At 65.8% G+C, this 84,172-nt stretch carries 66 protein-coding genes and 1 pseudogene (1 of these 67 only partly in view); 31 read left to right on the forward strand and 36 right to left on the reverse strand.

Annotated features, from left to right (window positions below; all coding sequences use genetic code 11):
• The 12 genes from ABXH26_RS11140 to ABXH26_RS11195 form a co-directional block, all read right to left on the reverse strand.
• Nucleotides 1–1,073 carry the 5' portion of a cbb3-type cytochrome c oxidase subunit I gene (locus ABXH26_RS11140; RefSeq protein ID WP_353567145.1) on the reverse strand. It extends 406 nt beyond the left edge of the window, so 1,073 of the gene's 1,479 nt are visible here — the first part of the coding sequence; the start codon lies at nucleotides 1,071–1,073; its stop codon lies beyond the left edge, outside the window.
• A 10-nt stretch (nucleotides 1,074–1,083) separates the two neighbouring features.
• Nucleotides 1,084–1,890, reverse strand: coding sequence for a c-type cytochrome (locus ABXH26_RS11145; RefSeq protein ID WP_353567146.1), 807 nt, complete (start codon nucleotides 1,888–1,890; stop codon nucleotides 1,084–1,086).
• Between the two features lie 34 nt (nucleotides 1,891–1,924).
• Entirely contained in the window at nucleotides 1,925–3,292 is a 1,368-nt protein-coding gene (locus ABXH26_RS11150) for a hypothetical protein (protein ID WP_353567147.1), read from the reverse strand.
• Between the two features lie 20 nt (nucleotides 3,293–3,312).
• Nucleotides 3,313–4,014: a c-type cytochrome gene (locus tag ABXH26_RS11155; RefSeq protein ID WP_353567148.1), complete on the reverse strand. Its 702-nt coding sequence runs from the start codon at nucleotides 4,012–4,014 to the stop codon at nucleotides 3,313–3,315.
• 40 nt (nucleotides 4,015–4,054) lie between these two features.
• Complete coding sequence (locus ABXH26_RS11160) at nucleotides 4,055–4,609, reverse strand: DUF3341 domain-containing protein (RefSeq protein WP_353567149.1); 555 nt, start codon at nucleotides 4,607–4,609, stop codon at nucleotides 4,055–4,057.
• A gap of 37 nt (nucleotides 4,610–4,646) precedes the next feature.
• On the reverse strand, nucleotides 4,647–6,125 hold the full coding sequence (gene nrfD, locus ABXH26_RS11165) for an NrfD/PsrC family molybdoenzyme membrane anchor subunit (protein ID WP_353567150.1): 1,479 nt from the start codon (nucleotides 6,123–6,125) through the stop codon (nucleotides 4,647–4,649).
• Between the two features lie 39 nt (nucleotides 6,126–6,164).
• The gene (locus tag ABXH26_RS11170; protein ID WP_353567151.1) at nucleotides 6,165–9,509 is read right to left on the reverse strand and encodes a TAT-variant-translocated molybdopterin oxidoreductase; all 3,345 of its coding nucleotides are present in this window, start codon (nucleotides 9,507–9,509) and stop codon (nucleotides 6,165–6,167) included.
• A 33-nt stretch (nucleotides 9,510–9,542) separates the two neighbouring features.
• Nucleotides 9,543–10,244: a cytochrome c3 family protein gene (locus ABXH26_RS11175; protein WP_353567152.1), complete on the reverse strand. Its 702-nt coding sequence runs from the start codon at nucleotides 10,242–10,244 to the stop codon at nucleotides 9,543–9,545.
• A 199-nt stretch (nucleotides 10,245–10,443) separates the two neighbouring features.
• Entirely contained in the window at nucleotides 10,444–10,773 is a 330-nt protein-coding gene (locus tag ABXH26_RS11180) for a hypothetical protein (protein WP_353567153.1), read from the reverse strand.
• Nucleotides 10,774–11,099: 326 nt separating this feature from the next.
• Nucleotides 11,100–12,017: an MBL fold metallo-hydrolase gene (locus tag ABXH26_RS11185; protein ID WP_353567154.1), complete on the reverse strand. Its 918-nt coding sequence runs from the start codon at nucleotides 12,015–12,017 to the stop codon at nucleotides 11,100–11,102.
• A gap of 12 nt (nucleotides 12,018–12,029) precedes the next feature.
• A complete protein-coding gene (gene pyrF, locus ABXH26_RS11190; protein ID WP_353567155.1) occupies nucleotides 12,030–12,803 on the reverse strand; it encodes an orotidine-5'-phosphate decarboxylase in 774 nt (257 codons plus the stop codon).
• A gap of 885 nt (nucleotides 12,804–13,688) precedes the next feature.
• Nucleotides 13,689–14,159, reverse strand: coding sequence for a MauE/DoxX family redox-associated membrane protein (locus ABXH26_RS11195; RefSeq protein ID WP_353567156.1), 471 nt, complete (start codon nucleotides 14,157–14,159; stop codon nucleotides 13,689–13,691).
• Between the two features lie 89 nt (nucleotides 14,160–14,248).
• On the opposite strand from ABXH26_RS11195, the gene ABXH26_RS11200 reads away from it, so the two are divergent.
• The gene (locus ABXH26_RS11200; RefSeq protein ID WP_353567157.1) at nucleotides 14,249–14,887 is read left to right on the forward strand and encodes a YiiX/YebB-like N1pC/P60 family cysteine hydrolase; all 639 of its coding nucleotides are present in this window, start codon (nucleotides 14,249–14,251) and stop codon (nucleotides 14,885–14,887) included.
• Here the strand turns inward: ABXH26_RS11200 and ABXH26_RS11205 are convergent.
• Complete coding sequence (locus tag ABXH26_RS11205; RefSeq protein ID WP_353567158.1) at nucleotides 14,857–15,579, reverse strand: phosphodiester glycosidase family protein; 723 nt, start codon at nucleotides 15,577–15,579, stop codon at nucleotides 14,857–14,859. The genes ABXH26_RS11200 and ABXH26_RS11205 overlap by 31 nt on opposite strands.
• 150 nt (nucleotides 15,580–15,729) lie before the next feature.
• Here ABXH26_RS11205 and ABXH26_RS11210 point away from each other — a divergent pair, with 150 nt between their 5' ends.
• From ABXH26_RS11210 to ABXH26_RS11220, 3 genes are all read left to right on the forward strand, one after another.
• The gene (locus tag ABXH26_RS11210) at nucleotides 15,730–16,872 is read left to right on the forward strand and encodes a M20 family metallopeptidase (protein ID WP_353567159.1); all 1,143 of its coding nucleotides are present in this window, start codon (nucleotides 15,730–15,732) and stop codon (nucleotides 16,870–16,872) included.
• The gene (prmC, locus tag ABXH26_RS11215; RefSeq protein WP_353567160.1) at nucleotides 16,869–17,714 is read left to right on the forward strand and encodes a peptide chain release factor N(5)-glutamine methyltransferase; all 846 of its coding nucleotides are present in this window, start codon (nucleotides 16,869–16,871) and stop codon (nucleotides 17,712–17,714) included. Before ABXH26_RS11210 ends, prmC begins: the two co-directional genes overlap by 4 nt.
• A 236-nt stretch (nucleotides 17,715–17,950) precedes the next feature.
• Nucleotides 17,951–20,287, forward strand: a complete 2,337-nt coding sequence (locus ABXH26_RS11220; RefSeq protein WP_353567161.1) for a choice-of-anchor Q domain-containing protein — start codon at nucleotides 17,951–17,953, stop codon at nucleotides 20,285–20,287.
• A 90-nt stretch (nucleotides 20,288–20,377) separates the two neighbouring features.
• Here the strand turns inward: ABXH26_RS11220 and ABXH26_RS11225 are convergent, their stop codons facing one another.
• Nucleotides 20,378–20,560, reverse strand: a complete 183-nt coding sequence (locus ABXH26_RS11225) for a type II toxin-antitoxin system HicB family antitoxin (RefSeq protein ID WP_353567162.1) — start codon at nucleotides 20,558–20,560, stop codon at nucleotides 20,378–20,380.
• 196 nt (nucleotides 20,561–20,756) lie between these two features.
• Here ABXH26_RS11225 and murA point away from each other — a divergent pair, with 196 nt between their 5' ends.
• On the forward strand, nucleotides 20,757–22,028 hold the full coding sequence (murA, locus tag ABXH26_RS11230) for a UDP-N-acetylglucosamine 1-carboxyvinyltransferase (protein ID WP_353567163.1): 1,272 nt from the start codon (nucleotides 20,757–20,759) through the stop codon (nucleotides 22,026–22,028).
• Nucleotides 22,029–22,286: 258 nt separating this feature from the next.
• On the opposite strand, the gene ABXH26_RS11235 is transcribed toward murA, so the two are convergent.
• Together ABXH26_RS11235 and ABXH26_RS11240 are read right to left on the reverse strand one after the other, a co-directional pair.
• Nucleotides 22,287–23,354 (reverse strand): glycosyltransferase family 4 protein, encoded by a 1,068-nt coding sequence (locus ABXH26_RS11235; RefSeq protein WP_353567164.1) that lies wholly within the window; start codon nucleotides 23,352–23,354, stop codon nucleotides 22,287–22,289.
• Nucleotides 23,355–23,413: 59 nt separating this feature from the next.
• Nucleotides 23,414–23,761: an aspartate 1-decarboxylase gene (locus tag ABXH26_RS11240; protein ID WP_353567165.1), complete on the reverse strand. Its 348-nt coding sequence runs from the start codon at nucleotides 23,759–23,761 to the stop codon at nucleotides 23,414–23,416.
• A 127-nt stretch (nucleotides 23,762–23,888) separates the two neighbouring features.
• Here ABXH26_RS11240 and ABXH26_RS11245 point away from each other — a divergent pair, with 127 nt between their 5' ends.
• The 5 genes from ABXH26_RS11245 (at nucleotide 23,889) to ABXH26_RS11265 (ending at nucleotide 32,217) form a co-directional block, all read left to right on the forward strand.
• The gene (locus tag ABXH26_RS11245) at nucleotides 23,889–24,938 is read left to right on the forward strand and encodes a CAP domain-containing protein (RefSeq protein ID WP_353567166.1); all 1,050 of its coding nucleotides are present in this window, start codon (nucleotides 23,889–23,891) and stop codon (nucleotides 24,936–24,938) included.
• A 50-nt stretch (nucleotides 24,939–24,988) separates the two neighbouring features.
• Nucleotides 24,989–27,241, forward strand: coding sequence for a glycoside hydrolase family 2 protein (locus tag ABXH26_RS11250; protein WP_353567167.1), 2,253 nt, complete (start codon nucleotides 24,989–24,991; stop codon nucleotides 27,239–27,241).
• Between the two features lie 67 nt (nucleotides 27,242–27,308).
• Nucleotides 27,309–30,041 carry a phosphoenolpyruvate carboxylase gene (locus ABXH26_RS11255; RefSeq protein WP_353567168.1) on the forward strand — a complete coding sequence of 911 codons (2,733 nt, stop codon included), beginning with the start codon at nucleotides 27,309–27,311 and terminating at the stop codon, nucleotides 30,039–30,041.
• 64 nt (nucleotides 30,042–30,105) lie between these two features.
• Nucleotides 30,106–31,584 (forward strand): tetratricopeptide repeat protein, encoded by a 1,479-nt coding sequence (locus ABXH26_RS11260; protein WP_353567169.1) that lies wholly within the window; start codon nucleotides 30,106–30,108, stop codon nucleotides 31,582–31,584.
• 3 nt (nucleotides 31,585–31,587) lie between these two features.
• Nucleotides 31,588–32,217, forward strand: a complete 630-nt coding sequence (locus ABXH26_RS11265; RefSeq protein WP_353567170.1) for a phosphopantothenoylcysteine decarboxylase domain-containing protein — start codon at nucleotides 31,588–31,590, stop codon at nucleotides 32,215–32,217.
• Here the strand turns inward: ABXH26_RS11265 and ABXH26_RS11270 are convergent.
• Together ABXH26_RS11270 and ABXH26_RS20590 are read right to left on the reverse strand one after the other, a co-directional pair.
• Nucleotides 32,212–32,634, reverse strand: coding sequence for a PIN domain-containing protein (locus tag ABXH26_RS11270; RefSeq protein WP_353567171.1), 423 nt, complete (start codon nucleotides 32,632–32,634; stop codon nucleotides 32,212–32,214). The two genes, ABXH26_RS11265 and ABXH26_RS11270, sit on opposite strands and share 6 nt — an antisense overlap.
• Nucleotides 32,631–32,984: a plasmid mobilization protein gene (locus ABXH26_RS20590; protein WP_434783424.1), complete on the reverse strand. Its 354-nt coding sequence runs from the start codon at nucleotides 32,982–32,984 to the stop codon at nucleotides 32,631–32,633. Before ABXH26_RS20590 ends, ABXH26_RS11270 begins: the two co-directional genes overlap by 4 nt.
• Here ABXH26_RS20590 and ABXH26_RS11280 point away from each other — a divergent pair.
• The 3 genes from ABXH26_RS11280 to ABXH26_RS11290 all read left to right on the forward strand — a co-directional run bounded on the left by ABXH26_RS11280 (nucleotide 32,958) and on the right by ABXH26_RS11290 (nucleotide 34,576).
• Nucleotides 32,958–33,707 (forward strand): inositol monophosphatase family protein, encoded by a 750-nt coding sequence (locus ABXH26_RS11280; RefSeq protein ID WP_353567173.1) that lies wholly within the window; start codon nucleotides 32,958–32,960, stop codon nucleotides 33,705–33,707. The genes ABXH26_RS20590 and ABXH26_RS11280 overlap by 27 nt on opposite strands.
• Nucleotides 33,708–33,798: 91 nt before the next feature.
• Nucleotides 33,799–34,263: a 2-C-methyl-D-erythritol 2,4-cyclodiphosphate synthase gene (ispF, locus tag ABXH26_RS11285; RefSeq protein WP_353567174.1), complete on the forward strand. Its 465-nt coding sequence runs from the start codon at nucleotides 33,799–33,801 to the stop codon at nucleotides 34,261–34,263.
• A gap of 46 nt (nucleotides 34,264–34,309) precedes the next feature.
• Complete coding sequence (locus tag ABXH26_RS11290; protein WP_353567175.1) at nucleotides 34,310–34,576, forward strand: hypothetical protein; 267 nt, start codon at nucleotides 34,310–34,312, stop codon at nucleotides 34,574–34,576.
• Nucleotides 34,577–35,287: 711 nt separating this feature from the next.
• Here the strand turns inward: ABXH26_RS11290 and ABXH26_RS11295 are convergent.
• The 3 genes from ABXH26_RS11295 to ABXH26_RS11305 all read right to left on the reverse strand — a co-directional run bounded on the left by ABXH26_RS11295 (nucleotide 35,288) and on the right by ABXH26_RS11305 (nucleotide 39,146).
• Entirely contained in the window at nucleotides 35,288–36,583 is a 1,296-nt protein-coding gene (locus ABXH26_RS11295; RefSeq protein WP_353567176.1) for a DUF1501 domain-containing protein, read from the reverse strand.
• A 6-nt stretch (nucleotides 36,584–36,589) separates the two neighbouring features.
• Nucleotides 36,590–38,155: a DUF1800 domain-containing protein gene (locus ABXH26_RS11300; RefSeq protein ID WP_353567177.1), complete on the reverse strand. Its 1,566-nt coding sequence runs from the start codon at nucleotides 38,153–38,155 to the stop codon at nucleotides 36,590–36,592.
• A 154-nt stretch (nucleotides 38,156–38,309) separates the two neighbouring features.
• Nucleotides 38,310–39,146: a LamG-like jellyroll fold domain-containing protein gene (locus ABXH26_RS11305; protein WP_353567178.1), complete on the reverse strand. Its 837-nt coding sequence runs from the start codon at nucleotides 39,144–39,146 to the stop codon at nucleotides 38,310–38,312.
• Between the two features lie 203 nt (nucleotides 39,147–39,349).
• On the opposite strand from ABXH26_RS11305, the gene ABXH26_RS11310 reads away from it, so the two are divergent.
• Nucleotides 39,350–41,857 carry a U32 family peptidase gene (locus tag ABXH26_RS11310; RefSeq protein WP_353567179.1) on the forward strand — a complete coding sequence of 836 codons (2,508 nt, stop codon included), beginning with the start codon at nucleotides 39,350–39,352 and terminating at the stop codon, nucleotides 41,855–41,857.
• Nucleotides 41,858–42,026: 169 nt separating this feature from the next.
• Nucleotides 42,027–42,614, forward strand: coding sequence for a hypothetical protein (locus tag ABXH26_RS11315; RefSeq protein ID WP_353567180.1), 588 nt, complete (start codon nucleotides 42,027–42,029; stop codon nucleotides 42,612–42,614).
• Between the two features lie 468 nt (nucleotides 42,615–43,082).
• Here ABXH26_RS11315 and ABXH26_RS11320 read toward each other — a convergent pair whose 3' ends face one another.
• Nucleotides 43,083–43,964 carry a LysR family transcriptional regulator gene (locus ABXH26_RS11320; protein ID WP_353567181.1) on the reverse strand — a complete coding sequence of 294 codons (882 nt, stop codon included), beginning with the start codon at nucleotides 43,962–43,964 and terminating at the stop codon, nucleotides 43,083–43,085.
• A gap of 116 nt (nucleotides 43,965–44,080) precedes the next feature.
• Between ABXH26_RS11320 and ABXH26_RS11325 the strand changes: the two genes are divergently transcribed.
• The 7 genes from ABXH26_RS11325 (at nucleotide 44,081) to ABXH26_RS11355 (ending at nucleotide 50,835) form a co-directional block, all read left to right on the forward strand.
• Nucleotides 44,081–44,800: a pirin family protein gene (locus ABXH26_RS11325; RefSeq protein WP_353567182.1), complete on the forward strand. Its 720-nt coding sequence runs from the start codon at nucleotides 44,081–44,083 to the stop codon at nucleotides 44,798–44,800.
• Between the two features lie 38 nt (nucleotides 44,801–44,838).
• On the forward strand, nucleotides 44,839–45,456 hold the full coding sequence (locus ABXH26_RS11330) for a YceI family protein (RefSeq protein WP_353567183.1): 618 nt from the start codon (nucleotides 44,839–44,841) through the stop codon (nucleotides 45,454–45,456).
• 6 nt (nucleotides 45,457–45,462) lie between these two features.
• On the forward strand, nucleotides 45,463–46,536 hold the full coding sequence (locus ABXH26_RS11335) for an alkene reductase (RefSeq protein ID WP_353567184.1): 1,074 nt from the start codon (nucleotides 45,463–45,465) through the stop codon (nucleotides 46,534–46,536).
• A gap of 87 nt (nucleotides 46,537–46,623) precedes the next feature.
• Nucleotides 46,624–47,190: a L,D-transpeptidase family protein gene (locus ABXH26_RS11340; RefSeq protein ID WP_353567185.1), complete on the forward strand. Its 567-nt coding sequence runs from the start codon at nucleotides 46,624–46,626 to the stop codon at nucleotides 47,188–47,190.
• 49 nt (nucleotides 47,191–47,239) lie between these two features.
• The gene (locus ABXH26_RS11345) at nucleotides 47,240–49,456 is read left to right on the forward strand and encodes an ammonia-forming cytochrome c nitrite reductase subunit c552 (protein ID WP_353567186.1); all 2,217 of its coding nucleotides are present in this window, start codon (nucleotides 47,240–47,242) and stop codon (nucleotides 49,454–49,456) included.
• Between the two features lie 71 nt (nucleotides 49,457–49,527).
• A complete protein-coding gene (locus ABXH26_RS11350) occupies nucleotides 49,528–49,776 on the forward strand; it encodes a Sec-independent protein translocase subunit TatA/TatB (protein ID WP_353567187.1) in 249 nt (82 codons plus the stop codon).
• A 12-nt stretch (nucleotides 49,777–49,788) separates the two neighbouring features.
• The gene (locus tag ABXH26_RS11355) at nucleotides 49,789–50,835 is read left to right on the forward strand and encodes an endonuclease/exonuclease/phosphatase family protein (protein ID WP_353567188.1); all 1,047 of its coding nucleotides are present in this window, start codon (nucleotides 49,789–49,791) and stop codon (nucleotides 50,833–50,835) included.
• A gap of 9 nt (nucleotides 50,836–50,844) precedes the next feature.
• Here the strand turns inward: ABXH26_RS11355 and ABXH26_RS11360 are convergent, their stop codons facing one another.
• Nucleotides 50,845–52,467: a hypothetical protein gene (locus ABXH26_RS11360; protein WP_353567189.1), complete on the reverse strand. Its 1,623-nt coding sequence runs from the start codon at nucleotides 52,465–52,467 to the stop codon at nucleotides 50,845–50,847.
• 51 nt (nucleotides 52,468–52,518) lie between these two features.
• Entirely contained in the window at nucleotides 52,519–54,327 is a 1,809-nt protein-coding gene (locus ABXH26_RS11365) for an alpha-amylase family glycosyl hydrolase (protein WP_353567190.1), read from the reverse strand.
• Between the two features lie 127 nt (nucleotides 54,328–54,454).
• Here ABXH26_RS11365 and ABXH26_RS11370 point away from each other — a divergent pair, with 127 nt between their 5' ends.
• Nucleotides 54,455–55,522 carry a Gfo/Idh/MocA family protein gene (locus tag ABXH26_RS11370; protein WP_353567191.1) on the forward strand — a complete coding sequence of 356 codons (1,068 nt, stop codon included), beginning with the start codon at nucleotides 54,455–54,457 and terminating at the stop codon, nucleotides 55,520–55,522.
• 45 nt (nucleotides 55,523–55,567) lie between these two features.
• Here the strand turns inward: ABXH26_RS11370 and ABXH26_RS11375 are convergent, their stop codons facing one another.
• The 7 genes and pseudogenes from ABXH26_RS11375 to ABXH26_RS11405 all read right to left on the reverse strand — a co-directional run bounded on the left by ABXH26_RS11375 (nucleotide 55,568) and on the right by ABXH26_RS11405 (nucleotide 68,262).
• Nucleotides 55,568–58,258 (reverse strand): 4-alpha-glucanotransferase, encoded by a 2,691-nt coding sequence (locus ABXH26_RS11375; protein WP_353567192.1) that lies wholly within the window; start codon nucleotides 58,256–58,258, stop codon nucleotides 55,568–55,570.
• A gap of 31 nt (nucleotides 58,259–58,289) precedes the next feature.
• Nucleotides 58,290–60,134 carry an alpha-amylase family glycosyl hydrolase gene (locus ABXH26_RS11380; protein ID WP_353567193.1) on the reverse strand — a complete coding sequence of 615 codons (1,845 nt, stop codon included), beginning with the start codon at nucleotides 60,132–60,134 and terminating at the stop codon, nucleotides 58,290–58,292.
• Nucleotides 60,135–61,015: 881 nt separating this feature from the next.
• A pseudogene (locus tag ABXH26_RS20595) lies at nucleotides 61,016–61,843 on the reverse strand (MFS transporter); the annotation flags it as partial.
• 146 nt (nucleotides 61,844–61,989) lie between these two features.
• A complete protein-coding gene (locus ABXH26_RS11390) occupies nucleotides 61,990–62,730 on the reverse strand; it encodes a pullulanase X25 domain-containing protein (RefSeq protein WP_353567195.1) in 741 nt (246 codons plus the stop codon).
• A 36-nt stretch (nucleotides 62,731–62,766) separates the two neighbouring features.
• The gene (locus ABXH26_RS11395; protein WP_353567196.1) at nucleotides 62,767–66,150 is read right to left on the reverse strand and encodes a hypothetical protein; all 3,384 of its coding nucleotides are present in this window, start codon (nucleotides 66,148–66,150) and stop codon (nucleotides 62,767–62,769) included.
• A 157-nt stretch (nucleotides 66,151–66,307) separates the two neighbouring features.
• Nucleotides 66,308–67,738, reverse strand: a complete 1,431-nt coding sequence (locus tag ABXH26_RS11400) for an anti-sigma factor family protein (RefSeq protein WP_353567197.1) — start codon at nucleotides 67,736–67,738, stop codon at nucleotides 66,308–66,310.
• Nucleotides 67,735–68,262, reverse strand: a complete 528-nt coding sequence (locus ABXH26_RS11405) for a sigma-70 family RNA polymerase sigma factor (RefSeq protein WP_353567198.1) — start codon at nucleotides 68,260–68,262, stop codon at nucleotides 67,735–67,737. Before ABXH26_RS11405 ends, ABXH26_RS11400 begins: the two co-directional genes overlap by 4 nt.
• 175 nt (nucleotides 68,263–68,437) lie before the next feature.
• On the opposite strand from ABXH26_RS11405, the gene ABXH26_RS11410 reads away from it, so the two are divergent.
• Nucleotides 68,438–68,713, forward strand: a complete 276-nt coding sequence (locus ABXH26_RS11410) for an HPr family phosphocarrier protein (RefSeq protein WP_353567199.1) — start codon at nucleotides 68,438–68,440, stop codon at nucleotides 68,711–68,713.
• A gap of 105 nt (nucleotides 68,714–68,818) precedes the next feature.
• Here the strand turns inward: ABXH26_RS11410 and ABXH26_RS11415 are convergent, their stop codons facing one another.
• Entirely contained in the window at nucleotides 68,819–73,000 is a 4,182-nt protein-coding gene (locus ABXH26_RS11415) for an alpha-amylase family protein (protein ID WP_353567200.1), read from the reverse strand.
• A gap of 741 nt (nucleotides 73,001–73,741) precedes the next feature.
• Between ABXH26_RS11415 and ABXH26_RS11420 the strand changes: the two genes are divergently transcribed.
• From ABXH26_RS11420 to ABXH26_RS11450, 7 genes are all read left to right on the forward strand, one after another.
• Entirely contained in the window at nucleotides 73,742–74,371 is a 630-nt protein-coding gene (locus tag ABXH26_RS11420) for a PEP-CTERM sorting domain-containing protein (RefSeq protein ID WP_353567201.1), read from the forward strand.
• 75 nt (nucleotides 74,372–74,446) lie between these two features.
• The gene (locus ABXH26_RS11425; protein WP_353567202.1) at nucleotides 74,447–75,367 is read left to right on the forward strand and encodes a DUF6607 family protein; all 921 of its coding nucleotides are present in this window, start codon (nucleotides 74,447–74,449) and stop codon (nucleotides 75,365–75,367) included.
• Nucleotides 75,364–75,504, forward strand: coding sequence for a hypothetical protein (locus tag ABXH26_RS11430; RefSeq protein ID WP_353567203.1), 141 nt, complete (start codon nucleotides 75,364–75,366; stop codon nucleotides 75,502–75,504). Before ABXH26_RS11425 ends, ABXH26_RS11430 begins: the two co-directional genes overlap by 4 nt.
• Nucleotides 75,505–75,586: 82 nt before the next feature.
• Nucleotides 75,587–77,911, forward strand: coding sequence for a TonB-dependent hemoglobin/transferrin/lactoferrin family receptor (locus ABXH26_RS11435; protein ID WP_353567204.1), 2,325 nt, complete (start codon nucleotides 75,587–75,589; stop codon nucleotides 77,909–77,911).
• Between the two features lie 4 nt (nucleotides 77,912–77,915).
• A complete protein-coding gene (locus ABXH26_RS11440) occupies nucleotides 77,916–78,692 on the forward strand; it encodes a DNRLRE domain-containing protein (RefSeq protein WP_353567205.1) in 777 nt (258 codons plus the stop codon).
• A gap of 116 nt (nucleotides 78,693–78,808) precedes the next feature.
• Nucleotides 78,809–79,738 (forward strand): sirohydrochlorin chelatase, encoded by a 930-nt coding sequence (locus ABXH26_RS11445; RefSeq protein WP_353567206.1) that lies wholly within the window; start codon nucleotides 78,809–78,811, stop codon nucleotides 79,736–79,738.
• A complete protein-coding gene (locus ABXH26_RS11450; protein ID WP_353567207.1) occupies nucleotides 79,735–80,289 on the forward strand; it encodes a PepSY-associated TM helix domain-containing protein in 555 nt (184 codons plus the stop codon). The genes ABXH26_RS11445 and ABXH26_RS11450 overlap by 4 nt, the downstream gene beginning before the upstream one ends.
• Before the next feature lies 1 nt (nucleotide 80,290).
• Here the strand turns inward: ABXH26_RS11450 and ABXH26_RS11455 are convergent, their stop codons facing one another.
• From ABXH26_RS11455 to ABXH26_RS11470, 4 genes are all read right to left on the reverse strand, one after another.
• Entirely contained in the window at nucleotides 80,291–81,319 is a 1,029-nt protein-coding gene (locus ABXH26_RS11455) for a helix-turn-helix domain-containing protein (protein WP_353567208.1), read from the reverse strand.
• Between the two features lie 149 nt (nucleotides 81,320–81,468).
• Nucleotides 81,469–82,197, reverse strand: a complete 729-nt coding sequence (locus tag ABXH26_RS11460; RefSeq protein ID WP_353567209.1) for a YoaK family protein — start codon at nucleotides 82,195–82,197, stop codon at nucleotides 81,469–81,471.
• A 100-nt stretch (nucleotides 82,198–82,297) separates the two neighbouring features.
• The gene (locus ABXH26_RS11465) at nucleotides 82,298–82,786 is read right to left on the reverse strand and encodes a bacterioferritin (protein ID WP_353567211.1); all 489 of its coding nucleotides are present in this window, start codon (nucleotides 82,784–82,786) and stop codon (nucleotides 82,298–82,300) included.
• Nucleotides 82,787–82,940: 154 nt separating this feature from the next.
• The coding region (locus tag ABXH26_RS11470) for a C-type lectin-like domain-containing protein (RefSeq protein ID WP_353567210.1) at nucleotides 82,941–84,172 on the reverse strand (1,232 nt) is incomplete at its 5' end.

Below are 84,172 nucleotides of genomic sequence, written 5' to 3' on the forward strand. Positions count from 1 at the left end.
AAGAAGCCGTAGACGCCCAGCACCTCGTAGCCGTAGCCGGAAATGGTGAACTGGGTCAGCTTGAGGACGCCCGGCAGGTTCAGAAACACGCTGGCCAGGGCGAACACCAGCAGGAAGATCAGCCCCCAGATGGAGAAACGCAGCGTCGGGCTCTGGTTGACGGTCTCCAGGTCGGACGTGGCCGTCTTGAGCAGATTGACGCCCGCCACCACCGCCGGAATGGCGAACAGGATGCCGGCGAACGCGCCGAGGTAGGGCAGGAAGTTCGGCACGGGCACCCCGGCCAGCTGCTGCATGCCGGCCCACGGAGCGACGATGGCCAGCGACCAGAAGCCGATCATCGACAGCGAGTAGTTGTAGACCGGACGCCCCAGGACCTTGGGCACCAGATAGTAGGCCATTCCGATTCCGACCGGGGCGAAGAGCATCAGGAGCATCGCCGAGCGGAACCAGGCCGCGACGCCGGTGGCACCCAGCGGGCTGCCGCTGAAGCCGTGCACCAGGATGTTCGACGAGGAAAAGAACCACGGGAACCAGATCAGCGCCGCCATCAGGAACCACTGCGAGATGTAGGTGTGGCCCTGCGGGCGGATCTTGAACTGCACCATCGAACCAATCACGATGGCGATGTAGGCCAGCAGCATCGGGAACCAGGTGAAGGACGGCATTTCCATCCAAGGCACCCCGGTTCCGTAACCGGCGAGCACGCCGATGACGCCCAGCGACAAGACGAAGTTCCAGACGTGACCGGCGGTCAGGATGACGCCGGGATTCCGGCACTCCTGGCGGGAAAGCCGGGCCATCAGCCAGATGACCATGCCGAAGGCCGCCTGGCAGCCCCAACCGTAGATGAAAGCGCTCTGGTGGGCGGCGAACACGCGCCCGTAGGTCAGCCAGGGACAGTGGTCGAGGAATCCGGGATTGTGAACCTTCGCGGAGGATACGATGCCGAGCAGGATCGCCACCGCCAGCCACGCCGCCCCGCTGGTGAAGAAAAACATCACCGGGTGGCGGAGCGATCGGTCGATCGACGCGCGCAGGATCGTGTCTTGGTCGTTTTCGGAAGTGGGCATGGCGGGAAAATCAGGGAGCGACAGGGATCAGGTCGGCGACCTTGAGGGCCGGCTTTCCGACTTCGGAACGGAGCATCTTGACCTGCTCGGGCGTGACCGGCGGGGCGGAGTTGCCGAAGGAGTTGCGAACGTAGGTGAGCACCGCGGCGACATCCTCGTCGCTGCTGGCGGCACCCATCGGGGCCATGGGAGCAGGCAGGGTGTATTCCTTGCCTGCCACCGTGATCGGGCCCTCAAGGCCGCGCATCTGGATCCGGATCAGGTTGGAAACCGGGCCCGCCACCCATTCGGAGCCGGCGAGCGGCGGCGCGATGACCGGGTTGCCCTCGCCATTCTGGCCGTGGCAGGCGGAACAGACGAGAAACGCCTGCTTGCCCTTCTCCATCACGGCGGGATCCGGAGCGGTGCCGGCCGGCGGGGTCAGATCGTCCACCGCGGCGGTGTCGGTGGCCGGCGCGGCGGCCAGCTTTTCCGCGGTCGGCGAGCCGGGGACCACCTGGGCGGGATCGGTCGAGGGCGTCGGCTTGGAAGCCACGAGCTGCTTGCCCACCAGGGAAAACACGGCCTCCGGGTTGGCCTTCACCGTCGACTTGTCCTCGGACAAGGTCCACGAGGTGAGGTTGGACTTCTGGTCTTCATCGACCTTCGCGCGGACCTCCAGCCGCTTCAGCCGGGCGGCTTCCTCGAGCGGGTTCGGTGCTTCGTTTTCCGTCACCAGACGGGTGATGAAAAGCACCACGAAGAACAGCAGGATGACGCCAAGCCCCCACCAGAAGGCGGAGAAGCGGGCCATGGGGTTGTCGCGGGAAGGTTCCATGTTTCGGAAGAGCTGGGAAGACAGGGAAATTGGATCAGTTCGAGACGTTGGCGGACTCGAGGATGCGGGGATCCTGGTTCGGGTAGAGGTTGTTCTGGCCGAGGGCGCGCAGGTAGAAGAACAGGAATCCGGAGCCGACGGTCACGAAGGCAAGGATGTCCCCCCAGAAGGCGCCGGGCACGGTGGTCGTGACGTGTCCGAACTGCTCGGGCAGCAGGTTCATCAGCGAAACCGAGCGCTCGGGAATCGTGATCAGGTAGTGGTCGAGCACGTGCATCGCGAGCGTGTAAACGGCCACCGCGGCAAGCGCGACCGGCTTCTTTTTCAACCACGCCTGAAGCAGCACCACGAAGGGCACCACGAAGTGCAGGAACACCAGCGCGATCATGCCCGTGTTCCAGCCCTCGGTGTTGCGGATGAGGAAATACTCCGTTTCCTCGGTAATGTTCGCATACCAGATGAGGAAGAACTGCGAGAATGAGATATACGCCCAGAAGATGGTGAAGGCGAGGAGCAGCTTGCCCTTGATGTGGTAATGCTCGGGCGTGACCACCCGCTTCATGTAGCCGGCCCGCTGGAGCAGCGCGCAGGTGATGATGATCACCGCCATCGAGTTCAGTGCCGCGCCGGCAAAGAGATAGACGCCCCACATGGTCGAGAACCAGGTGTAGGAGAGGCCCATCAGCCAGTCGAAGCCGGCGAAGGTGATGGTGATGGCGAAAATGATCAGCGTGTAGGTCGAGTGGAAGCGGGCGCGGAAAAGGCGGCTGGTGCCGGGATTCGGGTCGCTGTCCTGGGCGACGGAGAGCCTGCGCAGGCCGCGGATCACGAGGCTCAGGCCGATGAAGTAGAACGCGAAGCGCACATACCAGGCGAACAGGTTCATGTACCACAGCTTGTTGGCGAGCAGGCCGTGATGGTTTTCATTGAGCCAGGTCTTGAGCGAATCCGAACCGTAGAAACCGGCGAGGAAGCCGTCGAACGCACCGACGCCCTCGTGGGCCAGGCCCTCGCGGTGGATGTTCATCCACTCGTAAAGCCACTTCTGCACCTCCGGGCAGCCAAGCGGCAGGACAAAGATGAACAACCAGGGATAAACCGAACCGAGGTTTTCCATCACCCGGCGGACCGAGGTCCCCCACCCCGAGTTGGAGACGTTGTGAAGCAGCGTCCAGAACACCCCGCCGACGGCCAGCGTGAAGAAGAAGAACACCGCGAACAGCCAGGAGTAGGAATAGCAGGCGGACCAACCGTCGTTGGGTCCGAACAGCAGAAACAAGCTGACCAGAGTGAGCACCACCGAGGTCGCGCCGGAGATCATCTTGATCTTCGAGACGGTCGGGCTGCTCAGCCGCTCGCCCTGAACCGGGACGTCGGCGGAAGTGACATAGTGGGAAGCCATGGTCGGAGGTGGAAAAGATCTTACTGGGCCGGATTGGCGGAGGCTTGCGCCGCGTCGTAGGCGGCCTTGACGGCGGGATCGGACATCGGCGCCTTCTGGGCGGCCTGCAGCGCGCGGACATAGGCGATGATCGCCCACCGGTCGCGCAGCGAAACGTTGTGTTTGTAGGAGCCCATGTTGCCCTTGCCGTGGGTGATGGTCTCGAACATGCGACCGTCCGGGTAAGCGGCGGGACCGAAGTTCTCCAGCTGGAGGTTGGCCACCCCGGGAACTCCGAACTGGGCCGCCATGCCCTGACCGTTGCCGGAGGCCCCGTGGCAGGGCATGCAGTTGACGAGGAACATCTCGTGGCCGCGGCGCAGGAAGGCATCGACGTTCTCCTCCGTCAGGCCGAGTTCCTCCGGCATCCCGCTGGAATAGTGGTCATTGATGGCGCCCGTCTCGTAGTAGCTGGTGCCGCCGCCGAACTGGTATTCAGGAATGCCGCCGAGTTCCGCCTCGCCTTCCGGCAGGAAACCGCGGGGCTGCGTGCCATCAACCGGCATCCGCTCGCCGACGCCGTCGGCGAAAAAGTCGTCCGGCTTCTGGGCCTTGAGCTTGTCCTGGTTGTCCATGTCCGGGAACAGCCAGATCGGCGTCGAGGCGCGCTTTTCACCACGCACCGGCATCAGTCCGATGACGAGCGCGGCGACGATCGCGTAGGCGAGGAAGAAGTATTTCACGGTCGGAGGTAGCGGGTAGCGGATAGCAGGGAGCGAGGGATCAATCCTCCTCCTCGACGAGTTCGATGTTGGTGCCGCCGATGTCCTGCAGGAGGTTCTTGGTGCCCTCGGGGCTGAACTTCGGATCGCGGGCCTCGATGGCGATGAAGAAGGCGTCGTCCGTGGCGCGGTGGAACTGCTTGCTGGCGAACAGCGGGTGGTTCAGGCGCGGCAGCTTCATCAATGCGAGCAGGCCGAAAAGCACGGTGAAACCGGAGAACAGGATCGTCAGCTCGAACATCACCGGGAAGAAGGCCGGCACGGTGAAGATGTTCACCGGCTTGGCCTGCACCACGGTCGGATAGAGCAGCACCTGGGTTCCGTAGGCCAGGGAGAAGGCGGTCAGGGTACCGGTGGAACCACCGAAGAACACCAGCCAGGGCAGGATTGAGCGCTTCAATCCCATCGCTCCGTCGAGTCCGTGGATCGGATAGGGCGAGTGGCAGTCCCACTTGCGGAAACCGGCGTCGCGCACCTTTTCCGCGGCCTTGTAGAGGGCGGAGGCGCTCTTGAACTCGGCCAGGTAGCCGTAGACGCGTTTACGAGTCGTGCTCACAGGTAATGATGGGCGTTGGTGGTTCCAGCGAAGGGGTTCAGATCGACGGCGACTTGTCGCGCAGCTCGTATTGGTAGGCGGCCTGGTCGGTCACGCCGGCGTCCGGGTGGTCTGCAAGATCATCGAAGTGCGGATCGGACTGCGGCAGGGTCCACTTCACTTCCGCGATGTTGATGCAGGGCAGGAAACGAAGGAACAGGAGGAACAGGGTCAGGAACATCCCGATCGTGCCGACGAACAGCAGCTGGTCCTGGCCGCTCGGTGAGAAATATTTCCAGTCACCCGGCAGCCACATGCGGGCGAGGGTGGTCACGATGATGACGAAGCGCTCGAACCACATGCCGATGTTCACGCACATGGAAACGGCCATCACGACCCACAGGTTCTCGCGCATGCTCTTGAACCAGAAGATCTGCGGCGAGATGACGTTGCAGAACATCATGCAGAAGTAAGCCCAGGCGTAGGGACCGGTGATCCGGTATTTGAAGGCCTCCATTTCAAACTTCGCGCCCGAGTAGAAGGCGACGAACAGCTCCATCAGGTAGGCGTAGCCGACGATCGTGCCGGTCAGCAGGATGATCTTCGACATGTTGTCGATGTGCTTCATGGTGATCAGGTCCTGCAGCCCGTAGATGAAACGGGCGGGAACCATGATGGTGAGCACCATCGCGAAGCCACCGAAGATCGCGCCCGCGACGAAGTAAGGAGGAAAGATCGTGGTGTGCCAGCCGGGCACCGTCGAGGTCGCGAAGTCGAAGGACACGACCGAGTGCACGGAGAGGACCAGCGGGGTCGAGAGCGCGGCCAGGAGGAGATAGGCCATTTCATAGTGGCTCCACTGGCGGTTGCCACCGCGCCAGCCCAGCGAGAACAGGCCGTAGAGCAACTTGCGCAGGCCGGGCTTGCAGCGGTCGCGGATGGTCGCGAGGTCCGGCACCATGCCGAGATACCAGAAGATCAGCGAGATGGTGAAGTAGGTCGAGACGGCGAACACGTCCCACAGCAGCGGCGACTTGAAGTTCTGCCAGATGCCGTTGGCGTTGGGAATCGGGGCCAGGAACCACACCATCCACACGCGGCCGACGTGGAAGGCCGGGAAAATCCCCGCACAGCACACGGCGAAAATCGTCATCGCCTCCGCGGCGCGGTTGATCGAGGTCCGCCAGTTCTGGCGGGTGAGGAAAAGGATGGCCGAAATCAGCGTCCCGGCGTGGCCGATGCCGATCCAGAACACGAAGTTCACGATCGGCCAGCCCCACATCACGCGATTGGTGTTTCCCCACACCCCGACGCCGGTCGAGACCAGGTGGAACAGGCCGCCGCCGACTCCGATGGCGGCGATGATCGCGCTCGGAATGAAGAGCAGCCACCACAGCAGGGGCTGGCGGTTTTCGAGCACGCCACAGATCCGCTCGGTGATCCAGTGGTAGGAGCGGTCGTTGAGGATCAGCTTCTCGCGGCGCAGCACGGGAAGCTTTGGACCTTGGCGTGGGGAGGTGTCAGTGGCGGTGGCCATGTTTCTCGCGGGTGACAGGGATCGGATCGCCGGCAGCGATCAGTGCATGTGAATGGTGGCTTTGCCGATGTGCTCGGCTCCGGGCATCGACGGATTCGGGTTTTTCACCCGGGCGAGGTAGCTGGTGCGCGGGCGGGTGCCGATGTACTGGAGCAGGTCGTAGTTCCGGCCGACTCCCTTGGCGCGCATCATGCGGGATTTGTCCTCGTCGAGCTTGTTGCCGAACGAAATCGCATCGGCCGGGCAGGCCTCCTGGCAGGCGACCTTCACGGAATCCACCGGGATGCGCAGCTTCTCGCTATTCATGGTGACGTCGAGCGACTTGCCGGTGGCGAGGTAATCCTGCTTCTGGCCGCGCTTCTGGCGGATGGTGGCATCCTTGAGGCGCTGCACGCAGTAGGTGCACTTCTCCATCACCCCGCGCATCCGGACGGACACGTTCGGGTTGCGCTGGAGGTGGGCGGCGGTGCCGACCTGCTTCTCGCCGAGGGGACCCCAGTAGAGGTTGTGGGCGATCAGCGGGTTGCGCTTGTTGTAGTCGAAGAAGTTGAAGCGGCGTGCCTTGTAGGGGCAGTTGTTGGCGCAGTAGCGGGTGCCGATGCAGCGGTTGTAGGCCATCGCGTTGAGGCCGTCCTCGGTGTGGACGGTGGCGTTCACCGGGCAGACGGTTTCGCAGGGGGCGGACTCGCACTGCATGCAGGCCACCGGCTGGGGCAGCATCTCCATCTGGTCGCCGGTCTCATCCCCCTCCTGCTGGGCGAAGTAGCGGTCCATGCGGATCCAGTGCATCTCGCGGCCTTTGGCGAGCTGCTCCTTGCCGACGATCGGAATGTTGTTCTCCGCCTGGCAGGCCACGAGGCAGGCGTTGCAACCCGAGCAGGTGCTGAGGTCGATCGCCATCGCCCACTGGTGGATGGTGTTGCTGATCAAATCCTCGCCCTTGCGGTTTTCCGGCTTGTAGAGCGAGACGTTCGGCGGGGCGTGGGAGTCCACGCCCTGCTTCTTCACGCCGTCGAGCTGGGCCATGAAGTCGCCCTTGTGCTCGTCGGTGGCGGTGGACACCTCGCGGGCCAGCGCACGGCCATACATCGCGTGGTGCTCCTGGGTGGCGGCCAGGCTGTAAAGCTTGCCGGTCTTGCTCGGCGGGCCGTCAAGAACCGCGAAATACGGGTTGGCCGAAGTGCGGAGCGGAAAGACGTCGAAGCCGGTGTTGGCCCCGACGAGTCCGACATTCGCCACCTTCGAGGTGTCGCGCTTCAGCTCGTCATCCTCATCGAAACCCTGGCCGTAGCCGACCGGGATGTAGAGCACACCGTCCGCCTGGCCGAAACCGATCTGGACGGGGATTTCCATTTCCACCCCGCCGACCGCGATCTTGACCAGCTTGCCGGTGCGTTTCTCGCCTTCGTTGTCCGGTCCCTTGGCCGCATGGATGCCTTCCACGCCGTAGGCCTTGGTCTTCGGCTCCAAGGCGACCAATTCGTCATAGATCCCGTAGTCCTTGGCGGTCTTCGGGGAAATGAGGGCCGCGTTGTCCCACGACAGCTTCGAAAGCGGGTCGGGCATTTCCTGCAGCCAGCCGTTGTCGATCCAGCGGCCGTCATAGACCGAGTAGTCGGTGGCGAAGATCACCTCCAGCTCCCCGCCCTCCGGCGCGGCCTCGATGGCGGCCGTCAGCGCGCCAGCGTCCGCAGCCACGTTGGCGGTGGCGTATTTCGAGTCGGCGAGGTAGCCATCACGCAGCAGCTTTTTCCAAGCCGCCTCGGTATTGCCGGCGAGACCCTCGAAGGTTTTGCGCACGGCGCTCATGGCCGGGCTCGGTCCGCCTTCCTCGCCTTCGCCGGTGATCAGGCGGCCTTCGCCATCCAGCAGCGCGGAAAGGACTTCCAGTTCGCTCGCGCAGTCATCGTAGAGCGGAAGGATCATCGGCTGGACGATCGTGTAAACGCCGTTGCAGGTGCGGGCGTCACCCCAGCTTTCGAGGAAATGGCTGGCCGGCACGTGCCAGGTCGCCGCGTGGGCGGTGGCGTCGGTGCGGAGGCCGAAATGAATGCTCGTCGTGGCTTTCACCAGCGCGTCCCCGAAGCCGAGGTCGGCCGGGGCGTCGTGGGAAGGATTGGACGGCGTGAAGAACAGCACATGCTCGACCGCGCCGGAATTCAGATCGGACACGAGCTGGGCAAGGTCGCCGAGACCGGTGGCCTCCGTCGAAACGGCGCGCAGCGCGCCGTCGTCGCCGATCGCTCCCAGGCGGGCATTGATGGCGGCGGCGATGCGGTGGACGGCTTCCGGGGCGCGGCTGCCGACGACCACGATCGAGCGACCGCGGTTTTGCTGGAGGTCGGCGACCATTTCCGCCACCCAGGCGGCCATATCCGGCGAAGCGGCGCGGGCGCCGCCGACCGAGCCGCCATCACCCAGCGCGCGCAGGATTTCCGCCGCGGCGGTGACCAGCTCGCTGGGCTTCACGCGCAGGCGGTGGTCGGCCATGCCGCCGGTGATGGTGAACGCGCTCTCCACCGAGTAGAGGCGGTTCATCTTCGAGGCGTCCGGCGTTTGGTCATACGCCTTGCCCTCGGGCTTGCGGCGGTCGTGGAAAGGGGTCAGCGGGCCGACCGGATCCAGGCCGGCGAAATCGCAATCGAGCGAGACGATGCGGTCGGCCTTGGTGAAGTCGGCCACGAAGCGGACCCCGTCGCCGAAGAGGTTGGTTTCGCCCTCGAGCGCCTCGTAGGCATAGGCCTTGACGTCGGCGAACTTGGCTTGGAGGTCCTTGAGCAGGCGGGCGCGGGTCGGCGAGTCGTCGCGACCGAAAACGAGCCCGATCTTCGAGGCCGGGTCCTTGGCGAGGCCGGCGAGCACGGCTTCAAACTCCGATCGCTTGGCCGGCTTGGCGTGGTGCAGCACCTCGCGCGAGCGGGTCGGCGAGTAGAGGTCGAGCACGGCGGCCTGGGCGAAGGTGTCGGTGCCGGCGTGGTCCGGGTGGAGCGAGTTCGGACCGAGCTTGGTCGGGCGGCCTTCGAAGGTGGTCACCACCAGCGGCGTGGCGCCGTGGGCACGCGGGAAACTGGAGGCGTAGTAGGTGGCCTTGCCCGGGATGACCCATTCCGGCGCGTTGGCGTAGGGCAGGATGTAGCTTTCCGGACGGCGGCAGGCGGCCATGCCGAAACCGGCGAGGGCGGTCGAGGCCCCCATTAGCTTCAGAAAGGAGCGGCGGGTGGTTTCCATTTCCCCCTCACGGGTCAGCTCGGCGGTTCCCGCGGGAAACTCGCGCTCAAGCCACTCGCGGTACTCGGTCGTGTTTTCGAGCTGCCCGACACCGCGCCAGGAGACGGTCGTTTCGTCGGCGGGGACGTCGGGGTGTTGCCAGATGCGCTTGCTCATGGGTCGACGGAAAATTTTTCGGAACGAAAGGGGTCAGTGGTGGCAGGTGGCGCAGGAAGTCGGCGGATTGACCTGCCATTGCTCCTTGAGCTTCTTGCCGAGGTCCTCGGTGGTCTTCACGCCCTCGATGTCGTGTGTGGCGATGTACTTCTCGGGGTCGTAGGAAAGGTTGTAGACCTCCTCGAGCGGACGGAGGTTCTTTTCCGGATGGCGGTGGCAATCAAGGCACCAGCCCATCGAAAGCGGTTGGTCCTGGTAGACGACCTCCATCTGGTCGACCCGGCCGTGGCAGCTCTTGCAGGAAATGCCGCGGTTCACGTGGGCCAGGTGGCTGAAGTAGACGTAGTCGGGCGCCTTGTGGATGCGCACCCACTCGACCGGCTTGCCGAAGTCCGGATGCTTGAGAAGTGGGTCCATCCGGTTGCGCAGCGGCTGGAGCTTCGGGCTCTGCGTCTGCACGTGGCGGTGGCAGTTCCAGCAGGTGTTGGAGGTGGGGACGTTCGAGTGGTTGGAAACGTCGACGAACGAGTGGCAGTAGCGGCAGTCCAGGCCGACCTGCTCGACGTGGATGCGGTGGGAGAACGGGATCGGCTGCGAGGGCTGGTATCCGACGACCTGCGTCTTGGGCGTGGCGTAGTAACTGAAGGCGGCCACGACACCGGCTCCGAGGGACAGCACACAAATCGCGATCTTGAACGGGAGAACGTTGGTCCAGCGCGGAAAGAAATTGGCCATGACGGTGGTGAAATCGTTTCTCGTCGAGAAAATCAGGGAGCTTGTGAAATTTTTCACAAGCGATGCGTGGTTGCGGGGGCAGGAGCCGCCGGCGGGCGGCGAGTTTGCAAACCGACTTACGGCTGGCAACCGGAAAAACGGCTGCTCCGCGGAAAAAACCGGTCAGACCTGTGGACGGTCAAACTACTGAGACAGGGTCTCATTTGGACCAATTCAAACCCTTCTCGCTGCGCCATTTCCGGAAGCCATCGAACTGCTCCTTCTTGGAAAGGAGTTTCCGCTGGGGATCCTCGTCCAAATATTCCTCAAACAGGCCGGCCTGCTCGGTGCCGGCGGCCGCCGGCGTCGCCGCGTCCGTCTTGGATTCGCTGCGCCGGGATCCCAGCTGTCGCTGGAGCCGTTTCAAGCGGGAGCCGAGGGCAAGGCGCTGCAGGATGCCGACGATCTGCAGGAAAACGATCAGGCCGAGAAGGATCCAGAGGGCGCTGGGGAAATCGGAGACTTTGAAGGGCAGCGGAAGGTTGGGCATGGCGGTGCGGCGAGTTTGCGGGGAGAAAAGGAGGGATCCAGCGGATTTTGGAAAAGGACCGCCGATTATGAAATCGGCATCGCCTGTTCTGTAAAACGGCGTGATTGAGGTAGACAGCTCCCCAACTTCCTATCGAAAGGCATTCATCCCCCGCCGACCAGGCGTGCCCTGCTGGAGCGCCGATGATGAAATCAACATCGCCTGTTCTGCCGGGCGGCGTGATCGAGGTAGAAAGCTCCGCAGCTTCCTATCGACAGGCATTCACCCCCGCAACCCAGGCGTACCGTGCTGGACCGCCGATAATAAAATCGGCGCTCCATCGCTCTTCACCACTCGAGTCCCACCCCCTCTTCGGGAATCAAGACCTTGTCGCTGATCCCCAGCCGGTCCGCCTCCTGCAAGAGCCGGTCGACCGCCTCGCCCGGCGCTTCGTTTCCGAGCGGGAAGGTATCGTGGTGCATGGGAATCAAGACCTTGGCCCCCATTTCGGCGAAGGCGCGGACGGCCTCTTCCGGGTTCATGTGGACGTCCCGACCACTGGGAGCCTCGTAGGCGCCGATGGGCATCAGCGCGACGTCGATCGCCGGGTGGCGCTTGCCGATTTCCGAAAACCCATCGAACCAGGCGCTGTCGCCGCAGTGGAAGACGCTCTTGCCGTTCACCTCGATCAGGTAGCCGCCGTAGTCGCGATGGGTATCGTGCAGGTAACGCGCGCCCCAGTGGTGGCTGGGCGTGTGGACCACCGACATCGCGCCGAACTCGAGGCGGTCCCAGATTTTCACCTCGTGAACCGCGGGAAAACCAAGCCGCCGCACGAGATTGCCGCTGCCCCGCGGGACCACGATGCCGTCGCGCGACTGCAGCACCTTGAGGCTGGGTTTGTGGAGGTGATCGAAGTGCGCGTGGGTCACGAGCACCAGATCGAGTTCCGGGATTTCCTGCAGCGGCAGGCCGGGCCGACGGCGGCGGCGGACGATGCCGTGCCAGTTGGCCCAGTTCGGGTCGACCATCAGCGAGTGGCCCTCGAACTGGATGAAGAACGCGGCGTGACCGATCCAGGTCACGCGCACCGTGCCATTGTCGGGCGGGTGGAGGATCGGTGCCTGCGTCGAGCCATCGGGCCGGCGGAACATTCCCGGCACGATGCGGTGGCGGAAGAACTTGTAGTTGCGCTGCTGCCAGCCCTTCTTGGGCATCAGGCCCGAATAGTGGGCCGCGGGTTTGACTGGGTGTTCGTCCGCCATCGTTCCAGAGCCTTACGCGTAGGCCTCCGCGATCTTGTCCGCCCAGTCCTGCGCCCGCTGCGCGAAACTCCGCGCATCCCCGGCGTAGGAAATCCCCCGCGAGACATTGATGACGTCCGGGGCCATTCGTTTCGCCGCGGCCAGCGAGGCCAGGTCGCCGCCCTGCGCACCAAGACCCGGCACCAACAGCGGGGCTTCCGGGATTTTCGCCAAAACATCGGCCGCTTGGGTGAGACCGACCACGTAGCCGACGTCGGTCGCCCTGCCCTCGGACCTCGATCGCTCGCCGAGCGCCGCGACCAGCTCGAACACCGAACGGCCGTCCGCCAGCTCCTGGCGCTGAAAATCGGCCGAGCCCGGATTCGAAGTCACCGCCAGCAGGTAGACGCCCTTGCCCTCCCAGCCGAGGAAGGGCTCGATCGAGTCGTAGCCAAGGAAAGGATTGAGCGTCACCGCGTCCACGCCCCAGTGGTCGAAATACCCTTGGGCATAGTATTGCTGAGTCTCGCCGATGTCGCTGCGCTTGGCGTCGAGAATCACCGGGACCTCTTTCGGCATGGCCGTCATCAGCTCGCCGAGCATCTCGATTCCCCGCAGTCCCATCGCCTCAAAGTAGGCGATGTTCGGCTTGAACGCCGCCGCTTTCTCCCAGGTTTCATCGACCAGGCGCCGCAAAAAATCCGGCACCGCCTCGATTCCTCCGTCGCCCGGTCGTGGGTCGATCCCCACGCACAACCTTGATCCCGTAGCCTCGATCCTGCCCTGCAACCGCTCCGTGTAACGCATCCCGCGCAGCATGGCCCGGCTTCGCCGAAACGTCCAATGCGAAGGCAAGGGGGCGGCGGGCATCGACCGCCGGGCAAGGACCTTGCCGCGCTCTCCCTCAGCATGGCACTTCGAGCTCCCAGGACCTCGAAGCATCTTCCCTCCCGAGCCACGCCCCACCTCCCCGTCCGGCGGTCGATGCCCGCCGCCCCGTTTCCCCGCCCCCGCAAACTCCGCCGCGGCCGCCGCTCGGACACGACCCAAAAAGGCCAGCACCGCCAGCCGCGCTCCTGAGGCTCGGGGCGGCGGGCATTGACCGCCGGGCAGGGACCTTGCCGCGCTCTCCCCCAGCATGGCACTTCGAGCTCCCAAGACCTCGAAGCATCTTCCCTCCCGAGCCACACCCCACCTCCCCGTCCGGCGGTCGATGCCCGCCGCCCCGTTTCCCGGCCCCCGCAAACTCCGCCGCGGCCGCCGCTCGGACACGACCCAAAAAGGCCAGCGCCGCCAGCCGCGCTCCTGAGGCTCGGGGCGGCGGGCACCGACCGCCGGGCAGGGACCTTGCCGCGCTGTTCCTCAGCATGGCACTTCGAGCTCCCAGGACCTCGAAGCATCTTCCCTCCCGAGCCACACCCCACCTCTCCGTCCGGCGGTCAATGCCCGCCGCCCCCGTTTCCCCGCCCCCGCAAACTCCGCCGCGGCCGCCGCTCGGACACGACCCAAAAAGGCCAGCACCGCCAGCCGCCCTCCTGAGGCTCGGGGCGGCGGGCACCGACCGCCGGGCAGGGACCTTGCCGCGCTCTCCCTCAGCATGGCACTTCGAGCTCTCAGGACCTCGAAGCATCTCCCCCCCGAGCCACACCCCACCTCCCCGTCCGGCGGTCAATGCCCGCCGCCCCCGTTTCCTCAGCCCGGCAAACTCAGTCTCGAGCCCCTGAACACCCGCCGGCGCGACAAGCGCTCCGACACGATCAAGAACACCAACACCCCGAGCTGCCCCACCAGCAGTCCCATCTTCGGCCCCAGCGGCATCGTCAGCGCCTTCCCGAAACACCCGCAGTCCGGATCCAGCCCCCGCGCCATCGCCTGCCCGTTCACGAACAGGAACAACAACGTCAGCCCCACCAACCAGCGCACCGCGCCGCGCGCCCAGAAGCCGCTCAACAGGCACAGCCCGCACAGCAACTCCGTCCACGCCACCCCGTAAGCCACCACCAGGTTGTAGGGATCATGCAGAATCTCGAACTCCGCCACCTGCCGCGAAAACGCCACCGGTCCCGTGCCGAAAAGCTTCGTCCCACCGATGTACGCAAACCACAACCCGAACAACACCCTGAGGGTGAGCACGGTGTAATCGATCCGCGACTTCGGCTGCATCTGTTAGGGACTCTAAACCAACGACCTGCCCGCTCCAAGCGCGGAATCCATTCGACCCCCGCGCGCTCCGGGTCCAGTTTCCTACGATCATGAAAGCCGTTCTTTTCCTTCTCCTTTCCAGCCTTCTCGCGCTCGCCGCCGATCCGCCGCTCTACGACCTGCGCGAGGGCGACATCCTCTTCCAGGGAAACAAAGGCCCGCAAAGCGACGCCATCCGCGCTGCCACCGACTCGCCCTACACCCACTGCGGGATCGTCGTGGAAAAAAACGGCCAGCTCGCCGTGTTCGAAGCCGCCCAGCCGGTCAAGGTCACCCCACTCACCGACTTCGTTTCCCGCAGCGTCCCCGGCACCTACAAGGCCATGCGACTCGCCCAGCCGATCCATCCGGCCTGGCTCGCCAAGGCCAAGGACTGGGCCGAGGACCTCATCGGCGAGCCCTACGATTTCAAGTTCGAGTGGAGCGACGACGCCTATTACTGCTCCGAGTTGGTCTGGAAAACCTACCTCGCCGGCGGCATCGAGCTCTGCAAACCGAAGCGTTTTTCCGACTACGACCTCGAGGATCCCGTCGTCGCCGCCCTCATCGAGCAACGCTACGGCGGCATCGAAAACCTGCCCCTCGACGAAGCCGCGGTCGCCCCCGGAGACCTCGCGGCGTCGGCAATGTTGGCGGAGGTGCCGATGCTTCCCGCTTCTCAGTCCACCACCCCCACGAACGAACCATAGGCCTGCCCGCCCGCCTTTTCCCACCCCTCGGTGATCATCCGGCTGATGTCACCGTCGAAAAACAACGCGTCCTCGCAGCCGAGCGATTGGAACAGCATCGCGAACTCGTAAAGGTTTGGAAACTTCGGCGAGTGGAAGTCGGAAATCGCCAGCACCACCGTGCCGTCCGGCTTCACGCCCACGCCGTTGCGATGCAGGCGGCTCGTCGATTCCTTCCGAAAAACCGGGTGCACCTTCCCCGCGCGCAACAGCAGCGGCCCCGACTGCACCGCAAAAGCGACCTTGCCCGCCACCGGCCATTCCTCGGTCTTCACCACCCCGGCACCCGTTTCCGTCACATAGAAGATGCCGTTTGGCTTGAGGAAAAAATTGCCCTTCCCCTCCCGCCGATTCACCGGCCGCAGTTCTTTTCCCTCCTGCACCAGCAATCCGCTCGGCACCCCGCCCGGCTCGAAAATCCCGCCATTCATCAGCGCGACCAGTTTTCCTCCCTTTCCGCCAAGATACCCCGCCGCCGCAGGAAAAGTCCGCAGCGCTTTTCCGTCGCCATCCTGCCACACGATCCTGATCGCCGCCGCCTCCGCGATCACCAGCCGGTATTTCACGCCATCCACCTCCTTCTCGACGACCTCCGGCGCGGCCGCCGCCATCGCCACCAGCGCAATCACTGCACCCAACCATCCCTTTCCCATGCGCCCAATCTAATGACTCCGTCCACCCACACAAGCCGCCGGTCGCATCCCCCTATCCCATCCATCCTGCTCCCTCTCCCCCCGAACCCGCCCCCGGTCTGCGGCATCCAGTCTTGCGTCTTGAGTCTTGAAGTCTTTTGTCTTCCCCCCGTGTCCGCCACCGAGCTTCTCCAGCAACTCGTCCGCATCCCGTCGGTCAATCCCGACAACGCGCCGGGCACCGAACTCACCGGCGAGGCCGCCATCGCCGACTTCCTCGCCGCTTGGCTGCGCGACCTCGGTGCCGACGTCACCCTCGAGGAAATCCGCCCCGGCCGGCCGAACCTGATCGCCCGCTTCGCGCCGCTCGACGGCCGCCCGCGCATCCTCTTCGGCCCGCACCTCGACACCGTCGGCGTCGGCGGCATGACCATCGATCCCTTTTCCGGCGAAATCCGCGACGGCCGCCTGTGGGGTCGCGGCTCCTCCGACACCAAGGGCCCCACGGCCGCCATGCTGTGGGCGCTGCGCGAAAACGCCGGCCACCTCCGCGACGCGAAGGTCGCCATCGATTTCGTCGGTTTCATGGGCGAGGAGTCCTGCCAGTGGGGCTCGCGGGATTTTGGCGAGAAATACGCCGCCGACTACCAGTTCGCCATCGTCGGCGAGCCGACCTCGCTCGACATCGTCCACACCACCAAAGGATCGCTCTGGGCCACCCTGCGCAGCACCGGCAAGGCCGCCCACTCCTCCCAGCCCGAGCGCGGCGACAACGCCGCCATGAAGCTCGCCCGCACCCTTTGCGCCATCCACGAGCCGCTCGTCGACCGGCTCGCCACCTTCACCCACCCCGTCCTCGGCCGATCGACGATCAACGTCGGCGTCCTCCGCGGCGGCTCGCGGCCGAACATCGTCCCCGACCTCGCCGAGGCCGAGATCGACATCCGCCTCACCCCCGCCCTGCGCGACGCCGGCGGCGCCCTCGGTTTGCTCCGGGAAATGCTGGCCGGCCATCCGGTCGAGATCGTCGAGGCCGACGAAAAGCCGCCCATGGAAACCCCGGCCGACCACCCGTGGATCCAACGCCTCCGCGATGTCCGCCCCGCCACGAAATGCGTCGGCGCCCCGTGGTTTTCCGATGCCGCCCACCTCTCCGAAGCCGGCATCCCCTCCATCTGCCTCGGCCCCGGCTCCATCGACCAGGCCCACACCTGCGACGAATTCATCGAAATTGCCGCCCTCGAGGAAGGTGCCGCCTTCTTCTCGTTCTTCATCCAATCGGCAATCCTCAATCCACAATCGTCAATCGGATGACCACCGTCCTCGACATCCTCGACAAAGGCACCGCCTATCTGGAGAAGCGCGGCATCGAGGACGCCCGGCGGAACATGCAGATGCTCGTCGCCCACCAGCTCGGCTGCACCCGCATGGACCTCTACCTGCGCTTCGACGAGCCGCTCGAGGAAGACCACCTCGCCCCGCTCCGCGACGCCCTCAAGCAGCGCGGCGACGGCGTCCCGGTCCAGCACCTCCTCGGCACCGTGTTTTTCCGCCAACACGAGTTCAAAACCGACGCCCGCGCCCTTATCCCGCGCCCCGAGACCGAGGAACTCGCCGAGTGGCTCGCGAAACACGTCACCCTCCCGGAAAACGCCCGCATCCTCGACATGGGCACCGGCTCCGGCTGCCTCGGGCTCTCCCTCGCCCACGATTTCCCCGCCGCCCAAGTCACCCTGGCCGACCTCTCCCCCGAAGCCCTCAACCTCGCCCGCGAGAATGCCCCGCGGATCGGAGCGCTGGCTTCAGCCGGCGCGATTCACTTCATCCAGTCCGACCTCTTCCAAAACCTCGCCGGCCAATCCTTCGATCTCATCGCCGCCAACCTCCCCTACGTCCCCGAAGGCGAGCAGGTCTCCAAGGAAGTCCGCCACGACCCCGCTCTCGCGCTTTTCAGCGGAAAGGACGGCCTCGACCTGATCCGCCGCTTCGTCCCCGAAGCCGCCCGCCACCTGAACCCCGGCGGCTGGCTCGCGATGGAAATCGGCATCGACCAAGCCTCTGAGGTCGAAACCCTTCTCCACTCCGCCGGCCTCCGGGAAATCCGGACGCTCAAGGATCTCTCCGGCATCCCCCGCTTCCCGGTCGCGCAAAAGTAGCTCGAAAACCACCGGGTTCTGCAAACTCGCAGCGTACTGATCGCCGCTCGCAGCGTACCGATTGGCACTCGCAGCGTACTGATCGGACGCGATGGACCGCCTGGCAGCGGATTCTTCCAGCATCTCCCGACGCACCGTGCTTCGCGCCTGATTCGATGCGACCAAACTACTTTTAACCTCCATCGTATTCCTTTTGTATTTACATTAGAAACGCATCCGCCTAACTCCATCTCGCGATGAAGATCTGGATTGCGTTGCTTCTCCTGCTGAACCTGCCGCTCGTTTCCGGTCAGGACACCTCTCCTTCCGCCACCCTTGTCTTCGTCGCCGACGGCCACGAGGCGGCCTATCGCCCCTACTTGTCCGCCGAGGACGATTGGTTCAGCCCGGATGCAGCCGTTAACTGGAGCATCGCCCCCGCAGGGTTCGGCCCCCGCAGCCATTTCACGGAAGTCTCCACCGTCGCGAGCTTCCAAGCGATCCACCTCCGGCAGTGGTTCGACGTGGCTGCCACGCCGGAGACCCTCACGCTTTCGCTGAAACACGACGCCGGCGAACTCGCCGTCTATCTCAACGGCGAACGGGTCGTCTCCCGCACTTCCGTTTCCCTGCCCGCGGCCGATTCGAGAGGCTTTCGGCACTACGACCTCACCGCCCACATCCCCGCTCTCACCGCCGCCAAAAATCTTCTCGCGATCCGGACGACCGGTTCCATCGCCGTTCCGATTCTTCACGGGACCACCCGCGATTTGACGAAATCCGCTGTGGCCTTCGACCCGACCGCCCTTCGTTGCGCTGAGGGAGAAACGTCCGTTTCCATCCGCATCCTCCGTCGCTCGCCCGACCTTCAACGCACCTATCTCGATCTTTCGAACGATTCGAACCCGGGGGATTTCGCGGTCACAAGCCGGGGCCAGGAGATCCCCGTCGATGTCTTTCAATTCGGGCGGCGTTTCCGGGTGGCCTTCTCCGGCGAGGAAACGGAGGTGCCGATCCACATCAGGATCCTGGACGATGTCCACGCTGAGGGACTTGAGGCGATCCGTTTCCAGGGACCATCCGGGCTTTCCCTGCTGATTCCGCCCAATGACACCGTCGTCACGCGAACTTCCGCCGTGGGCGAAGGCTCGCTGCGTCAGGCGATCGAGAATGCCGAAAACCTGCCCGGCCTTGAGACCATCACCTTTTCCGATGAGGAAGGCGTTCCGTTCTCCCTCGCGCCCGTCACGGTCGTCCTGGGAAACGGCAGCCCGAGCCCGTATGGCGCGCGGGAGGGGTTCACGATCGAAGGCCCGCCGTCTCCCGGCCGGGTCACGATTCAAGGCACAGGTGGACCTTTATTCTCCATTGCGGGGGCCAACGGAACCGCCGCCTCCCAGGATCTCACCCTGCGCCGCCTCGTCATCCGCGGCGCTTCGGTTGCCGTGCAATCGATGCGATACGAAGGAAGCATGCTGATTGAAGACTGCGAGTTCATCGGCAACCAGACCGCGCTGGATCTCTACGGCCGGAGCAGCGCCCCCATCGTTCGCCGCTGTCTTTTTGAAGGAAACACAGAGCACTGCATCCGCCAGTATTGGCTCTCTCCGGTTATCGAAAACTGCACCTTCACCGGGAACGAGGGAGTCTGCCTCGATATGCTGACGCCCTCGCCTCTGAAGCATTGCACCTTCGCAGCCAACCACGGCGCGATCTCCTCCCGCCCGGTCCAATTTACGAACTGCCTGCTGACCGGGGAAATCGGCAACCTCGGTGCCTCCACCTTCGATCGAGGGGGCAATCTTTTCGTCGGCCTCCTTCGGGACGGCGAACCCATCTCCCCCGATCACCCCGGCAGCCTCGCCGTCGCCTCCCCGGCCGAGGCAGGTCTCGGCGAGCTTGATTTCCACGGCGGCTTCACCCGCACGATCCCGATCTCGGCGAACAGCCCGGCGCTCGATCTCGGCCTGCCGGCGGAAACCCCGGCATTTGATCAGCGGGGCGAGCCATTTCGGCGACACGTCGGGCTGGCACCGGATGCGGGCGCTTATGAGCTGCAATTCAGCCCCGACGACCTCGCGATCGGCCTGACCATCGAGCCCGGCTACGACGCGGCGAGCGGGCTCTATTTTCAACTCGTGATCGTCCACAACGACTCGCCATGGACCCAGTCCGGCTTCCGGCTCGCCGTGAGCGGCCTGCCTGCCGGTGCCACGCTCTACAATTCCTCCGGCGACGGTTTCATCGATGTGGCCGGGCCGATGGAGTCGGGCGATTACCGGATCGTGATCCTGCAATATTCCGCGAATCTGCCGGACCTCCGATTGACGCCGGTGCTGGCCATTTCGCTGCCACCCGTGCCCGATCCCACGGAAACGATGGCGACAAGGCTCGAGATCGAGACCGGTGGCGGTCGCTGCCTCCATTTCCCCACCGAGCCCGGAGGAGAGTATCAGGTGGAGGTTTCCGCCGACCTCTCCGAATGGCGGCCGGCCGGCCCGGCAATCTTCGCGGAATCGTCGCAGATCATGTGGCGCGACGGCGATCCTGCCATGCCTGAGGGACGTTTCTATCGGCTGTCGGAGCTGGATTGACGCGCCGGTTCGGCTTCAAAACGGAGCCCTGACCGCCTCGATCAGATGACGTTCCTCCTGCGGCTCTCCCTGCGGGAAAGCACCGGCATTTTAGGCAACGCTCACCTCCATGGTCGAAACGAAGGACTCGGTGGAAAGCCGCTCCTCGATCTCCGAGGGCGATGCGCACTCGAAGAACAATTCAACCGCTTCGATCAGATGGGTCTTCGCTTCCTCGACGCTAATCCCTTGCGAGGCCACATTGAGTTCGGGGCAGAGAAGCCACGAACCCATCGCCCTCGCGGATGAACACTGCCGTCAACGTCCGTTTCATGCCCCCATCTGCCACAGCCGCCTCTCGTTCTCAACTTTGATCTCTCACCTGCCCGGTCAAGGACGTCTTGACCCTCAACGACCTCTCTGGCATCCCCCGCTTCCCGGTCGCGAGGCGTCCCGAAGCCTGACCACTGAATTCCTGCTACTTTCCCGGATGGACAAACTCCTCGTTCACGGCGGCACCCCGATCCACGGCGCCATCACCATTTCAGGATCGAAAAACGCCTCGTTGCCCATCCTCGCCGCCGCGCTTTTGACCGAGGACGACGTCGTCATCCGCCGCGTGCCGGACGTTTCGGACACCAACTACATGGTGCAGATCCTCACCGGTCTCGGGGCCGACGTCGAACGCTTCTCCGGCACCGTCCGCATCACCGCAGCCGAGATTTCCGACACGGCACCCTATGACATCGTCCGCCGCATGCGCGCCTCGGTCTGCATGATGGGCCCGCTGCTCGCGCGGAAACATCGCTGCGTCGTCGCCCTGCCCGGCGGCTGCGTCATCGGCGATCGGCCGATCGACCTCCACATCCGCGGCCTCGAGGCGCTCGGCGCGAAGGCCGAGTTTGAGGGCGGGAATGTCATCCTTTCCGCGCCGGAGGGCCTGAAGGGAGCCACCATCGATCTTTGCGGGGAAAACGGACCCACCGTGCTCGGCACCGACAACGTCATGATGGCCGCCACGCTCGCCGAGGGCACCACCACCATCACCTCGGCCGCCTGCGAGCCGGAAGTCGTGGATCTCGCCGATTTCCTCAACTCCATGGGCGCCAAGGTCAGCGGAGCCGGCACGCCGGTGATCAAGATCGAGGGTGTGAAAAAACTCCACGGAACGGTCCACAACGTCATCCCCGACCGCATCGAGGCTGGCACCTTCATGGTCGCTGCCGCGCTCGCCGGCGAGGGTGTGACCCTGCGCCGCGTGCACGAGGGGCACCTCGTCGCCGTCACCGCGGCCCTGCGCAAGGCCGGCCACCAGGTCCATTTCAACAGCAGCGGCGATGCCTGCACCGTGCATCGCGGCGACACGCCGATGCCGGTCGAGATCGTCACCGAGCCCTACCCCGGCTACCCGACCGACATGCAGGCGCAGATGACCGCCTTGTTCGCGCTCACGCCAGGCAGCAGCGTCGTGGTCGACACGATTTTCCCGCAGCGCTTCATGCACTGCGCCGAGCTCAAGCGCATGGGTGCCGACATCCACGTCGCCGACGGAAAAGCGGTCATCAAGGGCGTCACCGGCCTCAGCGGCGCGCCCGTCATGGCCAGCGACCTCCGCGCCTCCGCCGCGCTCGTGCTGGCCGGCCTCGTGGCCAAGGGCACCACCGAGATCAATCGGCTTTATCACATCGACCGCGGCTACGAGCACATTGATGAAAAGCTCGAAGCCCTCGGCGCCAACGTCGAGCGCGTCCGCGAGCGCTGACGGAGGGGGGCGGCGGGCATCGACCGCCGGGCAGGGCCCTGCCGTTTCGCGCGCTCTTGAGCTGCTTCGAGTCCTTTCGAGTGCGAGGCCATGAGCGGCTGCTTCGTGTTCTTTCGAGCGCGAGGCAAGGACCTGCCCCTTCGCGTCCCTCCGAGGCGCGCGGCGAAGACCTCGGAGCGTCTTCGAGAGCCGACGCGCCTGCTCCTCCCTGTCCGGCGGTCGATGCCCGCCGCCCCGATCACATCACCCGCCGCCTGTTCAGATCACTTGGCGCAGCACCTCGATCACCGCCGCGGCGGTGCGGTCCCAGGTCGCCCACTTGGCTTGAAGCTGCGATCTTTCCCCCAGCTCGCGGCGCCATTCCGGATCGACCACCAGCCCCCAGATCCGCCCGGCGAATCCCTCCACGTCCCCCGCCTCCACGTGCCGCGCCGCCGGCAGCAGTTCGCCCACGCCGGCGGTCGTGGAAATCACCGCCGGCACCGCGAAGGCCGCCGCCTCCAGCGCCACCAGCCCGAAGGGTTCCTCGCGCGATGGCATGCAGAGCACATCGGTCCGCGCCAGCAACGCCCTGACGGCTTCGCGGCCGATGAAGCCCGGCATTTCAAAGCGCCGCGTCAGCCCGTGCTTCGCGATCCGCTCGACCAGCTCCGGCCCCATCTCACCGCGGCCGGCCATCGTGAACTGAACCACCTTGTTCATTTCCGCGATCCGCGCGGCGATCTCGACGAAATCATCCGGTGCCTTCTGCCAGGTCAGCCGGCCGATGAAGCTCACCCTCGGCACCCCGGTCTCGTGCCGCCAAGGCTTCACCGGCTCGATGCCGTTGTGGACGACATGCAGCTTCTCCGGGCTCACGCCATACTCGTCCACGCATCGCGCCGCGGTGCGGTGGCTCACCGCGATCACCGCGTCCGCCATGCGCAGGCCGGCGCCCTCGATCTCCCGGATCTCCGGCAGCGCCATGCCGCCCGAGCGATCGATTTCCAGGGAATGCACGTGCGCCACCCACGGCCGGCCGGTCTGCCGCGCCCAGGCCATCGCCGCGGGAAAGGTCATCCAGTCGTGCGCATGCACCACGTCCGCATGGGCCGCGCGCTGCAAAACGAGAGCCCCGTATTCGCCGCCCTCCAGATCCTCCGGGTCGCAATCGTAGGGATCCACCGCCTCGCCAGCGGGCGTGATCACCTCCACGCCCGTCAGGCGGTCCAGCGCCCGGGCGATGCCCTCGCAGGCGATTCCGAGCCCGCCGGTCACTTCAGGCGGATACTCCCAGGTCAGCAGCGCCACGCGCGGGCGGAAAAACGAATCATCGGAGGAAGACAAGATTCCCCACCCCTAGCACAGGCCCGTGCCATGGCCAGCCCGAGCTGCGTCGCGCTGCCTTACTTGCCGCCGCGGATCACCGCGTTCGTCTCGTCGAGGACCAGCTTCACCGGCTTGATCGGCGTTTCGGTCAGCGCGAAGGCCATGATGGTCAGCCGCTCGCCTTTCTTGATCCGGTTCGCCGCACCGCCGTTGATCAGGATTTTCCCGGTCCCCGGCGCGCCGGCCAGCACGTAGGTCTCGAGGCGCGCGGTGGTATCGATCGAGGCTACCAGCACCTTCTCGCCCTCCCAAAGGTCCGCCGCCTCCATCAGATCCCGGGGAATCTCGATGCTGCCTTCGTAATCGACCACCGAATCGGTTGCGACCGCGCGGTAGAGCTTGGATTTCAACACCTGGCGAAGCATGGCGGGCGGACCGAACCACCCGTCCCCGCGGCGGTCAAGGCGGAAGCCATTCCGGCGACGACGGAATTCAATGAATGAGCGGGGCTGCGAGGTCCGTAGGTCGGCCCCATCCGCGACGTCCGCCGCCATGAAGCCGCTCCCGCTTTTCCTCCTCCTGTCGCTCGCCGTCCCGCTCGCCGCCGCTCCCGAGGAATTCACCCGCAAGGCGCAGGACTGGATGCAATCCACCGATTCGTCGAAGCGCCAGGCCGCGTTCCGCAGCTGGATGCAGCTCGGGGCCGAGGAAATGGATCACTACGAGGACGCGCTCGAGGCGGCCGAGGATTGCCACCTCGATCGCCTCAACCAGCTGTGCGAGCCGATGCGCGCCAGCTCGAATCCGTACCTGGAGCACCAGAAGCTGGCCGAGGAACTGGATGAGGAGCGCCAACGCGTGATGGGCCGCATCCGGACCGACTGGAAGAAGGAGCCCCGCGAGATCAAGAAGCTCGAGAAGGACGTCGAGGGCGTGGAGAAGATGGTGAAAAAGATCCGCAAGGCGGCGGAGATCGACACCGGTCGCTTCGACCAGGCGATCGATGCCCACCTCACCGCCGCGGCCGAGATCCGCAAGGAGCGCGAGCAGTTCGAGGAGGAGCCGGAGGATCTGGACCTCGAGGAGATTCGGGACGAGTTCATCGATGACAACCACCGCCTGAGCGACCTCGAGGACATGCGCCGGCGGCTGGAAAAAACGCGCAAGGAGGTCACCAAGCTGGCCGAGGTCGAGAAGGCGAACGACGCCCTTCCCTCCTCATGGGCGAAGCCGGCGATGAAGGACTTCGCCAGCATCCTGAACCACAACCGCTCGGTGCTCGGGCTGGTGCCGCTGCTGCTGGAGGAAAAGCTGAGCGACGCCGCCAAGGGGCACTCCGAGGACATGGAGCGGCTCGGCTTTTTCGCCCACGAATCCCCCGTCCCCGGAAAAAAGACGCCGTGGGACCGCGCGGCCAAGGCCGGCTTCCAATGGGCCGCCAGCGGGGAAAACATCTACATGGGCTCCACCAGCCCGTCGGACGCCTACACGGCCTGGTTCCACTCGGACGGCCACCGTTTCATCATGATGGCCAGCGGCCCCAACCTGCTCGGCGTGGGCCTGGCCGGAAAGCACTGGACCATGATGACCGGCACCCGGTGACACGACCGGCGGGGGACACTTGCGCCGCCGGGGACATTCTCCATCAACCCATGAAAGCAACCCACCTGATATCCACCCTGCTCGCGCTCGGCCTGGCAGCTCCGCTGCACGCCGAGTGGAAACCCGTCGAAGGCAAGATCATGTCCCCATGGGCCAAGGATCTGAAGCCCGACAAGGTCTGGACCGAATACCCGCGCCCGCTGCTCGAACGCGGCGAGTGGACCAACCTCAACGGACTCTGGGACTACCAGGTCACCGGCAAGGAGGACGGCCAGCCCTCCGACTGGGCCGGGGAAATCCTGGTTCCCTTTGCGCCGGAGGCCGCGTTGTCCGGCGTCGGACGCGTCATCGAGGACAGCGAAGCCCTCTGGTATCACCGTCCGCTGCCCGCCGCCGTGTCCGGAAAACGATCGCTGCTGCACTTCGAAGCGGTCGACTACGACACCACGGTGTGGGTCAATGGCCAGGAAATCGGTCAACACCGCGGCGGCAACACGCCGTTCAGCTTCGACATCACCGGCGCGCTGAAGGCCGACGGCAACGAGCTGGTCGTCCGTTGCTACGACGCCACCGAGGAGTTCCAGCTCAATGGCAAGCAGCGCCGCAAGGCCCAAGGCATCTTCTACACCCGCGTGACCGGCATCTGGCAGACCGTGTGGCTCGAAAACGTGCCCGAACGCTCGCTCGAGGACCTCGATTTCGCCTGCGACATCAAGACCGGCACCGTGACCGTGACCCCGAAGCTGCGCGGCCCGGCCATCGATGGCGAAAAGGTCCGCGTGTCCGTGGTGGACGGCCCGACCGCCGAGGGCAGCGGCCCCGTTTCCCTCGAAATCCCCGACGCCGAGCTGTGGTCGCCGGAGAGCCCGAAGGTTTACGATCTGAAAGTCGAGCTGCTCGACGGCAGCGGCCAGGTCATCGACTCCGCCAAGTCCTACACCGCCCTGCGAAAGGTCGGCAAAGCCAAGGACGCCGACGGCAACTGGCGCTTCACGCTGAACGGCAAGATCATCTTCCACTGGGGTCCGCTCGATCAGGGATGGTGGCCCGCCGGCTTGCTCACGCCGCCATCCGACGCCGCCATGCTCTCGGACATCGAGTTCCTGCGCGACGCCGGCTTCAACATGATCCGCAAGCACATCAAGGTCGAACCCCGCCGCTACTACATGCACTGCGACCGCCTCGGCATGATGTTGTGGCAAGACCAGGTCAGCGGCGGGCCCAGCCCGCGCTGGACGCGTTTCGGAAAAGATCCGGAGGACGCGAAATGGCCGGCCGAGCACGCCGAGCAGTGGGTCACCGAATACAAGCGCATGGTCGATCATCTGCGCGATCACCCGAGCATCGTCGTCTGGACCCCCTTCAACGAAGCCTGGGGCCAGCACGACACTTTGGCCATGGGCAAGATGGCGATCGACTACGACAAAACCCGCCTGATCAACATTGCTTCCGGCGGCAACTTCTGGGAAATCGGCGACATCGCCGACGAGCACCGCTACCCGCATCCGGGCTATCCTTTCGACCAGAAGCGGCTGAACGACTACATCAAGGTGGTCGGCGAGTTCGGCGGGCACGGATTTCCCGTGAAGGGCCACCTCTGGAACCCCGACGCCAACAACTGGGGCTACGGCGGGCTACCGAAGGACATCGACGAGTGGAAGAGCCGCTACACGCAGTCGATCGACATCCTCTGCCAGCTTCGCAAGCAGGGCGTCGCGGCCGGCGTTTACACCCAGACCACCGACGTGGAGGGGGAAATCAACGGCCTGCTGACCTACGACCGGGAGAAAAAGGTGGACACCCGCTGGCTGCGCGAGCTTTCCGACAAGCTGCTGGCCACGCCCGACGTGGTGAAGCGCGAGACCATCATCGCCACCGCCCCGGACAAGGCGGAACGCTGGAAGCACACCGAAACCCAACCCGCCGATGGCTGGGAAAAGCCGGACTTCAAGGACGCCTCGTGGAAGACCGACACCGCCGGCTTCGGCACCGTCGGCACGCTGAACGCGCGCGTCCGCTCGGACTGGAAGAGCAGCGACATCTGGCTGCGCAAGGAGTTCCGTCTCACGCCGCAATCGGACGGCAGCTACGGGCTGTCGATCTATCATGACGAGGACGCGCAGGTGTTCCTGAATGGCACCCGGATCGCCGACCTCAAGGGCCACACCGGCGGCTACATCTCGCTGCCGCTGGAGGCCTCCGCGCTGAAGTCGGGCAAAAACGTGATCGCCGTGCACTGCCACCAGACCACCGGCGGCCAGTTCATCGATGTGGGCCTCTACCACGAGACGCCGGTCGAGTAAGCGGGCGGTTTTTTCGAAAAACCGGACTTGGGACATCGGCGCGATCCCTGCTTAAGTCGGCGCGCCGATGACCGAGTCCTCCCCTACCCGTGAACAGCTCCGCCTCGAAGGTTTCGAACAGATCGACGAAACCCTCGAGACGCTCATCGACTGCCTCGCCGAGGCGCTGAAATCGCTCGGCGAGGACGACCTGCTGCCCTACCTGCCGTGGTCCGGCACCGTGCCCGAGGACCACCCGCCGGAGGGCACCCAGCAGCTCTATTCGATCGGCTTCCAGCTCCTCAACATGACCGAGGAACGCGTCGCCGCCGCGATCCGCCGCGAGCGCGAGAAAACCCTCGGTGCCGACTCGATCCGCGGCCTCTGGCCCCGCGCGCTGAAGGACATGCGGGCCATGGGCCTCTCGCCGGAGGAAATCATCGGCGTCCTGCGCGATGTCGACGTCCAGCCGGTCCTCACCGCCCACCCGACCGAGGCCAAGCGCTCCTCAGTCCGCGAACGCCACCGCGCGCTCTACGACGAACTCGTCCGCTCCGAATACCCGAAATACACCGAGCGCGAGCGCCGCCGAATCCGCCAGCGCATGGTCACCGCCCTGGAAACCCTCTGGCGCACCGGCGAGATCCACCTGGTCCGGCCCGATCTCTTCCGCGAGCTGCGCGATGCCATCCACTACCTGCGCGACCTCTTCCCGCACGCGCTCAACCGGCTCGACCTCCATTTCACCGAAGCCTGGCGCGATGCCGGCTTTCCGATGGATACCCTCCGCGCCGCGGAAAACGTGCCCCGCCTGTCTTTCGGCACCTGGATCGGTGGCGACCGCGACGGCCACCCGCTGGTCACGCCGGAGGTCACCCACGAAACCCTCGGCATGCTGCGCAAGGCCGCGCTGCAACTGCTCCACCGCGAGCTGGTCACGCTGGGCACCCAGCTCACCCTTTCCCGCCAGCTCAATGACGTGCCCGACGAGCTCGAAACCCGCATCGACGAGCTGACCTTCACCCTCGGCGACGAGGCCGTTTCCACCGCGCTTCACAACCGCTTCCACGAGGAGCCCTGGCGCCACCTCGCCGCGCTGATGGCCGCCCGCCTCGAGCGCCAGATCGAGGGCCTCCCCGGCTACCCCGGACCCGCCGCCTTTGGCGAGGACCTCAAGCTGCTCGGCGACACCATCAGCACCACCGGCTGCACCCACATCGACGAGCAGTACATCCGCCCGCTGCGCCAGAAGCTCGACATCTTCGGCTTCCACCTCGCCACGCTCGATGTACGGCAGAACTCGGAGTTCCACGACCAGGCGATCGCCCAGCTGCTCACCGCCGCCGGCGTGCCGGATGGCGAAAACTACGGCAGCTGGCCGGAGGAGGAGCGCCTCACCCTGCTCGAAAACGAACTCAAGTCGCCCCGCCCTTTCCTCCACGATACCGCCAGCGCCGGCGAGCAGGCCGATCTGGTCCTCGATGCCCACCGCGTGCTCGCCGCCGAGATCGAGGAGCACGGCAAGCACGGCCTCGGCGCGCTCATCGTCTCGATGACCCGCCAGCTCTCCGACCTGCTCGGCGTCTTCCTCCTCGCCCGCGAGGCCGGCCTCATGGAGATGACGCCCGAGGGCCCCGTCTGCCCGCTCGAAGTCGTCCCGCTCTTCGAGACCATGGACGACCTCGAACGCGCGCCCGGCATCATGGCCGCTTATCTTTCGCATCCCTTCGTGAAACGCCGCGCCGCGCCGGTCCAGCAGGTCATGCTGGGCTACTCGGACTCGAACAAGGACTGCGGCATCCTCGCCGCCGCCTGGTCGCTCCACGAGGCCCAGGAAAACCTCACCCAGGTCGCCACCGAGCACGGCGTGAAGCTGCGCTTCTTCCACGGCCGCGGCGGCACCATCTCCCGCGGCGCCGGCCCGACCCACTGGTTCATGGCCGCCCTGCCGCACGGCTCGCTGTCCGGCGGCTTCCGCATGACCGAGCAGGGCGAGTCGATCGCGCAAAAATACGCCAACCTCGCCAACGCCACCTACAACCTCGAGTTGCTGCTCGCCGGCACCGCGATCACCACCGCGCACCACCGCCAGCCCGCGCCGGCCGAGGACCCCGCCGAGTCGCTCGTCCCCGAGCTTTCCGCCGCCAGCCAGCACGCCTACCAGCAGCTGCTCCACGCCGAGGGCTTCATCGATTTCTACCGCCAGGCCACGCCCATCGACGCGCTGGAAAACTCGCGCATCGGCTCCCGCCCCGCCCGCCGTACCGGCACGAAGGGCCACTCGATCGCCGACCTGCGCGCGATTCCCTGGGTGTTTTCCTGGACCCAGGCCCGCTTCTACCTGCCCGGCTGGTTCGGCGTCGGCAGCGCACTGGAGGAAATGAAGACCAACTCCCCGGACAAGTTCGCCGCCCTCAAGGACGCGCTGCCGCAGTCGACCTTTCTCAGCTACACGCTCACCAACGTCGAAACCAACCTCGCCTCGGCCAACCTCGAGCTGATGCGGAGCTACGCCGGCCTCGTGGCCGATGAAGCACTCCGCCAGCGTTTCATGGACATCATCGTGGCCGAGTTCGAGCGCACCCGCGACCTGCTCGCCGAGCTGTTCGATGGCGACATGCGCAGCCGCCGCCCGCGCATGGCCAAGACCCTGGACATCCGCGAGGCCCCGCTGCGCGTCCTCCACCGCCAGCAGGTCCAGCTCATCGCCCACTGGCGCCAGCTCGTCGCCGACGGCCAGGACTCCGAGGCCGAGGCGCTGTTCCCGAAACTCCTGCTCTCCATCAACGCCATCTCCTCGGGCCTGCGCACCACCGGTTGAGGCCGGCCCTTCGCGCGGCCGGGATTCCACTTGGCAGCCCCTGCCTGCCCCTCATGATCCGGCGATGAAATCCATGCCGGTCCGCCTCGTCTTGCTCGTGACGCCGCTCCTCGCGAGCCTGGTGGTGGGGCAGCTCGAACCCGGAGTCCCGCAGGCCACCCAAGAGGGGCCGATGGCCAAAATCCTGGCCGACTTCCGCAACGGCGACCACGCCGAAGCCGTCGAAGCTGCCGCCAAGCTGGCGGAGCAAGGCGACCCGGACGCGTTCTTCGTGCTCGGATTCGCCGCGGAAACCGGCCAGGGGGCCCCCCTGTCCCGCGAAAAGGCGCTCGAGTTCTACCAACGCGCCGCCGAGGGGGGGCATCTCGAATCGAAATACCGGCGCGCCTTGATCCTCCTCCACTCGGCGGACGCCGATGAAAAAAAGCAGGGCCGCGCGGCGCTCGAAGCCGCGGCGGAAAGTGAACCCGGCATGGCCGGGCGCATCCTCGGAGAGGCCTGGCTGCAGGGCGTCGTCGATGGCGACCGCGACGTCGACCAGGCCATCGACTGGTGGATCCGGTCTTCGGAAAGCGGCGACTCCACCTCCGACCTGTTGCTGGCGCGGCTCTACTCGGGTGAGTTCGGTTTTCCCGAAAAAAACGATCCGGAAAAGGCCCTGCAACACATCCGCAAGGCCGCGGAACGGGGTAACCTCGGAGCCTACGTTCCGCTGGGTTCGCGCCTGATCGAGTCGGACGAGAAAAGCACCCGCGAGGAAGGCCTCAAGTGGCTTCACAAGGGCATCGAAAACGGGCAGACCCTCGGCTTTCTCCTCCTCGGCGCCTATCAGGAAACCCAGGAGAAGGACCTGGAGTCCGCCTATCAGACCTTCCTCACCGGCGCGGAGAACGGCCAGCCCGACTGCATGCTCGCGGTGGCACGGTTTCTCATCAAGGGCCAGGGCATCGGGAAGAACGAGGCTGCCGGCGTCGAGTGGCTGGAAAAATCGGCCGAGGCGGGGAATGCCCATGCCCACCTCGAACTCGCCGGCATGCTCGGTGGCCGGGAAAAGCCCGACCAGTCCGCCATCCACCAGCACCTCCTGTTCGCCGCCAAAGCGGACCTGCCGATGGCCCAGAACGCCCTCGCCCTCCTCTACTTGGCGGACGACCTCGGCGGGTCCGATCCCGTCGCGGCGGCTGCGTGGTTGCTGCGGGCTTCCAAGTCCGGCTTCGCCGCCGCCCAGTTCAATCTCGCCGCCCTTTACGAAAAGGGGCTGGGTATCGAGCAGAACCTGCCGCTGGCGACCGACCTCTACTCCCAGGCCGCCGGCCAGGGCCACGCCCAGGCCACCACCGCTCTGGCCCGCATGCACGCCTTCGGGGTCGGCATGAAGCCCGACCTTTCCCGCGCCTGGACGCTGGCGAAAATCGCCATCGATCGCGGCGATGCGAATGCCTCCAAGCTGCTCGAAACCCTGGACGGTCAACTCACCGGCGATCAGCTCGAAACCGCCAAGGCCGACTACAAGCGCCTCTCCGCTCCCAGCCACGACGACTGAGACGTGAAAATCCTCATCACCGCCGGCCCGACCCGCGAGCCGCTCGATCCCGTCCGCTACCTGACCAACCGGTCATCGGGGAAAATGGGCTATGCCCTCGCCGCGGCGGCCGCGCACGACGGCCACCAGGTCCTGCTCGTCTCCGGCCCCACCAACCTCGACGTGCCCGACGGCGTCGATTTCCTGCCCGTCGAAACCGCCGCCGACATGTATGAGGCGGTGGAAAGCCACATCGGGCGCATGGACGCCGCCATTTTCGCCGCCGCCGTGGCCGACTACCGGCCCGCCACCGCCGCGGAGCAGAAGATCAAGAAATCCGCCGCCACCCTGACCCTCGAACTCGTCAAGAACCCCGACATCCTCGGCTCCTGCCGGGGCGAGTTCGGATTTACGGGATTTCTAGTAGGTTTCGCCGCGGAGACCGAGAACCTCGCCAGCCACGCCCGGGCCAAGCTGGAAAAAAAGGGCTGCGACCTCATCGTCGCCAACGACGTCTCCCAACCCGGCATCGGCTTCGATTCCGACCGCAACCAGGTCCTCCTCGTCTTCCCCGACCGCATCGAGTCCCTCCCGGAAGACGACAAGCACCACCTCGCCCACCGCATCATCCAGCTGATGGACCGCCGATCATGAAATCGGCAGACGGGGCACCAAAAACGCTCCGGGAATCCCCTGATCCAAGGTCGCCAACTCCGCGCCGTGGTGGCTAGCCAGCGCCAGCAGATGAGAATCCGTCGTTCGCGACGCCCCATCACACCACTCGGGCCATCCTCCGGCGGATGAAATGCTGTCGGGAACGAACTCGTGTCTTTCCCCCAGCGCCTCGATCAAGCCGCGCAGCACCTCCGCAGCCATCGCCACCGGCAGGCGACCCGCAGTTCGCTGAACCGACACCCTGACAAATCCCAGCTCCGGAATAGCCGAGGTCAAGAGCCTCACCGACCTGCGTCTCATGCCACTTTTTACCCAAGCGGTGACCCGTCCGTGATCCTCATGGTCCGCCCAGCCCCAGGCGACCAGCACGTTCACATCGAGGAGATAAGCTTTCATGGGAAGTCAGCCAGCATCGCTTTCACCGACTCGCTCGTCAGTTTCCCCGAAGCTCCGGAAAACACTCTGGCGCCCGTGTTCGGACAAGTTTCGAGGGCGAAACTTTCCGCCGGGCCCGCATGTCCGATCGCACGACGCCTCAGATACTCGGAAAGGCTCAGCTGCTCACGTTCCGCCAGCAACCGGATCATCCGATCCTCGTCCTCGCTCACCTTGAACGTCAGTGTCTTCACGGGTGATACGGTAACACCCACTTCCGCTCCCGACAAGCTTGTCGGAAAACTTGCTTTGAACCCGGTGGATCCGCGGCCCACCCTCCCCCCGTGACCGATCTCGAACTCACCGTCCATGCCGCCGTCGAGGCCGGCAAGCTCCTCAAGCAGCACTTCGGCGACGAAGCCGCCGTCGATGAGGCCACCCACCACGACATCAAGCTCGCCCTCGACAAGGAGTCGCAGAACCTCATCGAAGGCATCCTCCTCGGTGCCCGGCCCGATGACGCCTTCTATGGAGAAGAAGGCATCGGCGGGAACGCGGAGTCGAACCGCCAATGGATCGTTGATCCGATCGACGGCACCGTGAATTTCTACTACGGCATCCCCCACTTCTGCGTCTCGATCGCCCTGCGAGTCGATGGCGACGTCGTCCTCGGCGTGATCCACGATCCGATCATCGGCGAGACGTGGACGGTCGAAAAAGGGAGTCAGCCCCAGCTCAACGGCAAGCCGATCGCCTGCTCGAAGCGCGAAAAACTCGAGGAATGCGCCGTCTTCGTCGGCTGCGGAAAAGACGAGGAGGCCCTCAAGGTCGGCCTCGAACGTTTCCGCAAAGCGTCGCTGCGCGCCCGCAAGATGCGCATGATGGGCAGCGCCGCGCTCGGCCTCGCCTACATCGCCAGCGGCAGGCTCGACGCCTACGTCGAGTCCCGTATTTCCCTCTGGGACATCGCTGCCGGCAAACTGCTCGTCGAAGCCGCCGGTGGAAAAGTCACCCTCCAGGAAAACCCCGGCTCCACCGACTCCTGGGCCATCGTCGCCACCAACGGCCTGATCCCCATCGAGGAAATACTCTAAGATCGTGGATCGCAGATGGCAGATCGTCGATACCCCTGCAACGCTTTCATCTGATCTACCATCTACCATCTACCATCTACCATCTCCTCCCATGACCGGTCTCGGCTACGACATCCACCGTTTCAAGGAAGGCCGCCCGCTGATCCTCGGCGGCGTGGAAATCCCGCACACCCACGGCCTCGATGGCCACTCCGATGCGGACGTGCTCTCCCATGCCATCGCCGATGCCGTTCTGGGCGCAATCGGCCTGCCCGACATCGGCCACTGGTTCCCGCCGGGCGACCCCGCCTGCAAGGACATCAACTCCCTCGAGATTCTCGAAAAGGCCGCGTCGCTGATCCGCGAGAAAGGACACAGCCTGGTCAACGTCGATGCCACCCTGATCGCCGAGGCGCCGAAGGTGCTGCCGCACCGCGAAGCCATGCAGGCGAACATCGGCCGGGCACTCGGCCTGCCGCCGGAGCGGGTCGGCATCAAGGCGACCACCAACGAACTGTTGGGCGCGATCGGCCGTCGCGAAGGCATCGCTGCCATGGCCGTGGCACAGGTCGATTGAACACTGCCGCCTTGCCAAACCCTTCGGCGATCCGTAGTTTCCCCGTGTGCATCCCAGCCGGCCCGACCGACCCTTCCTTGCCGCCTGGCTCCGCCGCACGCGCAAGCAACTGGCCCCGAGCGGTCGTCTCAGCGAACTCGCGCTGATCCTCTCACGGAAAGAGGGCGGCACCCCCGGCTTATGGTCCGACTGGCTCCGCCGTGTCCTGGATGAGGAGATCTCGCCCACGCTCGACGAACTCACCGCCATCGACCTGCTCCTCGCCCGGCCCAAGCCCGCCGCAGCTCCCGATGGCGGGCTGTGCCTTTTCTGAGCGCGCAGCGTTTCTCCTCGACGCCCCACCCCCGCGATTCCGACACGAAGTAGAATGGGGCGGCGGGCATCGACCGCCGGGCTGGAGTTGGGAGCGGGCCTGATCGGAGAGTCGCTTCGAGGTCGGGCGGGCCGTCTTTTCTGTGAAGAAAAGCTGCGGCGTCGATTGGCTGGAGGCTGGGCTGACCCTCTGTGGCGAGTTTCCGTGAAATGAAAGCTGCGGGCGTTCCTGGCGGCTGGGATTGCCTCTTTGGCCGGCCGGTCTTTTTGTGAAATGAAAGGTGCAGGCGTCCGTTTTCTGGTGGCTCGGCTTGCCTTTCGCGGCGAGCTGTTTTGGGGAGGCTGGGCTTGCCCTCTTTGGCCGGCAGTTCTTTCCGTGAAGAAAACGCTGCGGGCGTCGATTTCCCGGAGGCTCGGCTTGCGCTTCTTGGCGAGCCGTTCTTTCCGTGAAATCAAAGCTGCGGGGGCCCATTCCCTGGAGGCTGGGCTTGCCGTCTTCGGCTGGCGTTCTTGCCACGAACTGAAAGCGGTACGCGTCGATTTCCTGGCGGCTCAGCTTGCCTGCTTAGCGAGCCGTTCTTTCCGTGAAATGAAAGCTGCAAGGGACCCCAAGGGACTCCACCGGAACGCCGGCTGCCGCTTCCCCGCCCGGCGGTCGATGCCCGCCGCCCCCTACGGCCCCGCCGCCCCTCTGCGATGCCGGCGCCCCCTTTTATCCCATGAAATCCAGCTTGCCGTAGCGCGCTTTCAGCACTGGCTCCGACTTCGCCCGCAGGCAGTCCTCCAGGACGGTCGCATACACCTGGCGGAAATCGACGGCGTGCTTCAGGTCGCCGGCATCGAGATCGGTCAAGCTCGGCTGGCTGCCGTAGAGCCCGCCCTTTACCCCGCCGCCGGCCACGAACAGGCACGAGGCCTTGCCGTGGTCGGTCCCCTTGCTCGCGTTTTCGGACACCCGCCGGCCAAACTCCGAGAAAGTCATCAGCGTCACCCGGTCCGCATTTCCCTGCTCGCGCAGGTCGGCAAAGAACGACTTCAGCGCCCGGTCGAGCTGCCCCAGCAGGCGGTCGTGTGAGTTGATCTGCCCGTTGTGCGTGTCGAACCCGCCGTGGCTCACGTAGTAGACCCGCGTCGGCATTTTCCCCGCGATCATTCGCGCCACCATGTTCAGGCTCCGCGCGACCGGTGTACCCTCGTAACGGACCCGCGTCCGGTGCTTTGCCGCCACCTCCAGGATCTTCTTCGAGGAAACGCGGGCATCCATCGCCACCCGCTCCAGGAAAGCCAGATTCGTCTCCCCTGCGATGCCGCCGGGCCGTCCCACCGGCGGCTCGTCGATCGAGGCGCCATCGACCGCCTCTTCCGGCGAGTTCAGCGACTCGAAAAACCGCTCCGCCTCCGCCTTCTCCCCGCCGCCGTGGATCCAGCGGTAGAGCTCCGGCGAACTCAGGCAGACGCCGGGGTTCCTCAGCGCGCCGAAGGACTCCGGCTGCGTCTTGTTCAGCGAAATGCCCACCGTCGGGTCGCTGCCCGCGCAGGCGTTGTCGAAGTAGCGCCCCAGCCAGCCGGTGTTCGACCGCGCCCGCGGGTCCGCCGTTTCCCACACCGACGTCGAGACGAAGTGCGAACGGTTCGGGTTCGGATAGCCGACCCCCTGCACCACCGCCAGCCCGCCCTCGTCGTAGAGACCGCCGAGAAAGGGCATCGCCGCGTTCAAGCCCACACCATCGGAGAGGCGGATCAGCTCCTTCTCCTGCTTCGCCAGCTGCGGGCGGGCCTTGAAATAGGCATCATCGTGGTATGGCACCACCGTGTTCAGCCCGTCGTTTCCGCCGGCCAGCTGAAGTACGACGAGGATCGTATCATCCTTCCCCGTCACCGGCTGCACCGCCAGGTCCTTCGCACCGACATGCAGGTCGGCGAAGGTGCGCTCGACGAACAACGGCACCGTCCAGCTCGCGGATGCGCCCAGCAGGGTCGATCTCAGGAATTCCCGTCGTGTTTTCATGATACCTCAGCAGAGTTGGTACTGCGGCGTGCTCATCATCAGGTGGCACAGCTCGGCGACTTCGTGGTTGGTGAAAATGACGCCCTTTTTCGACTGGGCGTAGTCGATGAAGGCCGCGCGCTGCTTCTCGCCGGGATCGCCTTGGAAAAAGCGTTCGACCAGCGCATCGACGAGCTTCTCCGGATCCTCGCGCAGCGGCCGCGGCGCGATCGTTTCGAAATCCGGGCCGTCCCAGCGCCGCATCGACCGCTGGACCAACCGCGCCAGCATCCGCCCGCCCTGGCCCTGCTCCGCCCCCGCCATCATCATCTCCTCCGCCTCCTCGCCGCCGCGGGTGCCGCGGGCATCCGCCGAGCCATCCGCCGAGCCGGTCGTGACCACGCCGGCGACGTTGTAGCGGCTGAGCAGCGTGTTGGTATTGATCCAGGCCCGTCCCCAGTCCCAGCCCGCGACGTTGGGCGGCATGAAGAGCACCTGCCCGAGCTGGAGCGACACCGAGGCGAAGTAGGCATCGGGCAGGCCGTCGATTTCCAGCTCCTGGCACATCTGCGCGAGAAACTGGACGGGGCTCTTGATCTGCCCGCGGATCACCGAGGGATCGTAGAACACCTTGGAGAGGAAGATCTCGCGCAGCACCGCATCGACGCGGAAGCCGCTCTCGCGGAAAGTCTTCCCCAGCTCTTTCACCACCGCGGCAGGCGGTTCGTCCTCGACGAAGTAGGCCCACAACTTCGCCGGCAGATGGCGGGCCGCCGCATCCTGCTCGAACAGCAGGTCGATCAGGCCGTCGCCGTCGAAGTTCGCCGTTTTGCCGAAGACCGTCTTTTCCCCGCCATCCCACTGGCGCCGCGCATGGAATACCTCGCCGGTCCGACGGTCCAGCTTGTAGCCGGTGAAAGCACGGGCGGCTTCGTGGATGTCCTGCTCGGTGTAGTTGCCCTCGCCGAGCGTGAAGAGCTCCATCACCTCGCGGGCGAAATTCTCGTTCGGCTTGCCCTTCCGCGAGGACTGCGTGTCGAGGTAGAGCATCATCGCCGGATCCCACAGCACGGCATGGGTCAGCTGGCGGAAGTCACCGAGCGCGTGCTTCCGGAACAGCTCGTTCTGCTGGAAAAGCAGGCCCGCGTCGCGAACCTTCTGCGCGGAGGTGGCGAAGTGGTCGTGCCAGAACAGCACCATCTTTTCGCGCAGCGGTGAGCCGGAGTGGCGCATCCGATCGAACCACCACGCGGCCAGCTCCGCCTGGCGCTGGCGGTTCGTGCGCTGGAATTGCTGATTCGCCTCCCGCCGCGCCTTTTCGCGGTCCGCCTCCGTCATCCCCGGCACGGCCTCCCGCAGTTCGCGCATTTTCTCGAAGCGTTCGCGACCTTCCTCGCGCCATCGCTCCGGCCGCGTCCACGACGGGGCGGCCAGCGACGGATTCTCCGCGGGGTGAAGCAAGGCTTCGACCGCCTCCACCCGGCCGAGCGCGTGGATCCGGGCCACCTCGGCCGGCGAACCCCCGAATCCGGCCCGACGCATCAGGTGGGCGGCTTCCGTCGGGGTCCAGGGTGTCGTCGCTTTCGGCAGCATGGCGGTGGCTTCGGGTTGCGATGAGCTGCAACCCCGGGCTCCTCGATCGGTTGCGTGGCCACCCGGTCCCTCCCGAGCCCATGAGACAAGCAAAAGCCCGCCGCCCCGGAATGGGCGGCGGGCATGAAGGATCCGGGCCGTGGATCGGTTCCGATCAGGCCTTCCGGCGGCGGCGAAGCAGGCCGAGCGCGCCGAGCGATCCGAGGAGGGTTGCCGCCGGCTCCGGCACCACGGCGCTGATCTGGGCGTTGCTGGCATTCGCGCCGAGCGCGTTGAGCTGCGCCACCTGGGCGGCGGTCACCGCATGGTCATAAAGGCGGAAGTCGAGCATGCTGCCGGTCGCGCTGTTGTCCCCCCAGGGGGCTCCTCCCGCGAGACCGATCTGGGTCAGGCTGGAGAGGTCCAGGCCGGGAACCGAAATCGTCGCCGAGAAGCTGTTGGTGGTATTGAAGCCAGCCAGGTCCGTGGACGCGTCCTGGTAGTAGGTGAGGTCGGTGCCATCGTAGGTGATCACCCAGTGGTGGGAGCCATTGTCGAAGTATTGGCCACGAGCCAGCTGCTCGCCTCCGGAGGTGCCCCCGCCAATGACCGCGATCGACGAGGGGTAGGGCGAGCCGCCGCGCGCAGGGGTTCCCAGCACGTAGTTGCTGGTCGTCCCGTCGCTGAAGGAAAACGCCGTCGTGAAGGACGAACCGCCGAAGGAATAGTTGGTCCAGAGCTCGATCGTGAACGCACCGTTCATTCCCGCCACCGTGGAGGCGGGCAGGCCCACGCCGTTCTGCGGCAGTCCACTGCCGTCGAGTTGACCGAGCACGTTGGTCGTGTTGAGCGACCCGCCGGTGATGGTGGCCGAGCCATACAGGGTGCCGTCCGCGGTTCCAACGATGTCGGTGGCCAGTCCGTCGGTTTCGAAATCATAGCGGTGGACCAAGGCAGCAGGCGAAGCGGAGGCCATCGCGACCAAGGCGCTGGGAACGAGGTACTTGTTCATGGGTTTCGGGGTTTTTGCGGGTTTGATCGCCAAGTCATCCCCTGGCGTTCCTCCGATCCTATGAATGAATCGTTTCTTTTCCATACCCCGTTTGAGGTAATCGGCGGGTGAACGCAGCAAGCCTTCCCGGGAAAAATACGCCGAATGCCGTCAATCCCGCCTTGCTCCGGCGGGTTCTCTTTCAGTCCATTCCACCCCGTCCGATGATCACCCCGACCCCTGAACTCCTCAGCCCCGCTGGAAACTGGGACTGCGCCCGTGCCGCGGTCGCCGCCGGCGCGGACGCGATCTTCTTCGGTCTCCCCGCCTTCAACGCCCGGCTGCGCGCCGACAACTTCACCGACGAGGACCTGCCCGCGCTGATGGCCTTCCTTCACCAACATGGCGTGAAGGGCTTCGTGACGATGAATACGCTCATCTTCACCGGCGAGCTGGAGGCCGCCGAGGCGCAGCTGCGGAAAATCGCCGCCGCCGGGGTCGATGCGCTCATCATCCAGGACCTCGGGCTGGCGAAGATGGCCCGCGAGATCGCGCCGGAGGTCGAGCTCCACGCCTCGACCCAGATGACGATCACCGCCCCCGAGGGCCTCGCCTTCGTCGAGAGCCTGTTTCCACTCGAGCGCGCCGTGCTCGCCCGCGAGCTGTCGCTGAAGGAAATCGACCGCTTCGGCCAGCCCGCCAGCACGCCGCTGGAAGTCTTCGTCCACGGCGCCCTGTGCGTCGCCTACTCCGGCCAATGCCTCACCAGCGAGTCGCTCGGCCAGCGCTCCGCCAACCGCGGCGAATGCGCCCAGGCCTGCCGCATGCCGTACGAGCTGGTGGTCGATGGCGAAACGAAGGACATGGGCGAAGTCCGCTACCTGCTCAGCCCGCAGGACCTGGCCGTGGTCGACCTCATCCCCGACCTCATCCGCTCCGGCGTGAAGTCCTTCAAAATCGAGGGCCGCCTCAAGTCGCCGGAATACGTCGCCGCCGTCACCCGGGTCTATCGCAAGGCCATCGATGCCTGTGGCTGCGGCGGCCCGCCGCAGGCCGTGGAAGCGGCGGCCCGCCGCGAGCCCGTCATCACTCCCACGGACCGCTATTCGCTGGAGATGACCTTTTCCCGCGGTCTCACCACCGGCTGGATGGGCGGCACCGACCACCCCTACCTGACCCACGGTCGCTTCGGAAAAAAACGCGGGCCTTTTCTCGGCACCATCACCGAGGCCCAGAACGGCTGGATCCGGCTCGACGTGCCCCCCTCGCAGCAGGTCCCCCCGCTCAAACCCGGCGATGGGGTCGTCTTCGACGCCGGCGAAAACCGCGACCTCGAACAGGGCGCCTCCATCTGGAAGATCGAGAACGACCGGATCATCTTCCACCGCACCTACAGCGGCATCAATTTCGACCGCATCCGCCCCGGCGTCACTCTCTACAAGACCTCCGATCCCGCGCTGGAGTCGGAGATCCGCCGCTTCTGGCAAAACGCCAGGCTCACCCCGAAGCGCACCCCTCTCCACCTCACCGTCTCCGGAAAGCCCGGCGAGGCGATGATCCTCAGTGGCTGCCCCGGCCCGGGGCAGGCCGTGGCGGCCCGCCGCGAGGTCCATTCCGCCACCCCGCTCCAGCCTGCCGCCAAGCATCCGCTCACCGCCGAAACCCTCGAAAAACAGCTTGGCCGTCTCGGCGACACGCCCTTCGAGCTGGCCTCGCTCGACAACCGCCTCGAAGGCGACTGTCACCTCCCCGTCTCCGAGCTCAACCGCCTCCGCCGCCAACTCGTCGAGCTCCTGGCCGGTTCGGAAGAGCCCGCCGCCCCGAGAGCCACCTCCGTTTCCCACCGCGACCTTCTCCCTCCTTCCACTCCGCGTTCCGCGCTCCCCGCTCCGCGCTTGTCCGTCCTCTGCCGCACCCTGCCGCAGGTCGAAGCCGCCCTTTCCGCGGAAATCCCCACCATCTACTGCGACTTCGAAGACCCCCGCCGCTACAAGGACGCGGTGGCCCTCCGCGCCGGATCGTCCACGATCCACCTTGCCACCCCGCGCATCATCAAGCCCGGCGAACTCGGCTACCTGAAGCTCATCGAGCGCGCGGAGCCCGATGGCCTGCTGCTGCGCAACCTCGCCGCGCTGCACCACTACCGCGACCGCAGCGACCTCGTGAAAACCGGCGACTTCTCCCTGAACGTCGCCAACCCGATCACCGCCCGGCTCCTGCGCGAGGCCGCCGGGCTCGACCGGCTCACCGTTTCCTACGACCTCAACATCGGCCAGGTTCTCGACCTCCTCGGCGCCGCTCCGGCCGGGTGGTTCGAGCTCACGCTCCACCAGCACATGCCGCTCTTTCACATGGAGCACTGCGTTTTCTGCACCTTCATGAGCTCCGGCACCTCCTACAAGGACTGCGGCCGGCCCTGCGAAAAGCATGTCGTCCACCTGCGCGACCGCGTCGGCCAGCTCCACCGCCTGCAGGCCGACGTCGGCTGCCGCAACACCCTCTTCAACGGCCGCGCCCAAACCGGCGCCCGCTTTTTTCCCGCCCTGCAGGGGACCGGCCTGCGCCACTTCCGCCTGGAGCTGCTGGATGAAGATCCCGCTGCCGCGGAAAAAACCATCCGCCTCTATCTCGACCTGCTCACGGGCCGGATCCAGCCTGGAGAACTTGCCGCCGAAGTCGCCGCCCAGGAAAAACTCGGGGTCACCGAAGGCACGCTCGCTTCCGCCCGCTGAGGGGTCTCCGAAAAGCAAAATACGCGCAGCGCACGCGAAAATTCTTCGACTTTTTCGGGAACAATTGTAGGCCGAGGTGTTCTCACTCTCTAGAAACCGGCTGGCAGCTGGTTTCGATACCGACCGAATCCGACCACCAAACTTCAACCCACCACTGAATATGACCCTGATGTTCCGTTCCCTGATCGCGGCATGCTTCTGCCTGCCGATGGCCTTCGCCGATTGCGACAAATGCAAGGATGGCGACAAGGATGAAACCCTCGCCGCGGTGAGCGCCAAGTCCTGCGAATGCAAGAAGTGCGCCTGCGATTCCTGCGCTTGCGGCGACGAAAAGAAAAAGGAAGGCGAAGTCCTTGCCGACTGCGACAAGTGCAAAAAGGGCGATAAGGATGAAGAAACCGTCCTCGCCGATTGCGACAAGTGCAAGAAGGGTGACAAGGACGAGGAAACCCTCGCCGGCTGCGACAAGTGCAAGGACGGCGACAAGGATGAAGAAACCGTCCTCGCCTGCGGTGATGACGAAGACGAAACCCTCGCCGGCTGCGACAAGTGCAAGGACGGCGACAAGGATGAGGAAACCGTCCTCGCCTGCGGTGACGACGAAGACGAAACCCTCGCTGGCTGCGACAAGTGCAAGGACGGTGACAAGGATGAGGAAACCGTCCTCGCCTGCGGTGATGACGAAGACGAAACCCTCGCCGGCTGCGACAAGTGCAAGGACGGCGACAAGGACGAGGAAACCCTCCTCGTCGCCTGATCGGCGTTTCCTCTGAACTTTTCCAAAAGCCGTCGGCCTTCGCGCCGCCGGCTTTTTTCATGCCCCCGCCTCCCGACTTTCCGTTTTCGCCTTCTCTTTCGGACGAGGTAAAAGCGCCCCTCCGCCGCCACCTTACGCCTCCCGCTTGCCGGACGCCGTCCGGTGGCCTCCGGGCCGCCCAGCCGCCCTCCGGACGCCGTCCGATCGCCACCTTCCCGGCCCGTCCGGCTCTGGACGCCGTCCGGTGGCCTCCGGGCCGTCCAGCCGCCCTCCGGACGCCGTCCGATCGCCCCCTTCCCGGTCCGTCCGGCTCCGGACGCCGTCCGGTGACCTCCGTGCCACCCAGCCGCCCTCCGGACGCCGTCGGATCGCTTCGCCGTCGCCCAGACCGCCACCGGACGCGGTTTTTCCGAGTCATTCCCGGCCAGGAGGCGGGTTGGCGGGGCGTCAGCTTCCCCGAGGTCGCGATCAGCCGCCGGCGGCGCTGCGTTTCAGCTCCTCGATGAGCACGCGCGCCGGGGCTTGCGGTTCGTTTCGCCATCCGGCGGACACGCAGATCGGCTGGGGGTCGGGATGGAGGGAAAGCAAGGTCAGCCCCGGCAGCGAACGGTCCGGGCCGCGGTCGGCCATCAGGGCCACTCCGATTCCCGCCTGGACGGCCATCGAGAGGCTGCTGAGACCGTCGAACTCCCCCACCACGCGGGGCGAAATCCCCTGCTCGGCGAAAAACGCACCGACCCGCCTCCAGTAGTCGGGATAGCCCTCGCGGGCGAACATGAGGAGGCTTTCCTCCGCCAGTTCGGAAACCGCGACACGGTCGAGCTTCGCCAGGCGATGACCCAGCGAGACGGCGAGCCGGAGTTCGCGCTGGAGCACGGGCTCCCAGTGGATGCCGGCTCCATCCGACGGGTCGGGCACGGTGACGATCAGGTCCAGATCGCCCTCCTTCAGTGCATCCTTCATTTCCGCCGTGGAAAGGTCGGAAAGCTGCACCCGCACCCGCGGATGAAGCTGGCTGAACCGCTCCAAAGCCGGACCGAGAAGGTCGCCCGCCAACGACGGCGAGTAGCCGACCCGCAGCGACTCGCCGAGGCCGGCGGAAACGACGCGCTGCCGGACCTGGGCGCCCATGGCCAGCCACTTGCGGCCATCCCGCTCCAAAACCCGGCCCGCCGGCGAGATCGAGACCGAATGCGCCCCGCGTTCCAGCAAGGGAACCCCCAGCTCTTCCTCCAGCGCTTGGATCCGCCGGCTCAGCGCCGGCTGGGTGAGCCCGAGTTTCCGCGCGGCGGCGGTGATCGAGCCCGCATCGACGACCGCCAGGAACGCCCGCACCAGCTTGGAATCCATGGCTCCAGCCTGCGGCCGGCTTGCCGGTTCGGCAAGCTCCCGGCATGCATTATTCGCATGCTCAGCTTCCACAGCATGCATTGGCGTTGGGCTGAGATCCGCGGCAGCATGGGCTCATGAAAACGACCGCACCGTCCCTGACGATCCGCCGCTCCAGCGAGCGCGGCCATGCCGACCACGGCTGGCTGGACAGTCACCACACCTTCTCCTTCGCCAACTACTACGACCCCGAGCACATGGGCTTCCGCTCGCTGCGGGTAATCAACGAGGACCGTGTGGCGCCGCACGGCGGCTTCCCGGAGCATCCGCACCGCGACATGGAGATCTTTTCCTACGTCGTGGCCGGCCGCCTGGCCCACCGCGACAGCATGGGCCACCGGCGCGAGCTGGAGCCGGGGGAAATCCAGCTGATGTCCGCCGGCCGCGGCGTGACGCACTCGGAGTTCAACCCCTCCGCCAGCGAAGCCGCCCATTTCCTGCAGATCTGGATCCAGCCCCGCCAGCGAGGCCTCGAACCGCGCTACACCGAATGGAAACCCGAGCCCGCCCGCGAGTCCGAGGCGAAGGTCCTCCTGATCTCGCCGGATGGCCGCGACGGCTCCGCGACGATCGCGCAGGACGCGGAGGTCTACCGGCTGCGCCTGACTCCCGGGGCCACCGTTTCGCACCGCCTCGCGGATGGCCGCGGGGCGTGGATCCAGGTCATCGCAGGCGTCCTCGAGGCGGGCGGCGCGACGCTCCACCCCGGCGACGGCGCCTCGACCGAATCCGCGGGCACGCTCGACTTCACCGCCGGTGGCGAAACGGTCGAAGCGCTGCTGTTTGACCTCGGCTGATTTCTCTCCTTTTTCCCTCCAACCACTCCATCGACTTCATGAAACACCTCGTCACCACCCTGACCCCTGCCGCGCTCGCGGCCTTCGCGCTGGTTTCCTGCGAGAACCCGGCGGACAAGACCACCGATGCCACTGTCAAGGACGCCGCCCCGGCCGCCGCGACGAACGGCACCCGCTACGTCATCGCCGATGGCTCCACGATCACCTTCGTCGGCTCGAAGGTCACCGGCAGCCATGACGGCGGCTTCAAGGACTTCGACGGCTTCTTCACCGTCGGCCCGGACGGCGACGTGACCGGCGGCACCATCACGATCGACATGAACTCGACGTGGACGGACACCGACAAGCTCACCGAGCATCTCAAGTCGGGCGATTTCTTCCTCGTCGGGACCCATCCCGAGTCGAAGTTCACCATCACCGGCGTCGAGAAGACCGGCACCGGCTACGAGGTCTCCGGCAACCTGCTGATGCGCGGCGTGGAAAAGAACGTCACTTTCCCCGCCACCGGCAGCAAGGACGGCGATGCGATCAAGGTCCAGGCCGAGTTCGACATCAACCGCAAGGACTGGGGCATCGTTTACGCCGGCAAGGCGGACGACCTGATCCGCGACGAAGTGGTGATCCGCTTCGACCTCACCGCCGAACCCGAAGCCTGAACGACCATGCTCCACTCACCCCTCCAACTGGGCGGCCTCGAGCTGCCGAACCGCATCCTGATGGCGCCGCTGACCCGCTGCCGTTCCGGCGACGACCGCGTGCCCACCGACCTGATGGCCACCTACTACGCTCAGCGTAGCTCGGCCGGCCTGATCTTCACCGAGGCCACCTCCATCTCGCCCCGCGGGGTCGGCTACCCCGGCACGCCGGGCATCTGGTCCGACGAGCAGGCCGAGGCGTGGAAAAAAGTCACCCGCGCCGTGCACGAGGCCGGCGGGCGGATCGCGCTGCAGCTGTGGCACGTCGGCCGCATTTCCCACCCGATCTACCTCGATGGCCAGCCGCCCGTCGCGCCGAGCGCGATCGCGCCGGCGGGGCACGTCAGCCTGGTGCGCCCGGAAACGCCCTTCCCCACCCCGCACGCGCTGACCGTGGAGGAGATCGCCGCCACCGTGGACGACTACCGCCGCGGCGCCGCCCGCGCCAAGGCGGCGGGCTTCGACGGGGTGATGATCCACGGGGCCAACGGCTACCTGATCGATCAGTTCCTGCAGGACTCCAGCAACCACCGGACCGACGAATACGGCGGCCCGATCGGGAACCGCCTGCGTTTCCTGCTGGAGGTCGTGGATGCGGTGGCCGAATCCTGGGATCCCGGCCTGATCGGCGTGCACCTGGCGCCGCGCGGCGACACTCATGACATGGGCGACTCCGACCCGGCGGCCCTTTTCACCGCCGTGGCGAAAGCGCTGGCGGAAAAGAAGATCGGCTACCTGTCGGCGCGCGAGCACCACCACGCTCCCGCTCTCGGCCCGACGATCCGCGCCGCCTTCGGCGGTCCCTTCGTCGCCAACGAGGCCTTCGACGCCGCGTCGGCGGAGCGTGTTCTGCAATCCCGCGAGGCGGATGCCGTGGCATTCGGCAAGCTTTTCATCGCCAACCCCGACCTGCCCGAGCGTTTTGCCACGGGCGCGCCGCTCAACGAACCGGATCCGTCGACCTTTTACTACGGCGGCCAGGGCGATATCGCCGCCGGCTACACGGACTATTCCGCCCTGGACGCCGAAACGGTGGCCTGACACGCGGCTCGAATCCTGCTCAGCGAGGAGTTGGCAAGCGGACGGATTCCCCTCTAAGCTCCGCCGCCAACCTCCTCAGCACCAGCCATGACGAGCCTTCGACTCACCGTTTCCGCCCTTCTGGGATCGCTGCTTTTCGCGGCGGTCTCGTGCGTCCCGGCCCCCGGCGTCACGACCCACCGAGCCGAGCCGGTCCTCTACGAGTGGAACGACGATGGTGGACCCGGCGAGGTGAAGGTCCGCATCAACCTCACCGAACAGCGCGCCTTCTACTCCCGCGGCGGACGGCCGATCGGCTGGAGCTACGTGGCCACCGGCAAGGAAGGCCACGGCACCCCCGCCGGCACCTACCACATCACCGAAAAAATCGTCGACAAGCACTCGAACGCCTACGGCTGGATCGAGGATGAATTCGGCAACACGGTCAACGGCGACGCCAAGCCCTCGACCCCCGTGCCCGACGGCTGCCGCTACGTGGCGGCGCCGATGCCTTACTGGATGCGGCTGACGAACTACGGCATCGGCATGCACGCCGGCATCATCCCGCAGCCCGGCGCCCCGGCCTCCCACGGCTGCATCCGCCTGCCGAAGCCCTTCGCGCCGATCCTGTTCGAATCGGTCGAGGTCGGCACGCCGGTGCAGATCATCTACTGACCGGATTCCGGGGTTTCCACCGGACAGCGGAGCGCTAGGGTGCCCGGACATGCGCGCCCTTTCCGGATCCCTGCTTGTCGCCCTGCTTGTCGCCGGATGCGGGGAAAAGGAGGCATCGCCCGAGGTCGCGGCCGCTCCCGCCCCGCCGCAGCCGCTCGATCCCGCCGGGCTCGCCCGCTCCAGCGAGTGCACAGCTTGCCACCGCGGGGCCCACGACGCGTGGGCCGGCTCCCACCACGCGCTGGCCCACCGCGATACCGGCGAGGCGACCGACGCGGAGGCCTTCGCCGGCCAGAAGGTCGCTCACGGCCAGGCCAGCTGGACCTTTTCCGGCGGAGCCGAAAACCCGCACATCGAGTGGCAGGACCCGCGTGCCGGGGACGATGACGACCCGTCCGGCAAGCCGCCGATGGCGATCGGCCACACGCCCCTTGTTCAATACCTGCTGGCCACTCCGGACGCTCGCTACCAGGTGCCCGACATGGCCTGGGACCCGGCGGAAAAGGAGTGGTTCAGCATTTACGGCGACGAGGACCGCGCACCCGACGAATGGGGCAGCTGGACCCAGCGCGGCATGAACTGGAACTCGCAGTGCGCCTACTGTCACTTCACCGGCCTGCGGAAGCACTACGATGCGGACTCCGACGGCTACCACACCGCCTGGGTCGAGCAGGGCGTCGGCTGCGCCCAGTGCCACGGGGAAAAACCCCACGCCACGGATGCGAACGGCTGCCTGATCGATCGCAGCCGCCATTTCACCAAGCAGCAGTGGACGGAATCCTGCGCCACCTGCCACGCCCGCCGCGAGGAGTTCGACGAGGGCTTCGCCACCGGCCGCTCGTTTTACGACCATTACTCGCTGTCGCTGCCGGACCAGCCCGGGCTGTGGTTCGCCGATGGCCAGCAGCTCGATGAGATCTACAAGTTCACCTCTCTGATGCTCTCGCGCATGGGCCACAAGGGGATCGGCTGCACCGATTGCCACGACCCGCACGCGGCCGGGCCGAAATTCGGCGCGGACCTGGTGAAATCGAACACCCTCTGCATGAGCTGCCACGCCAGCGGGACCGAGGGCGCGGTGGTGATCGACGCCGCGACCCACAGCCATCACGCCGCGGGCACGCCGGGTGCCAGCTGCGTGGACTGCCACATGCCGAAGCGCCGCTACATGGGCCGCGATCCGCGCAGCGACCATCGATTTCCCCGCCCCGACCCGCTGCTGACCAAGGAGCTGGGCACGCCCAACGCCTGCAACGACTGCCACGCCGACCAAGGTCTCGACTGGCAGATCGAGAAAACCCGCGCTTGGTACGGCGAGGACATGAACGCCGTGGGCCGTGCCCGCACCCGCGCCATCCACGCCGCCACGCAGGGCCGACCGGGCGCGTTGGATGGGCTGCTGGAGGTGTTTTCCAGCGAGGAGATCGATGCCTGGCAGGGCACCCTGCTGCGCCTGATGGAGCCGTGGGCCACCGACAGCCGGGTGGTCCGCGCCGCCAATGTCTCGATCCACGAGGGCGGCCCGCTCGCCCGCTGTGCCGCCGCCCTGTTGATCGCCCGCCGCGGGGAAACGGGAGCTCCGCTGGAAAAAGCGCTCAACGACCCGCTCAAGGCCGTCCGCGTGGAAGCCGCGTGGGCGGCAATCGACCGCCTGCCGGCCGACCATCCGGCCGTCAAGGAGGTCGAGGCGATCGCCCGTCACCAATCCGACCAGCCCGCCGGGGCCATGAAGATGGCGCGCCTGGCGATGGTCCACAACCGTCCCGGGGAGGCCGAGGAGTGGATGAAAAAAGCCGCCGGATGGGACAAAACCTCGCCGGTGCCGCGCCGTGATCTGGCGGTTTTCCTCAGCGGCCAAGGGCGCAGCGAGGAGGCCTTGGAGTGGATGACCGAGGCCGCGCGGCGGGCACCGGAGAATGCCGAAATCCAGTATCTGTGCGGTCTCGCCCAGTTCGAGGCGGGCCGCCCGGAGGCGGCGGAGCAGCATTTCCTCCAGGCCACCCGCATCAACCCCCGCTACACCCGTGCCTGGTACAATCTCGGCCTGCTCTACGCCGGCCAGGACCAGCTCGATAAGGCGCTGCAGGCCTTGAGCACGGCGGAATCCAGCGATCCCTCCAGCCCCGATGCTCCCTACGCCCGGGCCACGCTGCTGCTGCGGCGCGGCCAGGCGGCCGAGGCCCGCGCCGCCGCCGGCGAGGCCCTCCGACGGGCGCCCGACCACACCCCGTCGGCCCAACTTTTGCGCCAACTGGACCCGCCATGAGCGGAAAGAGGTGAAAGGACCGCCCCGCAATTCCCGTTGCTATCGGCCCTCAGCATACCTAGCTTTTCGCCATGCAAGCACCGCTCGCCATTGGGCTGCCCCAAGGTCCGGAATGGATCATCATCTTCGTCGTCGTCCTTCTCCTCTTCGGAGCGAAGAAGATCCCGGAACTCGCCCGCGGCCTCGGCAAGAGCATGGGTGAGTTCAAGAAGGCCCGTGAGGAATTCGAGCGCGAAATCAACAGCGCCGAATCCGAAGTGACCCGCGCCGACGAAAAGAAGGTCAAGGAAGCCGCCGGCACCGAGCCGCGCGATGTCTGAGACCCGATCATCATGAACTTCCTGCCCCTGCGCATGGTCGCCCCGATTGGTTTCGGGGCGTTTTTCTTGGCCCTCGCCTCCTGCAAGGATCAGGAAAAAAACGCCTGGCCCGGGCCGACGGTCGAGGAAAAGGCCGCCGAAGCCGCACCCGCCGCCACCCCACCGGCCGAGGCAACCCAGCCCGCCCCGGTGGCGGAAGCTCCGGCAGCCCCTCCGGCCGCGGAGGAGGCCGATCCGGAACTCGTCCGCTTCATCGCCTACAATTTGGAGAACTGGCTTTCCATGGACCGCTATGTCGATGGCCAATCGACCCAGGATGCGCCCAAGCCGGAGAAGGAAAAGGAAGCCGCCGTCACCCTCATCGCCCGCCACCGGCCGGACATCCTCGGCGTGTGTGAGATCGGCCAGAAGTCCGACCTCCAGGACCTCCAGGCCCGCCTCGCCAAGGCCGGCCTCGATCTGCCGAACCTCTACCACACCGGCGGTGCCGACGACACCCGTCACCTCGGCCTGCTGACCCGCTTTCCCATCGCCAGCACCACGCCCCACACCGACCTCGAATACTCGCTGGAGGGCCGCAAGTTCATCATGGGCCGCGGGGTTCTGGATGCCGTGGTGGAAACCCCGAACGGCCCGGTTCACTTCTTCGGCGCCCACCTGAAGTCAAAGCGGGAAATCCCGGAAGCCGACCAGGAGGAAATGCGCCGCGCCGAGGCTCGGCTGCTGCGCGAGCAGGTCGATCACGTCCTCGAGGCGGATCCGGAAACACCGCTGATCGTTTACGGCGATATGAACGAGACCCGCGGCAACTCCGCCGTGCGCATCCTGCAGGGGCCGCGCAACGGTCCGATGTCCCTCGGCATGGCCTATCTCCGCGACTCGGTCGGCACCACCTGGACGCACTTCTGGTCGTATCAGGACGTCTACTCGCGCTTCGACTACGTGCTTTTCAGCCACCCGATGACATCGCGCTTCGAATGGGACCACTGCAAGGTCCTCGACGATCCGGAAGTCGGCGATGCCAGCGACCACCGGCCGCTCTACGTCGAGTTCCGCTGAGCCACGGGCTCAGTCCAGCTTGATGCGGTAAAACGCCTTGTCGTCGCCCGAATCGAAGTCGATCTGAAGGTTGCCGTCCTCGTCGAGGGTGACCATTGAGGCCTCCAGCGGGAAGTCCGCGAAGGTGGCGAGGTCCGACGACTGCTGGAAGTCGAGCAGCATGGAAAACTTGCCCGTTTCCGAGTCGCGCGCCAGCACCGGTGCGGCCAGGTCCAGGCCGCCGACATCGGTCTCGAAATAGATGCCCACCTCGGCCATCGCCTCGCGCAGCGTCGCGGCTTGGGACGTCTGGTCGCTTTCGTAGTCGAAGCCGAGGTCGCGCAAAACGTATTCCAGCCAGTCGTTGAAGCCATCGCCATCCGTATCCTCCTCGGACGAAAGCGCGGTGCCGCCGAGGCTGACGGTGAAGGGCGAGTTCAGGACATCCTCGGCGGAAATGGTGACCGTGGCCGACTTGTCGCCGGAGGTGGTCGGAGCAAAGGGCACGGTGACGGTGGTGGTCCCGCCGCTCACCAGCGAGGTCGGCACTCCTTCCGGCGATGAAAACCCGGAAGTGCCGGTGCTCACGGTGACCGCCAGCCCGTTGATCGGCAGCGAGCCCTCGTTGCGGACCACGAACTTGATGCTGCCGGAGTTTCCGACCTTGGTCGGCACGCTTTCCAGCACGCTTTCGCCGCTGATCAGCCCGGCACCTTCGGAATCCTCCACCGTCAGATCAAGCGCGCCGGTGAGGAAATAGCTGGCGTTTCCACCCGCCTCGATCCGCTGCACCGGTGAGTCGATGGCCGCCGGGATCTCGGTCTGGCCATCGCTGTCCGAGCCCCAGGCAACCACCGAACCGTCGTCCTTGAGTGCCAGCAGGTGCTTTTCCCCGGAGGCGATCGCGGACACTCCGCTGAGCGCCGCTTCCGGCACATCACGCTGGCCGGCGTCATTGCGGCCCCACACCAGCACCGAGCCATCCGCCTTCAAGGCGGCGGTGTGCTCGCCCCCGGCAGCGATCGCGACCACGTCCTCCAGCGCGGCGGCGGGCACCGCCGCCTGGCCGTAGATGTTCCACCCCCAGGCAATGACCTTTCCCTCCGCGGTGAGGGCCACCGAATGATTCGAGCCCGCGGCGATCGCCGTCACCCCGGTCTGCGCCGCGGCCGGGACGATCGTCTGGCCGTAGCGGGAGTAGCCCCACGCCACCACCTTTCGGCCCACGAGGGCCAGGCTGTGGAAATCTCCGGCCGCCACCGCGCTGGCGCTGCCGAGATCGGTCGGCACGCTGGTTTGGAGGGAGGCATTCAGGCCGAAGGCCGTCACCACGCCATCGGTCCCGAGCAGAAGGGTGTGGTTCATCCCCACCGCGGCACGGGAAATGCCCGTGGTGGCAGCGTCCGGAAGGGTGGTCTTGCCGTGGGCGTCGTTGCCCCAGGCGAAGGGCACGCCGCCGGGAGTCAGGGCCACGGCGTGATCCGCCCCCAGAGCCAGCCGGTTGGAGGCGGAGAGCTGCGTTTCCAGATCCGCAGGGATCGGCGCGTAGTCCGCCCCGGAGTGGTACCAGTCCACCGCGGCCGCGGTTTCCATGAAAATCCCCACCATGAGGGCGGCCACCGGCCAGGCCCGTTTTCCGACAACCTTCATCATCCTGCGTCAGCTCAGTGCTTCCAAGTTCATGCGTCGAGCGCGAATCCCGCCTCACCCCACCCATTCCAGCATTCTTGCGGAAAGTGGCTTCAGCGCCGGCAGCCGCAGGTCGCCATGCGACTCGCTGGTGCCCTCCCACGCCCGTGCCAGGCGCTCGATCCAGCGGGTGCGGCCGGCCGGAATACCGGCCCATTGCAGGGCCTCGGCGGGGAAATGAACGAGCGGGTTCTTCATCGTTTCGGTGGGGTGGAAATTGGCCACCACCAGAAACACCTGCCGCGCCACCGGGTCGCGGCGGAAGTAGGCGTAGAGCCAGTGCCCGCTGCAGGTCTCCCCCTCCATCCGGCCGAACTGGTCGTTGTCCTTGTTGGCGTGGTTCAGGCCATGGAAATCGCCCCGCGTGAAGGCCGGCTCGTGGATCACCGACAGCAGTTTCGCATACCACCCTCGCAACGCCTTTTGCTCGGTGGAGAGGCCGCCGCCGTCGAACTTGCCGCCGTTCACCCATTTTTGAAACTCGGGCATCGCCCCGTAGTCGAAGATCGAGGTCCGCGCGTTGTCGCCGCAGAAACCCTCCGCGCCGATCGCCGGCTCGCCCACCTCCTGGCCGTGATAGATCATCACCGGCCCGCGGCCCATGCCGAGCAGCGTGGCGCACACCGGCTTGCCGACCTCCATGCCCAGCCCGCCCCATTCTTTCGGCGAGGCCAGCCGCACTTCGTCGTGGTTTTCCGCGTAGCGCAGCGAGTGATGGAAGCGCGTGCCGGGGAAAATCAGCGAGTCGAGGTCGTTGGCCCACTTGTAGCCCTCGAAGTCGTCGTAGAGCCCCATCGCCAGGTCGTAGGCCGGATCGTCGTAAACCGCGTCGAAGCCGGCCTCGATCAGCGCGTCGAGCACGTTGCCGTCGGTCAGCTTGGTCGGGTCGTTGTCGTAGGCTTCGCCGAAAACGTAGAGGTCGGGATCGCGCTCGCGGGCCCGCCGCAGCATCCAGCGCCAGAATTCCATCGGCACGATGTGCGCCATGTCCACGCGGAAGCCGCCGACGCCCAGCTCCTGCCACCAGGCGAAGGCCTCGTCCATTTTCCGCCAGGTGTCCGGCACCTCCGCGGGTTCCGCATCCGGGCCCGGCAGGTGGCTGGTATCGCGGCCGGTGGTGAAATCATGGCCGTAGTTCAGTTTCACCGTCTCATACCAATCATAGACCGAGGGGTGGAAGGTGATCGCGTTGTTGCCGGTCACGCGGACGTGTTCGTCCTCCGGTTCGAAGCGACCGCTGCAGCCCGGCATTTCCGCGGTCGGCAGGCGCAGCGGCGGGCCGCCCTCGGCCATGCCGGGCTGGACGTAGAAGAAATTGTTGTCGCGGTGGAAAAACACCGACGGATCGTCGCCCGCGCCGAAGCTCAGCTCCGGGCGGCCGCTGGAGGCGTAGCTGCGCGCCACGTGGTTGGGCACGAAGTCGATGACCACCCGCAGGCCGTGCTTGTGGCAACGTTCGAGCAGCTCGCGGAATTCCTCGACGCGGCGCTGCGGATCCTCGGCGTAGTCCGGGCAGACATCGAAGTAGTCGGTGATCGCATACGGGCTGCCGGCCTTGCCCTTGAGGATGTCCGGCGGGTCGGCCGGGCGGCCGGGATAGGCGGTGGCGCTGGCCTGCTCCGGCACCCCGGTGAGCCACAGGTGGGTCGCGCCGAACTTGCGGATCTCGGCCAGCGAACGGTCGTTGAAATCGGAAAACCTGCCGCAGCCGTTTTCCGCGAGCGTGCCGTTCGGCTTGCGCGTTTCATTGGTGTTTCCAAACAGCCGCGGCAGCGCCTGATAGATCACCGGGCGGACCTGGGTAGAGCGAGATGTGGAATCCATTCGGGTGCTACTCTCCAAGCTGGGCGGCTGGCTGGCAAATGCCGATCTCGGGCGGAATCGTTCCCTCCCCGCCGCGTCATGGATTTCCATTGCCGCCCCTTTTCCGCGGGCTAGCCTGATGCGCTGCATGGCTGGAAAACCCACCCTCCTCGCCGCACTCGCCCTGGCCGCCTCCGTGGTGCCCGGCACCGCGGACGAGCCGCTCCGCATCGGCATCGCCGGCATGTCCCACGGCCACGTCGCGGGCCTGCTCGCCGCCGCCCGCGATCGCGCGGACCTCCAGATCGTCGGCGTCTGGGAAACGGACGCCCGGCTTTTCGACCGGCTGGCCGACGCCTACGGGCTCGATGCCTCGCTGCGGCACGATGAGCTCGGCGAAATGCTCGATGCCTGCAAGCCCGAGGCCGTCAGCGGCATGGGCTCGATCCGCTCGCACCGCAAGGTCGTCGAGGCCTGCGCGCCGCGCCGGATCCCGGTGCTGCTGGAAAAGCCGCTCGCCTTCTCGATCGAGGACGCCGACCGCTGCGTCGAGCTCTCCGAGCAATACGGCACGCCCATCCTCACCAACTACGAGACCAGCTGGTATGCCTCCGTTCACGAAGCGGAGCGGATCGCCCGCAGCGGCGAGTATGGGGACATCATCCGCATGGTGTTCCGGCACGGCCACCGCGGCCCGTGGGAGATCGGCTGCAGCAGCGAGTTCCTCCGCTGGCTGACCGATCCCAAGGAAAACGGCGGCGGCGCGGTGATCGACTTCGGCTGCTACGGTGCGGTGATCGCCACCCGCCTGATGGACGGCCAAAAGCCCGAGTCCGTCCAGGCCGTCCGCCGCCAGATTAAGACCGGCATTTACCCGGACGTCGATGACGACGCGACCATCCTGCTCGCCTACCCGCACACCACGGCCGTGATCGAGGCCTCGTGGAACTGGCCGCACGACCTCAAGGAAATGGACATCTACCTCTCCGGCGCCTCGCTCCACGCCGGAAAGTGGGACGCGCTGAGCCTGCGCAAGTCCGGCGAGGCCGAGGCCACGCCGCTCGCCCCCCCGCCGGTGCGGCCCTTCGGCGATGAGTGGAGCTACCTGAAGGCGGTCGCCCACGACGGCGCGGAGATCGAGCCGCTGTCCTCGCTGCCGGTCAACCACACCGTGGTGTGGATCCTCGACCAGGCGCGCAAGGTGCCGATGAAATAGCCTGCCCGCGGCGTCCGCCCTTGGCGATTTGGGGCCGCCGGGAAATCAGCGCCCCGTTTCCCGCACCATCGCGGCCAGGGTTTCGGTGAAATCCGTGGCATCGGCGAGCTGGTCGATGCCGAGATGCATGCGGTAGCGCCAGTAGTAGGGCATGATCGCCGGCACGTTGATGCGCTCCGCGTCCGGGTCCGGATGGCGCAGCGTTTCATCCATCGCCAGCAGGTCCTGGATCGGGAAAATCGCCCACATCGCCGGGGACTCGAGATGCTGGCGGATGATCCGGCCCGCCATCTCCCCGGTCAGCTCCTCCGCGGGAAAATCCTCGCCCAGATGATGGTGAGCGAACCTCGCGGTGGCCCCCCGGTCTTCCTGCCACCATGCGCGGAGCGTGGACATGTCGTGGGTGGATGGGCTCACCACGCTCATGTACGGCGCATGCCGTGGATCGAAGAACTCGACCTGCGGCGACTTCGGCATGCGCTGGATCTCCAGTGACAGGATGCCGAGCTCTCCCAGCACCCCCGGCACGCAGGCCGGCACCATCCCGAGGTCCTCGCCGCACAGCAGCATCCGGCTCGCCCGCCGCATCGCCGGCAGCTTCTCGAACCCGCGCGCCTGCCAGAAATCCTCCTGGCGGCGGTAGAAGTAATCGACGTAAAGCTCGTCGATCCGCCGCCGGTCCTCGCTTCCCAGCTCCTGAAACGAGCGGGTCGCATGCAGCCCGCAGCGGGGGTGGAACCGCGTCCCCCCCGACCCGGGAACCTCGAAAAACAGCACCTCGCTGGCGCAGTCGAGCAACGGCTCCAGCAACCCGCCGTGGTCGGGATCACCGGTCAGCCGGTCGATGATTTTCCGCTGGGTCGAGACCTCCTCGCGGAGCGAATACCAACCCTCTCCGCGATCGTCGAGATACCGCGCCTTCACCTCCGCGACCGCGTCGCCGAACCGATCCTGCAGCGAATGCTCGCGCAGGTAGGGGCGGCAGTAGCGCAGGAAATCGAAGTCGATCCCCCGGGCGTGGATTTCATCCATGGAGACCGGCTGCGCCGGGTCGAAGTGGCCCATGATGCCCTCGACCTGCTCCAGCGGCACCTGCCAGATGCGGAAGAACCCGAGAATGTGATCGATCCGGAACGCGTCGAAATACCGGCTGAGATGCGCGAAGCGCGACCGCCACCACGCGTAGCCGTCCTGCTGCATGACCTCCCAGTGATAAGTCGGAAAACCCCAGTTCTGGCCTTTCACCGCGAACGCATCCGGCGGGGCTCCGGCCTGCGCGTCCATCCTGAACAGGTGCGGCGCCGACCACGCGTCCACCGACTCGCGGTCGATCCCGATGGGCAGGTCACCCTTGAGCGCGACGCCGCACTCGCCCAGATGCCGCACCGCATCCACCAACTGGCGGTCGAGTTCATACTGCAGCCAGATGTGATACGACGCCTCCGGCCAGTCAGGGTGCTTCGGATCCACCACCGCCCGCACCCTGGCCCCGTCATATCCCGCCCACTCGCCCCAGCGGGAAAAGTCCGCCGTGCCGTGGCGATCGCGCTGGACGCAGAACACCGCATAGGGCACCAGCCAGTGGCCTTGGGTGGTGAGGAAATCACGGAATCCTCCGTCCTCGAGGATGGTCTCCCGGTGGGCGTCGAACACCCGGCGGGTGAGCCTCCATTTCGCCGCCATCACCGCCTCGTGGTCGATCGCGTCGCGCCCGTTGAGTTCCGCGCGGAGGGCTTCCAGCTCCTTTTGAAAGTCCTGCGGCATCGGGTGGCCCAGGTCGTCGATCCGCAGGTAGATCGGATGCAGGGCGAACACGCTGATCGCCGAGTAGGGGTAGGAATCGGTCCAGTCATGGGCGGAAGTCGTATCGTTGATCGGGAGGATCTGGATCAGCTTCATGCCCGCCCCGGCGGCCCAGTCGGCGAATGGCTTGAGATCCGCGAATTCGCCCACCCCGAGCCCCTTCGGCGAGCGCAGGGAAAACACCGGCACCGCCACGCCGGCGCCCCGCAGCAGCGCTTCGGGCCTCCGGCGGTAGGCCTCGTCGCTGACCGTGGTCCACCGCCGCCCGCCGGCCTCGTGCGGCGGAAGCACGCGGTTCTCCCCCTGCTCCAGGCTCACGCACCGGCCCGATCCGGGGTCGAACAGACCATACTTGTATTCGATGTACCAATCGGCGGGCAGGTAGAGATGGACGCACCACCGGTTCGGCGCGAACTCCACCAGCGGCACCGCCGCGCTGTGCCGCCAGTCCCCGATTTCCCGAACGCTGCCCAACAGACAAGGCACCATCCCGGCCGGAACCGCGGCCATGTGCAGCTGGAAGGTGTGGTTCGCCCCGCGCGGCAGCAGCGGCTTGCTGAAAGCGTCCCGGCTCCTTTGCGAGGCCGCGAAAGCATCGGTCTCGAAGGCATGATCGACCGTGCCGGCCGACGACCAGGTATCGAGCAGCAGTTGTCCATCCCACGCGGAAACCACCAACTCCTTCACCCTTGCGCTGCCCCACTCGTCGAGCGCCAGTCCGTTCCAGTCCTGGCGCAGTTGGTAGGAATACTCGATCCTGACCGCTTCCCCGCCGCTCAACTCCACCTCGGTTTCCCACTGCCGGTCGTTGAGCCAGCGCATCGGCACGACCTGGTCGATCCGCACCTCGCCGCCGCCGGCCAACATCGAGTATTTCAGCCAGAGCGACTGGCCGGGAGTGGTGTGGTAGTTCAGACGGAAGACGAGGTTCATGGTCGCCGGGGTGGTAGCACGGGATGGCCGCTCAGTCACCGAGTTCGAGAAGCAGGGCCGAGCACGGAGCCAGATCGGGCAGCGCGAGGCCGGGACCGTCCACTTCGGACAGGGTCGTCCGCGTGCTCCAGCCCGAATCGAGCCGGTCGGTGAATGACCACCGTTCCGCATCGGCGCGACCGAGGAAATCCCGGGCGTCGCGGGGGATTCGGACCTTCACCCCGTGCAGCGTCTCGCTGCCGTGGAAGTTCGCGATCACGAGAAACGACTGCCCTTTTCCCCTATCATGCCGGAGGAAGGCATACAGCCAGTGGCCGGAGGCGGTCTCGCCGCCGAGCCGTCCGAAGGCCGCGTTGTCGAGGTTGGCCGCATTGAGGCCGTGGAACCCGCCCGCGGTGAAAGCCGGGGCTTGGATGACGTGGACCAGCTCTCCATACCACGCCCGCAGCGCCTTCTGGTCGGCGCTGAGCCGGCCGCCATCAAAGCGCCCGCCGTTGACCCATTTCGCGAACTCGGGCATCGACCAGTAGTCGAAGATCGTCGTCCGCGCATCGTCGCCGCCGAAACCCTCCGCGCCGATCGCCGGCTCGCCGACCTCCTGGCCGCTGTAGAGCATCACCGGTCCGCGGCCCAGCGCGAACAGCACCGCGGTCACCGGCTTGCCGACCTTCATCCCGAGCCCGCCCCACTTTCCGGGGTTGGCCAGCCGGACCTCGTCGTGATTTTCCGCGTAGCGGAGCGAGTGATGGAACCGACGTCCGTCGCCAACGACCGCGTCCAGATCGTTCGCCCATTTGCCGGCCTCGTAGAGCGCCTCGAGCACGTCGTAGGACGGGTCGTCGTAAACCGCGTCGAAGCCGGCATCGAGCAGCGCGTCGAGGACCTGGCGTTCGGTCAGCTTCGCCGGATCCGAGTCGTAGGCTTCGGCACAGAAAAACACGCCCTCATCGCGGGCGCGACAGCGCTTGAGCGACCACTGCCAGAACTCCAGCGGCACCATGTGCGCCATGTCGCAGCGGAATCCGTCCACACCCAGGCCCTGCCAGTAGGCGAGGATCCCGTCCATCATCCGCCAGGTCCGCGGCACCCGTCCGGCTGGCGCGTCGCTTCCCGGCAGGTGGGAGGTGTCGCGGCCGCTGGTGAAATCGTGGCCGTAGTTCAGTTTCACCGTCTCATACCAGTCGCCGATCGAGGGCTTCCACGAGACCACGTTGTTTCCGGTCACGCGACCGAACCGGGCCTCCGGCGGAAAGCGCCCATCGCAGCCCGGGTTTCCCGCAGCGGGCAGCTCCAGCGGCGGCCCCTCGCCAGGCGGGAGATAGAAGAAGTTGTTGTCCTTTTCGAAAAACGCCGCGCGGTCGTCGCCCCGGCCGAACGATCGCTCCGGCCTCACGTCCGACCCATAGGAGCGGGCCACGTGGTTCGGGACGAAGTCGATGATGACCTTCAGCCCGCGCCGGTGGCAGCGCTCCAACAACGCCTTGAACTCCTCCATCCGCTCGGCGGGGATCATCGCGTAGTCCGGGCAGACATCGAAGTAATCACGGATCGCATACGGGCTGCCGGCGATGCCCTTGAGGATGTCGGGATCGTCCGCCGGGCGGCCGGGATAGGCGGTGCCGCTCGCCTGCTCGAGCACGCCCGTGAGCCACAGGTGCGTGAAACCCAGGTCCCTCAACGAGTCCAGCGCGGCGGGCGTCAGGTCCGCGAACTTCCCGCACCCGTTCTCCTCCAGAGTGCCGTGGATCTTCCGTGTCTCGTTGGTATTGCCGAAGGTTCGCACCATCAGCTGGTAGATCACCGGCCTTTCCGCCCCGCGGACCGAGGACAGGACCGCCAGGAAAACCAGCACTCCGGGAATGATCCGGGCCATCATGCCGGGGTTCCCGTTTCCGATTCGGTGCCCACCAGCAGCGTCGCCGCCGAGGCGACCGCCATCGCGATGCCACCCGCAAGCACCGCCTTCATCGCGTCGCCACCCAGCAGCGAGTCCACCAGCCTGCCCAGCGCGACGGCCGCCAGGATCTGCGGCAGCACGATGAAGAAATTGAAGACACCCATGTAGAAGCCCATCTTGTGGCCCGGGATCACGTTGGCCAACATCGCGTAGGGCATGGAAAGAATCGACGCCCAGGCGACGCCCACGCCGGTCATCGACAGCAGCAGCAGCGATGGCTGGCCGACCAGGCAAGCGGACACCAGCCCCAGCGCCCCGACCGCGAGGCAGATCAGGTGGATGCGCTTGGCGGGCAGGACCCGCGTCAGCGCCAGCAGGACGAAGGAAAACGCGAACGCCACCAGGTTGTAGGCGGAAAAACAGACCCCGCCCCAGGCCGTGCCTTCCTGATAGCGGCGGGCCGAGGCGAGCGCCTCATGGAGATCGCCGGCCGCTTCCGCCAGGCCCGGTGAGGCCGCGGAGGTCACGTCATGGTCCGCCATCGCCAAGGCGAAGCTCCGCACCATCGGGCTGTTCTTTTCCTGCTCGCTGGCCTCGCCGTCGCGGCCAGCGGAGCGACCGATCAGCGAGGCAAGCATCGCGGCGTCGATCCGCTCCCCCGGATCCGGGTCCGCCGGGCTCAGGCCGAACATTTGCAACACCGCGCCATCCCACGGCTTCTCCTGCCCGATGGCGGCCGCCGCGCTCGCGAGTTCGGCTTTTTTCGCCTCATACGACTTCGCCAGGGCCGCCGCGGGAGCCAGCCATCGGTCATCGTTTTCCAGCCGCTCACGCGCTGCCGCGTCATGGACCCCGAGCGGGCTGCCGCCGAAGACGCCCTTGCCGACCGCCGGCACGAAATAGATCCACATGCTGAACAGCGCCAGCCAGGTGAAAAACTGCACCACCGCGAGCTGCTTCATCGCCGTGGGCATGGAGCCGATCCCTTGGAAGATCTCGGCGAACGCATGCCCCAGCCCGGACTTCTCGCGTTTCATCCGCCCGAATGCCTCCATGTCCTCCGGCGGATACTCGCGGGTGGTGACCACCGTCACCAGCACCGCGGAAATGAAGACGCCGGCGCCGATGTAGAAGGCAAGCTTCACCGCCGGCGGCACCGGGCTGTCCACCGTCGCCTCCCGGCCCACGCCGAAGCCGTTGGTGAGGATGAAGGGCAAGGCCGAGGAAAGCACCGCGCCCAGGCCGATCAGCAGGCTCTGCATGGCGAACCCGCTCTTGCGCTGCTCCTTTGGCAGCATGTCGCCCACGAACGCCCGGAACGGCTCCATGCTGACGTTCACCGAGGCGTCCAGGATCCACAGCAACCCCGCCGCAACCCACAGCGACGGCGAGTTCGGCATCGCCAGCAAGGCCAGGCTCGCCAGCACCGCGCCCGCCAGGAAATACGGCCGCCGGCGCCCGAGCCCGGTCCAGGTACGATCACTGTAGTAGCCGATGACCGGCTGGATCAACAGTCCGGTCAGCGGTGCCGCCAGCCACAGGATCGGGATGTCCTTCTCGTCGGCCCCGAGGAACTGGTAGATCGACGACATGTTGGCCATCTGCAGCCCCCAGCCGAACTGGATGCCGAGGAAGCCGAACGACATGTTCCAAATCTGCCAGAAGGAGAGCCGTGGCTTGTCAGTCATGGGTGGGGCGGTGGGTGTTATTGTTAGGGAAATGGCATGCGGGAGCCGCCGGTTTACGCCAGCGCCGGGAAACAGAGCCCGGCCGCCTGATCGCCAGGGGCCGGGCCGGGTTCCACGCGGGGAATGGGGGGCGGGGAGATCATGGGTCACACACGCCGCCGGAGCATGGCCAACAGGCCCAGGCTGCCAAGGAGGACCACGCCGGGTTCGGGAACCGGCATCACCCCCATCTGGCGGTTCGCGAGGTCGATGAACAGCACCACCTGCTCGTCGGGCGACGTTGTGGAAAAGCTGAACGTGGCCGCGTTTCCACTCGATCCATCGGGACCCACCTGATGGGTCCAGCCCGTGCCATCGGTCGCCTTGAAGTCATAAGCTCCCGGCGCGCTGATGGTGGCCGTGTAGGTGTAGAGCCCGCCCCCGGCGTGGGTGGTGAGGAAAGACGGATCGGCGGGGTTCCAGTCCGAAGCTCCCCCCGCCTGGACCATGAAGCTGCCGACCACCTGCAGGGTGGCCATGTCGGAATTCACCCACACCTGGCTGCGTCCGACGTTGTTCGTGAGGTTGGAATCGACGGTGATGGAGAGCGTTCCCCCCGAACCTCCCCAGGCGAGGACGTTGTCCGGGGTGATCTCAGGATCCCCCCAGGCCGCCGGCGGCGTCCCTCCATCGTCGAGCACCTTGAACTCATAACTCGCTCCCGGCGTGAGCCCGGTGGCCGTCACGGTGTGGACACCGCCGCTCTCGCTCATGATCAGCGAGCTGGTGGCCGGATCCCAGTCGAGCGGGTCGCCCTGTTCGGTCTGGAGGGAGCCCGCCACGACCAGCGCGCCGTGGACGGACAAGGGGGCCAGCAGGGCGGCCCCGAGGATGATGGTTCGATTCATGGTCAGCGATGTCGGTTGTGTTTTTCGAAGGGCGGATCATGGCTCGGAGCCTTCCGCCACGCGGTAGAATCCTTGGTTTCCTGCGGTGGTGACACTCACCGCGTCCGTCGCCGACGTGGCGGTGAAGGTGGATGAGGGAACCGCGGTGAAGGGGGACGCCAGGTCGGGAGAATATTGGACGTGATAAACGGAAGCCGGGGACAGGCCGACGAGAGCCATCGTCAACGTGGAGCCCGTGAGCGAAACCTCGCGGATCGCCAGCTCGGTGGAGCCTCCGGGAACCGTGACGGCGAACCATTGGTCGCCTTCGATCGCGCCGAGGTCGATGGCCGAAGTGGTGCCCAGATTCGAGGTGCCGCTGCCGGCACCGTCCCGATCGACCGGCAGGCCGCCGAGGAACTGGTTGGAGGCGAAGGTGTGGTCGGAACTGGTCACGAAGGCGAGGATCTTGATGTCGCCGCCGCCCGGCTGGCCGAGATCGGCGAGGTCGATGCTCATCTCGAAGCCCGTCACCACCGCCTGGGCCGCGGTGGCGTCCGCCGCGCCGGTGCCTCCCGCCACGCCGGCCGTGTTGTCATTCCGATAGGCCACTCCGATCGGCTGGACGGCGAGCGTGCCGGTGCCGCCGGTCACCACCGCCGACCCTTCCTGGCTGCCGCCGAAGACGTTGGTGAAGCCCACCGACTGGCCGCTCCCGAGTGCCGCGAAATCGAGGTCGAACTGGTCCGTCGAGCCATGGCCGCGGCGCGCGATCACATGGTAGTCCGGCGTGAATCCGGCATCGAAGATCATCCCATCCATCACGTTGCTGAAGTCGTTGCCAGCGGCGTTCAGCACGTTCGAAGTCACCGCGGAGGACGAGTCGATGAAGATCTCCAGCTTGTTGAAGTTGCCCTCGAGGTTTCCGGTCAGCAGCAGGAACAGCTTGCCGTCCTGAACCGTCGCGTAGGCCGCATCCAGCTCGGAATAGTTGTCGCCGAACTGGGTCTGCACCGTTTGCACCGCCAGCGCGGAGCCGTAAGCCTCCTCGCGCAGGCCGTTGCAGATCACGTGGTCCAGCGTTTCCGGAGACGAGGCCCCGTCATTGGGATCCGATCCCAATGCGATCTCTTCGCCATCCTCATAGCCGTCATCGTCACTGTCCGCATCGACAGGGGAAGTGCCGGTGTCTGTCGGCGAAACGAAGGTGCCGGTATTGGTTTCCCAGTTGTCGTTCAGCCCGTCGGAGTCCGTGTCGAGCAGGCAGGGATTGGTGGATTGGTCCAGTTCCACTCCGTCCGCCAGGGTGTCGCCGTCGGTATCTTCGGCCAGCGGATGGGTGCCATGCTGCTGCTCGAGGCCGTTGGTCAGCGTGTCTCCGTCATCGTTGGCGGTGAGGCTGGTGAGCGTCGTGAGGTCACCGGCGTAGGCCCGCTCGTAGGTATCCCGGAGGTGGTCGCCATCGCTGTCGGTCGGCTGCGCGCGGAGTCCCTCCCACGTGGTGGCCAGCACCAGATTGTCCCACACCACCGGGCTGGTGCCTCCGGAGGCGAGCCGGATCGCCGAGGGATAGAGCTTGTCCTCGGCGAGCAGCGGGAATTCCAGATCGCCATAGAACGGTTCGGCGGACCCGAGGTCCGGATCGACGAAGAACTTCGCGAACGACGAGAACTCGTCGCTGGCGACCACTCCGACCAAGGTGTAGGTCTGCCCGGGCGTCACCGGATCGCCGGCGATCGAGCCGCCGCCGCCCGTCTCCTCGACGCCGAGCTTGCCGCTGCCATCGCCCAGCAAGCCGAAGAACAGGTTCTCGGTGCCGCCGTGGTAAAAACTAAGACCGCCGTAGGTCGCTCCGCTACTGAAAGTCACGTCGACCTTGAAGTAGAAGGTCCGGGCCGCGGCCCCCTCGACCTGGCCAAAGCGGGAAATCGCCTCCCCGCCGGAGCCCGGCCCGTTGAAAGCCCGGTAGGACCCCGAGTTCTGCGTCCACAGCGTGCCGCACACGATCCGCGGATCGCCGAAGCTGTCGAACCACGCGCTGGGCGTGCCGAGGTGGCCGACGAAGGCATCGTTGAGCGTCGAGTTGTCGTAGTCGAAACCCTCGCCGCCGGTCTTTTCGTGGAAATCGCCCGGCACGTAGTCGAAGACCTCGATGCCCACCACCCCGGTGTCACCCGGCGCGGGCTTGCTCCCGGCCGCGTTCGGGTCGGTTCCCGCCGCGATCTCCGAGCCGTCGTTCACGCCGTCGCCGTCGCTGTCCGGCTGGTTCGGATCGGTGCCGGTGTCCGTGGCATCGACATAGATGCGGGTGGCCGTTTCATGATCGTCCCGCAGCGAGTCGCCATCGGTATCGGCCAGCAGCGGGTCGGTGCCGGTGTTGGCCGCGGAGACGTAGATGCCGGTGCCGGTTTCGTTGCCGTCGAAAATGTTGTCGTCATCGGTATCCGGATCCTGCGGGTCGGTCCCGCGCTGGTACTCCTGGAGATTCGGCGAACCGTCGAGGTCGGGATTCCCGTCGGCGCCCATGTCCGGATCGAGGGTGCCGTCGTCGTTCGGGTCCAGCGAGTGGCTGATCTCCCAGTCGTCCGGCAGGCCATCGTTGTCGGTGTCGTTGGTATCGGCGACGGTCGTGACGTCCGACCAGGTCGTGCCCAGGCGGAGCTCGTCGTAAGTCAGGCCGTTGGCCGCATTGAAGCGGGCGAAGCTGGTCCGGTCGAACTTCAGATCGAACCCCGAGAAACTGGCGTCCGGCGTGCCCGAAAGCGACTCGCTCGAGATGTCGGACGGATTGCGCCAGACCATCACCTGGTCGGCATCGGTCGTGGCGCTGAAGACGATCTTGACCACGAACAGGTTCACGTCGGTGTCCGGCGCCCCGAGGTCGGCCATGAAAGCGGCGTTGTTGAAAAGGCGGACCACGAAGTTGGCGTCGGAAGCACCCGCCCCGGGCTCGCCGGTGACGATCTGGAACTGGCGGTTCTCCCCATCTTCGAAGCCTCCCTGATGCAGCTCGAAGCCTCGATAGTTGTCGCTCGCGGCCGTGGAATCGAGCTGCATCAGCACGGCCAGATAGACGGTGCCCTCCGTGGCATCGCCATACGGCGTGGCCAGCAGCCGTCCACTGCGCCCGTTGCCCCCTCCCGCATAGCTCACCGAACCACCACCCACCGCCATGGCATGCGTGCCATCGGAATAGCTCAGACCGGTCGCGTTGACGTCGGGCGACTGCGCCCCGCCGTAGCCGGCGAGCCACGCTCCGGAAAAGCCGGGCCGCGCCGGATTTTGGTCGACCAGGTTGCCGATTCCGGCCGTGTAATCCGGAGGGCCACCGGTTTGGAACGGGTCATCCGCCACGGGGGAGGCATTCGATCCGGTCGCGAGTCCGAGGGCCAAAAGCACCGCTGCCGCGCCCCGATTCGCGAGACATTGCGTGAGTTTCATGGGTTTGGAAATGAAGCCGGATCCCGATCCCCCCCTGGGATGGACGGAGTGGATCCTGACAGGCAGATGCCGTCGCCCGGCGGAGGGTTTAGGGTTTCCGCAAACTTTTTTCCGCGGTTTCCCGCGCCGCCCGGGCAGCCTCGATTTCCCCGACCGGTCAGGGCTGGGGAACGCGCCGCTCGTCCCTGGCGCACAGCACGCTGACCGTGACCCGGCGCAGGGCGATGTTGCTGCGCGAGTTCACGCCCGGCCCGTCGCCGGCCGCGGAGCGATCCTTGCCCGCATCGGCCGCGGCATCGGCCTGCGAGCCGTTGGCGATGCGGATGCGGTCAAAGCTCAGCCCCGGCGAAATCCACTCCGAGGCCAGCGCGGGGCCGGTGGTGTCGGTCCCCTCGAAGAGCTGCACCAGGCCGCTGCGGTAGTCGTAGCGCAGCGTGACGGTCGATTTACCGCGAAGCAGGGGGCAGGCGTTGCGGGCTTCGTAGCCAACCGGATGGAGCGCCCAGCCGTCTTCCGGACCGCACGGGTCGCCGAGGAAAATCCGTTCCTGATCGCCGGTGTAGAGGCTCACCCCGGCCCAGCCCTGCGAGTGCCCGTCGGTGCCCGGCACCTCGGTTTCCAAGGTCAGCAGCAGCACGTGTGACAGCTCGTCGAGCGGCAGGTCCACCAGCGGCGCGAAGGCGATGTGCCGGGTGTTCCCGCTGGTATCGAGCACCCCGCCCAGGATGGTCGGCCCGCCGGCCACCACGCTCCACGGGCCCGCTCCCGTGTCCGGCTCCTTGCGGTCCAGCGCGGTGTAGTCGGGATCGTCAAAGTCATCCGAAAACACCGTGACCGCATGCGGAAAGTCCGAGGAAAAAGCCAGCGCGCGATCCCCGGTGGCCAGCGCGTCCGCCTGCCATGCGAGGCAGCGCCCCACCCCCGCGCGCTCGGCTTTTCCCCCGCGCACGCTGTATTCCACCTCGCCGCGCAGTACCTGCAGCTCCTGCGGCTCGCCCGCGTCCGCGATCAGGCCGAACTCCCCGCGCTCCGCCACCACCTTGAGATCCTTCGTTTCACAGGAAACCGGCACCCCGTGCCCGGGACCGAACCAGATGCGGCCCTCGTCGAGTTTGAAGGCCGACGCCTCCAGCCGCTCCAGACAACCGGGGCCCTCGAAATACGCTCGCTGGCCCGATGGCAGCCGGATCGCGGCCGACCCGTGATCGAGCTCGAGCCGCCCGCCGATCGCGAGCTCGCCGGCCGCGCTGCTGCCGATGATCCGACCGTGCGACTCCGGGCCCAGCACCACCGCCGCGGCCGGATCCCCGCCACGGAAAAACACCGCCGCCACCGCCAGCCCGGCCGCACAGGCGGCCAGGGCCACGACCGGCAATCGGCGACGAGGCCCGCGCCGGAGCGGCACCACCGCCGGCTCGGAGGTGGCGAATTTCTCCGCCAACAGATGGTGCGAGCGGCTGTAGCTGAGATAGAGCGTTCGCAGCGCCGGCTCCGACCGGAGCCGCGCCTCGAACTCGCCGAAGCTCCGCTCGTCGAGCGTGCCATCGAGCACCTGCTGGATGATTTCCTCGTCGGATCGGCGGCTCATGATGCGACGTGTTGAAGTTGTCGGTCCAGGCACCGGCGCAGGCCGGCGCGGATTTTGAAAAGCCGGGCTTTCAGCGTGCCGGCGCTACGGTCGAGTTCCTGGGCATACTCCTCCAGCGTCACGCTCTCGCAGTAGCGCTTCTGGACCAGCTCGCGGTCGTGGGGCTGGAGCTTCGCCAGGCACAGCTCCAGCGCGCGATAGGCCAGGTCGTGATCGAAGTCCTCCTCCGCGACCTCCTCCGCGAACAACACCGCAACGTCCTCGCTGAACACCAGCCAGTTGCCGCGCTTGAGCTTCTTGCGCTGGTCCAACACGTGGTTGCGCGCGATCGCGAAGGCCCAGGCCTTGAAGTTCGTGCCCAGCTCGAACACCTCGCGCTTCGTCCAGAGCGTGATGTTCGTCTGCTGGAGAATGTCGTTGGCTCCCGCGAATCCGGGCATCAGCGAGCGGATGTACGCCAGGATCGCCCCCTGCTGGCAGGTCAGCAGGCGCACGAACTCCTGGTCACGCTCGGCCTCGTTCATCTACCCCGAAATGGCACGTCCATCCCGAGGGTTTACGCTGATCTTTGCCTCCCGGCCACCCCCATCCGCGCCAACTTCCCGAAGTAAGCCCCTCGCCCGCGACCCGCTTCTTCCGCGTCGTCCTGCCCGCACCTTGAACGGATCGGCCGGCGGGCATCGCTTTCATCCCGGACCGATGAAGCGCGCCCGCATCACCATCCCGTGGAAAGAAGGCCTGCACCTGCGTCCCGCCGCTCTGCTGGTCAGATCCGCGCGGGCCTTCCAGTCGTCCATTTCCCTGAAGATGGGGGAAAGGATGGCGGATGCCCGCAGCATCATCGCCATCATGCTGCTCAGCGCTTCGTTCGGCACCACCGTCGAGCTTGAAGCCTCCGGCAGCGATGAGGACGCCGCCATCGAAGCCCTCACCGCCGTCTTCACGCCTGAAACCCCACCCTCCCGTCGGTCGTAGCGCGGCCATCCGGGCCATCGATGGCAAAAGTCCTTGAGCATCTGATGGCGTGAATTTCCCAAGAAGATGCGCGGGCCGCCTCGGCGCCCTTTTTCTACGCCCCATCTAGTATTTCATCTCGTAGTCCGCTCGGTAGAATCTTTTGCCATCCGTAGTGGGATCCTCGACTTGGAAATCCACGTCGCTTTCCGTTTCAAGATTGGATTGGAGCGGATGCCAGTCATTGAGGTCGTCCGACCAGCTGAGCGTGTGCAGCCGTCCCGGGATGCCAGGGAAAACCACGCTCCACCCGATCTCCCCCGCTTCCAGCCGGACCTTCGGTGCCTGGCCGGCATCGGGCAGGATCGGACTCAGGCCGAACACATATTCCTCGAGGTTGCTCAAACCATCGCCATCATAGTCGCCGGCCGCGCCGTGGATTCCGTAGGGGTTTGCCGGTTGGAGGCCGTTCTGGCTTTCCCAGGCGTCCGGCAGGCCGTCGCCATCGCTGTCCGCCAGCGGGCCGGGTGCGATTTTCACCAACACCGCGTCCGACAGCGTCTGGTCACCGCGACGATGGATCGCCCTCACGTAGTGAAGGAAGTTCTCGTCGCCATTGAACAGGTTCGGAAACGTGAACTCGACCGCGTGCTCGGCGGAGGTCGCATCATAGGAGAGCTCGTAGCTCGACTTCGGCTGGACCACCGCACCGACCGCGCTGCCGCTGGAGGTGCTGGCCACGAGGATCCGCACTTCGTCGAGAAAGTCCTCCTTGCTGATGCCGTCGGCCAGGGACTTGGTGAAGTAGATCCGCATCTTGTCGCCCGCCGCGACCACCGCGCCATCGGCCGGTTCGCCGATGTTCCAGGTGCGGCCCACGCCGGTGATGACGGTGCGGGTCAGGGTCGTGAACCAGCCGTCTTCATCGCTCAGGTTCATGTCCCGCGATGAGGAATCCTCCAGCAGCCGCACCTCGATCGTCGCCGCGCCGGACGCCGGGATGTTCTGGTATTCGAACCGCCACTCGTGCGCCGCGCCGCTGTCGCGCAGGAAGGCGCTCGGAGCTTCCAGCGTCGCCTGCGTCCACGAGCCGTTGCCCGGCCCATCGTTGGCGGCGCTGCCATCGGTGATGCGGTACCAGACCTCGGTCACGCTGGCGTCGCTGGTCACCACCCCCTCGTAGCTGTGGCCACCGAGCTGGTCGTTTTCGGCGGGATAAATGATCCGCCCGACCGGTCGACTGGAGTCATAGTAGAACGTCCGGGTGTTGGTCCGGAAAATCGACGAACCGTCGTTCCGGTTCACAAACGCCCGGGTTCTCACCACGTGGTAGCCCTCCTCGAGTCCGGTGGCCATTTCGCCGTAGTCGTTGTGCGGGTGATAGGCCACGGATTCCGCATCGAAGTCCGCCACCTCGAACAAGGTCTCGCCGCGCTCGGCGAGGTGGAAGTCCGTTTCCGAGAAGGGGAATACCGAGCCCACCACATCCGGCGTGCCCCCGATCTTGTAGCGGAGCACGGTGCCGGCCGGCAGCGCGGGAAGCGTGCCGGACCACCAGCGGGTCTGCATTTCCCCGTCCGGCGCGCCCGCCGCGGTGTCGGCCAGCTCGATCACCTGAGTTGCGGCTTTTCCGACCCCACCGCTGCCTTCGGGCCAGCTCGCGCCATCGGTGGTGTAGTAGAGAAACACGCGATCGACCTCTCCTTGGTAGCCGGCCTTGACCCACACCCTCACCGGCGTGTCCGCGGCATTTTCCGGGGCCGGGGTGAATTGCCGCGTCGAGGTCCCGAGCTGGTTGTCGGCTCCCGGGTCATGATACATCCAGCTTGCGGTCGCGGCGCCGGTGTTCGGGCCGCCGCCGTCGTTGCGGGAAACGCCGGCCGTGCCGATGGTAGCCACCCAGGTTTCCGCTCCGGGCGAGCCGATGACGTTCCGCGCGATGTCCGAAGCGGCGAACTTTTCGCGATAGCGGGCCACAAAACGCATCTGCTCGTAGCCGAGATAAGTATCCGTCGACGCCTGCTTGACAAAGTCGTTCGCCGGGTTGCCATCGCCCTGGTCGTCCTTGCGGTCATCGAAAAGCCCGGGGGCGAAGTCGCGCCTGGCGCCATCCATGGGACCGAGGCCCATCTGGGAGTTGAGGTCGATCCCGCCATCGAGCTTCATCAGCACGTTCTCCGCCGAGCCATCGGCCCGGGCGAGGAAACGGAGCTGCGAGCCATCGGTGACGCGCGGGATTTCCATCTGATAGGCGTAGTCGCCGCCGGTCTGGCCCGGCAGGCCGTAGGGATTGAAATCGGGGTCGCCGTCACGGCCGTCGCGGCGGATCACGGTCATGGTCGGAGCCCGCTCGCCGTTCTGATAGATCTCGATCGGCTCGCGGGCCGCATCGCCACCCCACACGGCGGGCATTTCCGGGCGCCGCCAAGCAAAGGCGAAGTAGCCGCCGGAGGGCACCAGCACGGTGTTGCCGCCGGTATCGCGCACGGTGCCATCGCCCTGCACGACCACATCGAAGCCACTGCCGTGCGGCGAGTAGTTGCGCAAGCGCGCGCCGGCCGGGAAGGTGGTGGTCATCGCGCCGCGGCCATGCGCTCCGCCGGTGTAGTTTCGGGCCATCATCACGAGCAGCGTCGGATCGTTCCAGCTTCCCGCGGCGGGGCCCTGCTCGCTGTCATCGTAGCGCTCGAAGGCGAGGAAATCCTGGTCGCTCCAGCGCCCGCGCTGGCCGCCACGGGCGAGATCGCGATGGACCGACAGAGCGGCGGGGATCGAACGGTCGCCGAACTGACCGAGGAAGTTCACCTCCGCCGGCTTGGGGAAATAGTCCGGAGCACCGGCCTCGTTGAAGCCATCGGTGTAAACGATCGGGATCCCTTCGCGGAGCAGCAACCAGGAGAAAGCGGCGGGCCGGTCACCCCCATAAAGATAGTTGTTGTCATGACTCATGACATAATTCATCGACACCGCCGGATTGCCGAAAACCTCGCCAAATCCCGGTGCGTCCATGCCGCTCAGGTTGGCGCCGATGCTACCCTTCACCGCGTTGAGCATGTCATCGGAGGCGATCCGCATGCCGGCCTCGAGGTAACCGTTCACCGCCGGCGGTGAGCCGAGGTGTTCACCGAAAAGCAGCGCGTCATCGCGCGGCACATTCTGGTTGAAGACGCTGTCGCGATGGTTGTTCCAGTCGCTGAAGCCGCGGGCGATGTTGAACTGCTCCTGGATGGTGCCGTTGTAGCCGGCGTTGGAGTAATCCTTTTCCGCTCCGGTCTGCTGGCCGAAGAAATAGGACGGCACGTGCTTCACGGCATCGAGTCGGAAGCCGTCGGGCTTCACGTCCTGGATGAACCAACCGATTGCGCGGAACAGCATGCTGTTCACATCTTCGGCCATCGGGTCGCCCATGTTGTAGATGCCGTCGCCGTAGCCCCATGCCAGCGTGCGGCGGCTCGGGTTGGAGCCATCCACGCCGCTGTCGGTGAAGGGTTCGCCGACCTCGCCCGCGTCGTGCTGGCCGTCGCCATCGGTGTCGGTGAAATCGAAGACGCCATTGCCCTCGCCGGCATCGTTGGTGTCGGCCACTCCATCGAGCCCGACGTCCTCGAAAGGCTCCCGATCGGCGAACGGATGCACGGGATTTCCCTGGCCGTTGGTGGCCACCGTGAGATCGAGGTCGGCATAGTAATCGGTCCGCCCCGGATGCCGCACGCCGCTCCATTTCGGGAAATCCGAGTTCTCCTGCAGTCCGTCGACATCGAAGGAGGTGTTCGGGCTTTCCTGGGCGATGTCCCAGGCGAAGGGGTTGCGGTTGAGCACCTGCCACTCGTCGTTCCAGTCCGGCCAATCGGCGAACTTCTGCCAGTTCGAGCCATTCCAGCCGACGTGCAGGTCCTCCGGCACGAAGCCCGGCACGCCCGGCAGCAGCGTGCCCGGCGGCACCGGATCGAGCGGTCCGGCGGTGTGCGCCATAACGTTGTCGAAGTAAACCCGCAGCCCGAAGCGATGCGCGGCCCGCACCAGACTCTCCAGCTCGGCCTTGGTGCCATAGAGCGTGGGCAGCGTCCCGGACTGTTCCTTGTTTCCCAGATCGAAGCGATCGAGCGTGTCGAAGCCCACCGAATAGCCGCCCGCGCCGCCCTTGAAAGGAGGTGGCAGCCAGAGGGAATCATAGCCCGCCTCGGCCAGCTCCGGCAGCCGGCGCTCGATCTCGCGCCACGGGGTGCCGAAATACTGGAGGATCACCTCCCCGGCCGAGGGGGCGGCCGCGAGCAGGAGAAGCAGCAGGGCTTTCGGGATGAACGACATGGGTTTCCCTGCAAACGTCCCGCATCGTGGTCGGGTTTACCACGCATTTCCCCGGCGACGCCTCAGCAACGCAATGCCCTCTGCCCCGCAGGAACTCCGGCCCCTTCGTCGTGGGGGAAAGCGAACGGGCCGGAGTCGCCTGTCGGCGGAACCATGAGGATGGACAAAGGGGGAAGTTCATGTCCATCCGCAGGTCAGCATCCTGACCCGAATTCCTTTCCCCTCCCATCACGGGAACGCGCACCCGCAATCGAAGGGGGGAAAAAACGCCCAATGATCTTCCGCGATCACGTGGGGCTCCTTTCCCCGCAGTGCGCTAGACCTGTTCATGGAAAGGGCGTGCCCGTTCCGATGTTTCAGAAGCCGACCAAGCGATCGAGCAATGCTCCGGATCTGGGGGGATCCGGTCCTTTGCGAGCTTAGGTCGATGCACTGAGGGGCGCGGTGAACAGGGGGTTCACCGCGCCTCTTTTGTTTTCCTGGGAAGGCGTTGCCATCCGGCCTGCGCGGCGCTCAGCTCGCGCCCGAAGTCACCATGCTCGTCCGCTACGTGCTGACGGCTTCGTGTTGCCCCTGACAAGGGCCCATGGTCGCCGGGGCCTCGCCCCTCTTCCATCAATTTGATGGTGCTGCCGTTTTCTCAACCCACCGTCCAACCCCCGCAATCCAGCGTTAGCAACATCACCACCCCGAGAGGCATGGTTCCGCCGCCTGCCCATATCCGGCCGGCCACGAACTACTATGAAACTCGCATTTATCCTTGCAGGCCTCACCGCCGTCTCGCACGCCGCCATTCTTCTGGAAACGATCGACCTCCAAAGTTCCAGCCAGACGACCACCGTCTGGACCGACCTCTCCAGTGCCAACGCCACCCTCGTCCCAGATTCGGGCAGCGGCAGCATGAGCGTGGCCGGGGGATTCTCCGCCAGCACCGGCCTCTACAGCTTTGCCGGCGACTACTCCGCCACCATCGCGCAAACCGTAGGCTTCGACATCGCTTCGGTGGTCCTGCAGGTGGAACTCTCCCCTAACGGCGCGTTTCCTTACGACGGTGGCCCTCTGCTGACCCTCACCACCTCCCTCGGCACCGAGCAGCTCGCCGCCAGCCTCTACGCCGCCGGCGACTCCGAGCTGCGCTCCGGCACCATGGGTCCGACGACCTACACCGCCTATGCGTGGCAGTGGGACCTTTCCAGCTACGGGGATACCATCACTTCCGTCTCCCTCGAGACCCCCTTCGCCGTTCACAGCTCGGTCACCGCCGCCCGCATTGATGTCGGCGATTCGTTTGCTCCGGTCGTCGTGCCGGAACCTTCCACAGCCCTGCTTTCGTTGGTCGGAATGGGCTTCATTCTGCGTCGCCGTCGCTGAGCGCAAGCCACCGCTCACCATTCGCAATCGACCACTAGCCTGCCGGGCACCCGGCCCGGCAGGCTCCGCACCCACATGAAGCTCCACTCCCTCGCCTTCCTCACCCTCACGTTTCCTGTTTTCGCCGCCTCTCCGCCCGCAGCCGATCGCGAGGCCATCCTCGCCATGGCCGGCACCCACACCGTGCATTTCCATTTTCAAGAACACACGCCGGTCGCCGAAGACTACCAACTCGCTCCAAAGGCCTATGACGAGGAGGCCACCGAAGTCATCGAGATCGTCGAGGACACCCCGACCCGCATCGCACTCCAGCATTTGCTGGTGGTGAAGGGCAAGGACGACGCACCCATGGTGATCAAGCACTGGGCGCAGATCTGGACCTGGGAGGACACGCGGCTCATCGACTACTGCGGCGAGGATCAGATCCACGATTGGGCGATCGTCGAACTCACCCCGGAGCAAGCGGCCGGCACCTGGACCCAGCTCGTGACGCAGGTCGATGACACTCCTCGCTACGAGGGTTATGGTAAATGGATCCACTCGCGCGGCGAAAGCTCGTGGAAAAGCAACGCGACACGCCGCCCCTTGCCGCGCCGCGAATACACCACGCGCGACGACTACGACTACCTGATCGTCACCAACCGCCATACCCTCACCCACGACGGCTGGGTCCACTATCAGGACAATCGCAAGATCGTGGACCGCGGCGACGCGCCGGCGCAGGTCCTCTGCTTCGAGACCGGCATCAACACCTATACGCGCACCGAGAGTCCGCTCACCGAGGTCGCCAAAAGCTGGTGGCAGCAACACGGCGACTTCTGGGACGGGGTGCGAGAGTTCTGGAGCGAAGCCCAGGACGCCGCTCCCGCCAGCTTCTCCTACACCACCTCGAAGGACGGCAAGTCGCTGAGCAAGGTGCTCGACCGCCTTCAGGAGGAAAACGCGAGCGCTGAAACCGTCGCCGCCGAACTCAGCCCGTTCGTCATCGCCAAGTGACTCCCCTCTCCAACTCGAAAAAACACATGCACTTCTCTCTCGACGCCCTCCAGCTTTCGCAGGGCGTGGTTCCGGCGCCGTCCAGGGCCCTGCTCGGCGGCCCCGGCCTCCTCGGCAGCCTCCGTCGTCTCCGCTGACCACCGTCAACCCACCCGTCACCCGTCACCGCCGCGATTCTTCTTCGGCGGCGACGTCGCCTCCGGATTTCCCACCCTTTCCATGCGACCCCATCCCGGCTCCGCCCTCGCCGCGCACGTTCCACGCATCGCGTCTCTGGTGTGGCTTTTCGCGCATCCCGCCGGAGCGGAGGAAATCGATGACTCCAGCCGGCTTGCCAACCACGACTTCGCCGGCGAGCTCGACGAGTTGGTCGTCACCGTCGGATCGCGTAACGAACGCTCCTGGATTGACTCGCCCGGTTCGGTCCTCAGTGCCACTGCCGAGGACCTGGTCCGCGCGGGAACCTTCGATCTTGCCGGCTTCGCCAAATACGATCCCTCCATCAGCCTGCCCTTCGATTTCACCAGCGGCGATGGAGCCTTCGCCTACGGACAGAGCGGCTACGGATCGATCAACATCCGCGGCATCGAAGGCAACCGCATCGCCATCGAGCTGGACGGCATCCGCCAGCCGCCGCAGTACGTCTCCACCTCCTTCGACATGGGCGACTCCGGCGGCGCGGGCGGCGTCGGCCGCGATTACTTCGATCCCTCCATGTTCGAGATGGTCGAGGTCCTCAAGGGCGGCGCCAGCGCCCTCTACGGCAGCGACGCGCTCGGGGGCGTGGTCTCTTTCCGCACTCCGGATCCCGATTCCTTTCTCCACGGGGGAAACGCCGGCGGCCTACTACGCACGCAGTATTTCTCGGCCAACCAGAGCTTCGCCGCCCAGGCTGGAGGCGCGCTGAGACAGGGCGACACCGCGGTCATGCTCCTCTACGCCGGGCGCTGGGGCGAGGAAACGGAAAACAACGGTAATCTGCCGCCCAACCCGTCCGACTTCCGGTCCCTCGCCGCGCTGTTCAAGGCCGAGCACCGCCTCAATGACCACCTGTTCCGCCTCGCCGTCGAGCTCTTCGAGCGCGAGACCTTCATCGATGCCCGCAGTGCCGTCACTTCGGCCTTTCCCGTCTTCACCGATTACGTCCTCAACAAGCAATCCCTCGACCGTCAACGGGTCAGCCTGCGCTGGAATTTCGAGCCGGGCATGGCCCGGCTCGACAGCCTCGACACCCACCTCTACTGGCAGCACGCCGGATCACGCAGCGACAACGACGCCGCCTCCCTGCCCCTTCTCGCTCAAGGCGTTCCCGTCCCCGGCACGGAGCGCACGCGCCGGCAACGGATCACCTTCGATACCGACATCCTCGGCCTCTCCTCCATCGCCCGCCATCGCTTCACCGGACCTTGGGAGAGCCGGCATTTCCTCACCAGTGGTCTCGAACTTTCGCGCGAGACCTCTGAAAACACCTTCGTCCGCTTCGACAATGGCGTCAGCCGGAACCGGACCGCCTTCGCCCCCACCGAGACGCTGCGCGCCGGAGTCTTCGTGCAGGACGAGATCGAGCTGAACGACCGCTGGACGCTCAGCCCGGGCCTGCGCTTCGACTACCAATCGATCGCGCCCGACCCGAACGCCGCCTACCTCGAGCGCCTGGCGGAACTCGGTGGCGGACGCTTCAGCCAACAGCGGCCGACCGATTTCGAGAATCTCGCGATCTCCCCGCGGTTGACCGTTTCCTGGAAACCCAGCGATCCCCTTCTCGCTTACTTCGCCTATGCCCACGGCGTGCGAAATCCCTCGGCGGAAGAGCTCTCGATGGTCTTCGACCACCCGCCATCCGGCGGCAGTCCGACCGGCAGCATCACGATCCCGAATCCGGACCTCGAGGAGGAAACCAGCGATGCCTTCGAGCTGGGCCTCAAATCCGAGGGCCCGGCCGGCCGCGCGCAGGCCACCGCCCACTACACCCACTATCGGGATTTCATCGAAAACGGAGTCATCACCGGCACCGCGGCCGACGGACGATCGCTCGTCACCACCGAGAACCGCGGCGAGGCGGAAATCTACGGCGTCGAGCTCTCCGGCATCCTCGAAGCCGGCCATTTCCACCCCGCTGCCGAAGGCTGGCAGCTCGGTCTTTCCGCCGCCTGGACCCGCGGCACGAACCTGACCGACGACCAGCCTCTCAACTCGATCGAGCCGATGCAGGCAATCGGCTTCCTCAGCTACGAGAACTCCAGTAGCACCTTCGGAGCGCGCCTCACCGGCACCTGGACGGCATCGGTGGACCGTATCGATCCCACCACCAACCAGGGCAACTATTTCCGCCCGCCGTCGTGGTTCACCCTCGACCTCGCTGCCTGGTGGCAACCCACCGAGAACCTCCAGGTCCACCTCGGCCTCAACAACCTCCTCGACGAGAAATACTGGGCCTGGAGCAGCGTCCGCCGTGGCAACGGGCACCTCGGCGGAACCGCCACCGATGACCGCAGCACCGCGCCCGGCCGCAATTTCAGCCTCACCGTCACCAAAACCTTCTGAGCCCATGAAAACCCCCGCCCTCATCCTGCTCACCGCCTCCCTCCACGCGCAGACGCTCACTCCGCTACGGGACAGTGACGTTTATGCGTATCTCGACCAGCCCACCAGTTCCACCTTCAGCCTCGGCGTGAGTGCCAGTGGACCGGGGGCGCCGCACTCGCAGCACTCCGTGGTGCAGTTCGACCTTTCCGGCATCGCCCTCGCTGCCGATCAGCTCGGCTCCGCCACTCTGAGGCTTTTCGTCCTCGCGCCCGATTCAGCCTTCGGGGACCTCGGCGCGGGAGATGTCGAGGTTTTCCGCCAGGGCGCGGCCTGGACGGTGGACACGCTCCGCTGGAATTCGCTCCAGCCCGAGGCCTATCAAGGGGCTTTCCCTATCACCACCGACTCGATCGACAGTTGGGTGGAATTCGACCTCACCCCGCTGGTCCGCGAGTGGCTTTCCGGCGCCCAGCCGAACTACGGCATCCTCCTCCGCCCCGCCACCGAGGATCCCGCTGAACTCAACGTCACCTTCGCCTCCATGGAGTTTCCCGGTTTCTCTCCGCAACTCGTCCTGACGGAAAGGAAGCAGGAACCCACGCTGTCTATCTCTCAGGAAAACGGCGAAATGGTCCTTCGCTGGCCCGCCGACACCACCTGGACCTTGGAGCAATCCACGGAGTTCAGAGCGTGGTCCTCCGTCACCGCCGCCCCGACGATCATTGATGGCGTGGCATCCCACACCGTCATGCCCGGACCCACCCCCACCTTCTTCCGCCTCAATTCCGATCCGGAATAACAGGTCATGAAATCGGCATCGTCGCTCAAGGCAGCAAGATCAGTGCAATCCAACGCTAGCCTTCCGCAAGCGACCGCTAGCTTGCAGAACCCGGACGGAAGATCATCCGGCCTGCCATGAAACTTATGCGGGCCCTTCCGCTTCTCGCCGCCTCATTTTGCCTCATTTCCTGCGATCCGCCGGCCTCCGAATCCGCCGCGGCTCGGGAAAACACCTCCGCTCCCCACCGTAGCGCCGTGCTGATCGTCAGCCACGGTTCCCACTCCGCCAGTTGGCGTGAGATGCTGCTGGATGTGGAAAACTCCGTGCGGGATGAGCTCCTCGCCGATCCCGCCATCGATGAGGTGCGCTCGGCCTTCATGGAATACACCGAGCCTTCCATCGCCACCCGCCTCCGGGAGTTCGACGAGGAAGGTTTCACCGACGTCATCCTCATCCCCATGCTGCTCACCGTCAGCGGCCACTCCTTCGATGACATCCCGGTCATCGCCGGCCAGCGCGAGGACGCCGCCACCCTCGCCCGTCTCAAGCTTGAAGGCACCGAGGTCTATCGTCCGCACGCCCGCGTCACCCTCACGCCGCTGCTCGATTTCCCCGATGTTTTGCGGAAAAACGTGGCCCGCCGGGCCGCCGCCATGAGCAAGGACCCCTCGCAGGAAGGCCTGGTGCTCGTCGCCTACGGCAGTGAACCTTACAACGAAGAGTGGACCACACTGATCGAGGAGATCGGCCGCAGCACCTGCGACGAACTCGGTTTCCCCGACTCCTCCCATGCCTGGTGTGGACACATCGCCCGATACCGCACCGAGCCCACCACCGAGGCCATTCTCACCATCCTCGCCAGGCACCCGCGCGCGCTCGTGATCCCTGTCCTCGTCGCCGTCGATGAGAATTTCCAAGGCCGCATCATTGGCGGCGGCATCAAGGAAACCGGTCAGGCCGAACGCGTCGCCTACCTTCACGACGCCATCCTGCCGGACGAAAACATCAACCGCTGGGTCATCGAATCCAGCCTCGACCACGCCGCGCGCATCGCCACCCCATGAGACGCGGCTTCCGCTACTGGCTGCTCACCATCCATCGCGATTGCGGCTACTTCTTCGCCGGCATGGTGATCGTTTTCGCCCTCTCGGGCGTCGCCCTCAATCACCGCGACGATTGGAACCCCAGCTTCATGGTCGAACGCCGTGAAATACAGGCCGATCTTCCCCAGGACCGTTCGGAGCTGGATCGCGAACTCCTCCAGGCCGTCCTCGCCGAGGCCGGAATCGACGACCGCTACCGCACCCACGATTTTCCCTCCGCGGCGAAACTGAAGGTTTTCACCGAGGCCGGTTCGGCACTCATCAACCTCCGCACCGGCGAAGGTGAATACGAAGCCCTGCGGCGCCGCCCCGTCTTCTATCAGGTCAACTTTCTCCACCTCAATCCCCGCGGCTGGTGGAAGTACTACTCCGACCTGTTTTCCCTCGCGCTCATCGCCGTCACCCTCAGCGGCCTGTTCCTCGCCCGCGGCCGCTTCGGCTTCCGCTGGCGCGGTGCCATCCTTGGCCTTCTCGGACTCGTTGCTCCTTTGGTTTTCCTTGGAATGGGCTGACTTACCGCCGCGCCCATTCCCCCGGCGACTTTCCGGTTTCCTCCCGGAAGGCCTTTGCGAAATGGCTGAGGCTCTGATAGCCGACATCCAGCGCCACCTCCGTTACCCGCGTGCCGCTCACGCTGAGCAGTTCGCAGGCGTGAGCGACCCGAATCCGTCGCAAATGCTCGCGCAGGGTCCGGCCGGTTCGCTGTTTCACCATCCGGCTCAGGTGAGTGGGCGAGACTCCGCATTCCCGACCCAGCGTTTTGAGATCCATTGGCTCCGCCAGTCGTTCCTCCATCACCGCCAACGCCCGCTTCACCGGATCGGTGCGGCTGCGGATGGCATGACAAAAGCCTGCGCCGGCGTCCGATCGACCGGTTCGGAAAAGCCGCACCGCCGCCCATTCAAGGACCCGCGCTTCAACTCGCAGCGATGCTCCCGGCTCGCTCCCGGTCATCCACTGAAGCCCCTCCATCAACTCCTTCTCAGGCCCGCTCATCAGTCCGGCGAATGCCAGCTTTCCACCCCCCGTCAGCCACTGGGAAAACCGCGGATGCACATGTTGGCTGGTTCCTCCCAGCCTGCGGGCGATCCATGATCGCGAAATCACCAGCACCTCAGCCTGGTGATCACCCGGCAACCGCGTCCAGCGCCACTTCTCCTCGGTGTCTTCACCGAAGATCGCATACATCCCGGGCCGCAGATACATCCGGTCCTCCGCGCCCCAGATGACCCCCTCGCCTCCGCCATTCAGCCAAAGCCAGATCTCTCCTGACACCCGCGTCTGCCATGTGCTTCCCGCATGAACCGATCGACCACCAAGCCGCCAGCACGACACCCCGCTAAGATCGATCCAGCGCTTCAGTTCCACACCGCCATTCATGTCACCAGCCGGAACCCCGGGCAAAGCTTTATTGCGACCCGGTCTCATCTGTGACCCGGCGCCGATCTCGTCGGCGCCGAACCAAGGTTCCAACTTCGTCTGGAAAGCGGTTCCCCGAGCAAACTCGCTACCGCCGGGTGAGATAAAGCTGACGGCTACCATCCGGCAGGGTGATGATCACCGGACCGGCATCGGACAGGAGTTCCAGCACAGCAGCATTAAAAGAAGGGGTTTCATAGGGATCGAATTCTAAGAGGGACACGCACCACCTCCTCGGATCCCCCGCCCAAAAGACACTCCCTCTGCTTTTCTCAGTCGCTCATTCGTTTCCAGCGCTTGATGCCCGACCAAATCAGCCCCCCTCCCAGATAAGCCAGTCCACACCACCCAAGAACGGGGACGTGAAGTTCGATCCTCATCAAGGCCGCCGCCGACGCTCCCATGGTAAAGGAGAGGGCCAAGGCGAGCGGCGTGGTGATTTTCCAGAGATCCACACTGCGCCCACGCAGCTTCATCCCGATCATCTGTCCCAAATCGGTCAGCAGCCCGGTGAGGTGGGTCGTTCGAAGGACAACCCCACGGTAATGGGTAGCGAGAGCGTTTTGAAACCCACATCCACCCGCAGCGAGAAAACAGGCCACCGTCTGGGAGCGTCCCATGACCGCCTGGGCAAGCAGGAAGGCACAGCCAATGCCTTGAATGGAACGTCCATAGGGCCTTGAGACATCGATCCGTGGATGGTGGATGAAAAATCCTGACGCCGCTGCCCCGCCCACAAAACCGGATATCGTGACAAGCAGAAGGGTGACAGAGGTCGACCAATGAAGGCCGTTCCGATTCGCCTCAATCGTAACTTTGGAAAAATCCCCCGTCAGGTGACTCACCGACACGCCGAGGCGAATCATGAAGTCGGTATTCACCGCTGCCGCGAGAGCAGACAAAAAACAGCCCCCCAGAAGAATTCTGCGGGGTGACAAGGGCGTGTCGGGGTGCTCCACAGCCAAGATTATTTCAATCGGGCGGGCCACGGTCAACGCCACCCATCCGCATGCCCATTTTCCAAGGGCTGCCGAACCTCGAGGCCCGACGGCGTACCTACCCTCGTTGCCTTCGCCCGGACCGTTCGGACATTGAGGAGCCCTAGGCCGGCTCGCCCTCGCCGGGAGCAGACATGTGCTTCGCAATGTAAGCGGGTTCACCCATCCTCTTGAGCAGGTCAAGCTGCAGTTCCAGCCAACCCATGTGGCCTTCCTCATCGAGAACTATGCTATCGAAGAGCGTGCGGGAACCAATGTCTCCGTCTTCAGCTGCCTGGAGGGAGGCTGCGGTGTAAAACGTGATCGCCTCCTTCTCGTCCTTAAGATCCGCTTCGAACATCTGCGCCAGCGATTCAGCGAGCACCGGCGCTTTTTCCAACATGAGATGGGGTTCTCCTTTCAGGAATAGGATTCGTTGGATGTAGGAATCGGAGTGTCCAAGTTCCTCAGCCATTTCGTGACGCATCTTCGTTGCCAATCGGTCCAGCCCCCAATCCGACAGGACACTCGCATGCAGCTGATACTGATGGGCGGCTGTCAATTCCATGGCAAGGGCCGTCTGAAGATTCTTGAGTGTCGCTTCCCGGTTCATCTCATCTACCATTCTTATTTCCCGTTCACTAAGTTCCTCATCGAGGACCAACTTACGTTTGCGGAAATTTGGGGAGACCTGGTTCTTGAAGCGACCATGAGGTGTGACAGCTACGTGAATCCCCTATGCCTCGCCAGCAGTGGCAGAGAGAAAATCACTGGGTGAGCCCGCGGGCCCAGCCCTCGACGTTCTGGGAGTGGTGGATCATGCGGGTGATGGAGGCGACCACCTCGTCGTTGCCGGCCTCGGGGAGGTCGTCGGCGATCGTCTGCAGCCGCTTGGCGTAGGCGTCGCGGATTCTTTTCAGCTCCTGGACGTTCCCGGCGTCGATCTTGGCCTGCTTTTCGAAGTAGAAGGCGCAGTTCTTCTTCATGTCCGCGGACAGGAGGATCTCCTTGTTTTCGGTCAGCGCGGCGGGCGACGGGATGCGACCGTCCTCGGCATCCTGCAGTTTCGCGACGAGGGCGGTGTTGTGCGCCTCCCAGCGGTTGCGATCGTTGACGTTGAGGCCGCGCAGCCAGACGTTGAGGTCCCAGACCAGCTTGTCGCGGTTGGCGATGAGGTCCTTGCGGTGATCCGCCTCGGCCTTGGTGACCAGCTCGACGGCCTTGCCGCGGAGTTCGGACACCGCGGCGTTGCCCAAGGCGGCTTCGCCCTCGTCGCTGACCGCCGGGGCTCCGCCGTCGAGGCTCCATTCGATCATGAAACCATCAGCGGTCTGGCTCGGCGAGGTATCCTGCCAGCCCTTGCCCGGCACGAAGACCATGGCGGAGCGGCCGAGATCGTCGGGCAGGGCACCTTCGGCCCAGGCGGTGGCGTCCCAGGTTTCCCCGGTGGTCCAGATCCAGGTCGATCCCTTTTTTTCCGCGCCGAGCCAGACGCCTTCGGGCGCCACGAGGCTGCGGTAGCTTTCCTCCATCCAGAGCTGCTCGTCGCGGGTGGCGGGGGCGGCGAGGGTGCCGCCGGCGAGCTTGGCCAAGCCCATGGCTTCCTCGCGCCCGACCGGCCGCATGATGGCGCAGAAGTGGCGGACATCCTGCGCGCGCGTGCCCGGCGGAAATACCGGCTTCGGCGAGAAGACGGTGTCGGCGGCGCGTTGCAGCATGGCCTCCAGGGAGCCGGGGTTCGAGGAATCCCGGCGCCACTGGATGAGGAAGGGCAGCTCGGTGTCGCGCGACTTGGCGCGGGCGATGCCGAGGGCATCGAGGGTGGCGAAATCGCCGGCGCCGGAGGGGTCGCGGTTCAGCGGCCACGGCGTACCATCGACCTGCACCCAGCTTTTGCCATCGATCCGCCCCGCCCCGAGCCAGACGGTGGTTTCCTCGGGCACGAATTTGGTGAGCCAGGTGAAGCCGACCTGGTCCTCGACGGTGGCGAGGTGAGCCC

The sequence above is a fragment of the Haloferula sargassicola genome (assembly GCF_040362925.1).
In the GTDB taxonomy this organism is placed as follows: Bacteria; Verrucomicrobiota; Verrucomicrobiia; order Verrucomicrobiales; family Akkermansiaceae; genus Haloferula; species Haloferula sargassicola.

What these genes read in the sequence shown, in the direction of transcription:
- ABXH26_RS11145 (WP_353567146.1), bottom strand. Translation starts at nt 1,890, where the DNA reads ATGGAACCTTCCCGCGACAACCCCATGGCCCGCTTCTCCGCCTTCTGG.
- ABXH26_RS11150 (WP_353567147.1), bottom strand. Translation starts at nt 3,292, where the DNA reads ATGGCTTCCCACTATGTCACTTCCGCCGACGTCCCGGTTCAGGGCGAG.
- nrfD (WP_353567150.1), bottom strand. Translation starts at nt 6,125, where the DNA reads ATGGCCACCGCCACTGACACCTCCCCACGCCAAGGTCCAAAGCTTCCC.
- ABXH26_RS11170 (WP_353567151.1), bottom strand. Translation starts at nt 9,509, where the DNA reads ATGAGCAAGCGCATCTGGCAACACCCCGACGTCCCCGCCGACGAAACG.
- ABXH26_RS11175 (WP_353567152.1), bottom strand. Translation starts at nt 10,244, where the DNA reads ATGGCCAATTTCTTTCCGCGCTGGACCAACGTTCTCCCGTTCAAGATC.
- ABXH26_RS11180 (WP_353567153.1), bottom strand. Translation starts at nt 10,773, where the DNA reads ATGCCCAACCTTCCGCTGCCCTTCAAAGTCTCCGATTTCCCCAGCGCC.
- ABXH26_RS11185 (WP_353567154.1), bottom strand. Translation starts at nt 12,017, where the DNA reads ATGGCGGACGAACACCCAGTCAAACCCGCGGCCCACTATTCGGGCCTG.
- pyrF (WP_353567155.1), bottom strand. Translation starts at nt 12,803, where the DNA reads ATGCGTTACACGGAGCGGTTGCAGGGCAGGATCGAGGCTACGGGATCA.
- ABXH26_RS11195 (WP_353567156.1), bottom strand. Translation starts at nt 14,159, where the DNA reads ATGCAGCCGAAGTCGCGGATCGATTACACCGTGCTCACCCTCAGGGTG.
- ABXH26_RS11200 (WP_353567157.1), top strand. Translation starts at nt 14,249, where the DNA reads ATGAAAGCCGTTCTTTTCCTTCTCCTTTCCAGCCTTCTCGCGCTCGCC.
- ABXH26_RS11205 (WP_353567158.1), bottom strand. Translation starts at nt 15,579, where the DNA reads ATGGGAAAGGGATGGTTGGGTGCAGTGATTGCGCTGGTGGCGATGGCG.
- prmC (WP_353567160.1), top strand. Translation starts at nt 16,869, where the DNA reads ATGACCACCGTCCTCGACATCCTCGACAAAGGCACCGCCTATCTGGAG.
- ABXH26_RS11220 (WP_353567161.1), top strand. Translation starts at nt 17,951, where the DNA reads ATGAAGATCTGGATTGCGTTGCTTCTCCTGCTGAACCTGCCGCTCGTT.
- ABXH26_RS11225 (WP_353567162.1), bottom strand. Translation starts at nt 20,560, where the DNA reads ATGGGTTCGTGGCTTCTCTGCCCCGAACTCAATGTGGCCTCGCAAGGG.
- murA (WP_353567163.1), top strand. Translation starts at nt 20,757, where the DNA reads ATGGACAAACTCCTCGTTCACGGCGGCACCCCGATCCACGGCGCCATC.
- ABXH26_RS11240 (WP_353567165.1), bottom strand. Translation starts at nt 23,761, where the DNA reads ATGCTTCGCCAGGTGTTGAAATCCAAGCTCTACCGCGCGGTCGCAACC.
- ABXH26_RS11245 (WP_353567166.1), top strand. Translation starts at nt 23,889, where the DNA reads ATGAAGCCGCTCCCGCTTTTCCTCCTCCTGTCGCTCGCCGTCCCGCTC.
- ABXH26_RS11250 (WP_353567167.1), top strand. Translation starts at nt 24,989, where the DNA reads ATGAAAGCAACCCACCTGATATCCACCCTGCTCGCGCTCGGCCTGGCA.
- ABXH26_RS11255 (WP_353567168.1), top strand. Translation starts at nt 27,309, where the DNA reads ATGACCGAGTCCTCCCCTACCCGTGAACAGCTCCGCCTCGAAGGTTTC.
- ABXH26_RS11260 (WP_353567169.1), top strand. Translation starts at nt 30,106, where the DNA reads ATGAAATCCATGCCGGTCCGCCTCGTCTTGCTCGTGACGCCGCTCCTC.
- ABXH26_RS11270 (WP_353567171.1), bottom strand. Translation starts at nt 32,634, where the DNA reads ATGAAAGCTTATCTCCTCGATGTGAACGTGCTGGTCGCCTGGGGCTGG.
- ABXH26_RS20590 (WP_434783424.1), bottom strand. Translation starts at nt 32,984, where the DNA reads ATGGACGGTGAGTTCGAGATCGGTCACGGGGGGAGGGTGGGCCGCGGA.
- ispF (WP_353567174.1), top strand. Translation starts at nt 33,799, where the DNA reads ATGACCGGTCTCGGCTACGACATCCACCGTTTCAAGGAAGGCCGCCCG.
- ABXH26_RS11295 (WP_353567176.1), bottom strand. Translation starts at nt 36,583, where the DNA reads ATGAAAACACGACGGGAATTCCTGAGATCGACCCTGCTGGGCGCATCC.
- ABXH26_RS11300 (WP_353567177.1), bottom strand. Translation starts at nt 38,155, where the DNA reads ATGCTGCCGAAAGCGACGACACCCTGGACCCCGACGGAAGCCGCCCAC.
- ABXH26_RS11305 (WP_353567178.1), bottom strand. Translation starts at nt 39,146, where the DNA reads ATGAACAAGTACCTCGTTCCCAGCGCCTTGGTCGCGATGGCCTCCGCT.
- ABXH26_RS11310 (WP_353567179.1), top strand. Translation starts at nt 39,350, where the DNA reads ATGATCACCCCGACCCCTGAACTCCTCAGCCCCGCTGGAAACTGGGAC.
- ABXH26_RS11315 (WP_353567180.1), top strand. Translation starts at nt 42,027, where the DNA reads ATGTTCCGTTCCCTGATCGCGGCATGCTTCTGCCTGCCGATGGCCTTC.
- ABXH26_RS11320 (WP_353567181.1), bottom strand. Translation starts at nt 43,964, where the DNA reads ATGGATTCCAAGCTGGTGCGGGCGTTCCTGGCGGTCGTCGATGCGGGC.
- ABXH26_RS11325 (WP_353567182.1), top strand. Translation starts at nt 44,081, where the DNA reads ATGAAAACGACCGCACCGTCCCTGACGATCCGCCGCTCCAGCGAGCGC.
- ABXH26_RS11330 (WP_353567183.1), top strand. Translation starts at nt 44,839, where the DNA reads ATGAAACACCTCGTCACCACCCTGACCCCTGCCGCGCTCGCGGCCTTC.
- ABXH26_RS11335 (WP_353567184.1), top strand. Translation starts at nt 45,463, where the DNA reads ATGCTCCACTCACCCCTCCAACTGGGCGGCCTCGAGCTGCCGAACCGC.
- ABXH26_RS11340 (WP_353567185.1), top strand. Translation starts at nt 46,624, where the DNA reads ATGACGAGCCTTCGACTCACCGTTTCCGCCCTTCTGGGATCGCTGCTT.
- ABXH26_RS11345 (WP_353567186.1), top strand. Translation starts at nt 47,240, where the DNA reads ATGCGCGCCCTTTCCGGATCCCTGCTTGTCGCCCTGCTTGTCGCCGGA.
- ABXH26_RS11350 (WP_353567187.1), top strand. Translation starts at nt 49,528, where the DNA reads ATGCAAGCACCGCTCGCCATTGGGCTGCCCCAAGGTCCGGAATGGATC.
- ABXH26_RS11355 (WP_353567188.1), top strand. Translation starts at nt 49,789, where the DNA reads ATGAACTTCCTGCCCCTGCGCATGGTCGCCCCGATTGGTTTCGGGGCG.
- ABXH26_RS11360 (WP_353567189.1), bottom strand. Translation starts at nt 52,467, where the DNA reads ATGATGAAGGTTGTCGGAAAACGGGCCTGGCCGGTGGCCGCCCTCATG.
- ABXH26_RS11365 (WP_353567190.1), bottom strand. Translation starts at nt 54,327, where the DNA reads ATGGATTCCACATCTCGCTCTACCCAGGTCCGCCCGGTGATCTATCAG.
- ABXH26_RS11370 (WP_353567191.1), top strand. Translation starts at nt 54,455, where the DNA reads ATGGCTGGAAAACCCACCCTCCTCGCCGCACTCGCCCTGGCCGCCTCC.
- ABXH26_RS11375 (WP_353567192.1), bottom strand. Translation starts at nt 58,258, where the DNA reads ATGAACCTCGTCTTCCGTCTGAACTACCACACCACTCCCGGCCAGTCG.
- ABXH26_RS11380 (WP_353567193.1), bottom strand. Translation starts at nt 60,134, where the DNA reads ATGATGGCCCGGATCATTCCCGGAGTGCTGGTTTTCCTGGCGGTCCTG.
- ABXH26_RS11390 (WP_353567195.1), bottom strand. Translation starts at nt 62,730, where the DNA reads ATGAATCGAACCATCATCCTCGGGGCCGCCCTGCTGGCCCCCTTGTCC.
- ABXH26_RS11395 (WP_353567196.1), bottom strand. Translation starts at nt 66,150, where the DNA reads ATGAAACTCACGCAATGTCTCGCGAATCGGGGCGCGGCAGCGGTGCTT.
- ABXH26_RS11400 (WP_353567197.1), bottom strand. Translation starts at nt 67,738, where the DNA reads ATGAGCCGCCGATCCGACGAGGAAATCATCCAGCAGGTGCTCGATGGC.
- ABXH26_RS11405 (WP_353567198.1), bottom strand. Translation starts at nt 68,262, where the DNA reads ATGAACGAGGCCGAGCGTGACCAGGAGTTCGTGCGCCTGCTGACCTGC.
- ABXH26_RS11410 (WP_353567199.1), top strand. Translation starts at nt 68,438, where the DNA reads ATGAAGCGCGCCCGCATCACCATCCCGTGGAAAGAAGGCCTGCACCTG.
- ABXH26_RS11415 (WP_353567200.1), bottom strand. Translation starts at nt 73,000, where the DNA reads ATGTCGTTCATCCCGAAAGCCCTGCTGCTTCTCCTGCTCGCGGCCGCC.
- ABXH26_RS11420 (WP_353567201.1), top strand. Translation starts at nt 73,742, where the DNA reads ATGAAACTCGCATTTATCCTTGCAGGCCTCACCGCCGTCTCGCACGCC.
- ABXH26_RS11425 (WP_353567202.1), top strand. Translation starts at nt 74,447, where the DNA reads ATGAAGCTCCACTCCCTCGCCTTCCTCACCCTCACGTTTCCTGTTTTC.
- ABXH26_RS11435 (WP_353567204.1), top strand. Translation starts at nt 75,587, where the DNA reads ATGCGACCCCATCCCGGCTCCGCCCTCGCCGCGCACGTTCCACGCATC.
- ABXH26_RS11440 (WP_353567205.1), top strand. Translation starts at nt 77,916, where the DNA reads ATGAAAACCCCCGCCCTCATCCTGCTCACCGCCTCCCTCCACGCGCAG.
- ABXH26_RS11445 (WP_353567206.1), top strand. Translation starts at nt 78,809, where the DNA reads ATGAAACTTATGCGGGCCCTTCCGCTTCTCGCCGCCTCATTTTGCCTC.
- ABXH26_RS11450 (WP_353567207.1), top strand. Translation starts at nt 79,735, where the DNA reads ATGAGACGCGGCTTCCGCTACTGGCTGCTCACCATCCATCGCGATTGC.
- ABXH26_RS11455 (WP_353567208.1), bottom strand. Translation starts at nt 81,319, where the DNA reads ATGGTAGCCGTCAGCTTTATCTCACCCGGCGGTAGCGAGTTTGCTCGG.
- ABXH26_RS11465 (WP_353567211.1), bottom strand. Translation starts at nt 82,786, where the DNA reads ATGAACCGGGAAGCGACACTCAAGAATCTTCAGACGGCCCTTGCCATG.